Source organism: Halogeometricum sp. S3BR5-2 (assembly GCF_031624635.1).
Lineage (GTDB): Archaea > Halobacteriota > Halobacteria > Halobacteriales > Haloferacaceae > Halogeometricum > Halogeometricum luteum.
This window is the reverse complement of sequence record NZ_JAMQOQ010000003.1, coordinates 229,691-345,033: the sequence shown is the minus strand read 5'-3', so window position 1 is coordinate 345,033 and position 115,343 is coordinate 229,691. Positions and strand designations below refer to the sequence as shown.

The 115,343-nt window shown below is 66.4% G+C and carries 85 protein-coding genes (2 of these 85 running past the window's edge); 49 read left to right on the top strand and 36 right to left on the bottom strand.

The window, feature by feature from the left end; all coding sequences use genetic code 11:
* The 12 genes from NDI79_RS13490 to NDI79_RS13435 form a co-directional block, all read left to right on the top strand.
* On the top strand, nt 1–1,845 hold the 3' portion of the coding sequence (locus tag NDI79_RS13490) for a cation-translocating P-type ATPase (RefSeq protein ID WP_310929035.1). Its footprint begins 960 nt before the window's first position; 1,845 of the gene's 2,805 nt are visible here — the last part of the coding sequence; its start codon lies off the left edge, out of view; the stop codon is at nt 1,843–1,845.
* 71 nt (nt 1,846–1,916) lie between these two features.
* Nucleotides 1,917–2,582, top strand: coding sequence for a thiaminase II (gene tenA, locus NDI79_RS13485; protein WP_310929034.1), 666 nt, complete (start codon nt 1,917–1,919; stop codon nt 2,580–2,582).
* Nucleotides 2,579–3,340: a TenA family protein gene (locus NDI79_RS13480; RefSeq protein WP_310929033.1), complete on the top strand. Its 762-nt coding sequence runs from the start codon at nt 2,579–2,581 to the stop codon at nt 3,338–3,340. Before tenA ends, NDI79_RS13480 begins: the two co-directional genes overlap by 4 nt.
* Entirely contained in the window at nt 3,334–4,935 is a 1,602-nt protein-coding gene (locus NDI79_RS13475; RefSeq protein ID WP_310929032.1) for a sodium:solute symporter family transporter, read from the top strand. Before NDI79_RS13480 ends, NDI79_RS13475 begins: the two co-directional genes overlap by 7 nt.
* Before the next feature lie 43 nt (nt 4,936–4,978).
* Nucleotides 4,979–6,304, top strand: a complete 1,326-nt coding sequence (locus NDI79_RS13470; protein WP_425499604.1) for a divalent metal cation transporter — start codon at nt 4,979–4,981, stop codon at nt 6,302–6,304.
* Nucleotides 6,305–6,675: 371 nt separating this feature from the next.
* On the top strand, nt 6,676–8,037 hold the full coding sequence (locus NDI79_RS13465; RefSeq protein ID WP_310929302.1) for a nucleotide sugar dehydrogenase: 1,362 nt from the start codon (nt 6,676–6,678) through the stop codon (nt 8,035–8,037).
* On the top strand, nt 8,021–9,181 hold the full coding sequence (locus NDI79_RS13460; protein ID WP_310929031.1) for a glycosyltransferase family 2 protein: 1,161 nt from the start codon (nt 8,021–8,023) through the stop codon (nt 9,179–9,181). The genes NDI79_RS13465 and NDI79_RS13460 overlap by 17 nt, the downstream gene beginning before the upstream one ends.
* A 48-nt stretch (nt 9,182–9,229) precedes the next feature.
* Nucleotides 9,230–10,225: a DUF1616 domain-containing protein gene (locus tag NDI79_RS13455; RefSeq protein WP_310929030.1), complete on the top strand. Its 996-nt coding sequence runs from the start codon at nt 9,230–9,232 to the stop codon at nt 10,223–10,225.
* Nucleotides 10,226–10,556: 331 nt separating this feature from the next.
* Nucleotides 10,557–12,008 carry a hypothetical protein gene (locus NDI79_RS13450; protein ID WP_310929029.1) on the top strand — a complete coding sequence of 484 codons (1,452 nt, stop codon included), beginning with the start codon at nt 10,557–10,559 and terminating at the stop codon, nt 12,006–12,008.
* Nucleotides 12,009–12,253: 245 nt separating this feature from the next.
* Entirely contained in the window at nt 12,254–14,707 is a 2,454-nt protein-coding gene (locus tag NDI79_RS13445) for a hypothetical protein (protein ID WP_310929028.1), read from the top strand.
* A 224-nt stretch (nt 14,708–14,931) separates the two neighbouring features.
* Entirely contained in the window at nt 14,932–16,044 is a 1,113-nt protein-coding gene (locus NDI79_RS13440) for a DUF354 domain-containing protein (RefSeq protein WP_310929027.1), read from the top strand.
* Nucleotides 16,045–16,094: 50 nt separating this feature from the next.
* Entirely contained in the window at nt 16,095–17,963 is a 1,869-nt protein-coding gene (locus NDI79_RS13435; protein WP_310929026.1) for a hypothetical protein, read from the top strand.
* Nucleotides 17,964–18,047: 84 nt separating this feature from the next.
* On the opposite strand, the gene NDI79_RS13430 is transcribed toward NDI79_RS13435, so the two are convergent.
* On the bottom strand, nt 18,048–18,971 hold the full coding sequence (locus NDI79_RS13430) for a glycosyltransferase (protein ID WP_310929025.1): 924 nt from the start codon (nt 18,969–18,971) through the stop codon (nt 18,048–18,050).
* A 181-nt stretch (nt 18,972–19,152) separates the two neighbouring features.
* A complete protein-coding gene (locus NDI79_RS13425; protein ID WP_310929024.1) occupies nt 19,153–20,076 on the bottom strand; it encodes an NAD-dependent epimerase/dehydratase family protein in 924 nt (307 codons plus the stop codon).
* A 504-nt stretch (nt 20,077–20,580) separates the two neighbouring features.
* Here NDI79_RS13425 and NDI79_RS13420 point away from each other — a divergent pair.
* Together NDI79_RS13420 and NDI79_RS13415 are read left to right on the top strand one after the other, a co-directional pair.
* Complete coding sequence (locus tag NDI79_RS13420; RefSeq protein ID WP_310929023.1) at nt 20,581–21,465, top strand: glycosyltransferase family 2 protein; 885 nt, start codon at nt 20,581–20,583, stop codon at nt 21,463–21,465.
* 189 nt (nt 21,466–21,654) lie between these two features.
* Complete coding sequence (locus NDI79_RS13415) at nt 21,655–22,629, top strand: glycosyltransferase family 2 protein (RefSeq protein ID WP_310929022.1); 975 nt, start codon at nt 21,655–21,657, stop codon at nt 22,627–22,629.
* Nucleotides 22,630–22,708: 79 nt separating this feature from the next.
* Here NDI79_RS13415 and NDI79_RS13410 read toward each other — a convergent pair whose 3' ends face one another.
* From NDI79_RS13410 to NDI79_RS13385, 6 genes are all read right to left on the bottom strand, one after another.
* Nucleotides 22,709–23,707, bottom strand: coding sequence for a Gfo/Idh/MocA family oxidoreductase (locus NDI79_RS13410; RefSeq protein WP_310929021.1), 999 nt, complete (start codon nt 23,705–23,707; stop codon nt 22,709–22,711).
* Entirely contained in the window at nt 23,704–24,786 is a 1,083-nt protein-coding gene (locus tag NDI79_RS13405) for a DegT/DnrJ/EryC1/StrS family aminotransferase (RefSeq protein WP_310929020.1), read from the bottom strand. Before NDI79_RS13405 ends, NDI79_RS13410 begins: the two co-directional genes overlap by 4 nt.
* 4 nt (nt 24,787–24,790) lie before the next feature.
* Nucleotides 24,791–25,363, bottom strand: a complete 573-nt coding sequence (locus tag NDI79_RS13400) for an acyltransferase (RefSeq protein WP_310929019.1) — start codon at nt 25,361–25,363, stop codon at nt 24,791–24,793.
* A 403-nt stretch (nt 25,364–25,766) separates the two neighbouring features.
* A complete protein-coding gene (locus NDI79_RS13395; RefSeq protein ID WP_310929018.1) occupies nt 25,767–26,516 on the bottom strand; it encodes a TrmB family transcriptional regulator in 750 nt (249 codons plus the stop codon).
* The gene (locus tag NDI79_RS13390) at nt 26,500–28,995 is read right to left on the bottom strand and encodes an efflux RND transporter permease subunit (RefSeq protein WP_310929017.1); all 2,496 of its coding nucleotides are present in this window, start codon (nt 28,993–28,995) and stop codon (nt 26,500–26,502) included. Before NDI79_RS13390 ends, NDI79_RS13395 begins: the two co-directional genes overlap by 17 nt.
* 15 nt (nt 28,996–29,010) lie before the next feature.
* On the bottom strand, nt 29,011–30,600 hold the full coding sequence (locus NDI79_RS13385; protein ID WP_310929016.1) for a COG1361 S-layer family protein: 1,590 nt from the start codon (nt 30,598–30,600) through the stop codon (nt 29,011–29,013).
* Nucleotides 30,601–30,899: 299 nt separating this feature from the next.
* On the opposite strand from NDI79_RS13385, the gene NDI79_RS13380 reads away from it, so the two are divergent.
* Nucleotides 30,900–33,425 carry a DUF7827 domain-containing protein gene (locus tag NDI79_RS13380; protein WP_310929015.1) on the top strand — a complete coding sequence of 842 codons (2,526 nt, stop codon included), beginning with the start codon at nt 30,900–30,902 and terminating at the stop codon, nt 33,423–33,425.
* A 397-nt stretch (nt 33,426–33,822) separates the two neighbouring features.
* Here the strand turns inward: NDI79_RS13380 and NDI79_RS13375 are convergent, their stop codons facing one another.
* Nucleotides 33,823–34,914: a glycosyltransferase family 4 protein gene (locus NDI79_RS13375; protein ID WP_310929013.1), complete on the bottom strand. Its 1,092-nt coding sequence runs from the start codon at nt 34,912–34,914 to the stop codon at nt 33,823–33,825.
* Between the two features lie 194 nt (nt 34,915–35,108).
* Here NDI79_RS13375 and NDI79_RS13370 point away from each other — a divergent pair, with 194 nt between their 5' ends.
* Nucleotides 35,109–35,927, top strand: a complete 819-nt coding sequence (locus NDI79_RS13370; protein ID WP_310929012.1) for an AAC(3) family N-acetyltransferase — start codon at nt 35,109–35,111, stop codon at nt 35,925–35,927.
* 63 nt (nt 35,928–35,990) lie between these two features.
* Here NDI79_RS13370 and NDI79_RS13365 read toward each other — a convergent pair whose 3' ends face one another.
* Nucleotides 35,991–37,175 carry a beta propeller repeat protein gene (locus NDI79_RS13365; RefSeq protein ID WP_310929011.1) on the bottom strand — a complete coding sequence of 395 codons (1,185 nt, stop codon included), beginning with the start codon at nt 37,173–37,175 and terminating at the stop codon, nt 35,991–35,993.
* A 94-nt stretch (nt 37,176–37,269) separates the two neighbouring features.
* Nucleotides 37,270–38,247 (bottom strand): hypothetical protein, encoded by a 978-nt coding sequence (locus NDI79_RS13360; protein WP_310929010.1) that lies wholly within the window; start codon nt 38,245–38,247, stop codon nt 37,270–37,272.
* Between the two features lie 188 nt (nt 38,248–38,435).
* Here NDI79_RS13360 and NDI79_RS13355 point away from each other — a divergent pair, with 188 nt between their 5' ends.
* Together NDI79_RS13355 and NDI79_RS13350 are read left to right on the top strand one after the other, a co-directional pair.
* Nucleotides 38,436–41,267 carry a bacterio-opsin activator domain-containing protein gene (locus NDI79_RS13355; protein ID WP_310929009.1) on the top strand — a complete coding sequence of 944 codons (2,832 nt, stop codon included), beginning with the start codon at nt 38,436–38,438 and terminating at the stop codon, nt 41,265–41,267.
* Nucleotides 41,268–41,423: 156 nt separating this feature from the next.
* Nucleotides 41,424–41,714, top strand: a complete 291-nt coding sequence (locus tag NDI79_RS13350) for a HalOD1 output domain-containing protein (RefSeq protein ID WP_310929007.1) — start codon at nt 41,424–41,426, stop codon at nt 41,712–41,714.
* 153 nt (nt 41,715–41,867) lie between these two features.
* Here the strand turns inward: NDI79_RS13350 and NDI79_RS13345 are convergent, their stop codons facing one another.
* Nucleotides 41,868–42,518, bottom strand: a complete 651-nt coding sequence (locus tag NDI79_RS13345; RefSeq protein ID WP_310929006.1) for a DedA family protein — start codon at nt 42,516–42,518, stop codon at nt 41,868–41,870.
* Between the two features lie 452 nt (nt 42,519–42,970).
* Here NDI79_RS13345 and NDI79_RS13340 point away from each other — a divergent pair, with 452 nt between their 5' ends.
* Nucleotides 42,971–44,218: an RNA-guided endonuclease InsQ/TnpB family protein gene (locus tag NDI79_RS13340; RefSeq protein WP_310929300.1), complete on the top strand. Its 1,248-nt coding sequence runs from the start codon at nt 42,971–42,973 to the stop codon at nt 44,216–44,218.
* A 75-nt stretch (nt 44,219–44,293) separates the two neighbouring features.
* On the opposite strand, the gene NDI79_RS13335 is transcribed toward NDI79_RS13340, so the two are convergent.
* The gene (locus tag NDI79_RS13335; protein WP_310929005.1) at nt 44,294–45,127 is read right to left on the bottom strand and encodes a glycoside hydrolase family protein; all 834 of its coding nucleotides are present in this window, start codon (nt 45,125–45,127) and stop codon (nt 44,294–44,296) included.
* Between NDI79_RS13335 and NDI79_RS13330 the strand changes: the two genes are divergently transcribed.
* Together NDI79_RS13330 and NDI79_RS13325 are read left to right on the top strand one after the other, a co-directional pair.
* Nucleotides 45,120–45,344: a hypothetical protein gene (locus tag NDI79_RS13330; protein ID WP_310929004.1), complete on the top strand. Its 225-nt coding sequence runs from the start codon at nt 45,120–45,122 to the stop codon at nt 45,342–45,344. The genes NDI79_RS13335 and NDI79_RS13330 overlap by 8 nt on opposite strands.
* Before the next feature lie 295 nt (nt 45,345–45,639).
* Nucleotides 45,640–46,263 (top strand): hypothetical protein, encoded by a 624-nt coding sequence (locus NDI79_RS13325; protein ID WP_310929003.1) that lies wholly within the window; start codon nt 45,640–45,642, stop codon nt 46,261–46,263.
* 15 nt (nt 46,264–46,278) lie between these two features.
* On the opposite strand, the gene NDI79_RS13320 is transcribed toward NDI79_RS13325, so the two are convergent.
* Nucleotides 46,279–47,505 (bottom strand): Gfo/Idh/MocA family protein, encoded by a 1,227-nt coding sequence (locus NDI79_RS13320; protein ID WP_310929002.1) that lies wholly within the window; start codon nt 47,503–47,505, stop codon nt 46,279–46,281.
* A gap of 216 nt (nt 47,506–47,721) precedes the next feature.
* Between NDI79_RS13320 and NDI79_RS13315 the strand changes: the two genes are divergently transcribed.
* The 4 genes from NDI79_RS13315 to NDI79_RS13300 all read left to right on the top strand — a co-directional run bounded on the left by NDI79_RS13315 (nt 47,722) and on the right by NDI79_RS13300 (nt 51,634).
* Entirely contained in the window at nt 47,722–48,684 is a 963-nt protein-coding gene (locus NDI79_RS13315) for a sugar phosphate isomerase/epimerase family protein (protein WP_310929001.1), read from the top strand.
* 66 nt (nt 48,685–48,750) lie between these two features.
* Entirely contained in the window at nt 48,751–49,890 is a 1,140-nt protein-coding gene (locus tag NDI79_RS13310) for an FG-GAP repeat domain-containing protein (RefSeq protein ID WP_425499603.1), read from the top strand.
* A gap of 1 nt (nt 49,891) precedes the next feature.
* Nucleotides 49,892–50,761, top strand: a complete 870-nt coding sequence (locus tag NDI79_RS13305) for an FkbM family methyltransferase (protein WP_310928999.1) — start codon at nt 49,892–49,894, stop codon at nt 50,759–50,761.
* Nucleotides 50,762–51,634, top strand: coding sequence for a polysaccharide deacetylase family protein (locus NDI79_RS13300; RefSeq protein WP_310928998.1), 873 nt, complete (start codon nt 50,762–50,764; stop codon nt 51,632–51,634). It abuts the gene before it with no gap.
* A gap of 36 nt (nt 51,635–51,670) precedes the next feature.
* Here the strand turns inward: NDI79_RS13300 and NDI79_RS13295 are convergent, their stop codons facing one another.
* Together NDI79_RS13295 and NDI79_RS13290 are read right to left on the bottom strand one after the other, a co-directional pair.
* On the bottom strand, nt 51,671–52,684 hold the full coding sequence (locus NDI79_RS13295; RefSeq protein ID WP_310928997.1) for a glycosyltransferase family 2 protein: 1,014 nt from the start codon (nt 52,682–52,684) through the stop codon (nt 51,671–51,673).
* Between the two features lie 5 nt (nt 52,685–52,689).
* Nucleotides 52,690–52,932: a hypothetical protein gene (locus tag NDI79_RS13290; protein WP_310928996.1), complete on the bottom strand. Its 243-nt coding sequence runs from the start codon at nt 52,930–52,932 to the stop codon at nt 52,690–52,692.
* Between the two features lie 449 nt (nt 52,933–53,381).
* Here NDI79_RS13290 and NDI79_RS13285 point away from each other — a divergent pair, with 449 nt between their 5' ends.
* The 4 genes from NDI79_RS13285 (at nt 53,382) to NDI79_RS13270 (ending at nt 61,734) form a co-directional block, all read left to right on the top strand.
* The gene (locus NDI79_RS13285) at nt 53,382–55,277 is read left to right on the top strand and encodes a hypothetical protein (RefSeq protein WP_310928995.1); all 1,896 of its coding nucleotides are present in this window, start codon (nt 53,382–53,384) and stop codon (nt 55,275–55,277) included.
* A 335-nt stretch (nt 55,278–55,612) separates the two neighbouring features.
* The gene (locus NDI79_RS13280; RefSeq protein ID WP_310928994.1) at nt 55,613–57,211 is read left to right on the top strand and encodes an alkaline phosphatase family protein; all 1,599 of its coding nucleotides are present in this window, start codon (nt 55,613–55,615) and stop codon (nt 57,209–57,211) included.
* Between the two features lie 30 nt (nt 57,212–57,241).
* Nucleotides 57,242–58,858 carry a hypothetical protein gene (locus tag NDI79_RS13275; RefSeq protein WP_310928993.1) on the top strand — a complete coding sequence of 539 codons (1,617 nt, stop codon included), beginning with the start codon at nt 57,242–57,244 and terminating at the stop codon, nt 58,856–58,858.
* A 272-nt stretch (nt 58,859–59,130) separates the two neighbouring features.
* Entirely contained in the window at nt 59,131–61,734 is a 2,604-nt protein-coding gene (locus tag NDI79_RS13270) for a hypothetical protein (protein WP_310928992.1), read from the top strand.
* A 103-nt stretch (nt 61,735–61,837) separates the two neighbouring features.
* Here NDI79_RS13270 and NDI79_RS13265 read toward each other — a convergent pair whose 3' ends face one another.
* Entirely contained in the window at nt 61,838–62,836 is a 999-nt protein-coding gene (locus NDI79_RS13265; protein ID WP_310928991.1) for a glycosyltransferase family 2 protein, read from the bottom strand.
* A 189-nt stretch (nt 62,837–63,025) separates the two neighbouring features.
* Here NDI79_RS13265 and NDI79_RS13260 point away from each other — a divergent pair, with 189 nt between their 5' ends.
* From NDI79_RS13260 to NDI79_RS13250, 3 genes are all read left to right on the top strand, one after another.
* Nucleotides 63,026–64,540 (top strand): lipopolysaccharide biosynthesis protein, encoded by a 1,515-nt coding sequence (locus tag NDI79_RS13260; RefSeq protein WP_310928990.1) that lies wholly within the window; start codon nt 63,026–63,028, stop codon nt 64,538–64,540.
* A 143-nt stretch (nt 64,541–64,683) separates the two neighbouring features.
* A complete protein-coding gene (locus tag NDI79_RS13255; RefSeq protein ID WP_310928988.1) occupies nt 64,684–66,081 on the top strand; it encodes a sulfatase-like hydrolase/transferase in 1,398 nt (465 codons plus the stop codon).
* 69 nt (nt 66,082–66,150) lie between these two features.
* Nucleotides 66,151–66,792 (top strand): HAD family hydrolase, encoded by a 642-nt coding sequence (locus NDI79_RS13250; RefSeq protein ID WP_310928987.1) that lies wholly within the window; start codon nt 66,151–66,153, stop codon nt 66,790–66,792.
* 82 nt (nt 66,793–66,874) lie between these two features.
* Here the strand turns inward: NDI79_RS13250 and NDI79_RS13245 are convergent, their stop codons facing one another.
* On the bottom strand, nt 66,875–67,900 hold the full coding sequence (locus NDI79_RS13245; RefSeq protein WP_310928986.1) for a glycosyltransferase family 2 protein: 1,026 nt from the start codon (nt 67,898–67,900) through the stop codon (nt 66,875–66,877).
* Between the two features lie 481 nt (nt 67,901–68,381).
* Nucleotides 68,382–68,531 (bottom strand): hypothetical protein, encoded by a 150-nt coding sequence (locus NDI79_RS13240; RefSeq protein WP_310928985.1) that lies wholly within the window; start codon nt 68,529–68,531, stop codon nt 68,382–68,384.
* Nucleotides 68,532–68,679: 148 nt separating this feature from the next.
* Between NDI79_RS13240 and NDI79_RS13235 the strand changes: the two genes are divergently transcribed.
* Nucleotides 68,680–70,059 carry an NAD-dependent succinate-semialdehyde dehydrogenase gene (locus NDI79_RS13235; RefSeq protein ID WP_310929299.1) on the top strand — a complete coding sequence of 460 codons (1,380 nt, stop codon included), beginning with the start codon at nt 68,680–68,682 and terminating at the stop codon, nt 70,057–70,059.
* A gap of 33 nt (nt 70,060–70,092) precedes the next feature.
* Here the strand turns inward: NDI79_RS13235 and NDI79_RS13230 are convergent, their stop codons facing one another.
* Complete coding sequence (locus NDI79_RS13230) at nt 70,093–70,299, bottom strand: hypothetical protein (RefSeq protein WP_310928983.1); 207 nt, start codon at nt 70,297–70,299, stop codon at nt 70,093–70,095.
* Nucleotides 70,300–71,581: 1,282 nt separating this feature from the next.
* Between NDI79_RS13230 and NDI79_RS13225 the strand changes: the two genes are divergently transcribed.
* A complete protein-coding gene (locus NDI79_RS13225) occupies nt 71,582–71,800 on the top strand; it encodes a hypothetical protein (RefSeq protein ID WP_310928982.1) in 219 nt (72 codons plus the stop codon).
* A gap of 61 nt (nt 71,801–71,861) precedes the next feature.
* A complete protein-coding gene (gene glmU, locus NDI79_RS13220; protein WP_310928981.1) occupies nt 71,862–73,052 on the top strand; it encodes a bifunctional sugar-1-phosphate nucleotidylyltransferase/acetyltransferase in 1,191 nt (396 codons plus the stop codon).
* A gap of 128 nt (nt 73,053–73,180) precedes the next feature.
* Here glmU and NDI79_RS13215 read toward each other — a convergent pair whose 3' ends face one another.
* The 5 genes from NDI79_RS13215 to NDI79_RS13195 form a co-directional block, all read right to left on the bottom strand.
* A complete protein-coding gene (locus NDI79_RS13215) occupies nt 73,181–73,669 on the bottom strand; it encodes an ArsR/SmtB family transcription factor (RefSeq protein WP_310928980.1) in 489 nt (162 codons plus the stop codon).
* A 279-nt stretch (nt 73,670–73,948) separates the two neighbouring features.
* Complete coding sequence (gene glmS, locus NDI79_RS13210) at nt 73,949–75,766, bottom strand: glutamine--fructose-6-phosphate transaminase (isomerizing) (RefSeq protein WP_310928979.1); 1,818 nt, start codon at nt 75,764–75,766, stop codon at nt 73,949–73,951.
* Between the two features lie 2 nt (nt 75,767–75,768).
* Nucleotides 75,769–76,941: a sugar phosphate nucleotidyltransferase gene (locus NDI79_RS13205; protein ID WP_310928978.1), complete on the bottom strand. Its 1,173-nt coding sequence runs from the start codon at nt 76,939–76,941 to the stop codon at nt 75,769–75,771.
* Nucleotides 76,942–77,453: 512 nt separating this feature from the next.
* The gene (locus tag NDI79_RS13200) at nt 77,454–78,071 is read right to left on the bottom strand and encodes a DUF7344 domain-containing protein (RefSeq protein ID WP_310928977.1); all 618 of its coding nucleotides are present in this window, start codon (nt 78,069–78,071) and stop codon (nt 77,454–77,456) included.
* A 445-nt stretch (nt 78,072–78,516) separates the two neighbouring features.
* The gene (locus tag NDI79_RS13195; RefSeq protein WP_310928975.1) at nt 78,517–79,053 is read right to left on the bottom strand and encodes a DUF7344 domain-containing protein; all 537 of its coding nucleotides are present in this window, start codon (nt 79,051–79,053) and stop codon (nt 78,517–78,519) included.
* 346 nt (nt 79,054–79,399) lie between these two features.
* Between NDI79_RS13195 and NDI79_RS13190 the strand changes: the two genes are divergently transcribed.
* The 4 genes from NDI79_RS13190 (at nt 79,400) to NDI79_RS13175 (ending at nt 83,184) form a co-directional block, all read left to right on the top strand.
* The gene (locus NDI79_RS13190; RefSeq protein ID WP_008385592.1) at nt 79,400–79,678 is read left to right on the top strand and encodes a PadR family transcriptional regulator; all 279 of its coding nucleotides are present in this window, start codon (nt 79,400–79,402) and stop codon (nt 79,676–79,678) included.
* Nucleotides 79,679–80,194: 516 nt separating this feature from the next.
* On the top strand, nt 80,195–81,319 hold the full coding sequence (wecB, locus tag NDI79_RS13185; protein ID WP_310928973.1) for a non-hydrolyzing UDP-N-acetylglucosamine 2-epimerase: 1,125 nt from the start codon (nt 80,195–80,197) through the stop codon (nt 81,317–81,319).
* Nucleotides 81,316–82,611, top strand: coding sequence for a nucleotide sugar dehydrogenase (locus NDI79_RS13180; RefSeq protein ID WP_310928972.1), 1,296 nt, complete (start codon nt 81,316–81,318; stop codon nt 82,609–82,611). The genes wecB and NDI79_RS13180 overlap by 4 nt, the downstream gene beginning before the upstream one ends.
* A 183-nt stretch (nt 82,612–82,794) precedes the next feature.
* A complete protein-coding gene (locus tag NDI79_RS13175) occupies nt 82,795–83,184 on the top strand; it encodes a hypothetical protein (protein WP_310928971.1) in 390 nt (129 codons plus the stop codon).
* A 165-nt stretch (nt 83,185–83,349) separates the two neighbouring features.
* Here the strand turns inward: NDI79_RS13175 and aglF are convergent, their stop codons facing one another.
* Nucleotides 83,350–84,129 (bottom strand): UTP--glucose-1-phosphate uridylyltransferase AglF, encoded by a 780-nt coding sequence (aglF, locus tag NDI79_RS13170; protein ID WP_310928970.1) that lies wholly within the window; start codon nt 84,127–84,129, stop codon nt 83,350–83,352.
* Nucleotides 84,130–84,408: 279 nt separating this feature from the next.
* Nucleotides 84,409–85,734, bottom strand: a complete 1,326-nt coding sequence (glmM, locus tag NDI79_RS13165; RefSeq protein ID WP_310928969.1) for a phosphoglucosamine mutase — start codon at nt 85,732–85,734, stop codon at nt 84,409–84,411.
* Nucleotides 85,735–86,319: 585 nt separating this feature from the next.
* Here glmM and NDI79_RS13160 point away from each other — a divergent pair.
* Together NDI79_RS13160 and NDI79_RS13155 are read left to right on the top strand one after the other, a co-directional pair.
* Nucleotides 86,320–86,874, top strand: coding sequence for a metal-dependent hydrolase (locus NDI79_RS13160; protein WP_310928968.1), 555 nt, complete (start codon nt 86,320–86,322; stop codon nt 86,872–86,874).
* A gap of 74 nt (nt 86,875–86,948) precedes the next feature.
* Entirely contained in the window at nt 86,949–88,235 is a 1,287-nt protein-coding gene (locus NDI79_RS13155) for a sulfatase-like hydrolase/transferase (protein WP_310928967.1), read from the top strand.
* 579 nt (nt 88,236–88,814) lie between these two features.
* Here the strand turns inward: NDI79_RS13155 and NDI79_RS13150 are convergent.
* The gene (locus tag NDI79_RS13150; RefSeq protein ID WP_310928966.1) at nt 88,815–90,083 is read right to left on the bottom strand and encodes a glycosyltransferase family 4 protein; all 1,269 of its coding nucleotides are present in this window, start codon (nt 90,081–90,083) and stop codon (nt 88,815–88,817) included.
* 144 nt (nt 90,084–90,227) lie between these two features.
* On the opposite strand from NDI79_RS13150, the gene NDI79_RS13145 reads away from it, so the two are divergent.
* Together NDI79_RS13145 and NDI79_RS13140 are read left to right on the top strand one after the other, a co-directional pair.
* Entirely contained in the window at nt 90,228–92,072 is a 1,845-nt protein-coding gene (locus NDI79_RS13145) for a class I SAM-dependent methyltransferase (RefSeq protein WP_310928965.1), read from the top strand.
* A 248-nt stretch (nt 92,073–92,320) separates the two neighbouring features.
* Nucleotides 92,321–95,590, top strand: coding sequence for a PQQ-dependent sugar dehydrogenase (locus NDI79_RS13140; RefSeq protein ID WP_310928964.1), 3,270 nt, complete (start codon nt 92,321–92,323; stop codon nt 95,588–95,590).
* 223 nt (nt 95,591–95,813) lie between these two features.
* On the opposite strand, the gene NDI79_RS13135 is transcribed toward NDI79_RS13140, so the two are convergent.
* Entirely contained in the window at nt 95,814–97,067 is a 1,254-nt protein-coding gene (locus NDI79_RS13135) for an orc1/cdc6 family replication initiation protein (protein WP_310928963.1), read from the bottom strand.
* A gap of 1,151 nt (nt 97,068–98,218) precedes the next feature.
* Between NDI79_RS13135 and NDI79_RS13130 the strand changes: the two genes are divergently transcribed.
* The 5 genes from NDI79_RS13130 to NDI79_RS13110 all read left to right on the top strand — a co-directional run bounded on the left by NDI79_RS13130 (nt 98,219) and on the right by NDI79_RS13110 (nt 105,538).
* Complete coding sequence (locus NDI79_RS13130) at nt 98,219–98,641, top strand: helix-turn-helix domain-containing protein (RefSeq protein WP_310928961.1); 423 nt, start codon at nt 98,219–98,221, stop codon at nt 98,639–98,641.
* 183 nt (nt 98,642–98,824) lie between these two features.
* Nucleotides 98,825–99,490 (top strand): rod-determining factor RdfA, encoded by a 666-nt coding sequence (rdfA, locus tag NDI79_RS13125; protein WP_310928960.1) that lies wholly within the window; start codon nt 98,825–98,827, stop codon nt 99,488–99,490.
* Between the two features lie 138 nt (nt 99,491–99,628).
* Entirely contained in the window at nt 99,629–101,572 is a 1,944-nt protein-coding gene (locus NDI79_RS13120) for an archaea-specific SMC-related protein (RefSeq protein ID WP_310928959.1), read from the top strand.
* A gap of 804 nt (nt 101,573–102,376) precedes the next feature.
* Complete coding sequence (locus NDI79_RS13115) at nt 102,377–104,821, top strand: BGTF surface domain-containing protein (protein ID WP_310928958.1); 2,445 nt, start codon at nt 102,377–102,379, stop codon at nt 104,819–104,821.
* Nucleotides 104,822–105,211: 390 nt separating this feature from the next.
* On the top strand, nt 105,212–105,538 hold the full coding sequence (locus NDI79_RS13110; RefSeq protein WP_310928957.1) for a winged helix-turn-helix domain-containing protein: 327 nt from the start codon (nt 105,212–105,214) through the stop codon (nt 105,536–105,538).
* 120 nt (nt 105,539–105,658) lie between these two features.
* On the opposite strand, the gene NDI79_RS13105 is transcribed toward NDI79_RS13110, so the two are convergent.
* Both NDI79_RS13105 and NDI79_RS13100 read right to left on the bottom strand, forming a co-directional pair.
* On the bottom strand, nt 105,659–106,063 hold the full coding sequence (locus NDI79_RS13105; protein WP_310928956.1) for a DUF7970 domain-containing protein: 405 nt from the start codon (nt 106,061–106,063) through the stop codon (nt 105,659–105,661).
* Nucleotides 106,056–106,871 (bottom strand): ParA family protein, encoded by an 816-nt coding sequence (locus NDI79_RS13100; RefSeq protein ID WP_310928955.1) that lies wholly within the window; start codon nt 106,869–106,871, stop codon nt 106,056–106,058. Before NDI79_RS13100 ends, NDI79_RS13105 begins: the two co-directional genes overlap by 8 nt.
* Nucleotides 106,872–108,117: 1,246 nt before the next feature.
* Between NDI79_RS13100 and NDI79_RS13095 the strand changes: the two genes are divergently transcribed.
* Complete coding sequence (locus NDI79_RS13095; RefSeq protein ID WP_310928954.1) at nt 108,118–108,666, top strand: GNAT family N-acetyltransferase; 549 nt, start codon at nt 108,118–108,120, stop codon at nt 108,664–108,666.
* Nucleotides 108,667–108,700: 34 nt separating this feature from the next.
* Here NDI79_RS13095 and NDI79_RS13090 read toward each other — a convergent pair whose 3' ends face one another.
* The 5 genes in view from NDI79_RS13090 to NDI79_RS13070 are tightly spaced (at most 6 nt apart) and all read right to left on the bottom strand, a layout consistent with a single transcriptional unit that may run on beyond the window.
* Nucleotides 108,701–110,629 (bottom strand): IucA/IucC family protein, encoded by a 1,929-nt coding sequence (locus tag NDI79_RS13090; RefSeq protein WP_310928953.1) that lies wholly within the window; start codon nt 110,627–110,629, stop codon nt 108,701–108,703.
* A gap of 6 nt (nt 110,630–110,635) precedes the next feature.
* Nucleotides 110,636–112,042 carry a lysine N(6)-hydroxylase/L-ornithine N(5)-oxygenase family protein gene (locus tag NDI79_RS13085; RefSeq protein WP_310928952.1) on the bottom strand — a complete coding sequence of 469 codons (1,407 nt, stop codon included), beginning with the start codon at nt 112,040–112,042 and terminating at the stop codon, nt 110,636–110,638.
* Nucleotides 112,039–112,695 carry a GNAT family N-acetyltransferase gene (locus NDI79_RS13080; protein ID WP_310928951.1) on the bottom strand — a complete coding sequence of 219 codons (657 nt, stop codon included), beginning with the start codon at nt 112,693–112,695 and terminating at the stop codon, nt 112,039–112,041. The genes NDI79_RS13085 and NDI79_RS13080 overlap by 4 nt, the downstream gene beginning before the upstream one ends.
* A complete protein-coding gene (locus NDI79_RS13075; protein ID WP_425499602.1) occupies nt 112,692–114,548 on the bottom strand; it encodes an IucA/IucC family protein in 1,857 nt (618 codons plus the stop codon). Before NDI79_RS13075 ends, NDI79_RS13080 begins: the two co-directional genes overlap by 4 nt.
* Nucleotides 114,545–115,343: the 3' portion of a pyridoxal phosphate-dependent decarboxylase family protein gene (locus NDI79_RS13070; RefSeq protein ID WP_310928950.1), read on the bottom strand. Its footprint extends 689 nt past the window's final position; 799 of the gene's 1,488 nt are visible here — the last part of the coding sequence; its start codon lies off the right edge, out of view — the gene reads right to left on this strand; its stop codon occupies nt 114,545–114,547. Before NDI79_RS13070 ends, NDI79_RS13075 begins: the two co-directional genes overlap by 4 nt.

Here is a 115,343-nt window from a genome sequence, read left to right as displayed (position 1 = left end):
CGGCGGATGGTCGAGAAGAACGCCCTCGTCAGGCGCCTGCCCGTCGTCGAGAGCCTCGGCGCCGTCGACACCATCGTCACCGACAAGACGGGAACGCTCACCGAGAACCGGATGACCGTGGTGCGCGCCGCCGCCGCGGGCGAGACGTACGACGTGACCGGAACCGGGACCGAGACGGACGGGGAGTTCCGTCAGGGTGAAAGGACCGCCGACGCCGTCCCCCTCGAACCGATGCTTCGCTGCGGCGCGGTGTGCAACAACGCCGAGCGAGCGCCCGACTCGCAGGACGTCGACTACTACGGCGACCCGACCGAAGTCGCCCTCCTCGTCTCCGCCGCGAAGGCCGGCGTCGACGCCGCGCACCGGCGCGTGCGCGTGATTCCGTTCACCTCGGAGCGGCGCCGCATGACCGTGCTCGCGGCGGGCGAGGGCGGGGACGGAGAGGAGGGCGTTCGGAACGCGGTCCGCGACGGGGCGACGGGCGCCGACGGCGGGGGCGTCACCGCCTACATGAAGGGCGCGCCGGAGCAGGTGCTCGACCACTGCGACCGGGTGCTCGACGGGGGCGAGGCGGTCGAACTCACCGACGAGCGACGGGCGGCGATTCTGGAGTCGAACCGCGCGTTCGCCGGCGACGCCCTCCGCGTCCTCGGGTTCGCCGCGCGGGCGGTGACCGACCCCGACGCGCCGGACGAGGAGATAGAGCGCGGCATGGTGTTTCTCGGCCTCCAGGGGATGTTAGACCCGCCGCGGGAGGGGGTCCCCGAGGCCGTCGCGGACTGTCGGGAGGCGGGAATCCGCGTCGTCATGGCCACCGGCGACAACGTCGAGACGGCGAAGGCCATCGGGCGAGAGGTCGGATTCGACCCCGAGGGGGCGCTGACGGGCCGGGAGGTGGCGTCGTCCTCCGAGGCCGAACTGCGCGAGGCCGTCGAGGAGACGGAGGTGTTCGCGCGCGTCGAACCCGAGCACAAGGTACGGGTGTTGAGTGCGCTCCAGTCGAACGGGCACAACGTGGCGATGACGGGCGACGGCGTCAACGACGCCCCAGCCCTGCGGAACGCCGACGTGGGCATCTCGATGGGGATTCGGGGGACCGACGTCGCCCAACAGGCCAGCGATATGGTGCTGCGCGACGACAACTTCGCCACCATCCGCGACGCCATCGCCGAGGGGCGGGGCATCTTCGACAACATCCGCAAGTTCGTGAACTACCTCCTCTCGGCGAACGCGGGCGAGGTGCTCGTCGTGTTCGTCGGCGTCCTCCTCGGAACCGTCCTCTTCCCGGAGGTGTTCGCCGAGCGACCGGAGGCGCTCGTCCTGACGCCGGTGATGCTCCTCTGGATCAACCTCGTGACGGACGGCTTCCCGGCGCTGGCGCTCGGGGCGGACCCGAAGGCGGAGGGAATCATGGACGAACCGCCGCGGCCGACGGACGAACCCGTGCTCGACGGGCGACTGATGGCCTCGATCGGTTCTATCGGCCTCGTCATGACCGTGACGGGTCTCGCCCTGTTCTTCTTCGGACTGCAGTCGACCGGCAGTCTGGTCCGCGCGCAGACGCTCCTGTTCGCCTTCCTCGTCGTCGTCGAGGTGGTCAGGATACAGGTGATACGGGCGCGGTACGACCTCTCGCTCGCGTCGAACCCGTGGCTCGTCGGCGCCATCGCGCTGACGCTCCTCCTGCAACTAGTCGTGCTCTACACGCCGCTGAACGACCTCTTCGGCGTCGAAGCCCTCCCGCTCGACGCGTGGGGGTTGGTCGGCGCGGCGTTCGTCGCCTTCCTCGCGCTGAATTTGCTATCCAGCAGACTCCTCGACCGCGCGTTCGCGGCGCGGGAGTAATCGAGTCTTGACCCGGTAATTATCCGGTGGTATTACCAACGTATTTCACCGCCGAGCCGGTACGGGCGAGCATGAGCTTCACCGACGAACTGTCGACGGTGGCCGAACCGCTCTGGGACGCCATCGAGGACCACCCGATGGTCGAGCGGTTGGGCGCGGGCACGCTCTCGACGGACCCCTTCGAGTACTGGGTGCGGCAGGACTACGTCTACTTAGTCGACTACGCGCGGGTGTTCGCCTACGGCGCCGCGACGGCGCCCGACTTGGAGCGAATGGGCACGTTCGCGGGACTCCTGGATTCGACCATCAACACGGAGATGGACCTCCACCGCGCGTACGCCGCGGAGTTCGGAATCAGCGAGGCGGAGTTGGAGGCGACCGAAGCCTCGCCGACGACGCGCGCGTACACGGACTTCCTCGTACGCACCGCCGCGACCGGGTCGTTCGGCGACCTGGTCGCCGTTCTCCTCCCCTGCATGTGGGGGTTCAACGAGACGGCCGAGCGACTGCGGGCGAAAGGCGAACCCGACGACGAGCGGTACGCCGAGTGGATAGACACCTACGCGGGCGCGGAGTTCACCGAACTCACGACGTGGTGCAAAGAGCTGATGGACGGCGTGGCCCGCGATGCGAGCGACGCCGAACGCGAGCGCTACCGCGACCTGTTCTACGAGTCGGGGCGCTACGAGTACCGCTTCTGGGACGCCGCGTGGCGGCAGGAGGAGTGGGCGATATGAACGGCGGCGACTCCGAGGTCGGAAGCGAGTCCGTCCCCGACTCGTTCGACGCGTACGCCGAGACGGTCACAGACGCCCGCTTCACCGACTGGCTCCGGGAACGGTCGGAGCCGGAGTGGACGGCGGCGACGACCCACCGGTTCACCCGCGAACTGGGTGCCGGCGAGGTGGACGACGCGGCGTTCCGGCGGTATCTGGTGCAGGATTACGCGTTCCTGGAATCGCTCGTCGGCCTCGTCGGCCACGCCGTCGGCGACGCGCCGACGATGGCGTCGAAGCGTCGGCTGTCGACGTTCCTCGGCACGCTCACTTCTGAGGAGGACGACTACTTCGAGCGCTCCTTCGAGGCGCTGGGCGTCCCGCGCGAGACGTACGAGGACCCGACGCGAACGCCGACGACGCTTGCGTTCGAGGACCTCATCGAACGCGCCGCCCGGCAGGGCGGGTACGCCGAGCGACTGGCCGTGCTCCTGCCCGCGGAGTGGACGTACGAGGCGTGGGCGGCGGCCGCCGCCGAGGGGTCCCAGTCGCCCGACCGATTCTACCTCGACGAGTGGGTGCACCTCCACGCGAACGACGATTTTCGGGCGTTCGTGGGGTGGCTCCGCGGGGAACTCGACCGGGAGGGCGCGGCCGCCTCGCCGCGGCGCCGGCGCCGCCTCGAACGACTCTTCACGCGGACCGTCTCGCTGGAAGTCGCGTTCTTCGAGTCGGCCTACGACGCGGGCGACGCCGAGGAGGGTGAGAGCCGGTGGTAAGTTCGACCCTCGCCCTCGGTCTCACCGTCGTCACCCTCGCCGTCTTCGCGGGGCTGGGGCTGTGGTTCTCGCGGGGGCGCGTCGGTTCCGTCGAGGACCTCATCACCGCCCGCGGCACCGCGGGCGAGGGGCGGTTGAGCACCACGCTCGTCGCCTCGGTGATGGGCGTGTGGATACTGCTGTCGGCCCCCGAGGCGGGCGCGCTGTACGGCATCGCCGCCGCCGTCGGCTACGGACTCGGCGAGGCCGCGCCGATGCTCGCGTACTCTCGATTGGGACCCCAAATACGGGAGCTGATTCCGGAGGGCCACTCGCTGACCGAGTACGCCTACGCGCGCTACGGCGGCGCGATGTACGCGTTCGTCCTCGCCGTCAGCGCCCTCTACATGTTCGTCTTCCTCGCCGCCGAGTTGACGGGCATCTCGCTGGCGTTCCACTACGTCGCGGGGGTCCCGCAGTGGCAGACGGCCACGCTCGTCGCCGGATTCGTCCTCCTCTACACCGCCTACGGCGGCCTCCGGGCGAGCATCGCCACCGACGCCGTACAACTGTTCGTCGTCCTCCCCCTCCTCGTCGGGAGCGTCGCGGCCCTGCTGTTCGCGCTCGGCGGCCCCGGCCCCGTCGTCGACGGCGTCGCGGAGGCGAACCCGGCGCTTCTCGACCCCGGCTACGTCCCCGGCCTCCGGTTCGGCGTCGCCCTCGTGTTCGCGGTGCTCGGCGCGGAACTCCTCAACCAGACGTGGTGGCAGCGCATCTACGCCGCCGACGGCTCCGAGACGGTCGAACGGAGCTTCCGCGTCGCCACCGTCGCCAATGGTCTCGTCCTCCTTTTGGCCACGCTGCTCGGCGTCGTCGCCGTCGGGAACTCGGACGTGGTCACGGCGGGCGCGGAGTACAACGCCGGCGTCGCCTTCTTCGTCCTGTTGGACGGCGCCTTCTCCGAGCCGCTGGTCGTCGGCGTCCTCCTGCTCGCCCTGCTGCTCGTGACGAGCACGGCCGACTCGCTGTTCAACGCCCTGTCGAGCCTCGTCACCGCCGACCTGCCACGGGTGCTCGACGACCCCGACGACCGGACGCTCCGCCTCGGGGCGCGCGCGGTCACCGTCGTCGTCGCCGTCGCCGCCGTCGCCGTCAGCCTCCGCGCGCGGAGCGTCCTCAGCCTGTTCTTCGTCGCGGACCTCCTCGGCGCCGCCGTCGGCGTCCCCCTCGTCTACGGGCTGTTCAGCGGTCGGCTCTCCGGACGGGGGGCGCTGGCGAGCGCCCTCCTCGGCCTCGCCGTCGGGAGCGCGTTCTTCCCCTTCCCGTTCGGTCTGCACGGCGCGGTCGACTCGCTCCTCGGCGGCCTCCTCCCGGCGCCCGACCCGACCTACCTTCTGCCGTTCGCCGGCGCGTTCCTCGTCTCTTCGACCGCGTCGGCCGCGGCGGCGCGCCTGTCGAGCCGCGAGTTCGACCTCGACCGCCTCTCGCGGGAGATTCGCCGCCTCGACGGACCCGTCGCCGACGGCGGAACGCCGCGCGACTCGACGGAGGCGAACGGCCCGGACGAGCCGAACGACCGGACCGACCCGACCTTCGAGGGGGCGGAGGACCGATGAGTTCCGTCGCACGTCGAACAGCGTTCGACGGAGGTGACGACCGATGAGCGACGCGGCGTTGACAGTCTCGGGAACTCGGCTGGCCGGGGTGCGCGAGCGACTGTCCGGGATGGGACCCGCGTGGGTCGCGGGCGCCGTCGCGGCCGGGCCGGCGACGATGGCGAGCCTCGTCACCGCCGGGGCGAGTTTCGACTACTCGCTGCTGTGGGTCGTCGTGCTGTCGGCCGTCGCGGGGACGCTCGCGCAGTACCTCGCGATGCGGCTGGGTCTGCTGACCGAGCGCGGAATCGTCGCCGTCGTGGAGGCGCACCTCGGCGAGCGGTGGGCGTGGCTGCTGGTCGCCGACGTGGTGGTCGCCGCCGGCGCCGCGCAGTTGGTGATTCTGAACACCCTCGCGAGCGTCACGTCGACGGTGACGGGCGTGGGCGCGGGGGTCTGCGGCGTCGCGTGGGCGCTGGTGCTCGCGGCCGGACTCGCGGGCCGGGGCTACGGCTTCCTCGAACTGGCGGCGAAACTGCTCGTGGCCGGCGTCGTCGTCGCGTTCGTCTCCTCGCTGCTCGTCGTTCCCGTCGACCCGGGCGCCGCGGCGCGCGGCCTCGTCCCGACGCTGCCGGCGGGGAGCGCGGTGCTGGCCGCCGGCATCCTCGGCGGCGCGGTGCACGTCACGCTGGTGACGATGCACTCGTACGCGATGCGGGCGCGCGGGTGGACGCGGTCGGACGCCGACCTCGCCGTCTTCGACGTGGTCGCCTCGATGCTCGTCGCCTTCGGCGTCTACAGCGTCGCCATCTTCCTCGTCGCGGCGAGCGTGCTGTCGGACCCGGACCTCACGACGGTCGGCGCCGCGGAGGCGCTGGGACCGCTCGTCGGTCCGGGCGCGGAGTGGCTGTTCCTCCTCGGACTCGGCGGCGCGGCCGTCTCGACGCTCGGCGGGAACACCGTCGCCCCGCCCTTCCTCCTCGCGGACAAACTCGGCTGGGGGACGACGGTCGAGGACGGCCGCTACCGCGCTCTCCTGGCCGGGTTCGCGCTGCTGTCAGTACCGGGGGCGTTCATCGGCGGCGAGGTGCTCGGCCAACTCGTCCTCGTCCTCGCCCTCGGCACCGTCGGGACGCCGTTCGCCCTCGCCCTCGTGCTCTACCTCCTGAACTCCCGAGCGGTATCCGAACCGACCCCGACGCTCGCAAACGCAGGCGGCGTCGCCGTCTTCCTCCTCTCGGGTGCGCTGGCAGCGAACTTCGTCCGCGGACAGGTCGCCGGCGGCGTCGGTCCGCTCTCGGGGGCCGTCCTCGCGTTCGCCGTCGTCGTCGCCGCCGCCACGGTCGGCGTTCTCGGGAAGTATATCCGAGAGGAAGTCGCCGGCGCGTAGTCCCCGCCCCGACCTTCCGTTCGAGGCGACCCCGTTCCGGTCGCCGACTCGTCCGGCCGACCCGGAGAGTGAGTCGGGTTCGCACGGCACGCGGGAGAGCGACTGCAGCGCTAGATATTCACACACGCCCGAGAGGGGGCTTAAACCACCGAATACGGCGAATTAGTATCCGATTGACAGGGCCAAGTACCGTATAACAAAGTACGTTCCTTCGGTTCGGTCGGTAGACCCGCCTCTCTATTCGGCGGTCGAACACATATGCTCGAAGTCACACAGGCGGCCCCTCAGGTCCGCGCTCTCCACGGAACCGAGGGAACGACGGTCGACGCGCAGACAGCGCCATCGCACGGTCGGGGGTCGGCGCGACAGTGATGGGCCTGTACGGCAGTCAGCGAGACCCCGAAGAACAGCGACGGGCGTTCACGTCCGGCGAGGTGCCGGTCTCCGTCGTCGGCCTCGGGAAGATGGGCCTGCCGCTCGCGGCGGTGTACGCAGAGACGGCCGGCGACGTCGTCGGCGTCGACGTCGACCAAGACGTGGTCGACGGCATCAACGAGGGCCGCTCGCACATCAAGGGCGAACCGGGCCTCTCGGACCTCGTCGCCGAACAGGTGGAGGCGGGGCGACTCCGCGCCACCACCTCGGCCGCCGAGGCCGCGGAAGCCGCGGCGGTCCACGTCGTCATCGTCCCGACGCCGTTGACGGACGACCACGAACCGGACCTCTCGGCGCTGACCGCCGCCGTCGAGGGCATCGGCGAGGGCCTCTCGAAGGGCGACCTCGTCGTCGTCGAGTGCACCGTCCCGCCGGGGACGTGCGAACGCCGCGTTCGCCCGCTCCTCTCGTCGGTCAGCGGCCTCGACGAGGACGAGTTCGGCGTCGCCTTCTGTCCCGAGCGGACGTCCAGCGGACGGGCGCTGAAGGACATCCGCGGCGCGTACCCCAAAGTCGTCGGCGGCGCCGACGAGGAGAGCGGCCGCGCGGCCGAACTCGTCTACGGCGAACTCACGACGAACGACATCGTCCCGATGGAGGACGCGACCTCCGCCGAGGCGGTGAAACTGTTCGAGGGCGTCTACCGCGACGTGAACATCGCCCTGGCGAACGAACTCGCCAAACTCGACCGCGACCTCGGAATCGACGTCAACGAGGCCATCGACGCGGCGAACACCCAACCGTTCTGCGACATCCACACGCCCGGACCGGGCGTCGGGGGCCACTGCATCCCCTTCTACCCGTACTTCATCATGAAGTACACCGAGACCGACACCCCGCTGCTCCGGACGGCGCGCGAGGTGAACGACTCGATGCCCGGCCACACCGTGGACCTACTGACGGACGGTCTGGAGGCGATGGGGCGCGACGTGGACGGGTCGACCGTCGCGGTGCTCGGAATCACCTATCGGGCCGGCGTCGAGGAGACGCGGAAGACGCCCGCCGCCGGCGTCATCGACGGCCTGAACGCGCGCGGCGCGAAGGTGCTCGCCGCCGACCCCCTCATCGACGACATCGAGTCGTTCGGCGCGACGCCCGTCGAGGCCCGAGACGTTCCCGACGCGGACGTCGACGCCGTCGTCCTCGTCACCGCACACGAGGAGTTCGCCGACGTCGACTGGGCGCGCCTCGAAGACGCCCTCCTCGTCGACGGGCGCGGCGTCCTCGAGGAGTGGTGCGGCGACGGCGACCACCGCATCCTGACTATCGGAGGAGGAGAGCGTGTATCGGAACAGTAGCGTCGCCGTCGTCGTCCCCGCCTACAACGAGGAGGGGTTCGTCGGCGACGTGGTGCGCGGCATCCCGGCCTACGTCGACAAGATATACGCCGTCGACGACCGCTCGACCGACGGGACGTGGGAGGAGTTGCGCGCGTGCGCGGAGCAGGTGAACGCCGAGAGCGACGGAGAGCGCGTCGTCCCCATCCGTCACGAGCGGAACCGCGGCGTCGGCGGCGCCATCAAGACCGGATACGGACAGGCGCTGCGCGACGAGATGGACGTGACGGCCGTCATCGCCGGCGACGGACAGATGGACCCGAGCAAACTGACGCAGTTTCTCGACCCCATCGTCGACGGCGAGGCGGACTACACGAAGGGCAACCGCCTCTGGCGCGAGGACACGTGGCGCGAGATGTCGCGGTGGCGCCTGTTCGGCAACCGCCTGCTCACCGTCCTGACGAGGATAGCCAGCGGCTACTGGGGGATGGTCGACCCGCAGAACGGCTACGCGGCCATCTCGCTGCGGGCGCTCGAAGAACTGCCCGTCGACGACCTCTACGAGGAGTACGGCTTCCTCAACGACCTGCTCGTCCACCTCAACGTGCAGGGCCTTCGCATCGCCGACGTGCCGCACGAGGCGGTGTACGGCGACGAGCAGAGCGGTATCAAATACTCGACGTTCGTCCCGCGGCTGTCGAGGCTCCTCCTGCGCGACTTCCTCTGGCGGCTGAAGATGAAGTACTTCGTCTACGACTTCCACCCGACGGGGCTGTGCTACGCGCTCGGCGCCGCCGGAACCGGCGCGGGCGCGCTCGCGACGCTGAAGGCGCTTGCCGACCGCGACGCCGAGAACCGCTTCACGAACCTGCTGCTGTCCGGCGCCGTCTCGCTGCTCGGATGGCTGTTCCTCGTCGTCGCCGTCGTCCTCGACATCGACCGGAACGCCGACCTGGTGGCGTCCGGCGAGTACGGCGAGCGACGCGCGGAGGAGGACATCCCGGACGCGGCGTACGCGCAGACGGGCGACGCGACGAACGGCGCCCCGGAGACGGGGGGCGACGCCGACTCCGAGGTCGGGAGCGAAGGCGAAGACGGGAACGGGAACGGCGCGGACGGCCTCCCGGGAGAGACCGACGAGGCCGCCGGAGGGAGCGGGCGGTGACGGACGCTCTCGAACCCGCCGTCGGTCGCCGCGGAGGTGAGCGTAGCCGTGCGAAACTCGCCTGAGCGGACGTCCGGCGCGGTCGGGTTGGCCGTCGAGTCCATCCTCGTCGTCGCCGCCCTCGCCGTGTTCGGCGCGGCGGCGCTGACGCTTCCTCCGGGCCCGACCCGAATCGCCGTCGTCCTACTCGGACTGCTGTGGCTGCCGGGGTACGCCATCACGACGCTGGTGTTCCCGAAGCGCGTCGTCGAGCGACCGGCGCGGAGCCGTCGACTCGGGCGGACCGACACCGGGTCGCGCCGCGGGACGCTGACGGGCGCACAGCGGGCGGGGCTCTCGCTCGGCCTCAGCGTGGCCGTGCTCCCGGTGTTCGGCGTCGCCATCGTGGCAAGCCCGCTCGCGCTCTCGATACAGGTGGTGCTGGCCGCAGTGGTCGGATTCACCGTGCTCGTGTTCGCCCTCGGCGTCGTGCGCCGGGTACGGAAGCGCGAGGAGAGCCGGTACGTGCTACCGCTGGCCTCGTTCCGACGGACCGTCGGCGCCGGGTTCGAGGGGTCGACCCTCGACGTCGCGCTGAACGTCCTGCTGGTGCTGGTCCTCGTCGTCGCCAGCGCCGGGTTCCTCGGGGCGGTGGCGCTCCCGCAGGACCAGACGACGTTCACGCGGGTGTCGCTGCTCACCGAGAACGACGAGGGGAACCTCGTCGCCAACGGGTACCAGACGGACCTCACGGTGGGCGAAACCGCCGAATACGTGCTCGAAGTCGCCAACCACGAGGACGGACCGACGACGTACACCATCGTCGTCGAACAGCAGGAGGTGGGCGAGAACGGCAACATCGTCAGGTCCGCCGAGGTGGACCGGTACCAGCGGAACATCGGCGAGAACGTGACCTGGCAGTTACGGCACGAACTCCAGCCGACGTTCGCCGGCGACAACCTCCGGTACACCTATCTCGTCTACCGGGGCGAGGCGCCGGACGACCCGAGCGTCGACTCGGCGTACCGCCATCTGACGCTGGACATCAACGTCAGCGAATCGTAGCGGAGGTTTCCCACCGGCGGGAGTGTTTCGGCCCACCCTGCGACCGCCGAGGCCCGCTGGACGCGCGGAATCGCTCAGTTTATGCGACACATATTCAACCGAGTGAGTCCGAATTATCCGACAGGAATGACCGATCAGTCGAGAGTCGTCGACACCGCGGCCGCCGAGGGAGCGCGCCGCGAGGGGAGTCGCGGGAGCGGGACGGACGCCGGCGGGACGGGCGTCGGGGGGCGCGGAACGTGAGCCGCGCGGGTCACGTGGGTCACGCGGACCGCACGGACCGAACGGGTGATGCGTCGCCGCGTGCGCGCGCGGCCGCCGACGGGGTCTGATGAAGCGCCGCACGCTTCTGGCGTCGGCCGCGTCGGCCGGTCTCCTGGGCCTCGCGGGCTGCTCGGCGTTCGACGACTCGAAGCCGTCGACGCCGACGGGGACGCTGCCGCGGGACGGAGTGGAGACGTCGCGAGGGACGCCGAAACAGTATCAGTCGTACGACCGCGTCGTGCGACTCGCCGACCGCGGCGTCGGAAACGCCAGCAAGGGGCGCGTCGGGTCGATAATCGCCTCGGAACTGGCCGACGACACCCTGTTCGTGGTCCCGGCGGGACGCCACTTCGTCGACCCGGTGCGGGTCAACGGCTACCGCAACGTCGGCGTCGTCGGCGCGCCGAACGCGCGGACGACGCTCGTCCCGACGAGCGCCGCCAGCGAGCGGGGGTGGCTGTTCACCTTCGAGAACGGGGGCGACTTCGAGTTCGGGCGCTTCGACTTCGACTTCCGCGGCGAGGACGTGGGCGCGAGCGTCACCCTCATCGCGACGGTGGGCAGCCTCTACCTGCACGACGTTCACGCGTTCGGCGTCTACCCGTACGACACGTACGGCGTCGGCGTGAGCGTGACCGACCCGGACGGCGAAGGCGTCGTCGAGCGGTTCGTCGCGCGCGACGGCAGCACGTACGACAGCCCCGGAGCGGGAATCTTCGTCGCGCAGGGTCACGCCGGACGGCTCGAAATACGGGACTGCGAGGTGTGGAACTGGGCCGACAACGGCGTCTACGCCTCCAGTCCCGGCTACGTCGGCGGGTTCAAGGGACAGACGACGGCCGACCGGGGCAACGGCGTCGTCCACGTCCGCGGCGGCGTCTACAAGAACAACAACATCGCCAACATCCGCATCGGGTCGACGTACAGTTCCGTGCGGGGGGCGCTCATCCGCAACGAGCGGAACCCCTCGGGCGACACGTGGGACTCGCGGCGGTACCCCATCATGCCGCGGTCGGGCACCGAACCCGAACCCGTCGTCAACTCCCGGGGCATCCGCCTGACGAACCGGCACCACCAACTCGTCGCCGACTGCGACATCGTGATGAACGCCGGCCGGTCGGACGGCGCCATCGTCGCCAACGGGGCGACGGGGACGAACAGGATTCGAAACACGCGGATACACGTCGATACCGACGAGGTGCTCTACCCCATCAACCTGAAGGGACCGTCCATCGACTGGCAGCGACACGGGTTCACGGTCGAAGGCGTCACGATAACGGGGACCGCGACCGCCCGAAACGCGGCGGTTCGCGTCCAGGGGAGAGACGACACCAGTTTCGAGAACTGCTGCATCTCGCTCGACGGAGGGAATCAGGACGGCATCGCCTTCGAGAACACTCGCAACGGCGCGGTGTCGAACAGCACCATCGCCGTGCCCGGACGGATGGTCACGACGACCAACGCGACGGTGAGGCGGACGAACCTTCGGTCGAACGGCACCTGCGGCGACGGTACCTGACGCTCGGGACGCGACCTGACAAAACGCTTAGAAGGACGTTAACGTGGTATTAAACGCCGCTAGTGGCCTTTTTCGACCGTTTGAAGCGCGAGTAGACCAAGGCCCGTTTAGTCCGTTTCTCATCTCCGCACACCTAGTAAATAGAATACAAAAATTGAAATTCATAATATTGTGACTATCATATTTCCGTGTTTCTTTCAAGACCAATAGATTTATGTTCTTAATTATCTCTTAATCAAGTGTCCATGGCAGAGAACCCCATCGAGCCTTCGACCGAATCACCCACTGAACCCGCCGGCGCGCACACCGGTTCGAAACTCCTCGGCCGGCGAGGCGTGCTCCGCCTCGGCGCCGCGACCGCCGCCGTCGCCGCCACGGGCGTTGGCTCCGCCGCCGCCGCGGGCGGGCACACCTACGAAGGAATCTCGTTCGACCGCAAGGTGAACGCGGTCGACGACCTCGGTCTCGACCCGAACGAGGGAGCGCTGGTCGACGATACGCTCGGAGCCGTTCCGAGCGGAACGCTCGTTGAGTTCCCCACGGGTCGGTACCGCATCGACTCCTGTTGGATTCGGTCCAGCAACGTCGGCCTCGTCGCGGCCGACGGCGCGAACCCGGTGTTCGTCCCGGCCAAGCCACAGAGCGAGAGCGAATCGTGGACCATCCTGATGAAGACCGGCGGTGACCACGTCTTCTCCGGGTTCGAGTTCGACTACACGCGCGAGGGCTACGGCGGGACGCTCATCGTCATCGCGGAGCGCGGCGACTACTACATCGGCGACGTTCACGTCAAGGGCGTCGTCGGTCACAGCTGTGAGGGCCTGTCTACCGCCGTCGAGGACCCGAACGGGACCGGCGTCATCGAGCGGTTCTACGCCCGCGACGGCAGCACGTACGACAGCGCCTCGCACGGGCTGTTCGTCGGTCTCAAGCACGCCGGAAAGCTCTACATCCGCGACTGCGAGGTGTGGAACTGGACGGACAACGGCGTCTACGCCTCCAGTCCCGGCTACATCGGAAGCTACCGCGGGACGACCGACTCCGACCGCGGCGACGGCGAGGTCCACATCGAGGGCGGGGTGTTCAAGAACAACAACATCTCGAACGTCCGCATCGGGTCGACGAACAGTTCGGTGAAGGGCGCCGTCATCCACAACGAGAAGAACATCTCCGCGGACTCGTGGGACTCCCGCGAGTACGACATCATGCCGCGGTCGGGCACCGAACCCGAACCCGTCGTCAACTCCCGGGGCATCTGGCTTGCCGGCCGGACGAACCTGCTCGTCGAGGACTGCGACATCCGGATGGATACCGGCATCTCCTCCGGAGCCATCATCGCCAAGGGGGCGACGGGTAACTGCACGATTCGGAACACGCGCGTCCAGGTGAACACGACCGACGTGCTCAACCCCATCGTCGTCGCCGAACCCTCCATCGACTGGCCGGACACGGCGTACACGTTCGAGAACGTCTCCGTCACGGGCGTCGGCGGCGGTCGGAAGATAGCCGTCGAGGTCACCGGCCGTCCGGGGACATCGATTCGCAACTGCTGCATCTCCGTCGACGGCGCCGACCAGAACGGCATCAAGTTCATCGACACGTCGAGCGGCGTCGTCGCCGACACGAACATCGGCGTCGACGGCCGGTCGACGCTGTTCCAGAACTCCACGATCAGCACCTCGAACGTCTCCACGGCGTACGCGTGCCCCATTCCGGATCTCTCGGGGTCGGGAGCGAACTACGGCGGGTCGAAGGAACTGCCCTACACGCTCACCGTTCGGGGCACCGGCGCCCCCCTCGACTACCGCGTCGTGACGACCGACGGCATCAATCAGGGCTCGCACATCGTCGACGAGGACGTGCCCACCGTCGTCGAGGGCTCTCTCGACGCGGACGACCAGGAGGACTGGTTCTGGTTCGCCGGCGAAGTCACCGAAGTGAGCCTCAGCGACGAGGCGAAACTGTTCGTCGAGGGCGAACCGGTCGACCCTGCCGACTACGCCCCCGCAGACGCCGGCGGCGACGGCGGCGACGGTTCGACCGACGGCGACGCGGGCGAGGGCTCCGATGCCGACGGCGGTGCCGTCGACGCCCCCGAAATCATCCGGTTCGACGGGACCCGAAAGCTCACGGATACGACGACGGTCCGGAGCACCGGCGCCCCCCTCGACTACCGCATCGTGACGACCAGCGGTATCAATCAGGGTTCGCACATCGTCGAGAACGAGGTCAGCACGGTCGTCGAGGGCTCTCTCGGCGAGAACGACGAGGACTGGTTCTGGTTCGCCGGGGAGATCGTCTCCGTCGAACTGAGCGACGACGCGAAGTTCTTCGTCAACGGCGAGGAACTCGACCCCGGGGAGTACGCCCCCGCGGACGGCGGCGACGGCTTCGGCGACGGTTCGACCGACGGCGGTTCGGAGGAGGGGTCGACGCTGGAACACGTCATCTACGTCGACGGCTCCGCCACTCGCAACACCAGCCACTACTCGTTCACCGTCACGGGCGACGTCGAACGCAGCGCGGAACTGAGCGTCGTCCCCGCGGACGCGCCGGCGGGCGACCTGAAGACGGACGAGGTGCTCGACGGGCGCGTCGAAGGCACCGTCACGGAGGGCGTCGACGCCTACCGCTTCTCCGGTTCTATCACGCAGTTCGACATTACCGGTTTCGCGGTCGTCGACTTCGAGAACCGATAGAACAGACGACACGTTACCGAGCCTGTCGCTCGCTAACACACCGCGTCAAGGCCCGAGTAAGCGGTTTTTAGGTGTCACGGGATTGGCTTTGACGCTTACTAACTAAGTGGATAAGACGAGTGTACTCGTCAAATGACGGCCCCGTTGTTGACAATCCGACAAGAGTGTTCGTCGACAGGTGCGTCTGTTTCGAACGAGCGCCGTCTCCCCCCGTTCCACAAGCGATGAAGGTACTCGTCACGATACAACATCCCGCACACGTTCACTTCTTCAAGCATTCTATCCGGGAACTCGAAGCCCGCGGCCACGAGGTCCGCGTCGTCGCGCGCGAGTACGACGTGGCCATCGAACTCCTCGAGGAGTACGGCATCGACCATCAAGTGCTCGCCGGGCACGTCGACACCACGTTCGACATGGTCAAAGTCCAACTCCAGTACGAGGCGCGCATCCTCGACATCGCCCGGAAGTGGAAACCGGACGTGATAACGGCCATCGGCGGTATCGCCGCGGCGCACGTCTCCGCGGTCGTCGGCGCTCGCAGCGTCGTCTGGACCGACAGCCCCGTCGGGTCGAACCGCATCACCGTGCCGTTCGCCGACTTCGTCTGCACCCCGCGGAAATTCCGCGACGACTTCGGCGAGAAGCACGTCCGCTACGACGGCTTCCACGAACTCGCCTACCTCCGCCCGGAGTACTTCGAACCGGACCACGACGCCCTGCGCGAACACGGGGTCGAACCCGACGAACCGTACTTCCTGCTCCGGTTCGGGACGATGAAGGCCCACCACGACATCGGTCAGAAGGGGATGTCGCTCGCCGTCAAGGAACGCCTCGTCGATCTGCTGTCCGAGCACGGGGAGGTGTACATCATGAGCGTCGCAAAGAAGCTCCCCGACTCGCTGTCGCAGTACGCCTTGCAGACGCCCGTCCACCTCTCGCACTCGCTGCTCGACGCCGCGGACATGTTCGTCACCGACACCCACACGATGGCCACCGAATCCGCCATCCTCGGGACGCCCGTCATCCGGACGAACTCGTTCGCCGGCGAGGGCGACATGAGCAACTTCGTCGAGTTCCAGGAGCGATACGGGTTGATGTACTCCACGCCCGACGGCGAGGAGGCGGTCGAGAAGGCCCGGTCGTGGCTCGAACGGCCGGAGAGCGAGCGCGAAATCGGAAAGCGGCGGCGACGGCTGCTGGACGACACCATAGACGTCGCGCGGTTCGTCACGGACGCCGTCGAGGCGGCCGGGCGGCCGGACGCGACGCCCGCCGACATCCGCGGCGTCCGAGACTCCGACCCCGTCCGCCGACCGACCGAACGGAACCCGGCGTGAGACCATGAGAGCTGTGAACCACACCGCGGCTCCGGCGAGGGTGACGTAGCGTGCAGCGAACGACCGCGCGGCGCGGACGGCGGAACGCGCGCGGGAGCGGAACCGAGACGGAGAGCGGGACGTCCGCGCGACTCTCGAAGGCTCTGCTCGTCGTGGGCGGACTCGCCTTCTTCGCGGGACTGGTGCGGGCGTACTTCGCCCCGGCGACGGGGTACGAGCTCTCCATCTACGGGTCGACGCCGGCGCTCTACTGGGTCGGTATCGGCGTCGCGGTGGCCTGCGCGCTCCTCGTGGGCCTCGTCCTCCGCCCCGGCGGTCCGCTCCGCTGGGCGACGATGGTCGTCGGCGGGCTCCCGATACTCTCGGTGGCCGGCCTGCCGCTCATCCGCGGCTACTTCTTCTACGGGATGGGCGACTCGCTCACCCACCTCGGCTGGGCGAAGGACCTCGCGTCGGGCGTGATGCAGCCGACGCAGTTCCTCTACCCCGGGGTCCACACGACGACGCTCCTGATTCAGGAGCTGACCGGCATGACGCTGAACCGGGCGATGCTGCTCGTCGTCCTGCTGTTCGTCCTCGTCTACTTCGTCACGGTTCCCCTCTGCGTCGGGGTGTTGGTCGACGGGCGCGGCGTCTCGGTCATCGCCGCCTTCTCGGCGCTGTTGCTCCTGCCGAGCAACGACCTCGGCGTGTTCATGATGGCGCATCCGTTCACGCAGGCGCTGTACTTCACCCCGGTCCTGCTCTATCTCGCGCTCCGCCACATTCTCGACGCGCCCGGCGAGGAGGGGTTGCTTCCCGTCACCGCGACGGACGGCGCCCTCGCGTTCGCGTCGGTGGCGCTCGTGCTCCTGCACCCCCAGCAGGCGCTGAACGTCGCGATGGTCTTCCTCCTCATCGGCGCGACCAGGGCGCTCATCGTGCGTCGGTGGAACGACCACCCGATAGCGGCCCAGCGGTCGGTGCTCGGACACGGCGCCTTCCTCATGGCCGTGTTCCTCCTGTGGACGAGTCGGCTCGAACGCGCCCAGCAGTCCTCCATCGGCGTCGTGCAGAGCTTCTTCGAGAGCATCTTCCAGACGGGGACCGGCGCGAACGACGTGGCGACGCAGGCGACGTCGCTGAGCGCGCTGGGCGGAAGCACCGTCGAAGTCGCGACGAAACTGTTCCTCCCGACGGTGGTGTTCGGACTCCTCGCGGCCGGGTTGGTGCTCCGAGCGCTCATCGCGGAGGCGCGCGGCGACGCCTCCCGCCGGTCCGCCATCGTCGTCGCCCTCGGCGTGGCCACCACCGCGCTCACGGCGATGTTCGGGGTGTTCTACCTCGCGTCGTCGACGGCGGTGTGGGGCCGGTACGTCGGCGCCGTCGTCCTCCTGTTGAACGTCCTCGGCTGCGTGGCGCTCGTCCGCGGGCGCGAGTTGGCGACCGGACGGCTCAGGAACGTCAGCGCCGACAGCGTGCTGGCGGTGGCGTTCGCGGCGCTCATCGTCCTCAGCACGATGACGTTCTTCATGTCGCCGCTCATCTACCTCCCCTCCTCGCAGGTGCCCGAGACGGAGATGGCCGGCTACCAGGCGAGTTTCGAGGACGTCGGGGGGGACGCGAGACTCCTCGGCGTCCGCCTCGGCCCGGGGCGATACTCCGACGCCGTCTACGGCCGCGAGGCGAAGCGGACGATGTCGTCGCTTCCGACCGGCGGGAGCGTGCCGCCGGAGGTGTTCAACAGCAACCTGACGACGCACTACAACGGCGAGGGCGACGTCTACGTCGTGGTGAAACGCTCCGACGAACGCCGCGAACTCGAACTGTACCGCGGACTCATGTACAACGAGTCCGGGTTCCGGAGTCTGAACTCGACGGCCGAGGTGAGCCTCGTGCAGACGTCGGGCGACTACAAGATGTACAAAGTGAGCGACTGAGCGACGAAGTCGTTTCCCCGTTTCTCGTTTCTCTCGTTCCTCGCGGTCCGCTCGACTCCTCGACTCTCGGCGCCGCGCCGCGCGCTATCTTGACTCCAGCGCGCGCCGGTAGACGTTTTCGATGCGCTCGCCCATCGTCTCCAGGCGCAGGTGCTCGACCGTCTCGCGCCCGTTGGAGCGCTCGCCGCGTCGGAGCGTCTCGACGAGGGCGTCGACGAGTTCCGCGTCCGTCTCGCATGCGAACGACGGGTCGACGCCGGAGAGGAGGTTACGCACGTCGCCGACGTCGGTGGAGACGACGGGGAGGTTGCACGCGAGCGCCTCTTTGACCGTGTTCGGCGACCCCTCGCGCTTCGAGGTCATCAAGAGCGCGTCGGCGGCGTTCATGTACGTCGGTATCGTATCGTGCGGGACGCCGTGGACCGCGTGGAGTTCGACCGCCTCGTCGAACTCCTCGTCGACGCGTTCGACCACTCGCTCCGCTCGGGGGTGGTCTTTCAGTTCCCGGCCGGGCGAGTACGGGAACAGCACGTGTCGGGCGTCGTGGCTCCAGCCCACCTCCTCCCGCGCCTCGCGCGTCGACCGGGGCTCGAACAGTCGCATGTCGATACCGTGGGGGATGACCTCGCAGTCGCCGCCGTACGCCTCGGCCATCTCGTCGCTCATCACGATGACGGCGTCCGAGAGACGGGCGCAGGCTTTGCTCACCGGACCCGTCCAGCCCAAGAGGTCGCTCCCCCACAGCGACAGCACGACGGGCCGCGTGGGCTGTAACAGCGCCGCGGGGGCGGTGAGTCCGTAGTTCGCGTGGACGATGTCGAACTGCCGGGACTTCTTCAGCACCGGAGCGTGAAATCGGAGGTAGTCGGCGGCGGTGCGGGTGTGCTCGGTGTCGTGACTCCCCGGCACCTCTATCGTCTCGCACTCGATACCTCGCCGTTCGAGGATTTTCTCCTGCTGTTGAAAGAAGGGCGCCGACTCTTCGACTACGAGATTGAGAACCCGCATGTGTGCACGCGTTCGGACAAGCGCGGTATTGTTATAGCCCTCGTATACCCGCGAGCGACCCGCGAACCGGCGAGCACCTGACAACGCGGAGACGAGAGGCTCTGCGGCGCGACGGCGGGTACGCGACACGATACCGAGTAGCGACCCGAGTACGAGAGCCGGTCCACCGAGGCGAACGGACCTACTCGTCGTCGACGAGCGTCCGGAGTCCCTCTTCGAGCGAGACGGTGGGTTCGTACCCCAGCGACTCGCGGGACTTCGAGAGGTCGGCGACGCTCCGCGGGATGTCGCCCTCGCGGCCCTCGACGTGGACGATGTCGCTGTCGCTGCCGGCCGCGCGCTTGACCGTCTCCGCGAGCGTCTCGATGCTCGTCTCCTCGCCGGTACCGACGTTGTACGCCTCGCCGACGGCGTCGGTGGTGGCCGCCGCGAGGTTCGCGCGCACCACGTCGCTGACGTGGACGAAATCGCGCGTCTGGTCGCCCTCGCCCTCGACGGTGATGGGTTCGCCGCGGCGCGCCTGGTCGAGGAAGATGCTGATGACGCCGCTGTACTCGCCGGCCGTCTGCCGCGGCCCGTAGGCGTTGAAGTAGCGGAGCGCGACCGTCTCGAGTCCGTACTGTTCGTGGTAGACCTCGGCGTAGGAGTCGATAGCGGCTTTGTCGACGCCGTACGGCGACCGCGGACCGAGTCGGTCGGTCTCCGAGAGCGGCACCGAGTCCGGGACGCCGTAGATGGCGCAACTCGAGGCCATGACGACCCGCGCGTCGGCGTCTCTGGCGGCTTCGAGGACGTTCAGCGTTCCGCCGACGTTGACCTCGTTGCTCCGTTTGGGCTGTTCGACGCTCCGTTGGACGCTGACCTCCGCGGCCTCGTGGAACACCAGGTCTGCGCCCTCGACGGCGGCCGAGACGACGTCTTCGTCGCGGACGTCCCCGGAGACGAGTTCCGCGCCCTCGGGGACGTTTTCTCGGTACCCGGTCGAACAGTCGTCCAACACGCGGACGTCGTTCTCCGGGACGAGGGCGTCGGCGATGTGACTGCCGATGAATCCCGCGCCGCCGGTGATGACGACCGTCTGATCTTCGATATCTACTGTGTTCATCGTCTGATGATAGAGTCTCTGTCGAGTCGTGCGACGCGGCGTCGAGCCGCGGGAACGCACTACTCGCCGAGTAAGTACCAATCCGACCCGGACGCAAAAACGTATCCCCCGGTCGGCCGAGATAGGTACAACTTACTAATGAGGGAAGAGTCGGTACGTACACGATAGCATGCCTGCGACACATCGGATCGGGCCGAGGCGACCGACCGCCGAGGGCCGACCTGCGAGCGACGAAGGCAGTGCGACATCCGTCTCAGGCGCGTCTGCGCCGTCTCCCTCCCATCTCGGCGACGACCCGCTCCCGACGAGACCGCAGCACAGAACGGTCGAACGCACCGACGAATAGCCCGGTGAAGCAGATGTTCTCCCTCCCGAACGCCGCCGTGAGAGACGGCGCAGAGTACTTCCTTCGCGCGCACGCGCGACACCGAGAGGCCCGCACGAACTCCGGGCGTGCGCCCCCCGACCGGCGCGCCCCCTCCGAGGCGGGTGACGCGTAGTACGATGGACGTGCCAGCGCGGCTCGGACCCGAGATGCGCGAGTGCGTCTCCCGATGCGTGGTCGTCAACGAGGACGTCGCCGCCGACGCCTCCGTCGTCGTCGTCACCTATCGGACGCCCGCCGAGGTGTTCGAGCCGGTGTTGGAGGCGCTCGACGACCAGACGGCCTCGAACTACGAGATAGTCGTCGTCGCCAACGGCACCGACGCGGACGTCGAATCGACCGTCGCGGAGTCCGAACACGTCCGCCTGTTCGTCGAACTCGACCGCAACTACGGCGTGACGGTCGGTCGAAACCTCGGCGCGAAACTCGCTCGCGGGGAACTCCTCCTGTTCCTCGACGACGACGGCGTCCCGGAACGGGACTTCGTGGCGGCCCACCGGCGCGCGCACGCGGAACACGATATCGTCGCGGCGCGCGGCCGCGTCCTCCCGAAGCACGACACCGTGTATACGCGGATTCAGAGCCACTACGACCTCGGAGACGAGCCGTTTCCCTACTTCATCAACGTCGAGGGAAACACCTCGTTCGACCGGAAGACGTACCTCGACGCCGGCGGTTACGACGAGAACCTCGCCGACCGGGCGGGGCACGAGGGTATCGAACTGACCCACCGGCTGATGCAGGACGGGATTCGACGCGACCAGATCATCTACTATCCGGACGCCGTCATCTACCACGACTACGCGAACTCGTTCGTCGAGTACATCCGCAAGCGGACGGGCCGAAACCCGAACTTGGAGTACCTCTTCGAGCACCGCCCGGAGATATTCGAGTTCGCCGCCTCCTACGACCCGCCGGTCACCTCCCCCGAACTCCGCACGCGCGACAAGGTGAAGTTCCTCGCGCTGAGCGGCGTCCGCCGCGTCGTCGACTTCGTGATGTGACCCCTCGACCCGCGACGTGACCGCGAACCGACGGTTTGGCGGCGGCTACCGGCGCGTAGCGGTTCGGTAACAAAGAGAGTGGGACGCGTTCACCGCGACGATGAGTCAGACGACGGCAGACGGAGCGACGCGTCGACGTCCGCACGAGACGGTGGGCGACGCCGACGGCTCCGCGGCGGTGTGTCACCGATGAGAGAGGACCTCGATTCCGACACCGGGTCCGACCCGGCTTCCGCCCCCCTCGTCAGCGTCGTGATTCCGGCGTACGGCCGCCCGGAGTACCTCCCCGAGGCCGTCCGGAGCGTCGTCGAACAGACGTACGACGCCGTCGAGATTCTGGTCGTCGACGACTGCTCGCCCGACCCCGTCGAACCGGCGCTGACGGCGTTCGTCGAGGACCCCGCGGTGGACCTCACCGTCGTCCGCCACCCCGTGAACCGGGGGGCTAACGCCGCGCGCAACACGGGCATCGAGGAGTCGAGCGGCGAGTTCGTCGCCTTCCTCGACGACGACGACTACTGGCGTCCCGAGAAACTCGAGCGGTTCGTCGACGCCTTCGAACGCGCCGGGCCGGGCGTGGGCGTCGTCTACGGCGGCGTCGACGTGGTGGACGGCGACGGCGAGACGGTCCGGTCGGTCCGCTCCTCGCGCCGAGACGACGTAACGAAGGCGTTACTTCGCGGGGAGAACGTCGTCGGCGGGTTCTCGAACCCCGTCGTCCGCCGGTCGGTCGTCGAGGCGGCGGGCCCCACGGACACCCGTTTTCCGAGTTGGCAGGACCGCGAGTGGTACCTCCGCCTGTCGACGCACTGCGAGTTCGAGTACGTCGACGAACAGTTGACGGTCCGACGGATGGCCTCTCACGGGCAGATAAGCGACGATTTCGAACGCAAGCGCGACGTGTCGTTCCCGCTGTTCGTCCACAAGCATCGCTCGACGGCCGCGGAGTACGGGATGGAACGCCGCTTCGTGGCCGAGCGGTCGCGCGCGGTGGCCGCGGCGGCGATTCGAACGGGTAACTTTCGGTCGGCGCTCCCGTTCCTCCTGCGGTCGCTGTTCTACTACCCGCTGGACTGGAAGACGTACGCGTTTCTCGCGCTGGCGCTGGCCGGTCCGTCGACGCTCGAACGCGTCAGGCGCGTCCGGCGGCGAGTCGGGGTCTGAATTCGAGTTCGAGTTCGAGTTCGAATCGGAACCGGAGACCCGAGAGAAAAGCCGTTCGTACCGTCGCTCGCCCGCGAGGTCAGTTCATCCCGTGCGGCAGCGGTCGGTCGCCGACGTCGACGCCGTGTTCGGGGTCGCCGGCGCACTCTCTGATTTGGTCGGCGAGTTCGACCGCTCGGAGGCCGTCCTCGGCCGTGACGCGCGGCGTCTCGTCCTCGATGATGCTGTCGACGAACGACTCCAGTTCGAGTCGCAGCGGTTCGCCCGTGTTGACGAACGGTTTCTCGATGATGCCTTCGTGGCGGTAGCGGAGGTTCCCGTCGTCGTTCATGTACTCCGGGCGGGACTGCCGGTGAATCTCGACCGACTGGTCGATGTAGTCCAGCGTGATGTAGCAGTCCTCGGCCGTGATGGTCAGGTCGCGCGTCTTCTGCTGGGTGACGCGACTGGCGGTGAGGTTCACGATGGTGCCGTTGTCGAAGGACATCTGGGCGTTGGTGTACTGGCGGTCGGGGGTGCCCATCGCGTTGACGCGCACCGCCCGCCCGGGGACGAGCGACCGGACCACGTCGATGTCGTGTATCATCAGGTCGTGGACCACGCCGTCCAGCGAGCGGTCGTCGTCGCTCGGCGGGCCGAGGCGGCGCGCGTGGATGGCGATGGGGTCGAAGTCCTCCGTGATGCGGGCCAACTCGGTCACGGCGGGGTTGAACTGCTCGACGTGTCCGACCTGCACCTTCACGCCGGCCTCGTTCGCCCGTTCGATGATCGAACGTCCCTCCTCGCGGGTGGTGACGAACGGTTTCTCGACGAGGACGCTGACGCCGGCGTCGATGCACTGCTCGGCGACGGATGCGTGGAACTGCGTGGGGACGACGATGGAGACGGCGTCGACGCGCGCGAGCAGTTCCTCGGTCGTGAACGCCTCCGTCCCGAGGTCGTTCGCTATCTCGCCGGCGCGTTCGACGTCCGCGTCGGCGACGCCGACGAGGTTCGCCTCCCACATCTGCGAGTAGATGCGCGCGTGGTTCTGCCCCATCGATCCGACGCCGATGACGCCGACGTCGATGCCGGTCATGGGACCACCGACCTCGTCATCGCCGCGACGATGTCGTCGATGTCGTCATCCTCCAGGGCGGGATGCACCGGCAGCGACAGCACCTCCTCGGCGGCCGCTTCGGCCTCGGGGTAGGAGCCCCCGACGTCGTCGTACGCCGGTTGCCGGTGGATGGGAACGGGGTAGTAGACGCCCGTTCCGACGCCGGCGTCGGAGAGGTGTTCCTGCAGGCCGTCGCGGTCGTCGACGCGGACCGTGTACTGGTGGTAGACGTGCTCGTACCCCTCGGGTTCGGCCGGCGGGGTCACGCCGGGGACGTCCGTGAGTTCCTCGGTCAACCGCGCGGCGTTCCGCCGGCGGGCCTCGGTGAACCCGGGGAGACGCTCCATCTGCGCGAGGCCGATGGCCGCCGCGATGTTCGTCATCCGGAAGTTGTGGCCGACCGAGGCGTGTTCGTAGCCCTCGGTACGCCCGTGGTCGACGAACCGCCGGGTGCGTTCGGCCACCTCCTCGTCGTCGGTGAGGACCATGCCGCCCTCGCCCGTCGTCATGTTCTTCGTCGGGTAGAACGAGAAGCACGCCGCGTCGCCGAACGTGCCGACGCGCGTCCCCTCGTATTTCGCGCCGTGCGCCTGCGCGGCGTCCTCGAGGAGTTTGAAGTCGTATTCGTCCGCGAGTTCGCGGAGACGACCGACGTCCGCCGGAAGACCGTACAGGTGGACGGCGATGACAGCGTCGACGTCCTCTCCCGCGCGGAGGCGGGATTCGAGGGCCTCGGGGTCGATGTTGTACGTCTCGGGGTCGATGTCGACGAAGTCGACGTCCGCGCCCGCGAGTCGAGGGGTGTTCGCCGTCGCGATGAACGAGAACGGCGTCGTGAGCACCCTGTCGCCGTCGCCGATTCCGAGGCCGACGAGCGCCGCGTGTAGTGCCGTCGTTCCGTTCGTCGTCGCGAGGCCGGTGTCGGCGCCGCAGTACGACGCGAAATCGGACTCGAACTCGTGAACGACGTCGCCTTCCGCGACCATGCCCGAGTCGATGACTTCCGTTACGCGATCTTTCTCTTCCCTTCCGAGCGTCGGATTTGCGATGTGTATCATAGCGTTACCGGATCTTGTTCTCGCCGCGCAGTTTCTCCGGGAGTTCCTCGTGCCTCGCCGGACACCCCACGGCTAAGGTCTCGGGCGGCACGTCCTTGGTAACGACGGCTCCGGCGGCGACGAACGCCCCTCGACCGACGGTGACGCCGGGGAGGACGGTCGCGTTCGCGCCGATGGAGGCGTGGTCTTCGATGGTCGGCCCGACCAACTCGTCGTCGCGCCGTATCGGGTGCGGGTCGTTCGTCAACACCGCGCCCGGACCGACGAACACGTCGTCGCCGATGGTCGTGTTGGAGGGGACGTAGACACGCGTCTGGAGGCTGACGCCGGACCCGATGGTCGAGCGGCCGTCGATGACGGTGTGCGTCCCGACGAGGACGTCGTCGCCGATCTCGGTCTCCTCGCGGACGAGCGCGTCGTGGCCCGTCTGGAACCGGTCGCCGACGACGACGTCGTGGTAGATGACCGTCCCCGCGCGGACGACGGCTTCGTCTCCCAACACGGGGTCGGCTCCCTCTCCGTGACCGACGTCGGCGTCCGGAGAGATCGAACCTGTATCGTCGTTCGTATCGCTCATCTGTACGCACCAACCGAGACCGAGTCGAATCTCCGGCGTGCGCACGACGGACGATACGAATTCGAGCACCACATCTCAGTAGGGACCAATGCGCCCGTCGGCATTGTTTTTAACGGAATATCGAATTATAACCGTGTCTTAACCGGAGATGTTATTCAAACGTACACTACTCTCAGATAAAATATGATAAGAGATGCCGTGAATCCCCATCAGGCGGAGATAACGGTCGCATCGTGGCGTCTATCTACCGGTTCTCGATTCCGGACTCGTATCGTCCGACGAGGCCGGTCGGCGACGTCGCAGATTATGCACAGAAGAGGCGCCGAAATCGTGCAGAGCGGTAGCAAGCGCCTGTCAGGACGGTGAACGGGGACGGGTCGCAGCGGATGAGCGTTCGGTTCGACTACGAGTCTCGGTCCATCCCGCTCCGAGCGAGTTGGATGAGCACCTTCGCGAAGTTCGTACCCGAACTCCAGATGGCGGTCTCCTCCTCGTTCGCCTGCACGCCGAGCAGAATCGTCTCGTCGTCCGCGATGAGGACGTGCTGCGGTCTCGGAACGTCGGCACCCGCCGCCTCGCGGTGTTTGACCACGCTCGCGAACGGTTCGAGCCGCTCGGCCGCTGTCTCGCTCTCGGTGACGACGACGATTTCGACGCCCTGCTCGCTCTTCTCCGCGAGTTGCGTCACCAACTGCTCGAAGAGCGGGGAGTTTTCGTCGATGCCGACGACGAGTCGCTCCTCGGTGTCGGAGACGATCTTGGCGATGCGCGATTTGACCGCCGCTGCGCCGCTGACGGTCCAGACGTCCTCCTTCTGCTCTTGCTCGCGGCTCCGACGCTCGTTTCGGATCTGCTTTAGCTGCTGTTCGGCGTCCGCGGTCCGGCGCTCGTACCGCTGTTTCAACTGGTCGATGGCCTCGTCGACCGCGATGGGACGGTATATCCGCGGGTTCGACTGCTGGACCTCGACCAGCCCCTGCTCCTGTAGGGAGTCCGCGGCGCCGTATATCTGCGAGCGCGGGACGCCCGAGAGGCTGGCAATCTCCTTCGCGGTGCCGCGACCGAGTCGCTGGAGCGCGACGAACACGCTCGCCTCGTAGCTCGAGAGGCCGAACCACTCGAGCAGTTCCGCGGTCTCAGACTGAGTTGGCATCCGTGTCACCTCCGTGCGCGGTCGTTCTGTAGTCGATGTAACGGTCCCAGAGGACGAGCGCCGACGGGAGGACGAACACCGAAGCGAGGTACGAGTACAGGATGCTAATCCCGATGAGCAGCCCGAACTGCCCGAGGATGGGCGTCACGGCGATGACGAGGACGCCGATACCGGTGACCGTCGTCATCATGCTCGCCGTCAGTGCGCCGCCAGTCCCGCGGACCGTGGCGTACAGCGATTGGGTGGCCGTACCGGGCCCTTCGTACTCCTCGGCGAATCGGTGGACCGTGTGCGCCGAGTAGTCGACGCCCAGCCCGATGGCTATCGAGAGGATAGTCCCCGTCAGGGCGTTGAACGGGATGCCCGCGTAGCGCATCGTCCCCGCGATGAACGCGATGGCGATGGCGATGGGGAACAGGTTGACGATGCCGAGCGAGGGGTAGCCCTCGGTCACGTAGTAGCTGAAGACCAAGAACAGCGCCGTCGCCAGCATCGCGAGCATCATGCTCTGCAGCGCGGAGTTGGCGATGGTGTCTGAGACGGCCTTGAGCACGATGGTCGTCCCCGTGGCCGTCGCCTCGAAGCGCAGTCGGTCGGCGACCGCCTGCGCGTCCGTCGTTATCTCGGCCTGTTCGGCGTCGGCCTTCACGTCGTAGACGATTCTCGCACTCCGGTAGTCCTCGGAGATGTACTGACTGGCCTGCGACCCGTACGGCGAGTCCAGAAGCGCCGCGTACACCTCTTTCAGGTTGTCGTCCGGAATGCCGTCGTCGTCGATGTCGTTGCGCGCGACGAGTTGCCGGAACTCCTCGGACTGGTCGGCGTAGTCTTGGATGACCGTGACGATGCTCGTCGAGGACGCCTCGCCGCCCTCCGAGACGAACGAGTCCGGCGGGTCGTCGCCGGCCTTCGCCAACTGGTCGAGGGCGCTGTCCTGATACATCGGCCCCTCGACGTAGAGGGTGACCGTGTCGCCCTGTCCCGTCTGGAAGTTGTCTTCGAGGTAGTTCGTCGTCTCCGTCACCGTGTAGTCGCCCGGCGCGAACGGTTCGGGGAGACTCTCGATGAACGCTGGGTTGTCCTCCGGCGGGAGGAAGTCGTCCTGCGTGAACTTCGACTCCACTCCCGTCCCGTAAACTCCGACCCCGGCGGTGAGCAGAATCATCCCGACGACGAACACCGCCGGTGCGACCTGTCCGATTTTCACCCCCGCGGGCAGTATCCGGCCGAGGAGCGACTTCTCGTCGCCGAGCGGCGACTGCCCCCAGAAGGGGATGTCGTGTCGCTCTCGGAACTGGTCGGAGTGCACCTTCGCGGCGGGGAGGAAGATGCCGAAGATGAGGAACGTGAACACGATACCGATGCCAGCCACCAGTCCGAAGTCACGAATCGGTTGGAGGCTGCTGGTGACGTTCGCGAGGAAGCCGATGACCGTCGTCCCGGTGACGATGGTGAACGCGACGAGCAGTTGGTCGGTCGCCGTCCGCATCGAGTCCGCGACCGAGTAGCCCTGCACGCGTTCCTCGCGGTAGCGGTTGACCGCGTGGATACCGAAGTCGATGCCCACGGCCAAGAGCAGCGGCGGCACCGCGATGAGCATCTGCGTGAACGCGATGCCCGCCAGTCCCATGAACCCGAACGTCCACAGGATGGCCATCCCCAGACAGACGACCCCCAACAGGAGGTCGAACGGGTCCCGGTAGGAGTACACCAAGAATCCGAGGATGAGAAGCACCGCCGCCGGGACGACGAGCAGCAGCGAATCCGTGATGACGTTGGTCAACTCGCTGGAGACGATACCGCTGCCGAAGACGGTGATGGTGCCGCCGACGGAGGCGACGACGGTCTGGGCCTTCTCCTGAACCGAGGTGAGCGGGCTCGTCCCCGAGGTTCCCGCGCTGCCCCCGGTATCGGCGCTCGGCAGGCGGTGCGTGACGACGCCGATAGTCGCCGACGCCTCCACCGTCTTGCTGTTGTAGTCGTCGCTCACCGTCGAGGTGAGACCGGGACTCCGTTCGAGCGTCGCGCGCGTCGCCGACTCCACCTCGGAGTCCGACGCCCGTTCGAGCGCGCGAATCTGCGCTTCCAGGTCGGTCGCGTCGGGGTTCAGCGTCTGCGCGACGGCGCTGGCGACGCTGGTCGTGCTCTCGACTCGGAGGTCCTCGTGCTCCTGCATCCGGTGTTGCGCCCGGAGCATCCTGAGCTGTTCGTCCTTCGAGAGGACGTTGTTCGCCCGCTGGATGAGTTGGGTCGTCCCCGACCCCTCCTCGAACGACTGCGTCAGGAACTCGTCGTTGACGTTCTCCAGGGCGGTCTGTGCGGGCACGTCGTTCGTGAACTGCGAGGTACCCGAGTCCGTGGAGATGAGGGGCAGGCCCGCCGAGAAGACGAGCGTGGCGACTAAGAAGACGAGGAGAACCGTCCGCGAGCGTTCGACGATCCAATCGTCGACCGCGTCGATGTACGGTTGGTAGTCCATGCTGTACTCGGACTGTTATTGCCGCCTGCGGTAGAGGACGACGCCGCCGATGACTAGAAGTGCGACGATGCCGAGCGCGATGCCGGTGATCGGGAGGCCGCTGTCCTCGGGTTCGACCGCGGAGACGGGCACCTTGTACGTCTCGGATATCTCGGTGTCGCCGTTCGGTCGCTCGTACTGGAAGTCCATCGACATCGGGTACGTCTTGTTGATGGCCGACCCCGCGACGCTCGCGCTCACGCGCACGGTCTTGGTCTCACCGGGGGCGAGTCGACCCAAGAACGCCTCGTCGTCGTCCAGCGAGAGCGGGGAGTTGACGTAGGCCTTCGCGCTCACGTCCGTCAGCGGCTCCTCGCCGTTGTTCGTGACGTTCACCGCGACGACCTCGCTGTTACCGATGGGAACCTCGAGAGTGTCGTCGACCGAGACCGAAAACCGGTCGCGGCTCTCGTTGATCTGGACGCGGCTATTCAGCGACTTGCTCGTGCGGTCGTCGCCGTCGCCGTTCTGGAACTCGACCGCGTGCGTGAGTTGGCGCGCGCCCGGGTCGGCGCTCTCGCTCACGTCGACCGTGAACTCGAACTCCGCGGACTGGTTCGGCTGGAGAGTGCCGATGGCGTACTCGGACTCCTGACTCGACAGGGTTCCGGAGTTGGTCTGGACAGTGACGACCGCGTTCTGTGCGACCTGCGGTCCCTGATTCGTGATGGTGCCCGAAACGGTTCCCTCCTCGCCGACGCGGAGGTCGCTGCTGACGTTCGACAGTGAGAAGGACTGCTCGCCCCGCGGCGTGACGCCGACGGAGAGGTTGTTCGAGCGCGCGGGCACGCCGTCGGTGTCCTCGAACTGGACGGTGCTGGTCAAAGAGTAGCTACTCGTGGCGGCGCTGTTGGTCGCGGTGGCGTCGAACTCGACGGTCTTGGTCTCGCCGGCGTCCCAGTTGCCGACGAAGCGGGAGGCCGAGGCGGACTCGCCGAAGCGGATGTCGGCCGTCGAGGAGCGGAGGTTGACGGTAGCGTCGCGGGCGGGTTGGGAGCCGATGTTGCGCACGTCGAGCGTGACCGTTCCCTCGTCACCCACGAGGACGTTCGAGGAACTGTCGACGACGCGGAAGCGCGCTTGGTCCTCGACGCGCACTTCCACCGTGTACGTCTCGGAGGCCTCGCGGTTCTGGTACGCTTGCGTCGTCTCCGCTATCTGGGAGGTGTAGGAGTAGTCGACCTCCATCTCCAACTCGTAGGTGCCCTCTTCGACGCCCTCGGGGACGGTGATGGCGAAGCCGGCCGTCTGAATCTGACCGTCTTGAATGGTTCCGACGGCGGTTTGCCCGGTGTCGATTTCGATGGGCGTGCCGTCGGCGTCGAGGCTGGCGGTGACGCCGCGCGCGGTGGTCACTTGCGAGGTCAGCGACGGGTTGGCGCCGGCGACGTCGACGTCGCCGGTGTTCTGGATCTGGACGTTCAGCGTGGTCTGTTCGCCGGGAGAGACGGAGTTGTCGGGGGTGAACACGGAGAGTTCGGGGGACCCCCGCACCACCGCGGCCGCCGTTCCGGGCGCGACGAGGAGGCCGACGAGCGCGATGGCGATGAGTTGGTTTCGGTTCATAGAGCGTGTTGTAATTACCTACAACACACCCTTTCGACGCCTCACATATAAAGTGTTGCAAACGAGTACAAACGGGACATATACCTCGATTCGACCGCTGTCGGTCGATTATCGTATTCACGGGTCGTACGGTCGGTATAAGCCGACAATAAGTCTCAAAGCGTTTAGAATACAGAAAGTATTTACCGGCGGCGGGATGAGGAAATCGTACCCCTACCCATGACGGCACAGGCGAGTAGTCCTCGGGCGCTTCCGGCGTTCGGGGCGAAAGCAGGTGTTGTCGACTCAACTAAACACACATGAGCGAAACAAACAATCTCCGTGCCCTGCTGATGGCGGCACTGGTGGTCATGTCGGTCTTCGCAGGCGTTGGAACGGTCAGCGCCGTCGAAGAGACGCCGACACCCAGCGCCACCGACGTCCCTGTCGGTCAGGACACGGCTACTCAGACGGTAGAATATAACACCACCATCCAGAGTGGCGAAGAAGAAACGGTCACGATTGATGCGAGCGAGCTCCCCAACGTTGACGTCCTTGGCGTCGGCGCGTCGTTCGAAGACGAGAGTAACTTCTCCGTCTCCGATTCGTCCGTCGACGATGACGTCGTCGAGGTCACCGTCTCCAACGACGGCGACACAAACGAGACCAGCAACGTTACGCTGACGCTCGTTCACGACACGTCCGACGTCGGTGTCGGCTCGATCGGTACGTCTGCAACCTTCACGATCGAGAGTAGCACCACGGACAGTGTGGATACTGAAGAGTTCGAGTTCACGGCCAACGAAGCTGGCAACAACGACGTCATCTTCCAGGGCGAGACCGTCCAGGCTAACACCACCGACCTGGCTGGCGACCTCACGCTCCGCGAAGTTGACGAGCGCGACAGCGACGGAATCAGCAGCAGCAGCTTCGTTGAGCAGCTTAGCGCGAACGAGAACGGTTACGTCGAAATCGACACCGACGATCTCGAGGGTGACTACATCATCGTCGGCGACGGCGGTGTCAACGGCGAGAACACCCTCGAGTTCGAGGTCGCAGTCCAGAGCCTCACGGCCAACTGGAGCGAGGACTCCGTCACGCAGGGTGACAGCGAGGACCTCGAACTCGAATCGGGTCGCAGCGACTACATCGTGGAAGTCAGCGCAGACGGTCTCGACGCTGACGAACTCGAAACGCTCTTCGGTGACTCTGACGCCTTCGTCGGCACGAACGACGAGGACGACAGCGTCTACCTCGACGCGGGCGAGCAGGACGAGATTCCCGCTGACTTCACCGACGACATCGACGCCGGTGACTACGAGTTCGACGTCGAAGTGACCGACACGACGGCCTCCGACACGGCTTCCATCGAAGTCTCGGAGTCCGACGCTGACGTCAACTTCGCCGACTCGGTCTACACCGAACAAGTCGGTGACGTCGTCACGATGTCCGTCGAAATGGAGGACCGTGACGAAGCGTACGTTTACGTCGGCGGTGACGACGTGAACTACCTCGAAGTCGTCCAGGTCACGGACGACGACGAGGACGGTATGGTGAACTTCACGTTCAACACCTACACCGCGAACGAGAGCGGCACGAACCCGTTCGAGCTCGTCGAGGACTCTGACGACGAACTCGAACTCGTGACGGGCGACGTCGAGACGGAAGACAACGGTCTTCCCGCTGAAGTCGACGGCGTCCTCGACAGCCGTCTCGAAACCGGTGACTACGACCTCCGTACGAGCACGTCGCTCGAATACAACGTCGAGGACGACGAAGTCGTCGACGAGCAGGACGTCGCGACGCTCGACCTCGGCGAGCGCAGCACGAACGGCCTCACCACGTGGACCGCAGCGAGCGGTAACGCCGGCGAGTTCGACGACACGCAGGAACTCCTCGAGAACGTCAACCAGAGCAACGTGGTCGCCATCGGCGACCGTCTCGTTGTCCAGGTGAACGCCAGCGGTACCTCCGGCGTCATCGACGAGGACAACGTCAACGCGCTGCTGAACGGCGACGAGGGTATGGAGTTCAACATCGAGGAAGCTGACGCCGGCGCGAACGCCGACGACAGCCAACTCGGCCTCGACGGCACGAACACTGCCATCTACCAGAACGAGACTGGCGACAACGACCAGTTCTTCGTGGTCGTCGACACGCGTAACGTCGACGAGTTCGACGACGACACGGAGTACGAGGCGGTCTTCACCGTCGGCGACGAGGACGCGGACGTGAGTCCGATCGACTACATCGACGACGAGGAAGAAGAGAGCGTCTCCGCGACGTTCACGGCCGAGGAGCCTGACGCGGACCTCAGCCTGAACGACGACGACCAGTTCGAGGTCCCGCAGTCGCAGAACGCACAGGTCCAGTTCGACACGAACCTCGCGGGCGGCTCCGAAGTCGTTGTCCGCCTGCGCAGTTCGGCCTCGGACTCCGCGTTCCTGCTCTCGAACACGGTCGACACGAACGGTAACGGTACCGTCATGACGACGTTCGACACCTCGGACGTCGAAGTCGGTACGGAATTCGACATGATCGTCCGCAGCGGTGGCGACGAACTCGCCAGCGAGGACGGCATCATCGTCGAAGGCTCGAACATGACGGGTACGGGCACGATGGACGGTACGATGTCGGAAACCCCCGGTACGGATGACGGGATGACCGACACCGAGACCGAGATGCCCACCGGCACCGACGAGACGCCCACCGAGGGCGGCGAATCGCCCACTGACGGTGGCGAAACCACGACCGGTTCCACCGACGGTAGCACGCCCGGCTTCGGTGTTGTCGTCGCCGTGACGGCACTGCTGGCCGCGGCTCTGCTGGCAGTCCGCCGCGACTAACGACCGAAGCTAACTACCGGCTCACCGCCGGCTCTCGACTCTCTTTCACTTTTTCGCGATGCTCCGACCCGAGAGCGACAGCGACCCTCGGTGACGACCGTAGTCGCTCCGAGTGTGTTTCCGGCCTACTATCGAAGCCGGTGTACGTAGATCTCCATCGACACAGCGAACGAGACGCACGTCCTCTCGCAGTCGCTCGGCGGAGTTCAGAATCGAACAGTAGCGAAGTGCGAGAGAAGATAGTCGAGAATGCGATAGCTCGGGTGCGGATGACAAATCGTCTGTCGGCAGTTGGTTGTCATCACAGTCACAGTCGTTTCTCTCTCTCTGCGAGGTCAGGACCGAGCAGATTGCTCCGCCCAGGTGAGGCGTGGACTGAGAAGATACCGTCCCGCGGTCAGCGCTGGGCGGCGTCCGGTCGTTCGACCGGCCGGCCGAGCAGTCGGGCGTACAGCGAGACGAGTTCGTCGGCGACGCCGCTCCACGTGTAGTCGGCTTCGACGCGACGACGGCTCTCTGCGCCCATCCGGGCCGTCGTCTCCGGGTTCCGAAGGATACCCTCTAACGCCGAGACGAGGTCGTCAACGTCGCCCGGGTCGACGAGCGCGCCGTTGGATCCGTCGACGACCGAAGCGATGCTACCGACGTCCGTCGAAACGACGGCGTTGCCTCCGGCCATCGCCTCCAGAATAGCGATCGGAAGGCCTTCGGCGTAGGTCGGAAGGACGTACACCGAGGCGTCGCTCAGCAGATTCCGTTTTTCGGCCTCGCTCACGTAACCGACGTACTCGGCGTCGTCGTACGCGGCCGCGAGCGCCTCGGCGTGAGACGAGAGCGGACCGGAGCCGGCGACCGTGGTGCGGAAGTCGAACCCGCGGTCGTACAGCGCCGCGACCGCTTCCGTGAACTCGACGACGCCCTTCCGCTCGACGTGGCTCGAAACGAAGACGACGTGCTGTGGGTCCGCGGCGGCGTCGGGATCGTACTCGTCCGGGACCACCGCGTTCGGCAGGACGACCAGTTTCGAGTCGGCGACGCGCGCGGACAGCGTCTCGCGCCAGTACTCCGAGAGGACGACGACGGCGTCGCAGGCGTCGAAGACCATCGACTGGAAGGCGGCGACGGGACCGGACGCCTCCGCGACGAACTCGTCGAACGAGGAGCCGTGGACGTGCAGGACGACCGGCACGTCCCAGCGGCGCGCGGCGACGAGAACGTACGCCGAAGACAGATAGAAGGAGAGGTAATGAGAGGTGTGAACGTGGACGACGTCCGGCGGGGACTCGCGGCCGAACCGAACCCAGTCGGCGGCGGCGTGGAGGGCGCCGCGGGCGAGGCTGAGCGGTCCGTCGGCCGACGGCGTCTTCGAGTTGAACAGTCGGGCGGAAACCCGGCCGTCGAGGTGGCGCAGTTGCTCGGAGATGTACCGACCGATACCCCCGTCCTTCCCGCCCGTCGGCCCAACGACCAGCAGGTCGATATCGTCCATCGTGTACGGGATAACCGTACCGCCTGCAAAGTAACTCTACGGATAATCGACGGGCGAGCGCTCGCAGCATCGAAACGCGCGGCGAGCGATGGAGGAACGTATACGGATGCGCGCACCGTCTGCGTGTGCGTGAGCCGAACAGGCGACGGGAGTTCGAACGGAGCGGACGTTAGGGAGAGCGAGGCGACGTAGCGATGTGCGCGAACGCACTGACGCAGGCGCGTCGCGTCGGCAACTTGGTGAAACATCAGACGCTGAAGCAGATTCGCCTTCGACGGAGCGCCGCGCGGGCGTCCGAGGCGGCGTTCGACGAACTCCTAGACGAACACGCCGCCGGGCACAACGAGGTGTTCGTTCACGCCGGCCTCGGCGACGTGAGGGACGCGTTCGACACCGACCCCTACCGCTTCCTCCTCGGTCGACTGGAGGAGCGATTCGAGAGCGTCGTGGCCCCCGGATTCACCGACTACTTCACCGTCTCGGGGGTGTACCACAAGCGGTTCTCGCGACCGAAGCACGGCGCGTTCGTCCGGCAGTTTCACGAGGACGCCGACTACCGAACGGACGACGCGATAAAGTCGTTCCTGGTGAAGGGACCCTACCGGTTCGACGACTGCGTCCACCGCGACACGTACCACGAAGCGGGCTGTTTCGCCCGGTTGGCGAGCGAGGGAACGCTCCTGGTGAACGTCGGGACGCCCTGGTTCACCTGCTCGCACCTCCACTACCTCGAAGCGAAGTACGACGTGCCGTACGTGGAGACGCGGACCCACGAGGGCGTCGTCTACCGGACGCCCACGGAGTACGAACGGACCGAGCAGACCTACGAGACGCTGACGTCGCCGCTGTACTCGTGGAACAAACCGAAGATAATGCGTCGTCTCCGGCGCGCAGACGCGTTGGACGCTTACGACTTGAACGGACTCAACGTCTACATCTCTCGGCTCGACAAAGTAGAAGCGGTTCTCGGCGCCGAACTCCGCGAGGACCCCTACTACCTCGTCACCCTCTGAGCCATTTTCTCGCGTTAATGCCATCCTAAACGCCGAAATCAGGGAGTACGGCGAGCGCGAGATTCAGCGGACGAAACGCTTCGCAGCGTCCCGAACGGACGAAAACGGTCGGGACGGCGCGTGCGTCGGTCCGGACTCGACGGTTTCTGCGACGCGCGACAACGGCATCCGGAGCACCCGTCCGTCGCGCGTGCTCGTGTTGCACGGGTTGATCAGGAGACCGAGTTCCGGGTCGACGCGGACGAAGGCGTGCGCGTCCGTCGTCGGCACCCGCGGGAGCACGTCGCCGAGAGTGCGTCGGCGCTCGAAGGAGCAGAGTTCGTGCCAAGACCCGTAGTCGTCCGCACTGGAGGCGACAAGAACGCGTACCTCGCGCGAACAGGTATTCTGTCGACGGTCGGGTGGGGCCGTGCTGTCGATACCCGTCTGCGAACTCGCCGACCCGACGACGTAGTGCTCGCCCCCGTGTTCGACCGTCTCGACGTAGAAGAGAACGCCCTCTGTGGTTCCGACGACGTCCGGAACGGGGTTCGGCTCCGAGAGGCGTTCGCGGGGGAGCTTGTAGATGGGTTTCTCCGCGGCGAACGAGGCGTCCTTGCCCCAGAACACGGCCTCGGGCGTGAACCCGAGTTGGACGCCGCGCCACGCCTGGCTTCCGGACCCGAGGGGTTCGTACCGGCCGTCGACGACGACGCCGATAGAGCTCTCGTCGTCTCTGTCCCCCGTGTTCGCCCAGAGCGTCTCGCCGTATGGGTCAGTGTAGACGCCGTGGAAGTGCCGCACGTCGTCGCGTTCGAGAAGCACCGACCAGGAGCGGCCGTCGTCGTCGCTGACGCGAATGCGACCCGGTTCGTCGCTGAGGGCGTACTCGGAGAGGTAGACGGCGCCGTCGTGCCGGCAGACGGAACTGGGTAAGAGCCCCTTCGGCGGCGACGACGGGGGAAGGTCGAGGACGTGCGTCCACGAGCGACCGCCGTCTCCGGAGCGATAGACGCGCGGGCCGACGTTGGCGAGAAGCGACTCCGCCGAGAGCGCCCAGAGGTTCGACGACTGGTAGCGCCCCGTGACCGGCGCGAGAAGCGACTTTCCGAGCGACGAGTGCAGCGTCTCGAACGGGACTCGGTCGGACGCGCCGGGTGGACTCGGAAACCGACTCCGCACTTCCGTTCGGTCCGCGGGATTCACCACGACGGACTCCAGACCCGACGTGCAGTACAGCGTTCCGTCGCGGGCGTCCCCCAGATGCATCTATTCGGAGATGCGACGGCGGAGATATAACTGCTCGGTCGGGTCGTCGGCGTCGTTCGGGTGACGTGAGAAAAGGCCGCGTCGCGCGTCCGCGTTACTTCTGGCCGTAGCTCGAAACGTGGAACTCCATCACCGTCTTCATCCCCCGAATCAGACGGTCCACCTCGAAGCTCTCGATGTCGAACTCGCGTTCGGAGACGGCCTCGTAGCGCTCGTACCACTCGTCTTCGAACCGTTCGGCCACGCCGTCCTCCCGGATCGCCGCGATGGCCCGGTCGGGTTCGTCGTCGGTCGTGATGATGCCCTTGTCGAGGGCGTCGACGACGACGCCGGCCGTGTAGTCGTCCTCGTGCAGTTCGCGTTCCCACGTGGTCACCCAGTTACCGATGCGGGCCATCCCCTGCAGTTCGAGGAGCAGTTCGCGGAGTTCCCCTAACTCCGTGCGGTCGAACGAGGGCGTCCACATGATGTCGATGCCCGCGTACGGGAACATCACCATGTTGAACGGGCCGTAGTGCTGGGACTCTTCCAAGTTAGCTATCTCGCGGTTGTCGTTGAGGACGCGCGCGTACTCCATCGCGTTGAGCGCCTGGCGAAGGTCGAACTGGAACACGTCGAGGTGCTCGTCGTAGCACGGAGCGTCCGTTAATCTGCTATTAACCTCGTTCCAGAGCGTCTCGGCGAACTCCAGAATATCCGTGTCGACGCCGGGCGCGTCGTAGCGGATCGACTCGGGCGCGTACGGCAGGCGGCGCGCCTGCTCGAACGTCTCTTGGTCGCCGAAGTGGTCGGCCAAGTCGTCGAGGACGGTAATGTACATCGTGAGCATCGTCTTCGTCGTCTTGACTTCCTCCATCACGTCCGACGGGACGCACGGGAGCGTGAACGCGTCGAACAGGCGGTGGATCCACTGCCAGAGGAACACGTCTCTGTCCCCCACGACCCGGTCGTACTCGTCCGAGAGTTCGCGGACCCGCGGCGGTAGTTCGGTTTGCTTAACGGCTTCGATACAGTCAACTTGAGTCCCCCCCAGGACCCCATCCGAGTGCTGGTATGCTGCTCTCCCCGACATACTCCGATTAATACGCCGATAACATATTAATCTTCCTCCTTAAAGCTACCATTCCTGAGAAATTCAGTATAATATGAACATTATATCTGCACTTCTTGCCGCATTCGGCCAGTATATTCTCTCATTCGTGAATTTTCCGTTCGACGTGACACGACCACTTATTGTCGGCGGCGCGCTACCTGCGTCCCATGACCGCCGAGTCGACTGCGACCCAGTCCGCGGTGCGAGTCCGTCTCCTCGGCGACGGCGACCGCACCTCGGACGTCCGCAGTCTCCTCCGCGACGACGAACGCATCTCGCTTCTACCCGTACCCGAAGGGGACGACGCGCGTGCGGGCGCGACCGCGGACGCGGACTGTCTCGTCTGTACGACCGTCGACGCCGTGCCGGCCGAGCTCGGCGCCGCCCCTCTCGTGGTCGTCCTCTCGAACCCCGACGACGAGTCGGTAAGGACCGCCTACCGCGCCGGCGCGACGGACGTCCTCGCTCCTTCCGAGACGCTCCCCGCGCAGGTCGCGTGGCTCTCGGGAGCCGACGAACTCGACGCCGAGGACGAGACGCCGGCGGCGACGCTGGTCGACGCCGCGGCCGCGTTCGGCGACGCGGCGTGCGTCCTCGACCGACGCTGGCGGGTCGGGGCGGCGACCGACGCGTTCGCCGAACTCGTGGGCGAACGCGCGGCGGACGGTTCCGACGCCGACGAACTCTCAGACGGCGAGGCAGGCTCCGACCGCTCGCCCGCGGACGCCGACGCGCATCTGTGGGCCGACTACCCAGCCGTGCGCGCGGTCAGAGCGTCGTGTTGGGAGACAGTGCTGTCCGGGGAGGCGACGCCGTTCGAAGAGGCGCTTCCCGACGGACGGCGCCTGTCGGGCCGAGTCGTTCCGCTGCGCGACGGGGTGGTGGTTCGGGTCCGGGACATCACCGAGGAGACGGAGACGCGGGAGTCGCTGGACCGCTACGAACGAATACTGGAGACCATCGACGACGGTATCTACATCCTCGACGAGAACTTCCTCATCACGGAGGTCAACGACGCCGTCACGCAGATGACGGGGTACGACCGCGAGGAACTGGTCGGGTCGCACTCGACGATGCTCGCGGACGAGTCGGTCATCGTGGAGGCGAGCGCCCTCATCCAGGAGATACTGATGGGCGAGCGGTCGGACGGTCGCCTCGACGTCGAGTTGGAGACGGCGGACGGGAGCTCCCTCCCCGTGGAGACGCGCTTCTCCGCGCTCTCCTTCGCCGACGGCTCCCACGGGATGGTCGGGGTCATCCGCGACATCACGGACAGAAAACGGTACGAAGAGACGCTGACGTCGCTGAACCGGTCGGCACACGAACTGTTCGAGTCGCAGACGAAACCCGACGTCGGCGAGACGGTGTTGGACACGGCGACGGATATTCTCGAACTGGAGTCGGTCGTCGTCTACCTCTACGACGAGGAGGCGGGCGCGCTCCAACCGGTGGCGTGGGAGGGCGAGGGAACGCCCGCGCGCATCGGGCCGGGCGACGGCGCGCTGTGGACGTGTTTCGCGGAGCACGAGTCGATAACGCTGGGGACCGTCGAGACGACGCTCGAAGAGTGGGACGAACTCGCGCCCGCGGACGCGCCGGAGGCGTCGAGCGGCGAGAGCGTCGTGATTCCGCTCGGCGAGCACGGCGTGCTGGCGACCGTGTCCGCGGCGGAGGACGCCCCGCGCGGGCAGTCGACTCTGACGCACCTCTTGGCCGCGAACGCCGAGGCGGCGCTCGACCGCGTGGCCCGGTCGGTCGAACTCGAACGTCGCAGGGGCGAACTCTCCCGGCGGAACGAGGAACTGACCAGCCTCAACCGTTTCAACGAACTCCTGCGCGAGGTGAACCGCGTTCTCGTCGAGGCGGACTCCCGCGAGGCCATCGAGAAGGCGGTGTGCGAGCAGTTGGTGGACGGACCGTCCATCGCCTTCGCGTGGGTCGGCACGTACGACCGCGTCTCCGAGTCCGTCGTTCCGCGCGCGTGGGCGGGCGCCGAACGAGGGTATCTCGACTGCCTGACGGACGACCCCGAGGCGTTCGAGGTCGAACCGAGCGTGCAGGCCATCCGGAACAGCGAGACGACCGTCGTCGACAACGCGGGTCAGCGGATTCAGGAGTACCAGTGGCGACGCGACGCCCTGGACAGGGGGTTCGTCTCCGTCGCCAGTTTCCCGCTGACGTACGGCGAGTTCAGCTACGGCGCCCTGACCGTCTACGCGACCGAACCGAACGCGTTCGACGAACGGACGAGGCTCATGTTCGAGGAACTCGGTGTCACGACGGCCAACGCCATCAACGGCGCGGAGGCGAAGGAGTCGCTGCACACCGAATCGCTCATCGAACTCGATATCCGCATCACCAGCCCCAACGCCCCGCTGCTCCGCATCTCACAGGCCTTCGGCGGTCAGATCCGGTTGGAGGGGACGGTGCCCCAGCCCTCGGGGTCGTCGCTGCTGTACCTGACGGTGCAGGGGTCCGACACCGACATCGAGTCGCTGTCGTCGCTGACAGTGGTCGAGCGGGTTCGGAAGGTCGTCGAACGGGACTCGGAGACGCTGGTCGAGGTGCAGTTGGCCGCCGAGGCGCTCCCGTCCCGACTCGCCGACCTCGGCGCCGTCGTCCGCACGCTCACCTCGACGCCCGACGCCCTCGACGTCGTCGTCGAACTCGCCCCCGGGTCGGACGTGCGCGAGTTCGTCGAACTCCTACAGGAGCAGTACCCCGGCACCGAACTGAGCGCCAAGCGGACGCGCGAGCGGTCGATAGAGACCCAACAGTCCTTCCGCGCGGGTCTCAGAGAGGCGCTGACCGACCGGCAGTTCGAGGCGCTGCGCACCGCCTACTTCTCGGGGTACTTCGCCTGGCCGCGCGAGCGAACGGCGAGCGACCTCGCGGAGTCGCTGGGCGTCGCACAACCCACGTTCGCGCGGCACCTCCGCGTCGCCGAGCGCAAACTGCTCGACAATCTGCTGGCGGACGAGCGCCGAACCCGCCGCTGAGGCGCTCTCCACCCTCGTACCACGTTCTGGACGTTCGACGGCGACCGTCTGAGATGTCCTCCGAACGAGTAATGGCTAACAGTATAGTACCCGGGGACTCAGTCCACTAACATCGTAGTTACAACCGACTTATCCCGATAGCACAGTGGCAGTAGTATGAATCAGATGGAGGGGAACGACGGTGCGACGGTGGACGAGGAACTCGACTGGAAGATCGTCAGCGCGGTGGCCGAGGAGAAGGGCGTCGAACCGCTGGACCTCGACGAGCGACTGTACGACGTGGTCGACCTCGACGCCGTGAAGGACCTGTTCGTCGGGATGCCGAACCAGACGGCGCTGGTTGAAGGACACGTGACGTTCACGCTCGCCGGGTGCGAAGTCGTCGTCGACCAGGCGTGGAACGTCGACGTCACGCCCGTCCCGTCGCCCAACGTCGCCGCCGACTGAGCGGACAGACGAGCGGACCTCGGTCGAGTCACCGCCTACCGACTCGACCCGGACGGACCCGGTTCGGGGGGACCGGGTCCCGCGGACTCTTTTCTCGGAACGTCGACGCCGCGAGCGGCGGCGTCGGTTCCCGACCGCGCGACCGCACGGCCGTCACGCTTCGGCCGAGACCATCCGGTGGACGCCGAACCCGACGGCGGCGACGGCGGCCGCGGCGGCGAGAACCGCGACGAGGGGGTTCGACGCGGCGTACGCGCCCCCGATGCGGAGCAGTTCGGCGGCGAGGTGGCGGAACCCGAGCCGGTCGAACTGCCGTTTCCCGTACAGCAGGAGGGCGGCCACCGCGAGGTTGAACAGGAACGTCCCAACCGCGGTGTAGACGGTAAAGCGGACGACGTTCATCCCCGCGAAGCCGGCGGGGACGGAGACGACCGAGCGGACGAACGGGAGGAACCGCCCCCAGAGGACGGAGTGTTTCCCCCAGCGGTTGAACAGCCGCTGACCGCGGTCTATCTCCGTCTGCGAGACGTTGATGCGCCCGCCGTACGCCTCCGCGGCCGACGCCCCCTTCGTTCCGAACGCCCGGTAGGCGAACAGTCCGCCCAGCGTCCCACCGGCCGCGCCGGCGAGGGCGAACACGACGGCGCCCTGCGTCGACGCGACGGCGACGGCGGCTATCGCCGGGACGACCACCTCGCTGGGAAGAAACGGGAACAGCATCGACGTCTCGAGGAACGTGAAGACGAAGATGCCGATGTAGCCGTACCGAACGAGGAGTTCGAGGAGGGTCTGCGTGATGCTCATCGGAGTCGAAGTGGGTTCTCGACTGCCACCTACTCGGGTCCGCGCAATCAATCTTCTCGCCGTCGCGTGGCCGGCCGTCCCCTCCCACGGCGGGTCGCCGACGACGGCATCGAAGGCGACACCACTCTGTCCGGAGTTTTCCTCCCCGAACGCGTCGGAGAAGTCCGAATTCCATCGTACCGCTCGAAGAAGCTCGCGGCTCTCCAGGTCAGTCTCGGTGGCGGAACCGGGGCCGCCGCTCGGTACAAAAATGTGCGGTGGGAGGGAAAGAGACGAGAGGACCGGGCGGATTCAGCGTTTTCGAGGTGGAGCCTCCGGCCTCAAGGAGCGACCGAAGCGTATCGGAGGGAGCGAGTAGGCCGGAGAGGAAACCGAAACGGTACGATACAACCGGCATACTCCGACCGACCGACTCCCATACGTTCAAGTACCGTCGGGTACTCTCTGAAGATATGGAGGTGCGTCGAACTGCAGTCGTGAAACTCGCCGTTTCCGACGACCAGCGCGACGCACTCCACCGAACCGCCGAGCAATACCTGTACTGCGCGAACCGAACCGCCGACTACTGTTGGTCCGACACATCCTACACCGAGTGCAAGACCAACAAGCGAGAGGTTCGTGACGCGCTCTACTCCGAACTTCGAGAGGAGACGGACCTACAGGCACAGCTCGTCCAAGCCGCCATCAAACGCGCTGTCGAAGCCGTCAAAGGCGTTATCGAACGATGGAAGAAGGGACAACGTATCTCTTGTCCGACGTTCACCGCCAAAACGATGGACTACGACGCGCGGAGCGCGACCTTCTACCGAAACAAGGTGTCGCTGGCAACTGTTGAGGGCCGCGTCGAACCGTCGTTCGTTCTCCCGGCAGATAGTCCGACACCCTACGAGCAGTACGTCCTCTCCGATGAGTATGAGTTCCGAGAGAGTACGGTTCGATACGACGCAGTGAACGAAGAGTTCTACATCCAAATATCGACTCGGCGGAGAGACGGTAACGCAGAGGTTTCGGCAGATACCGGGCACCCCGACCAAACGGTCCTCGGTATCGACCTCGGCGTCAACAGCCTCGCCGTCTCCTCGACCGGCACGTTCTGGCAGGGAGACGACTACGACCACTGGTGCCGTGAGTTCGAGAAGCGACGTGGTGAGATGCAACAGCGCGGCACCCAGGCCGCGCACAACGCCCTGCTTCGCCTCGGGAAGCGTGAAGACGCATGGCGGAAACAGTATATCCACACGGTCGCCAACGAACTCGTCACGGAGGCCGTGGAACACGACTGCGACGCTATCGTGTTCGAGGATTTGACCGACATTCGTGAGCGGCTTCCGCACGCGAAGTGGCACCACGTCTGGGCGTTCCGACGCCTGTTTGAGTACGTCTCCTACAAAGCACCGGAACACGGCGTCTCCGTGGAGCAGGTTGAGCCGAACCACACGTCCCAACGCTGTTCTCGGACGGACTGTGGGTTCACGCATGAGGACAACCGCCACGGGGAACAGTTCTGTTGCCAGAAGTGCGGATACGAGGTGAACGCGGACTACAACGGCGCGAAAAACATCGGGCTACGGTACGCTCGAAATCGAATCCACAGACTCCGTTCCTCGCCCACGTCGGGGAGCGGAGACGCAGAAGTAGACCTGCGTATAAATGGTGGGACGTTGAACGGCGGGAGTCACCGGCCTGTTGTTGGCGACTGACTGCCGGGAGTCCACATCAAAGCCCCACCCTCAAGGACCGAGGCGCGTAGCGCCGAGGGAGTAGGGTGGGGTAGTTTACTCGGTCTCGCCGACTCCCAGTCGGCCGGACTCGGCGCCGGATTCGACGTCGCTGGCCGCCTCGCGCGCCAGCGTCGCCAGTGCGAGCGTCATCCAGCCCTGACTCCAGCGGATGTACGGCGTCTCGTCGTCGAAGAATCGACCGATTCGGCGGTAGAAGTAGCCGTCCTCGTCGTACAGGTGCTCCATCGTCCACTCGTACACGTCGTCGGCGACGTCCTGCGCGTCGTCGTCGTCCGAGCGGACGAGGGTGATAATCGCCTGCGCGGAGGCGTGGGCGTCGTACGGATACGACCGGTCGGACTCGAACTTCGGCGCGCCGTCGTCCTCGAACAGTTCGCGGACGAAGAAGTCGAGTCCGTCCTCGTACGCCTCCCGAACGCGCTCGTCCGACGGATAGGTCTCGACGTACTCGCGGAGGCTCTCTAAGACGAACCCCGTGTGGAAGTTGTCGTGGCTGAGGTGCGACTCGGAGGCGGGCATCGAGTAGTACCACGCGCCGCCGTCGTCCTGCGCGTGGAGGACGAACTCGAACAGTTCCTCGGCGCGGTCGGTCAGCCCCTCGTCGTCCGTGCGCTTCGACAGACGGAGGAAGAACGCGGCTGCGAGGGCGTTCGCGTTGATGACGACGAACTCGTCGTACGGCGTGTACGCGTACGCCTCGAACCCGTCGACGTCGACGACGTTGATGCCCTCGCGGATGTAGGCGGCCGCGTCCGCGGCCACGTCGAGCGACCACGTCGCTCCGGTCAGTTCGTGGTGTTCGAGGAACGCGCGCTGCGTCCTCACGGGGTCGGGCACGATGGCCCGCGAGGCCGCTCGGATGGACACGCCCGCCGTCTCCTTCTTCCCGAACACCTGCATCTCCGTCGACCGCGCCCTCATCGACGAGGGGGAGATATTCCACTCGCGGAACGCCGGGGCGGTCCTCGACTACGTCGAGTCAGTCACCGACCGCGACGCCGAACCCGACCGCACCCGGGCCCGACGCGTCCGCCGCGAAGTCGCCGACCTGACCGCCGACCTGATGAATGGCGCGGTGGACTGAGGCCGGCCGGTTCTCGAGCCGCCTTCGTCGGCCGGGCGGACGAACGAGTCGAATCGGCTCTCTCCGCCACCCGAGACGTTATCCCGACCGAACCGAACACCGAGGTGTGTCACCGGCGCGCCTGTTCGTCGCCCTCGTCGTCGTGAGTCTCACGGCCGGATGCGCCGGACTGCTCGGCGGAGTCGAAGAATGACCGGGACCGAGTCCGCCCGCGACGACCGAGGCGTCGTCGACGCCCGAGCCGATTTCGTACCCGCCCGGAGTCGCGGACGGCGGCGTCGTCGACCCGCTCAGATTGGCGAACGCCCACCGAACGGCGACGTCGGCGTTCTCCCACGGCTACGAGCGCTTCATCGTCGTCGACTACGCGAACGGGACGCGGACGGAGTGGTCGAAGACGGCGTGGTACGACGCCGACCGGCGGGCGTACTACCAAGAACAGCGCATCGAGGGGAACACGGAGGTGCTCGACGCGCGGGGGCGGTTCGACCTCTGGTCGAACGAGACGACGAGCGTCGTGCGGGAACCGCCGGACGAGGACGGCCCGTTCTACCGGGCGGGCGACGGCGTCTTCGGCCGAGGGTTCCTCGGCTCGCGCCTCGTGTCGCTGTTCGCCGGGGTGGAGACGGTGACCACGGGGACGACGACGGACGGACGACCCCTCGTCCACCTCCTCGGAACGGGCGGAGCGAACTCGCAGACGTCGTTCTCGTCGGTCGAGAACGCCCGCGACGTGTCGCTGTCGGCGGCGGTGACGCCCGAGGGGGTCGTCCGGTCGTACACGCTCCGCTACGAGGGCGAAGCGGACGGCGAGACGGTCGCGGTGACCGAGACGTTCCGTCTGCGCCGGGTGGAGAGCGTCCCGGACCGGCCGGCGTGGGTGACCGAGGGACTCGCGGCGACGGACGACCGGTCGTGAAGCCGGGGCGCCCGCTTACCGCCCGAGGGACCCGACGAAGCGCGCGCGGAGGGACCCGAGTCGTCCGCGACCACCGGTCCCGCTCTCCTCCGCCTCGTCGCCGTAACTGCGTTCCGTCGCGTCGGGACCGACGCTCTCCTCTTCGACCATCGACTCCAAGGCGTTGTCCTCGGCTTCGAGCGGGAGGTCCACCCGGCCGCGGCGGCGCGAGGACTCCCACGACGCGAAGATGAGTTCGTCGGCCGCCAGCGCGTTCCGCCCGTTCAGTTCGGACTCCTCGCCGTCGCGGAGCGCTCCGATCAGTTCCGCGATGGCGCGCTCTGTGTACGTGGTAGAGCCGAGTCGCTCCGCGAGGCGCGAGGAGACGCGCCCGGCGACGAGTCGGGTGCCGGCGCGGACTCTGCCGGGTTGCGGGCGGTACCGGCCGTCGATACCGGTGTCGACCGTCTTCCAGGATTTCCCGTCGCGACGGTACGCGAGCGTGCCGTCCGCGCGCACCTCTATCTCGCCCTCGGTCCCGAGCAGTCGGAACAGGGCGTCGCCCGCGAACGCCTCGCCGCGACCGGTGGAGGCGAGGCCGTAGACGCCGTTCTCGTAGCGCCACTGCGCGAGCGCCTGGTTCTCGTTGTGGGCGCCGAACAGCACGTTCTCGTCCGTGTAGTCTATCTGCGCGAGCACCCAGTCGACGGGTTCCATGTCGTTGTAGAAGTTCGCGAGGTCGAACGCGTGCGTGCCGGTGTCGTACAGGTGTTCCTCGCGGAACTCGATTCGGCGCAGGTCGCCCACCTTCCCGGTGTCGAGCAGGTCCTTCGCCTTGCGGTAGGGTTTCCCGAAGCGCTGTTGGTGGTTGACCGTCAGGGCGACGCCCTCCGCCTCGCACTCCTCGACCATCCGCTGTGCGTCCTCCCACGTGTCGGCCATCGGTTTCTCGCAGTGAATCGCCTCCACGACGCCGCTCTGGGCCACGCCGACGACGATGTCCGCGTGGAGGGCGGGCGGGACGCAGACGCTCACCACGTCGGGTTCGGCCTCCGCGAGCATCTCTTCGTAGTCCTCGTAGGTGTGCGCCGCGTCGATGTCGTGCGCGTCGGCGAACGCCTCGGCGTTCTCCGGGACGACGTCGGCGCAGGCGACGAGTTCGCAGTCGTCCAGTCGCTCGTAGCCCGCGGCGTGGCGGTACGCCATGGCGAAACCGTCGCCGTCGGGGTCGCCGGTCCCGACGAATCCGATTCTGAACGTCATGCCGGTCGGTACGGCGCTCGGCCCGTTGAGTATACGCGGCATAACCGTCGCGGTCGGTCGACGAATCGGAAAACGAGCGTCCCGCCGCCGGGGAGGACCGTGTCGCGTGTGAACTCTGTTCCCTGAGAGCGCGCCTCCGACCGTCTACCGGCGGTTCGTGCCGGTTCGCGGGCTTAGTAGCCGCATTACAATGCTGCGGACGCGACACCGCGGCGTATGGAGCGTACGCCACGTCCGGCGATACAGTTGTACAGCGTCCGAGAGGCCTCGGACCCCCTCCCCGAGGTGATCCGCCGCGTCGCCGAGGCCGGGTTCGAGGGCGTCGAGTTCGCCGACCGCTTCTTCGAGGCGGACGCCGACGCCGTCGCCGAGGCGCTCTCGGAGACGGGCGTGGTCCCCGTCGCCGCGCACGCCGACCTCCCGACGATAGAGGCGGCGCTCGACGGCGGCGGCGACCTGTTCGAGCGGTTGGAGACCGTCGGCTGCGACCGGGTCGTCGTTCCGCACGTCCCGGCCAATCACTTCCGGACGCGGTGGGCGGTCCGGGCGTTCTCGTATCGCATCGCGGACGTGGCCCACGAACTCGACGCCCACGACGTCGACCTCGGCTACCACACGATACGGCACGACCTCTACCCGATGGTCCCCCGGGCGGTCGGGTCGCTGTTCGAGAAGACGCCGCTTCCGCACGCCCTCGCCGACGCGGGCGCGCGGGGACTCGCCCGCCTCCGCGCCGCGGACCCGCGGTTCGACGCGAGCGAGATTCCGAGCGACTCCGGCTACTGGAACCTCATCGCGCGGACCGCGCCCGACGACCTGTTCTTCGAGGTGGACGTGGGCGAGGTGACCGCCGCCGGCTTCGACCCCGCTGCGGCCGTCGAACTCGCGTCGGGGCGAGTACCGCTCGTCCACATTCGCGACGTGGCGCCGACGGGTCGATTCGGCGCCTTCGAGAGCGCCGACCCCGGCCGGGGCGTCGTCGACTTCGCGTCCGTCGCCCGCGCGGCGCGCGAGAGCGGGACCGAATGGCTCGTCTACGAGCACGACGACCCCGCGGACGCGTACGGGACGGTGTGCGAGGGCGCGAACCTCCTCTCGGACCTCGTCGGCGACCCGAGCGACGGTAGTTCGGGGGACGAATCGACCGACGACGCCGCGACCGTCGGGTCAGCCGACTGAGGAAGACGCCCCCTTCGCGCGGTTAATCGGGGTATTACAATCGGGTTCTCGGCGCTCACGGCACGTATGAAGCTTCAGCATCGTCGTCTCGACGACGCCCCTCCGTCCGGACAGATGAGTTTCTGTCTGACGACGGACCTGACGGGCAACGGTCGCCCGGACGTGCTCATCGGGGCGTTCGGCGGCGAGTACCCCGTCACGATTCCGATACTCGACAAGGAGATAGAGATGCGTCTCCTGCCGGGGTCCCGCGAGGCCATCCACCGCCGCGAGTGGAACGTCTTCTGGTACGAGAACCCCGGGTGGGAGCGGCACGACGTTGCCCGCGCCCCGGACCTCTCGGTCGGCGGTGCGCTCGGCGACATCACCGGAAACGGGTCGATGGACCTCGTTTCCGGGCAGAACATCCGAAAGCACGACCTCTACTGGTTCGAACAGCCCGACGACCCCAGAGACGAGTGGACGCGCCGACTCATCACCGACGACTTCGAGAAGTTCCACGACATCGTCGTCGCGGACGTCGACGGCGACGGGGAGGACGAGGTCGTCTGCACCTCACAGCGGAGCGAACTCATATTCTACTACGACATCCCCGAGGACCCCCGGCGCGAACCGTGGCCGGTGGCGAACCGCCACGTCGTCCACGAGGGTCTCAACGTCGAGGGCCTGCACGTGGGCGACGTCGACGGCGACGGTGCCCCCGAAATCGTCGCCGGCGCGAACGTGTTCCACCGCGAGGACGACGGGACGTGGACGCGCGAGCAGATAGCCGAGGGCTGGGACTGGACCCGCCTCGTCGTCGACGACATCGACGGCGACGGCGACGAGGAGATAATCATCACGGAGGGCGACCTGCCCTATCAGGAGGATAGACCGGCCCGCCTCGGCGTGTTCGACCCGCCGGACTGGGACCTCACCGTCGTTCACGACGACCTCTCGAACCCCCACAGCCTGCAGGTCGCCGACCTGAACGGCGACGGGAACAAGGACATCTACGTGGCCGAGATGCGTCTGGAGGAGGGGCACACCCCCCGACAGTTCGTCTTCTGGAACCGAGGCGACGGGACGTTCGACGAGGAGGTCATCGTCGAGGACGTCGCGACGCACGAGGCGAAACTCGTCGACCTCGACGGCGACGGGAAGTTGGACATCGTCGGGAAGTCCTACACCGAAGAGCACGTCGACGCCTGGTTCAACGTGAGCTGAGATGTCGCTCAGAAACGAGGTCAGAGCGCGCGTCCGCGGCGGCGTCGACGCCGCGCGCCGCGCCGCCGTCGACCGAATCGCGGGGACGTCGTTGGCGGACGCCGCCCGGCGGAGCGGTCTCACGAACGCGCTCACCGACGCGACGAACCGCGCGGCCGCGGTCGTCCTCCCGGACGAAGTCGTGTTCCGCGTCGGCGAGGAGGAGACGCGGTTCAAGGTGTCGACGCGGTTCGAGTACGAGGGGTTCGCCAAATATCGTACCGACCCCGACCGGACCGTGCTGGAGCGGTTCGTGAAGACGCTCTTCGGGGGCGACGGGGACGACGTGTTCTGGGACGTCGGCGCACACGTCGGCGTCTACAGCGTTCTCGCGGCGAAACGCCTCCCGCCGGAGCGCGTCGTCGCCATCGAACCGCACCCCGAGAACGTCGAGCGACTCCGAGAGAACCTCGAACGGAACGGCCGGGACGCGACGGTTCGCCGCCTCGCCCTCGACGACGAGTGCGGCCGGGCCGAACTCGGCGTGAGCAGCCCCGACGGGACGGGCGCGTTCGGCGTCCTCGATCGAGACTCCGCGCGGCGGAGCGTGGCGGTGCAGACGGACCGCGGGGACTCGCTCGTCGCCGACGGCGTCCCGGCGCCGACGGTGCTGAAAGTCGACGTGCAGGGCGCCGAACTCGACGTGCTTCGCGGCCTCCGACACGCCCTCTTGGGCTGTCGCACCGTCTACGTCAACGTCTACGAGAAGCACTTCAGCCGCGGCGACGAGGGCGAGGAGATACGCGACGTGCTCGAATCGGCGGGGCTGACCGTCGAGCGACTAGTCGACTGGGACGGCGGCCACTTCCTCGCCGCCGTCCGGGAGTCGTAGGTGGCAGAGCGGACGCTCGCGCGGCGCGCCGTCCGTGCGGGATTCGACGCCCTCGAACGACTCGACGCCGCGACCGGGTTCTCGCGGCTCTACCCCGACGAGTCGAACGCCATCCTCGCGTACCACGCCGTCGGCCGGCCGGCGGGTTACGGCAACGTCTCCATCGAGCGGTTCCGGCGCGACGTGGCGTACGTCACCGAGCACTTCGAGGCCGCCGACCTGCCCGACGTGCTCGAACCGAGCGGCGGGAAGCGGGTTGCGTTCACGTTCGACGACGCCCTCGACGACTTCTACGAGAACGCCCTCCCGGTCCTCCGCGAGCACCGCATCCCGGCGACGCTGTTCGTCCCCGTCGATTTCGTCGGCGGCGGCCCCGACGGCCACGCCTACCGGTTCGCCGAGTCGCCCGCGGAACGCGCGTCGTTCAACGACCCGGCGGCGTTCGCCGACGAGTCGTTTCCCGACCCGGCCGTGATGTCCTGGGACCGCCTGCGGGAGGTGGCCGCCGACCCCCTCGTCACCGTCGGCACGCACACTCGAACGCACCTCGACCTCGGCCGCGTCCGCGACGCGGAGACGCTGGAGCGGGAGATAGTTGGCGCGCGCGACGAACTCGAAGACCGACTCGGCGTCGATGTGGACCGCTTCTGCTACCCGTTCGGGCGGTACACCGAGGAGGCCGTCGAGGCGGTCCGGGCGTCACACGCGATGGCCGTCACCTCCCGGCCGGGCGTCGTTCGCGGAGGAGGGAGCGCCGACGCCGGGTCCCCGGACCGGTACCGGCTCCCCCGCGTCCGCGCGCACGAGACGGAACGGCGGGTGCGGTGGGACCTCTCCGGACTCCGCTGGCGGCTCACGGAGTGCGTCGAGTGAGGGGTATCAGGACCAGAGTCGGAATCGGAATCGGAATCAGAATCGGGTTCTGAGCGCTTGCATCAGTCCGACCGCCGCGCTGCCGAGGCGGGTAGCGGCGTCGAGCGCGAGATGGGTGAACCGCTCCGCGGGCGACTGCTCGAATCCCCCGTCGTCTGGCGGCGAGTACGCGCTCGCGAACTCGAACAGCTCCGGCCGCCGTGCCGCGAGCCGCTTTCGGTGGCGACGGCCGACGACGCGCTTTTCGAGGTAGCCGAGGAGGCTCGTCGCGTAGTCGTGGTAGACGACCGGATCCGGGCTGTAAACGATGCTCTCGCGGCCGTAGCCGGCGCGGACAAGCCGGTAGGTGAGGTCGATACCCTCGTGGCCCGCCCGTCCGCCGAGTTTCTCGTCGAAGCCCGACACCGACCGGTAGGCGTCTCGGGCGACCGAGGTGTTTCCCTCGATGTTCAATAGGAAGGGGCGCGGACGGTCGCCGAGGTCGTACCAGCGCTGGAGGCTGTTGTAGAACGTCCGCGACTGGGGGACGACGCGCCCGCGGACGGCGACGACGTCAACCGCGGCGTGCGCCCGCCGGTGCGCCGCGACGAAGTCCGGCGCGGGCACGGCGTCGTCGTCGAGGAACAGGAGGAGGTCGGCGTCGCCGAGGCGGGCGCCGAGGTTCCGCGCGAGCGTCACCCCGCAGTTGCGGCTGAGTTCCGCGTACACGGCGCCGCCCTCGACTTCGCGGAGTCTGGCGCCGAGGTCCCACTCGACGCCGTTGTCGACGACGACGAGTTCGAAGTCGTCGTCCGTCTGCGACCGGAGCGCCGAGAGCACCGACTCGAACGCGTCGCGGTCGGTTCGGTAGGTCACGACGACCAGCGAGACGGCCGGGGCGGCGGCTGGCGACTCGTCGAACCCCGCCTCGACGGCGGCGCGGTGCGACTCCGAGAGGTCGGCGAATCGGCCGGCCGTCGGCGCCCGACCCGAGTCCGCGGAACCGTGGTCGGCCGTTCCGCCGTCGGCGTTCGCACCGTCAGTGGGGCCGCCCTCTTCCGCCGGTCGCACGTCGACTACTCGTCCGTCGGCTCCTCCGAGTCGGCGAACTCGGAGGCCGCCGGGAGGGTGGCCACGTCGGCGTTCACGCCGCGGTACTCCGCGCCGGAGACCGAGCGGTCGAACGACCCGACGTCCGGGTACTCCCGGAAGGTGAGCACGCGGCCCTCCTCGGTCATGAACACCACCTCCGTCGTCCCGTCGGGGTGGCTGTACTCCTCTCCCTTCTGCGGCGGTCGACCGCGGTCGCGTCCGTCCATGCACGCCACTTCGCTCGTCCGGCATTTCAACGTCCGGAAGACGGCGACCGGAACCGCTCGCGGCGAAACCGCGCGCCGCGTGGTCGCTTCTCGAGTCGCCGCGTTCGCGCATATCCCACGCGACGGCCGGGAGCGGTATGGTTATACACGGTGAAACGACGCAACGTTCTTGAGTTCACCCGGTCAATCGACTGACAGTGAACCAGTCACGGGCATCGTCGCCGCGGATCGAGCGGCCTCCGACTCCCCCGAAGGACGTCGAAGCCGGGAGTCCGAAGCGGTGTCGGGACGAGTCGTCTCGGCCGTCCCGGACGCGTCGGCGCGTTACACTGCTAATAACCAAAGTCGCGTCGGCCGTGCCGACGAGCGTGATGCTCGCCCGCAGTGCGGTCCCCGGAGGGTTCGAAGACAGCGCGGCGCACCGGCCGACGGCGGGGGGCTAACCACTCGTGTCGCCCTCGCTGCGTCGACGCTCCACCTCGACTTTTCCCAAGTGGGCGAGAGCCCTCCTCCTCATCGGATTTCTCTCAGTCGCCGGCGCCGTCCTCGCGGCGCGGTCGAAGCCCGCGACCGGCTACGAGGTGTCGATATACGCCGCGACGCCGCTCGCGTTCTGGGTCGGCGTGCTCGCGGCGGCGACCATCGGCGTCGTCGTCGCCCTGTACGCCGGTCGCTGGGGCCGGGTCACCGGCGTCGGCCTCGCGGGCTTCGCCACGATGTCGTTCGCGGCGCTCCCCTTCTTCCGCGGCTACTACTACTACGGGACGGGCGACGCGTTGACGCACCTCGGGTGGGCCAAGCAGATGCTCGGCCCCGACTTCGGCTTCTTCGACATCATCTATCCGGGGGGCCACTCCCTCGCGCTGTTCCTCTCGCAGACGATGGGCGTCCCCGTCCGCTGGGGGATGATGTACGCGATGCTGACGGTGTCGCTCGTGACGCTGGTGTTCGTCCCCCTCGCCGTCTGGGTCGTCCTCCCCGACTCGAAGGCCGTCGTCATCGCGGCGTTCTCCGCGATGTTGATGATGCCCATCAACAACATCAGCACGCATCCGCACTTTCACGCCTACACGCTGACGACGCTGTACTTCCCGTTCGTCCTCTACCTCCTGTTCAAACACCTCACCCGGTCCGCGGAGGACGCGGCGCTTCCCGAGTGGCTCTCGGCCGCCAGCCTCGTCCTACCCATCGCGGTGACGGCGAACGTGTTCTTCCACCCGCAGGTGGCGGTGAACGTCCTCGTCTTCATGGGGACGATTCTGGCCGTCGGTATCGCGTGGCGGCGCCGCGTCCGCGTCTCCCACCCGGCGGCGACGGACGGCGGCGGACAGCACCACCGGCTCCTCGTGGGGCAGGTGCTGTTCCTGTTCGCCCTCCTCGTCGCGTGGGCCGCCCAGTACAGACACACCTACATCTACGCGCGAAACGTGCTGGCGTCGGCCATGGAGTTTCTCCAGACCGGGAGCGGCGCCGGACAGGCCGTCGGCCGCAGCGGCGGGTCGGCACAGTCCATCGGCGTCAGCCTCACCGAACTGTTCGCGAAGCTGTTTCTCGTCAACACCGCGTACATCGCCCTCGCGGGCGGTCTCGCGGCCGCCGTCGCGTACGGAGTGGTGCGCGAGCGCTACGGCGACAGCAACGCCGCCGTGACGTACATCGGCGCGTCGGCGCTGACGCTCGGCCCCCTCTTCGCCGCGACGTTCGTCGGCGACGTCTCGGAGTACTTCTTCCGGCATCTCGGCTTCGCGATGATACTCGTGGCCGTCGTCGGCTCTATCGCGCTGTATCACCTCTCCGAGCGCCTCGGCGGCGTCCTCGACGGGAAGGCGAAACCGCTCGTCGTCGTCCTCGTGGTGGCGACGATGTGTCTCTCCCTGGTGGCGTTCTTCCCGTCGCCGTACATGTACCACCCGACGTCGCACAGCACCGAACAGCAGTTCGTCGGCTACGACGCGACGCTCGAACACCGCGCCGAGGGGGCCGCGATAGCCGGCATCCGCCACGGACCGGGGCGGTTCACCGACGCGCTGAACGACCCGTACGACCTCGACCTGCAGTGGAGTCTGAGCGGGCCGGCCGCCAGCAGCGTCGAGAACGTCACCCGCTACCGAGGGTCGAGTGCGGAGCGGCCGTTCTACTACCTCGTCGTCTCGGAGGTGGCGAGGGACAGGGAGGTGCTCGGCTTCAAGGAACTCCGGTACACCAGAGAGGACTTCGAGCGCATCGAACAGGGGGCGAACCCGCGGCTCTCCCTGGTACAGACGAACGGCGAATTCGCCACCTACTACGTCAACCAGCGCGGGTACAGCCTCGAACCCACCGAGACGACCGAGGAAACGGCCTGACGGTCGACGGTGAACGGTCGAACCGACGCCGCCGCTCGACGTCGACAGCGGATGGAAGAACGGAGCCGGTAGCCGAAGCGGAAGCGCGAACGAGAGAACGACGGGGACCAACTGCCCTGTCTCGCCAGAGGCGACGCCGGACAGGGCGACCATAGGTAACGGCGCGGTCTGTAAGGGAGGCGTGGCTGTATATTCATGATTCGGGTAGCCGGACTCGGGAACGGGTGCCGGGGGCCGCCGCGTCCGCGAGTCGACGGGCGCCGAAACCGGCGGTCGGCGCCGCTTCGGGGGAATACCCTCCATAACTAAGCGGGATTCGTGTCGAGGTACGCACAGTGAACGACACGCACGACGAATCGCGCCGGGCGTTCGTCCTCGGCCTCGACGGCGTCCCGTGGGGGCTCCTCGAGGGGTTGATGGACGACGGCGCGTTGCCGAACTTCGAGCGACTGCGGGCGGAGGGCGCGTCCGGTCCGCTCCGGAGTACGACCCCCGCGAATACGCCCGTCGCGTGGCCCTCCATCGCGACCGGCACGTGGCCCGACAAACACGGGCTGTACGAGTTCATGAAGCTCGACTCCTCGTACAAGCAGGTCCCCTACTCCAGCGCGGACGTGCGCCAACCGCCGCTGTGGGAACTCGTCTCCCCCTCCGTCGCCGCGAACGTCCCGATGACGTATCCGACGAGCGACCCCGGCGAAGACAGCGGCATCGTCAGCGGGATGATGACGCCGGAACTCGACGACGACGACGCCGTCAGTCCCGACTCGCTCCGCGAGCGGTTCGAGGCGCGCGTCCCGGACTACGAGATAGATATCACGTGGGCCGACTACGCGGGCCGCGAAGAGGAGTTTCTCGCGGATCTCGATGAGGTGATGCGGACGCGGCGGGAACTGATGGAGATGCTGATGGAGAACGAGGCGTGGCGGCTGTTCTTCTTCGTCTACGTCGCCCCCGACCGACTCCAACATCTCGTCTGGGACGACGACACGCTCCGCGAGCACTACCAAAAACTCGACGACATCCTCGGGGACGTGATGGCGTACTGCGAGAAGCGCGACGCGAACCTCTACGTCGTCTCCGACCACGGCTTCGCGCCCATCGAGAAGATAATCAGCGTCAACCGCATTCTCGCGGACGCCGAACTGCTGACCGCAAAGGACGAGGGAGGGACGCGCGGCGCCCTCTCGCAGGTCGGTCTGAACAAGGACCGCGTGATGGGGACGCTCAAGCGATTGGGCGTCACGGACGACAAACTCGTCCAGACGCTCCCGAAACCGGTCGTCGACTTCTTCGGCGAGCGCATCCCCGGCAGCCACGGGCTGTACGACGTGAACTTCGAGCGGACGGATGCCTTCCTGCACGGCCTCGGGAGCGTCTACGTCAACGACACCCGACGCTTCGAGCGGGGGACCGTACCGCCGGAGGCCGTGGAGCGAACGAAGGGGGAAGTCGTCCGCGTCCTCGAAGCGGCGACCGACCCCGAGACGGGCGACCCCCTCCTGACCGTCAGCGACGGCGACGACCTGTTCCCGAACGACCCGGACGCGCCGGACGTCGTCGTGGAGGCGAAGGACGGATACCACGTCAAGCCCAAGCTAGCGGCGACGCCGGTCGAACCCGCGGAGGGAATCGCCGCCTACCACCGCTCGGAGGGCATCTTCCTCGCGTGGGGCGACGACGTGCGCGCCGGGACGCACGTCGAAGACGCCGCCGTCGTCGACGTCGCGCCGACGGTCCTCCACTCGCTGGGGCGCGAGGTGCCCGACGCCGCCGACGGAGGCGTCCTCTCGGATGTCTTCGCTCCCGGGTCGGTGCCCGCGACGACCGACGTGGAGACCGCACAGTACGCGAGACGGGACGGAGCGGCGGCAAACGAGACAGATACCGAGACCGTCGAAGACCGGCTGCGCGGTCTGGGTTACATGGAGTGAGAAGAACGGGGCTCGAACGAACACACGAACATGACACGCGACGAACGAGACGGTCGTCGGTCGTACTCGCGCCGGCGCCTCCTCGGCGCCCTCGGTAGCGTCGGCGTCGCCTCGCTCGCCGGTTGCGGCGAGGGCGACGTTTCCCCCGCTACGCCCGACCAACCGACTCCGACCTCCACTCCCACCGATACGCCGACCGGCGGGGGCGGCGGCGGGTCCGGGAAGACGCGGCGGGGAATCACGTTCGACCGGGTGGTGGACGCGGTCGACGACCTCGGGTGGGACCCGAACGGCCGGGAGGCGATAGACGAATCGCTCGACGAGGACCTCGAAAGCGGGACGCTCATCGAGGTGCCGCCGGGCGACTACCTCGTCCGGCGGCGTCACGACATCGAGTCGCTCTCTCGGTGGGGCATCGTCGGCACCGGCGCGAGTCGGAAGGGCGTGCAGTTCACGCTGCCGGCCGGCCGGTCGTTCCGGTGGATCATGGCCCACGGCGGACACGACATCCTCATCGAGAACTTCACGATGCAGCAGGGGCGGAAGTTCGACCGCTCCATCGGGATAGCGTTCGTCATCGACCGTAACCTCCAACTGCACAACGTGGAGAAGGCGGGATCGAACCCGCGGCAGGACTCGGAGTCCGGGGCGGCGAACGGTCTCATCGTCGACGTGACGGACCCCGACGGCGTCGCCGTCGTCGACACGTTCGTCCGGAAGGGACCGCAGGACTTCGCGCACTACCCCGGGAACGCGATAACGGTGTTCACGGGACGCCCCCACCTCGGGACGGTGTACTACCGCAACCTCCACATCGAGAACGGCGGCGAACACGGGATGTACGCCTCGAAGTGTCCCGGCAACGTCCGCGTCGAGGGGGGTCTGTTCAAGAACAACTACGGCGACGGGGTCCGAATCGCCGGGGACGGGTCGTACGTGAAGGGGACGACGGTCGTCATCGACCAGAACGACCGCACGCCGGGCAACCGTGGGACGTGGTACGGCGCGCGCGGCATCCACTTCCAGTCCGGCGAGTACGGCTACACCGGCGGTTTGGTCGAGGACTGCACCGTCATCGCCCGCGCGTCTCCGGGGACGGAGGCGCTGTTGATGATGGAACACAGTCAGGGCGCCGCGACGGTGCGGAACTGCCGGTTCTACAACGATACCCCCTACCGGACCATCTTGGTCGACAGGCCGGCGACGAACCACACCCGGCCCGCGAAGCCCTGGAACATGACGTTCGAGAACATCGAGATATCCGGCAACGCGCGGAACACCGCCGCGTTCGTGATGGCGGGGCGGCCGGGGTCACGAATCTCGAACGTGCGTATCGACCTCCCGGGCGAAAACGTCGACGGCATCGTCCTCGACGACTGCGCGGGGACGGTCATCTCGGGCGCCGACGTGCTCACCGGCGGCTACCCCCTCCGAATCTCGGGCAACGTCGGCGAGAACGTCGACTGTCTCGCGACGCTGAAAAACCTCGAACGCCTCCAGTCGTCCTCGCTCGAAGACATCGACGCGCGTCGACTCGCGAGCACGCTATCGGGGGCGACCTGCATCGACGGCGGAACGGCGAACACTTTCGGCGTCATCAGCGCCACGGACGGCCATCTCTACGGGAACGTACTCGAAGGCGAGTGACCCGCACGGCGAACGTGCCGTTCCCTGTGAAACGCCGAATTCGGTGTTTTAATCGCCTATTAATCGCACTTTTTGCCGGGGACCCTATAATCGAAAGACACCGCATAGTGCGGTGAAAAAGCCGTGAACAGCCGTAGAATGTCTATCGAAGCGTCGCCAGAGAAAATATAAAATTTCCTGAAGATCAGAGTTCGAACAACATCATTTCCACGCGTTCGAGACCGGAATAATCGATGCATTTATCTTCTTAATGATATACTAAGAGAACGTCCATGGCAGAACAACCGGCTGAATCTCGAAACGCGGGCGAGGCGAACGAACGAACGGGCGGAGCGAGACTACTCGGACGACGCGACGCGCTACGACTCGGCGCGGCCACCGCGGCCGTCGTCGCCGGCGCGGGCGCGGCGTCGACGTCGGCCGCGGCGGGCGTCGAACGCGAAGGCGTCGCGTTCGACCGCGTGGTGAACGCCGTCGACGACCTTGGAATGGACCCGAGCGGCGGCCGCCGAATCGACGAGACACTCGCCGCCGCCGTCGGCGACGCGGGGACGCTCGTCGAGTTCCCCGCGGGCGAGTACAAGATAACCCAGCGGGTTCGTCTGGAGAACCGGACGGGTATCGTCGGCGTCGCCGGCGACCGCTCGGAGGTTCGGTTCGTCCCGCCGACCGGGAAGAGCTTCCAGTGGGTCAACTTCAACAACGCCGCGGGCGTCGTCCTGAAGGACTTCACCATCGACCGACTGGAGGATTACGATACCAGCGTCGGGATGGGCGGGAACATCAAGCGCGACTTCCACCTCATCAACGTGGAGTACGACGGCTGGACGCCCTCGGGACCGCAGATGTTCGCCTCGAACGTCACCGACCCCGACGGCGTCGCTATCGTCGACGGCCTCTACCGAACGGGCCCCACGGAGTTCCAGCGCTACCCGCACTCCTCGCTCGACATCTGGTCGGGACGCGGTCACCGGGGGACGCTCTACCTCCGAAACGTCGAGATACACAACGGATCGGAGTCGGGCATCTACACCGGCAAGGGCGACGGGAACTACATCATCGAGGACGGCTACTTCAAGAACGTCGTCCACACGGCGATTCGGACCGCGGGGCGCGACTCGGCCATCCGGCGCTGCACCGTCGTAATGGACACCGACGAGTGGGACCCCCGCAACGAGAAGATGGAGTCGACGTACAACGACGGCGAGAACGTCCAACTCAACCGCGCCATCTGGGCGCAGACGGCCGACCGCCGCTTCTCCGGACCGGTCATCGAGGACTGCGATATCATCATCCGGAACACCGAGCAGGCGCTCGCCGGCATCTACATCAACTCTGATACGGGCGGCGCGGTCATCAAGAACACGCGCGTCCGCGTCGACGACGGCCGGGCCATCCCCATCTACGCGAAGAACCCCACCGACGAGGCGGGCGAACCGCTGGCGATGGAACTGGAGAACGTGAGCGTCACCGGAGAGTCGTGGGACAGGGCCGCGATGTGCTTCGAGGGGCGTCCGAACTCCGTCATCCGCAACTGCTGCATCTCCTCGCCGAACGACAACGACGGCATCCTCCTCGACGACTGCGACGGCTCCGTCGTGGAGAACACGAACGTCAGCGTCGGCGGTCGGTCGACGACGTTCAGGAACGGCAGCGTCACCACCTCGGGCGTCACCTCGGGCGATAGCTGCCCGCTTCCGTCGCTCCCCGACGCGACGCCGAGCGGTTCGGCGTCCGACGAAGACGACGGCACGGGGGATTCGGACGGCTCTTCGGATTTCGACCTCCCGTACCGCTTCCGCGTCGAGAGCACGGGCGGGGGCAAGACGGAGTACACGCTGCGGACCAGCGGTCGGATGCTGCCCGCCGCGGACGCGGAGGGCGTCGTCGAGAACAACACCGTCACCGACAGCGTCGGACCCGAGTCGGGCGTCGACAGCTACCTCTACGAGGGTTACGTCGCGGAGTTCTCCGTCTCCGGCGGCGAGTACGCGAACTACTACATCGAGACGGCTGACGGCTCCCGGTCGACGCGGGTGACGCCGGAACTGCTCTCGGCGAACACGCTCGTCGTCAGGAGCACCGGCGGCGGCAAGACGAGGTACGTCGTCAGCGTCGACGGCGAAATCGCCCACGGCGGCGCGGGACTCGAAGACACCGCCGGCACCCAGACGGCCGCGGGAGCCGTCGGACCGACCGACGGGACGGACGTGTTCTACTACACCGGCGAAATCACGAACCTCTCGATAGAGGGCGGCGAGTACGCGACGGTGAAGGTCAACGGGACGGAGATCGACGCCGCGAAGTACGAGTACGACGCGGGCGAGGACGCCCCGACGGACCCGGCGACGGACCTGCCGAACACGCTCACCGTGAAGGGCGTCGGAAGCAGTGCGACGTACACGGTCACGGTGTCCGAGGGGATAGCCGTCTCCCCCGAGGAGACCGACGACCTCTCCGGGAACGTCGCTACGAAGAGCGCCGAGGGCGCCGTCACCGACCAGGAGGACAGGTACGTGTACGCCGGCGAGATAACCGACTTCCAGTTGACCGGCGACGCGACGGTGCTGGTCAACGGCACGGAAGTCGACCCCGCCGACCTCGGCGACAACGACGACCTCCCGAACACGCTCGTCATCGACGGGGAGCGGACGGCGGCGCCCGGAACGTACAAGGTCTACGTCACCGGCGACATCGAGGCCGCTCCCGACCTGAGCGTCGCGAACGGGGAGGACTCCTTCGACTCGCTGGAGGACAAGGTGATGGACGGCGCCGTCGTCGGCGTCGTTGGGGCCGGGAAGGACGGCTACCGCTTCTCCGGTAGCGTCACCCGGATGGAGATAAACGGCGACGCGGTCGTGAACTTCGGTCGGTAGACGGCGAGGTTCGACGCGCCGTCCTCGGCCCTCGGCTCACGGTTCTCGGCCGCGGCGCGTCGCCGCGACCCGCTGCTTTCGTTTTCGCGGAGACCCGGGCGTCTCAGACGTTCGTCTCGGAGCCGGACGTTCGGAACTCGCGCCGGCCGCGGAGTCGTTCGGCGAACCGTTTCAGTCGACGGGCGGCGTCGACGGTGCGTTCGCCGCCGAGGGAGACGGCGAGCAGGGGGTACGACGACGTCTGCGTCGGGTCGTACCGGACGCTTCGGAGCAGGAGGCGGACGGCGTCGGCGTGGTAGCCGTTCTCTATCGCCGAGTGTGCGAGCGACCGGGACTGCGCCGCGACGAGGGCGTTCTCGTGCCGCTTGCCGTACTTCCGAGCCAGCGGGCGGTGTTTCTCCAAGAACAGCGGGTAGGACACGTCGCGCTTCCGCTCGTAGTCGTCGCTTATCTTCCCGTGGGAGTCGACCCGGCGGACGACGAGGGGGTCGGCGACGGCCTCGAAGGCGCACACCTCCGAGAGGCGGAGATACCACTCGCGGTCCTGCCAACTCGGAAAGCGCGTGTCGAGGGGGCCGGCCGCCTCGGCGGCCGACCGACGGACCATCACCGAGGAGAACGGACAGAGCGGAGCGCCGCGGAAGAGGTCGCGGGTGACCCACCCGCGCGTCTCGGGGACGCGGTAGTTCGTCGTCTCGCCGTCGGTCGTGACGTACTCCTGTCCGGCGTAGACGAACCCGACCGCTTCGCCCGCCGACTCGAACGCGTCGACTCGCCGTTCGACCGCCTCGGGTCGCCAGTAGTCGTCATCGTCGAGGAAGGCGACGTACTCGCCGCGGGCGGCCTCGATGCCGGTGTTCCGGGCCGCGCAGGCGCCGCGGTTGACGTCGTGTCTGAGGACGCGGACCTCGCGGAGGCCGCCCGTCTCGGCGGCGTCGACGACGGGCCGAATCGGGTCGGGCGAGCAGTCATCGACGACGAGGAGTTCGACCGGACCGTACGTCTGGTCGGCGACGCTCTCAACGGCGGCGTCGAGGTACTCGGGGCGGCCGTAGGCGGGGACGACCACGGAGACCAACGGCTGGTCCGAGCGGTGACTCATCGAATCGGAGTTCGACCGGGACGGCCTTTGTTCGACGCTCACTAATCGCTCGGAACCGGACGGCGACCGCCGGCAAAGGAGCCCGCGAACGATAGACAATGGCCAGCATTACCAGCGCCATAACGATAGGTCCGGCCACCCCGGCTTTAGGAAGAGAATGCAATCTCGTGTGTGCGCGGAGGGTCGGCGGTGAGCCGACTCCGCGAACTTCTCAGCCGTCTTATCCCTTCCGGCGGGACCACCGAACGCGTCGTCAAGGGCGCCATCTGGGCGATGGGACAGAACGCCTTCGGTCGAGCCCTCCAACTCGCGATGCTCGTCGTCCTGGCCCGCCTCATCGGTCCGCAGCAGATCGGGCTGGTCGGCGTCGCGCTCCTCGCGTTGAGCGGTATCCAGAAGTTCACCGACGTGGGGCTGAACGCCGCGCTGGTTCAAGACGAGAACGAGAACGTCGACGAACACCTGAACACGGTGTGGATACTGGAGATGGCGCGCGGTCTGCTCATCTTCTCGGTGCTGTACGCGGCCGCGCCGTTCATCGCGAACCTCCTCAGCGACAACCTGATCGGAGAGACGACGACGCTCATCCGCGTCATCGGCCTGTCGCCGCTGCTGCTCGGGTTCCGCAACCCCGGGATGGTGTACTTCCAGAAGAACCTCGATTTCCACAAACAGTTCGTCTACCGGGTCGGCGGCGACATCGCGACGGTGGTCGTCGCCATCGGGTGGGCCCTGGTCGAACCGACGGCGATGTCGCTCGCCGCCGGCTACGTGGCGGCCGACGTGGTCCGACTCGGCGGCTCCTACCTCCTGCACGAGTACCGACCGAATCTCGACTTCAGCCGCGAGTCCGCGGGGAAACTCATCAACTACGGGAAGTGGATAACCGGCTCCTCCATCCTCTACTTCCTCTACAGCGAGGGCGACGACGCCTTCGTCAGCGCCTTTCTCGGCACCGCGTCGCTGGCGTTCTACCAGTACGCCTACCGCTTCTCGAACGCGCCGGCGACCGAACTGACGAGCGTCATCTCGAGCGTCATGTTCCCCGCGTTCTCGAAGCTCCAGAACGACACGGCGCAACTCCGGGACGCGTTCAGGAAGACGCTCCGCGTGAACGCCTTCATCTCCGCGCCCGTCGCCTTCGGCATCGCCGTCGTCGCTCCCGACTTCGTGCAGGTGTTCCTCGGCGATCAGTGGACGGAGATGATCCTCCCGATGCAGATTCTCGCGGGCTACGGCTTCCTGCGCGCGCTCGGTCAGACGTTCGGTCCCATCTGGAAGGCGACGGGTCGGCCGGACATCCTGGCGAAACTCGGCGGCCTCCGCGTCCTCCTCATCGCCGTCACCATCTACCCGGTGACGGTGATGTGGGGCTACGGCATCGCCGGCACCGCCGCCGTCGTCACTGTCATCTACATCTTCCCGATGATGCCGATCGACATCTACCTCGCCTCCTCGATGCTGAACATCAGCCCGTTCGAGACGGTGCGCGAGATGGGCTATCCGATCGTCGCGAGCACCGTCATGGCCGGCGTCGTCTGGTACGTCGATTCGGCCCTTCAGCTCCCCTCGATAGCCGAACTCGTCATAAACATCGTCGTCGGCGCGGTGGTCTACGTGGCGATGGTCGCCCTCATCGATCGGTGGTTCCAGTGGGGGATCAGCAGCAACATCCGCGGTATCGTCGCCAGCGCCCGCCGCTGAGACGGGCGGGAAACGAACGACGGACGGACGACGAACCGGGGCCGAACGTGCGGCGAACGCCGACGGCCGGCCTCGACCCCCCGCGGGTCCGGCGTTAGCCGCTGACGAATTAATACCCTGGAGTCGCACGTACACCTCATCAAATGTCACGCGACATCGTCTGGGTCACCCTCGAGAGCGTCCGTCAGGACCACACCGCTCTCGGCGGGTACCACCGCGAGACGGCGCCGTTCCTCCGGTCGGTCGGGGAACGCGCCGACGGCGCGGCGTTCTCGAACTGCTTTTCGCACGACGTCTGGACGCGGGCGTCGAGCGCGTCGATTCTCACCGGTCTGCCCTCCTCGGCGCACCGAACGTGGTCGGGGGAAGCGCGCCTGTCCCGCGACGTTCCCACCGTCCCCGAGGCGCTTCAGCGGGCGGGCTACCGGACGGTCTGCGTCTCGCCGAACCCGCAGTTGAGCGAGGCGACGGGGCTCGCCCGCGGGTTCGACCGATTCCAGTATCTCGGCAAGTCGACGCTGGTCGAGGAGGCCGGCGCGGCGACGGTGCTGCGGTATCTCACGAAGCTGAACTCCCACTCGGCGGGGTACACCACCGACACCGCGAAACACTCTATCGGCTACCTGAGCGACGCCATCGCCCGGCGGCGCATCCGGGAGGCGGCCCGCGACGACGAGGACCTCTTTCTCTACGTCCACCTCGGGGACAGCCACCACCCCTACTACCCGCCGAAACCGTACCAGGACCTGTACGCCGACGGCTTCGAGATGTCCGTCGAGGAGGCCCTGTCGTTCGCCATGGAGATGTCGGACGACCTCCACGGCTACATCGCCCGCGGCGCGCCGTTCTCCGAGGACGAGTGGGACGCCCTGCACGCCATGTACGACGCGGGCATCCGCTACGTCGACGAGATACTCCGTCGCATCGTCGGGTGCGCCGACGAGGAGTTGGACGACCCAATCGTCGTCGTCACCTCCGACCACGGCGAACTGTTCGGCGAGAAGGGGATGCTCGCGCACATGGTCGTCGCCGACGACGCCGTCTCGCACGTCCCCCTCGTCGTCGCCGGCGTCGACGGTCTGACGGGGCGTCACGACGAACTCGTCCAGCACGCCGACGCCATGAAGACGGTGCTCGCCGCGGCGGGCGTCGACGCCGACGTTCCTGCGGGCGTCGACCTACGGGAGGGGAGCCGCGAGTTCGCCGTCACGCAACGGGGCGGCGAGCGCCACGCGCACAAGATGGATATCATCGGAGCGCGCGACGACTCGTTCGACCCCTCGCGCTACCACGCCGGCGACCTGACCAGCCTCCGAACCGAGGACTACCGTTACCAGCGCAGCGACGACGGCGAGGAACTGTTCGCGCTTCCCGACGAGGCGACGGACGTGGCCGCCGACCGCCCCGACGTGCGGGCGGAACTGGCGGAGCGGTTCGAGGCGTGGATGAGCGCTCACGGACTGCCGCGGTCCGAACGGGAGGAGCGCGCGGAGTTCGACGAGTCGATGAGCGCCCACCTCGAAGACCTGGGGTACCTCTGAGCCGACGATGCCCAGGAACCGACGACAGCGGCGGAAACTGTTTTTCCGATACGGACCGTCGAGGGAACGATGACGACGAGCGTCTACTTCGATCTAGACGGCACTCTCGTGAACTACGCGCTTCCCTTCGCGGCGTGGTTCGACCAATCGGTCCCGACGGAGACGACGGCGGAGATGACGGACGCGTTCTCCGACGCCCTCGACGACGCCCTCGACGCGTACGCCGCCGACCCCTACGAGCGCGCGTTCGAGGCCGTCTGCGAGGAGTACGACCTGGTCGGTCGGCCGGAGATGCTGGCGGCCGCGTTCGTGCGCACCGAAGTGACCTCCGCGCGTGTCGCTCCCGAAGTGCGGAATCTCCTCGATATCCTCTCGCGGCGGCACGATATCGGGGTGCTCACGAACGGCAACGAGACGGTACAGCGGCGCAAGCTACAGGTGCTCGGTCTCGACAAGTGGGTCGACGAACTCGTCGTCTCCAGCGAGGTGAGAGCGCGGAAACCGCAGGCGGAGATGTTCGAGACGGCCAAAGAACGGCTGCCCGCCGACACGTTCGTTCTGGTCGGTGACGACTACGAGGCGGACATCGCCCCCGCCGACGAGCACGGGTTCGAGACGGTGTACGTCGGCTCCGAGAACCGGCCGGACGCGACCGTCGCCGCCGAGGACACCGAGGCGCTGGCGACGCTCCTGCTCGCGCTCTTGGACTGACGTCGGACGAACGAAGCGGAGTAAGTGATTCTCGCGGGCGAGAGGGAGAGGAAAACCAAGAGGGTTCCGAACGTGGCTCCGCTCAGTCGTCGTACTCGGATATGTCGGTCTCGAAACCCAACTCCAGCGGCGCGTTGGCGCGCCGGTCGAAGAGCGTCCCTGCGGCGAACGCGAGGGCGCCGAGGAGGAAGCCGCCGAGCGACCGGAGGACGGAGGCGTCGTCCCGTCGGCGGAGGACGCGCGAGACGCCGCGGAGGGTCGCCGCGGCGCCGAGGAGCATCCCGAGCATCCCGGCCACGTAGGCGACCACCGCGGGCTGGTAGGAGCGTTCCCGAGAGCGGTGATAGAGGCGGCGGAGGAAGTTCTGAAACAGCAGCCCCGACAGGCTCGGAACGAACCGGCGGTAGACGATTCCGCTCTGTTCGTCGCCGTACACCGCTCTGTGCGGGACGTTCACGACGCGCGCGTCGTCGAGGTTCAGCGTCGTGAGCATGTCGTTGAGGAAGCCGTACTGGTCGTACACCTCCTCCAGGGGGATGCGTTCGAGCATCTCGGTGGTGACGGCGGTGTAGCCGTTCTGCGAGTCGATGGTCTTCCAGTAGCCGCTGGAAAGGTTGGTGAGGCGCGTGAGCAGTTTGTTCCCGAACAACCGCCACGTACTCATCTCGCCGACGTTCTCCCGGCGGCTGATTCGGTCGCCCTTGGCGTAGTCCGCACGTCCCTCGGCCAAGGGGTCGAGAAAGTTCGGGAGCACCGCAGGGTCCATCTGCGCGTCGCCGTTCATGACGGCGACGATGTCGGCGTCGTCCTCCATCGCGCGGTAGTAGCCGGTCTTGATACCCGCGCCGACGCCGCTGTTGCGTCCGTGTCGAACGGGGACGACGCGCGCCCCCTCCCGGTAGCCGCCGTCGGCGGCGATGGGGTCGCACGACGATTCGTTCAGACGCCCCGCCGTGGTCTGAATCTCGTTCCACGTGCCGTCGGTCGATCCGTCGTCGACGGCGTAGATTCGGTCGACGTAGGAGGGGACGCTCTCGATAGTCCGCCCCACGAATCCCTCCTCGTTGTAGGCTGGTACGACGACTGCGATTCGTTTTCCTTTGTACATAATTCTCGGTGGCCGTCCCCGTGGTGGCGCTCCGACCGAACTCCGAACGCCGTACGGTTGGAGGGTCGACGCCGCCGATGCGGCCTTCGGTTACAAATCAGGCAGAGAGAGACTTTGTTATGCCCTAGTTTTTCTCGATACGATCCCGTTACGTCGCTCGAAACGCGGTCGGAGCGACGGGAGTCGACTTTCCCTCGAGTGGTGGTCGGACGAACGTCGATTTTCGGGGGCACGCGACCCGGCGCGTATTAGTTCTACACGGGGAGATTCATGTAATTGAACTGATTTGCGTACGGAGGTCCGAACCTGTTCGTCTGGAATCATCCGGCAACAGTCGCCCGTATTTCGGCCCGCGAATCCGGTTATGCGGTTCGTAACCACGCGTGAAATTCCGGCGGGACGGTCGCCGTCCGAGCGAACGGCCCCTCGTCGACCGAACCGCCGGCCCTGCGTAGCCGGGTGCCCCCGCGGATGCGACGGCTCAGAAGAGGCGTCGCAGTACGAAGACGACGACGCCGAGTACGAGCAGTCCGATTCCCCAGTAGAGCGACGGGTAGGGGAGATACGCCAACAGGAGTGTCACGATGCCGGACGTGATGAGCGACCAACCGATGGTGGTTTGACACGACACGAGGTAGGAGACGTGAAGTTCGGTGGTAAAAATGACGGCCGGACGACGGAATGTGACGGAGCGAATTGGCGGCCCGCGGCGAGGCGTCTCCGACGGCCCCGAGAGTTATGCCCGCGCCGTTCGAGGCGTTACGGTAGAGGAACTCACCGTGCAGAGCGTCAATCCATACACCGAGTCGGTCCGAGAGGAGTACGACGAACACGGCGAGGCGGACGTCGAGGAGGCGCTGTCCCGCGCGGACGACGCCTTCGAGGAGTGGCGGGAGCGGTCGCTCACCGACCGCCGCCGTCTGCTCGCGGACGCGGGCGACGTGCTCCGCGAGAACGAGGAGAAGTACGCCGAGTTGATGACGGAGGAGATGGGCAAGCCCATCTCGCAGGCGCGGTCGGAGGTGGAGAAGTGCGCGTGGGTGTGCGACTACTACGCCGAACACGCGGGCGAGCACCTCCAGGAGAAGACGGTGAAGGGGCCGGAGGACGCGGAGACGTACGTCCGGTACGACCCGTTGGGTCCGATTCTGGCGGTCATGCCGTGGAACTTCCCCCTGTGGCAGGTGTTCCGCTTCCTGGCCCCGCACCTCACGTCGGGGAACGTCGGTCTCCTGAAGCACGCCTCGAACGTGCCGGGGTCCGCGCTGGCCATCGAGGAGGTACTCCGCGACGCCGGCTACCCGGAGGGCGTCTTCCAGTCGCTGCTCGTCGACTCCGAGCAGGTGGAGAACATCATCGCCGACGACCGGGTGCGCGCAGTTACGCTGACTGGGAGCGGACCCGCCGGGCGCGCCGTCGCCGAACAGGCCGGCGAGAACCTGAAGAAGAGCGTCCTCGAACTCGGCGGGAGCGACCCGTACATCGTCCTCGACGACGCGCCGTTGGACGAGGCGGCCGAGACGGGCGCGCAGGCCCGAACCATCAACTCCGGGCAGTCCTGTATCGCCGCCAAGCGCTTCATCGTCCACGACGACGTGTACGACGAGTTCGTCGAGAAGTTCGTCGAGGAGATGGAAGCGCTCGACGTGGGCGACCCGAAGGACGAGGAGACGAACGTGGGCCCGCAGGCCCGAGAGGACCTGATGTCGGACCTGCAAGAGCAGGTCGACGAGACGGTGGAGATGGGTGCGACGGTGGAGACGGGCGGCGAACCGATGGACCGGGAGGGCTACTTCTACCCCCCGACGGTGCTGACCGACGTACCGCGCGACTCCCCCGGCGGATGCGAGGAACTGTTCGGCCCCGTCGCCTCCGTCTTCCGCGTCGAGAGCGAGGAGGAGGCCATCGAACTGGCGAACGACTCGCAGTACGGACTCGGCGGAAGCGTCTGGACCGAGGACCTCGAACGCGGCAAGGAGGTGGCCGCGAACGTCGAGTCCGGCGCGGTGTTCGTCAACGAACTCACGAAGTCAGACCCCCGTCTCCCGTTCGGCGGTATAAAACAGTCGGGATACGGGCGCGAACTCGGCGTCGAGGGTATCCACGAGTTCGTGAACAGGAAGACGGTGTTCGTCCAGCACGGCGTCGGCGACGAGTAGCGGTTCGAAAAAGGCCTTCGCGCCGCGTTCGAGTCAGACGGTCGTGGGGACGATAGAGCGGACCGACAGCGTCTCCTCGCACTCCGGACAGCGTTCGACGCGCGCGGCGCCGTACACGTCGCAGTGGTACGAGGCGTTCCCTCCCCTCCCGAGGAGCAACCCGCACGACGGACACGGTTCCGGCCCGGAGTCGGTGCGGCCGAAGAGGCGAGCGAGCGGACGGGACGCGAGTCGTAGCATCGTGTTAGCGTGTGTCACGAGACGTAATAACTCTTTAGATGGTCTCCGTTTCCGACCGTTCGGCAATCCGGCCGGGAGTATACAGGGCGCGCGTCCGGAGACGGGACGACGGCACCGGACCGAGACGACCGCGGAGAGTCGTTCCGCATTCCGTACACTCGATACCGGCGCCGTCCGTCGCCCCCGGACCACGAACGGGACACTGCACGGAGTCGAATCCGGTGTTTTGCGGGACGCATCGCTTCGGAGCACCGTTCTCCCCCTTGGAGATGCGTTATATCGTGCGGTGAGTACTCCTCGACGCGTCACCTGAGACTGCCGACTGACGGCGTAGCCGTTTGTGCCTCGTAGTCGGTCATCCCGGACCAGCGTACGGGTTCGGCCCTCCTCGGGTTCGTCCTCTAATCAGATCTCGAATGATTACCCTTACAGACATACAGTTGTTATTGAATGTATTCTCAGAGATATAGAGCGCCGGTCATCGGGATAGTACTTCTTGGACCGAACGAAGAGGAGAGTCGGAGACGGCCGCGCGACAGTCAACCGAGAGCGCACCGAACGAGGGCGGGAGTCGTCCGGTCGAGGACCCGAGAACTCGTCTGTTCGGTGTGACCGGGGCGGCGGCGAAATGAACGCTCGTGGAGCCTCTCAACTCCTGATTTAGCTCTCCTAAGTGGCCCGTTTAAACTCTCCGTCGAACGACCGAGAGTTGTTTTCAGGATTGTCGAACGGTCGGCGAGGGAGATTGTCAGAGGAGGAGTCAACCGGTTCGAAGACTTCTATCGAGTGGTGGAATAGTCAGAAAAGAACGAGGTAATCCGGGCTGTCGCAGTGTCCCTATAACCATACCGTGTGAGGGTGTAGGATGGGACGCGATGACTCAAGGCGATACGAGCCAACCGCGTTGTACGCAGTGCGGCGCGCCGGTTTCCCGACAGGTGACCGGAACGATGGCTCTCTCCGTAACGACGCTGTGTCCAGACTGCGATCGAAGCGGGTGACGGCACCCGCTCGATACGAGTTTTTCCCCGGTATCGAGACGTATCCGCGTCGACCGAACCGAATTTCGGACGCGGTGGGCGTCCTCGCCCGGGTGCGGCAGGCACTTCGAGGCGTCTCACAATTCTGTTCATCGCTCAGAATATAAATAGCAACTGACGAACTCTTTGAAATTACTAGGCTGGTGTTAAGCGAATGTTCGGGCGGGTAACTATGTGGGAAGATAGTGTACATCATTCATGGACCAGAACGCTGTGTTCGGTCGCGGTGCGAGGTGCCGGCAGTGAGTACCCCGAACGACCGGAGCTACGCCGGGAGTCTCGACGTGGCGGACGGCGCGTCCGCGGAGTGGTACGAGAGCGAAGTGCCCAGCATCGTGACCGGTCTCGAGCAGTCGGGACGGATCAACGACCAGGTGGCCGACAGCGCGTGGACGCTCATCTCGGAGGGGCGTTCGCGCGTGGCGCTCGAACTGGTCATGGACGCCGTAGACGCGACCTAACCGGACGGCGGTCCCGCGTAGCAAACAAATAGATTTTCCGTGCTCCCTCGTAGGAGGCCGTATGCAGACTGTAGTCTTAGCCGCCGGCGTTGGCACGCGAATGTGGCCGCTGACCGATTCGCGGCCCAAACCGATGCTCCCCGTGGCCGGAAAACCCCTCGTCGCGCACACCGTCGACGCCGCCGTCGAGGCCGGTGCGACGGAACTCGTCATCGTCGTCGGGTACGAGGCCGACGACGTGCGCTCGTTCTTCGGCGAGGAGTACGCCGGTGTGCCGGTCGAGTACGCGGTGCAGGAGGAGCAACTCGGAACCGCCGACGCCGTCCGGTCGGCGCTGGAGGTGCTCGAAGGCGGGTCGTTCGCCGTTCTGAACGGCGACGCGCTCTACGACGTCCCGTCGCTTTCGGACCTCTACGACAGCGGCCCCGCAGTGGGGTCCTTCGAGGTGGACGACCCGACGTCCTACGGCGTGCTGGAGACCGACGACGAAGGCAACGTCACGGGCGTCGTCGAGAAGCCGAGCGACCCGCCGTCGAACCTCATCAACGCCGGAGCGTACGTGTTCCCCGAGGAGGCCCACGAGTGGCTGTTCGACGTGGAGGCGTCCGAGCGCGGCGAACTCGAACTGACCGACGTGCTCTCGCGGGCGTGTGAGTCCTACGAGGTACGGCCCGTCGCGTTCGACCGGTGGCTCGACGTCGGCCGACCGTGGGAGCTGTTAGAAGCAAACGAGTGGAAACTCGAAGAGGTGGAGACGCGCGTCGACGGCGAGGTGAGCGAGGACGCCGAACTGAACGGTCCGGTCGTCGTCGAGGAGGGCGCGGTGGTACGCTCGGGCGTCGTCATCGACGGTCCGGCGCTCGTCCGGTCCGGCGCGTCAGTCGGGCCGAACGCCTACGTCCGCGGCGCGACGGTCGTCGGACCGAACGCGAAGGTGGGCCACGCCGTCGAGGTGAAAAACAGCATCCTCATGGCGGGCGCGACGGTCGGCCACCTGTCGTACGTGGGCGATAGCGTCCTCGGCCGCGACGTGAACTTCGGCGCGGGGACGAAAGTCGCCAACCTCCGCCACGACGGCGAGACGGTGACGCTGACGGTGAAGGAACGCCGCGTGGACACGGGCCGCCGGAAACTCGGCGTCATCGTGGGCGACGGCGTGAAGACGGGTATCAACAGCAGCCTCAACGCCGGCGTCGTGCTGTCGCCGGAGGCGACCGTGATGCCGGGCGAGTCGGTTACGAGAGACCGCTGAGGATCGGTGCGGTCGGCGCAGACCGTTGACTATCCTGCGACTTTCGCTGTCGAAGAACGGTGCGCGGACGTGGGGGGCCACGCCGCGCGTCTCCCGGTGAGGGGAAAAGAGAAAGGGCTCGACCGAAGCTAGCGGTCGCGCTTTCTGCTGTAGACGCGCATGAACGTCTCGAACAGTTCGGGGTCGAGTTTGAACTGCACGTCGACGAGGTCCTCCTCGGCGTCGTAGTTCACGTGCTGGACGTCCACGACGTCGAGCACCGTCTCCATCGCGTCGAGTTTGGAGTCGCTGGGACCCTGCTGGACGCCGATACCGCTCTCGTCGACCGAGAGGGAGAGCCCGTCGATGCGGGTCTGGTAGGAGCCTTTCGAGGCGCTGAGAAGCGGATTGCAGCGCTCGACGAGGCCGAGTTCGTTCAGGCGGTCGAGACGGCGGTAGATGGTGGACTCGGAGACGCCGCAGGAGTCTGCCAGCTCCTCCGCCGTGACCGGTCCTTCCTTACCCGCGACGAGAATCTCGCGCGCGACTTCGTCGCCGAGTGCGTCGAGAAGGTCATCACTTTCGACCTCCTCGAGAAGGAGGGACGACGATGCGACCCAATGTGTGCTCGCTGCCATAGGAGCATCTATCGAGAGTACCCCCCTTATGTAATCACAGCATACCGGGTGGTTCGGAAAAGTAGCACGATCGTACCGGTCGGCGTAAGCTCCCCTTACGCAAAGTTGAGAACTGACTTCAAAAACTGCGAGCGGCCGCTGTAGACGGCTTCTCGGCGTTAAACGTCACATTATTCTGCGTGTCCGGAGGAAACGTTCGAATCAATCGTCAAAAACAGCCGCTCGTTCCGCGTGCGCACCGCGACCGAAGCGAGTCGATGGGCGATGCGCGTTCGGTGCTCAGTGGACGGTGACCGACTTCGCCAGATTGCGCGGCTTGTCGATGGGTCGGTCCAGCAGGTCGGCGGCGTGGTAGGCGACCAGTTGGAGTTGGACGCTGGCGGGGATGCCGGCGACGTCGGGGTGCGTCTCCGGGATGGAGAGGACGTAGTCGGCGAACTCCGCTATCTCGCTGTCCGTCTTGCTCGTGACGGCGATGACGGGGGCGCCGCGGGCCTGCACCTCTTTCATACTGCTGAGCGTCGCCTCGTCCTCGAAGCCGGTGAAGAGCGCGAACACCGGCGTGTTCGGTGTGACCAGCGCCAGCGGCCCGTGCTTGAGTTCCGAGGCGGCGAAGCCCTCCGCGTGTTCGTAGGTGATCTCTTTGAACTTCAGCGCGCCCTCCAGCGCGGCCGAGTGCCCGATGCCTCGGCCGATGAAGAAGTACGAGTCGCTGTCCTCGAGTTCCTGCGCCAGCGCCGGCGCGACGGAAGTGTCGAGAATCTCTTGGACGTGGCCGGGGAGCCGCGAGAGCGCCTCGACCAGGTCGCGGCCGTCGGAGGTCCGAGTGCCGGTGATGTCCTCGACGAGACGCTCTCCGAGGAGCGACAGCGCCGTCACCTGCGAACAGAACGTCTTGGTCGCGGCAACGCCGATTTCGGGACCGGCGCGGATGAGGAGCGTGTCGTCGCACTCGCGCGTAACGGAGGAACCGACGGTGTTCGTGACCGCGACGGTGTCGGCTCCGGCGCTCTGCGCGCGGCGGATGGCGTCGAGCGTGTCGGCCGTCTCACCGCTCTGCGTGACGGCGATGACGAGCGTTCCCTCGGTGACGGGCGGTCGGACCAGCCCGTACTCGCCGGCTTGGAACGCGTACGCCGGAACACCGCGCGAGGAGAGCATCGACGAGGCGTACATCGCGGCGTGGTAGGAGGTACCCATGCCGACGAACTGCACCTGGTCGACGTCCGCGAACGACTCCGGCGGGAACTCGTCGAGTTCGACGGTCCCCGTCAGCGCGTTGAGCCGACCGTGGATGGTGTTGCGGAGCGACCCGGGCTGCTCGTGTATCTCTTTGAGCATGAAGTGCTCGTAGCCGCCCTTGCTCGCCGTCTCCGCGCTCCACTCGACACGCTGGACCTCGCGGGAGACCGAGCGGCCCGCGCCGTCGGTTATCTCGTAGCCGTCGGGTTCGATGGCGACGAAGTCGCCGTCGTGGAGGTAGACGACCTGGTCGGTGTGCTGGACGAACGCCGGGACGTCGCTGGCGAGGAAGTACTGCCCCGGCCCGATGCCGAGACAGAGCGGCGACCCCGAGCGCGTCGCGTAGATGGCCTCGTCGTCGCCGACGATGGCGGCGATGGCGTACGTACCCGAGAGGCGAGCGATGGCCGAGCGGAACGCCTCCTCGGCGGTCGCACCGTTGTTCAGTTCCTCCTCGATGAGGTGGGGGACGACTTCGGTGTCCGTGTCGCTCGCGAAGACGTGCCCGCGGGACTCCAGTTCCTTTCGAAGCGACTGGTAGTTCCCGATGATGCCGTTGTGAACGACCGCGACCCGACCCGACTCGTCGGTGTGCGGGTGCGCGTTGTCGTCGGTCACGCCGCCGTGGGTGGCCCAGCGGGTGTGACCGATGCCGAGGTTACCCGAGATGGGGTCGGACTCGATGGACGCGACCAGTTCGGACACCTCGCCGACTTTCTTGTCCAGTTGTATCTTGCTCCCGTTTTTGACTGCGACACCGGCGGAGTCGTATCCCCGGTATTCGAGTTTTTGCAGTCCGTTCAACAGCGGTTCGACCGAATCGTCTTGCCCGATGCACGCGGTAATTCCACACATTGTTAAGCTGCCACCTCAGACTTCTCGCGGACGGTTCCGTCCACGACTACGCCGGCACCGACGGTGGCTTCGGCGCCGACGCTGCTACCTGCCGTTAACGTCGCGTTCGCACCGACCGTGGCGCGGTCGGCGACTATGCTTCCGATTCGTCGATCCGTGTAAAGGCGGCCGTCGACGACGACGTCCGCTCGTCCGCCCGGGGAGGCGACGCAGTCGCCGATGCGAGCGCCCGGCCCCACGACAGAGTCGCGCAGGAGGACGTTCGCTCCCACGTGCGCGTCCGTCGAGAGGATGGAACGCTCGACGACGGCGTTGGCCCCGATATGGACGTTATCTTGTAGACACGTGCCCGGACGGATAACCGCACCGGGACCGACATCGCAATCTTTGCCGATGACGACCGGCCCTTCGACGACGGCCGACTCGTGGACGCGCGCCGAATCGGCGACGTACACGTCGGATCCGTACTGCCGTCCGAGCAGCGTCTCGGAGACCGAGAGCAACTGCCACGGCGTCGAGGGGTCGAGCCAGCCGCCGTTGACGAGGATGGACGTGACCGGACCGTCCAAGTGCTCGATGGCGTCCGTCAGTCGGATCTCGCCCTGCCACGGGTCGGTCCGTTCGAGGGCGTCGAACACCGAGCTATCGAACGCGTACACGCCCGCGTTGACGAGATACCCCTCGCGTTCGACGGGATGTTCGTCGATGTCCGCGATGAGGCCGCGGTCGGTGATGACCACGCCGTACTCCTCGGGCGTATCCGAGTGTGCGACCGCCACGGTGGCGGCGCAGTCTGTCGACTCGTACCGCTCGCGCGTCGACGACACGATGTCGGTGTCGATGATGCTGTCCCCGTTGACGACCAGGAAGTCGCCGTCGACGGCGTCGGCCGCCTGCATGAGCGCGTGGCCGCTTCCGAGGCGCGACGGCTGTTGGACGAACTCGATGTCCGCGCCGTCGTACGTCGCGGTGAGGTGCGTCTGGATTCGATCCCCGCGATAGCCGACGACGACGACGACGCGTTCGATGCCACTCTCTACGAGCGCGTCGAGGACGTAGTCCACGACCGGTCGGTTCGCGACCGGCATCATCGGTTTCGGGAGATACTTCGTGAGCGGACGGAGCCGTTTGCCCTCACCCGCTGCGAGGACGACCGCCTCTCGGATCTCGCTCATCCGCGTACCTCCCGGCACGGGCGAACCCGCGTCGTGCCGCTCGGCGGGGCGGAGCGTAGTGGCATATCCACAGTGATGCCCCGAACGGGCATTGTTATAGGCAGCGTTTTTCCGCGCTCAATAGCCCGTTATCGCCCCCGAGGTGCGAGAATGCACATCCTGATTCGGGGTTTTGAGTGTCTGAGAAGCCGATATAGCAGACAATTAGTCACTAATCTAATCTAACGCCTCAGTTCTCCGTCAGACACAGTAACGGAACGGAGAACGAACGGGACCGGTCGAAGCAAACGAGCGAGCGAGCGGTGCGAGGCGGTGAGGAGTGCTATCCAGTCCCGAGGAGCGGTGGAACGCGGTCACAACCCCTAGGGGAGAGCACCCGAGAATAGGGGACGTGAGGCAGAGTCGTCGGTCGGTGAGAGAACGAATCATCTCGGCGCGAGACGAGCCCTTCGGCTGGAGAGCGTGGAAAAATGGAAGAAACGGGTGCCGAGCCGACCGATCGGAGTCGGTCGTCAGTCGTCGAGTTCGTGCTGGCGGTACGTCTCCATCGCGGTGAGAACCACGAGCGCCGTGGTGCTCACGACCGCCCACGCCGCGTCGGGGACGAGCGCGAAGCCGGGGACGCCGAGGAGGCCGGCCGCGACGCCGACGCCGACGGCTCCCGCGACGGCCACGTTTCGCTGCGACGTGGCGGTCGTCGCGTCTTCGGTCTCGGGCGTCGAGTCGCCGAGGTACGGTTCGAGCTGTTCGGCCGTCTGCTTCAGCGTGATGTCACCGCGGTTCTTCTCGAAGTCGATGACGCCCGAAGTGGCCATCTTCGGAAGGTGACACTGGTAGAGTCCGATGTACACGCGCTTGCGCTGGCTCGACGACAGCTGCGCGATGTCGATGTCGTTCTCCTTCGCGGCGATGAACTCGGCCATGTCACCGAGTTTGGCCTCGCCGTCGTTCTGCTTGAGATACTGGATCGCGTCGCGGCGGCGCTGGTTCTTCAGAAGCTCGAAGATGGTGTCCTTCGAGAGGAGTTCCTGAACCTCTTCCTCCTGTTGTTCCTGCTGCTCGGTCTCTGCGTCCGCCTCTGAGGTCGAGGCGTCTTTCGCGTCGGATTGGGTGAGTGTTTCGAGTGCCATCTGCCTACCTCCCTCTCGCTGAGAGTACCGTTGCGGCGGTCTTCGGCGCCATCCACCAGGTTAATTTGATATTTCCCGATTGGTCCGCGGTGGGTGGCATCCTAACGTCGCTGGTTCGACCCGCACGAGAGGTCAACTACACCTTCTACAGCGTCCTTGATATACCTGCCTTTCAGTTGCAGTATCTGCTTCCATTCGCGCATCGAGAGTATTTTTTAAAACTGACTCTCTGGAGATTAATCAGCTACTGAATAGAAATTGAGTTACTAACGTGGCCGAATCGAGGGGTTAATCGGGTCGAGGAGGCAAAATTCGTCACGAGCGTCGGCTTCGCAGTCGTTGAGTCGGAGCCGAGTCGCAGCGACTGCACTGGCTAAAGGTGGTGACAGATAATGAGAAAATTATCGAGGAGACGGTCGTCGGACGGTGTCCGACCAACCCGGGTTCACTCGATGAGCGTCTCGAAGGAGTTACTGGCGTCGTCGCCGCTCGATTCGGTGACGTACTGGGCCCCGACGAGCGCCAGCAACGCGGTCGAAATCAGAACGGCGATAGCGAACCAGGGGAGCATCGCGAAGACGGGAACTGCGACCGCCCGCGCGAGGATGGCGAGCCACCCGATAACGCCGAGCGCGGCGTAGTAGGTCGCCCACGACCGAGAATCGTCCTCGGTCTGCATCCAGAAGAACCCCTCGTTCGCGATCTCGTCGGTGAGCGCGACGATGCGCTCTTCGTCGTCGTACGAGACGATTCCTGCCTCCTCCAGTTTGGGAAGATGCGTCTGATACAGCGAGATATACACTCGCTGTCGTTCCTCGTCCGTTACATCTTCCACCGATGTGCCGTTTTCGACGGCCGCAATCCGGGCGGCCAGCTGCTTCAGGCTCATCTCGTCTCCAGCCTCGTGGAGATAGTAGATGATGTAGCGACGACGAGAGTTACTGAGTATACGGAACAGCTCGTCTTTGGATAGGTTGATCATCTCATTTCGTGTCAGGCGTGTTTCATCCCGCGCGCCCGCGACTGCCGATGCGAATCGTCGGATGAACGTATTCGACTCAGTATCTTTGTTATCGACTTACTTATGCCGTTACGGCGGCGCCTACCGGCCGTGTTCCGTCCGAGAACCGATGCCGAGCGCCAGCCGACTGGAGCATGTATTCGGTCTGAGCGCCCCGGAATAAATCCCGTCATTAGTCCTAGAGGTGGCGACAGATAGAACTGAGCCGGGGAAATGGAAGCCTAGGAGTGATGTTAATACACGGACACCGAACGTATACCGGTGGCTAACAATACCACATGGGGACAAATGATGGCTCGAATCCGAGATGTTCGAGTTAACAGGCTTTCAGCGGGACCTCCTGTACGTAATCGCAGGCTCCGACCGTCCGTCCGGTCAGGAGATAAAAGAGCGAATCGGCAAGGACGTCGGCGAAGTCAACCACGGTCGGTTGTATCCGAACCTCGACGCGCTCGTCGAGGACGGTCTCGTCGACAAAGGTCAACAGGACAGACGCACGAACTACTACACGATTTCCGAGACGGGCGAGGAAGCCATCCGAGAGCGGCGACGATGGGAGAATCAGTACGTCTCCTTGGACGAGTAGCGCCGGCACGAACGATCCGGCGCGACGACCCCACTCCTGTACTGCCGACCGAACGTAGTCCCGTAGCCGCGCGTTCGAACGACGGCCGCTTCGCGGAATTCCTCGACAGTATCCGCTCTCGATAGCCTTTCTCGAGCGAGTCGCATGCGCGATACCGCAGAGCGCACGGCGCCGCCCCACTCGATGCGACCGGGAGCGTCATCTCCGCGAGTCTCCAAACCGATGGGGTTCGACGCCGGATGGCGTCGAAACGCCGTTCGGACGGTCGAAGCCGACGACCGTCCCGGGCGCCGCTGGGACGGAGGTCGGACGGGAGTCGACGAAAAAAGCGCGGAACGTCGCCTCGGAGCCGTAGTCTCGCGATTCCGAGTGTTCTCTGCGCGTACAGGTTCCCTATAACAAAGCGTGTACGGGACGCCGCTAGGGTAGAGAACGATACATGAACACTCACAGGAACGCGGTCGAACGAACCGAGGTCGGCGCCACGTGCGTCCGACATCCGGTCCGAGGTCGTCGATGACGGCCGACGGCGGGCTATCGCAGGTGGCTATCGTCCTGGGAACGCGGCCGGAAATCATCAAGTGCGCGCCCCTCATCAAGGCGTGTGACCGCCGCGGCGTGGACTGCCTGCTCGTCCACACCGGACAACACTACTCGGACGACCTCGACCAGGTGTTCTTCGATCAGTTGGAACTCCCCGCACCGGACTACAACCTCGAGATAGGCTCGCGTTCGCACGGCGAGCAGACCGGTCGAATGCTCGAGGGCGTCGAGGACGTCCTCGACGAACACGCTCCGGACGTCGTTCTCGTGCAGGGAGACACCAACTCGGTGCTCGCGGGTGCCCTCGCGGCCGCGAAGTCGAATATTCCCGTCGGCCACGTCGAAGCGGGTCTGCGGAGTTTCGACCGCGACATGCCCGAGGAGGTCAATCGCGTGGTGACCGACCACGTCTCCGAGTACCTCTTCGCTCCGACGGAGGAGACGAGAGGGTATCTCGAACGCGAGTCGGTCGGTGGCCGTATCGTCGTCACCGGAAACACCATCGTGGACTCGCTGTACGAGTACCGCGAACTCGCCGCCGAGAAGAGCGACGCTCTCGCCGAACTCGGCGTCGAAGAGGGCGAGTTCTACCTCCTCACCGCCCACCGCGCGGAGAACGTCGACGACCCGGACAACTTCGCGCGACTGCTGGAAGGCGTCTCCCGGTTCGCCCGGGAGACCGACCGCGAAGTCGTCTACCCGATTCACCCGCGCGCACGTTCCCGTCTCGACGAATTCGACCTCTCCGTGCCGGAGGAGATTCGAGCGGTCGAACCGCTCGACTTCCTCGACTTCCTGCGCGCGGAGTCGGCCGCCGCGTTGGCGTTCACCGACTCCGGCGGCGTCCAAGAGGAGACGTGCATCCTCGGAACGCCGTGCGTGACGCTGCGCTACAGCACGGAGCGCCCCGAGACGGCCTACGTGGGCGCGAACTGTCTGGCCGGACTCGACCCCGACGATGTCGTCGAGGCGGGGTCGACGATGCTCGGAAAAGCCGCCGACTGGGACGTCCCGTTCGGTGACGGTCGAGCGGCCGAACGGATACTCGACACGCTCGCCGCCGGGACGGAGCCCGATGCGGCGGAGGTCCCCACATGAAGATCTGTGTACACGGAATCGGTTATATCGGACTGGCGACGGCGGCACTGTTCGCGAACAACGGTCACGACGTGGTCGGCTACGACCCCGACGAGAGACTCGTCGAGGACCTTCGGGCGGGCGAACCGCGAACCACGGAGGAGGACCTCCGCGAGTACGTGCTCGACGCCCTCGACGCCGGCTTCGAACCCTCGAACGAGGTGGTCGAGGCCGACTGTCACATCATCTGCGTGCCGACGCCCTACGAAGAGGAGTCCAAGCGCGCCGACCTCGCGTACGTCGAGATGGCCGGTCGGACCGTCGCGGAGCACCTCCGCGAAGGCGATATGGTTATCCTCGAATCCACAGTTCCTCCGGGAACGACCGAGGAGGTGCTCGCCCCCATCCTCGCGGCGTCGGACCTGACGCCCGGCGAGGACTTCTCGCTGTCGCACTGCCCGGAGACGGTCCTCCCCGGAAACATCACCCACGAACTGATCCACAACGACAGAATCATCGGCGGTATCGACGAGCGGTCGGCCAACGAGACCATCGCGCTGTACGAACCGCTCGTCGAGGGCGACATCCACCGCGCACCCGACGCGACGACGGCCGAGTTCGTGAAGCTCTCACAAAACGCGTACCGGGACGTGAACATCGCGTTCGCCAACGAACTCGCGCGCGTGGCTGGCGACTACGGCATCCGCTCGCGCGACGCCATCGAACTGGCGAACGTTCACCCCCGAGTCGATATTCTCAACCCCGGACCCGGCGTCGGCGGTCACTGCCTCCCCATCGACCCCTGGTTCCTCGGACAGTTCTCCGATTCGTTGGACCTCATCGCCAGCGCTCGCCGCGTCAACGACGGGATGGTCGACTTCGTGGTCGAACTGCTCGAGGGCGAACTCGGGGGACTCGACGGCACCACCGTCGCCGTCCTCGGCGTCGCCTACAAGGGGAACGTCGACGACGCGCGTCACAGCCCCGGTCTGCGACTGGTCGAGCGACTCACCGCCTCGGACATCGAAGAGGCGTGTACGGCCGCCGCGGACGGCGGCCACGCGGCTCAGAACACCGTGGACGTCCGCGCCCACGACCCCCACGTGGACAACGAAGCGATAGACCTCGTCGACCTCGAAACGGCGCTGACGGGCGCGGACGCCGCCGTCGTATCGGCGGGACACGACGTCTTCCGCGACATCGACCCCGCGGAGGCGGCCGAGCTGATGGACGGCCGTGTCGTCCTCGATGGGTTCTCCCTGCTCGACGGCGAAGCCTGGCGTGACGCCGGCTTCGAGTACGTCGAAATCTGAGCGCGGCGGTTTTTCGGATCGGTTATTTCGATAATACTTGATTAAAAAACAGTCTACCCCGAAGTGAATATTCCCCTCTCTTCGCTATTCAAGAAACTCTGAAAGACCCGTATACGCCACTTTCAGCGGTATCCGTAGCGATTTTACCACAAGACTTATTTCGTTAATAGCAGAGAAACGGGTATGGGATGTGACAGCGATAACGGCTCGGATGCCGGATCCGAGGTCGAATACGAACTGATGCGGCAGAATCTCTTCGAGGCGGACTCCGTGGGGACTCCATCGCCGGGGACGATGGGGACGGAAGACGTCTCGGAGACGAAAGACACCCGGGAAGCCGGGGAAGAACAGTATCTCACCATTCAACCGACCGGAGACAGCGTCGCCACCTTCGAGGCGACTGTCGACGGCGTCATCGAGTCGGCCGACGACGCGGACCTCCCGGGTCTCGGCCGGAGCGCCGAGGACGCGGTGTCGGAAGAGCCTCGCGAGTACCGAATCGTCGGCAGCCTGATGGACGTCCGTATCAAGGGACCCGCGGCGGCGTTCCTCGACGGCGATCGCGTGGCCTGAAGCGCGCGGCGTCCACAACAACGGACACGGTGGTGTGTGGGCCGGCGTCCCGACGACGCCCCACCCGCCGTCCAATACAAAATGCTTCCATCGGAGCCGCGCGTCCGGGAACTGGTTCGAGCTAGAAATCTCGGCGGAGAAAACGGGAGGCGCGAGAGCGGCGGTTCAGTCGTCTTCGGTCTGAACCTCCGACACGCTCCCTTCCCGGTCGGGTTCGGCGTCGGCCTCGCCGGATTCGCCGCGGACGAGTCGCTCCGCTCGGTCGCGGTCCTCGGGGTAGCCGACGTCGACTCGCCAGCCTTCCGAGAGGACGGCCGAGATGGTCCGACCGGATCGGATGAGCAAGTCTATCGCGTCGGGGAGTTCGTACTCGCCGCGGTCGGATGGTTGGACGAGGTGACAGGCGTGGAAGATGGCGGGCGAGAAGGTGTAAAAGCCCGTCATCACGAGGTTCGACTCGGGTTCGTCGGGTTTCTCGACGACCTCGGTGATGTCGCCGCGGTCGTCCGTGACGCAGACGCCGTAACGGGAGGCCTCCTCCCACGGCACTTCTTCGACGAGGAACGCCGCGTCGGCGTGGTCGTCGCGCTGCCGGGCGACGACCTCGTCGAGGTTCGCATCGAAGACGTTGTCCCCGAGCATCAGCATGAAGTCGTCGTCGATGTACTCCTCGGCCGTGAGGACCGCGTGCGCGAGACCCAGCGCTTCGCGCTGGTGCGCGTACGTGATCGGGACCCCGCGGTACTCGTCTCCGAAGCGGGCGATGATCTGCTCTTTCCGGTGGCCCACGACCAAGACGAACTCCTCGGCGTCGAGTTCGCACAGCGAATCGAGACAGTGCTGGAGGATGGGCTTCCCGTCGACTTCGACGAGCGCTTTCGGTTTGTCGTCCGTCAGCGGCCTGAGACGCGTCCCCTTGCCGGCGGCGAGTACGACTGCTTTCATCGATTACAGTCAGGACTAGAACGTAGATTGTTATACGGCGGATAGCGGCGCGGCCCCCCGCGCCGTCCCGCCAATGTGCGGTGTCGAACCCGTGCCAACGGGTTACAGGCAGATAGCTTGTCGTTCGGGCAACGCGTCGCGGCAGCGAGTCGGGAGCATCCGAAATGCGACTGCGTAGCCTGAACACTGAGACGGATGGGCTATAACGTTATAAATAGTATTATGCCAAAGGGAGAAATACGTGACTCCTGAAAGGGTTAGGCGGAGGATTGTGGCCGCTCAGGACCCGATTCCTTCGCGTTCTATGATACTTCTCACTTCCGAGACCAGTTCGTCGGCGTCGGACTCGGCGCGCGCCTCGGCGGTCACGCGGATCAGCGGTTCGGTGCCGCTGGCGCGAACGAGGAACCAGCCCGAGTCGGTCTCGACGCGCACCCCGTCGGTCGTATCGGCGTCCTCGTAGGCCGCGGTGAGCGCGTCGCCGAGCGTCCGCATCGCCCCCTCCTTATCGTCGACGGAGAGGTTCAGCCGGCGGGTCGCATAGCGGGAGACGTCCAGGTCGGCCACCTGTTCGGAGAGCGGCCCCTTCCGGCGGACGAGGTCCGCGAGGCGGAGCGCCGCGTAGTTCCCGTCGGGGGCGAGCGTCTGGTCGGGCCAGATCCACGCGCCACTCGGTTCGCCGCCGAAGGCGAACCCGGGTCGGGAGACGGCCTCCGCGACGAACACGTCACCGACGGGAGTGTACGTCACGTCGCCGCCGGCCTCGGCCACCACGTCGGCGACCAGGAGGCTGGTGTCGACGGGGACGGCCACGGAGTCGCCTTCGGAAACCACGTCGCGCGCGAAGAGAGCGAGGAGGGCGTCGCCGGGGACGTACGCCCCGGTGTCTGAGACGGCGACCATGCGGTCGGAGTCCCCGTCGTGGGCGATACCGAAGTCCGCGTCGGTCGCGGGGACGGTCTGTCGAAGCGCCGTAAGCGTCTCGGCGTTCGGTTCGCTCTTGCGCGCGGGGAACGTCCCGTCCTGTTGTGCGTTGAGTGTGTTCACGGTGGCGCCCAACTCGTAGAGGGCGTCGACGGTGACGCGACCGGTCCCGTTTCCGAGGTCCACGACGGCGTCGACCCCCTCCATCGTCTCGAACGCGTCGACCACCGCGTCGGTGTGTCGTTCGACGGCGCCCGTCTCGGCGTACTCGCGACCGAGAGCGTCCCACTCCGCGGGCGCGAGACCGCCCGACGTCACCCGCTCTTCGATTCGGTCGTTCCGAGCGGGCGAGAACGCCTGCCCCGACTGCGTCCAGAGTTTGATACCGTTGTCGGGCGCGGGGTTGTGCGAAGCGGTGACCGCGACGCCCGCGTCCGCGTCGAACCACTCGACGCTCCGCGCGATGGTCGGCGTCGCGGCGACGCCGACGCGGACCACGTCGGCCCCGCATTCGCGGAGTCCGGCGCTGAGGGCGTCCGCGAGAACGTCCCCCGTGATGCGCGCGTCCCGACCCAGAACGACCCGCTCGGCGTCGACGGCGAGAGCCTGTCCGATACGGAGTGCGAGGTCCGCCGTCACCGTCTCACCGACGGGTCCGCGGATACCGCTCGTTCCAAACATATGAGGCAGTCAGCCGGGGTAATCGCATTGGTATGTGTCACCTAAAGCGGGAGCTGTTAGCGTGGTACGCGAGTACAGGGAACAAGAATCGAAACCCGTCAGAATCGTGCTCGGAGGTGGTTCGGAGTCGGTTTCGGTGCCGTCGGGCGCCGGTACGTCCGCGGCGGCGATGACCTCCAGACGGGCGTCGCTGTGAACCGCCACCTCCTATCCTATCGCGAAACGAGGTGGACCCGTGCATGTCCGTCCCCCCATGAGGTCGTCCGGCGAGTCGGGGTCCACCGCCGCCGCTAACGGTGGGAGTCGCGTGGCTTCCGCCACTGCTTGGTCGGCGCTCTCGTCTCTGCGGGTGCGCTCCGGTTCGGTCGGACCTAGTGAGGATTATCGCTCGATTTTCCAGCTAAGCGCCGGACTAATTTTCGAACAGGATAGGGCACGAACCGCCGTAGGAGGTGATTTCGGGTCCGGTTACGACTATGACTCGTGTTAATCAACTCGGCCGACGGCGACTCGCGCCACCGTTGAGCGGTACGGGATTCGAACGGACCGACAGGTAGTTATCCGCCCGGCCCGCAGGGTGGCACGATGTGGCCTTGGGGACACCTCGCCTTCGCGTACGTCCTCTACTCCTCGTACGTGCGCCTCCGCTACCGACTCGCCCCCGAGTGGCCGGGCGTCCTGCTCGCGGTACTCGGTTCGCAGACGCCCGACCTGATCGATAAACCGCTCGGGTGGTCGTTACACGTACTGCCAGGTGGACGGACGCTCGCCCACTCGCTGTTCTTCGGGACGGCCATCGTGCTCGTCGTCGCCGGTCTGCTCCGCCGGTACGACTTACCGGGCGGGGCCGCCTTCGCCATCGGCTACTACTCGCACTTGGTCGGAGACAGTTATCGGAGCATCCTGTCCGGCCGAGTCGAGGACCTCACCTTCCTCCTCTGGCCTCTGATGCCCGTGCGAGGGTCGGAGCCCTCGGTCGGTATCATTCAGTACATACTGAGCGCGCGGATCGACGGCCAACTGGTCTCCGAGTTGCTCTTCGCCGCTCTCGTCGTCGTCTGGTGGCTCCTCGACGGCGCTCCCGGGCTGGCGGCGGCTTGGAACGCCGTACGCCGCCGGCTCATTCGGCCCGCGAGCTGATTCCGCACCGACCATTCAGTAATTTCTGAACTTGCGCTAAGTATAATATTCTCTATTTCGTATAAGAATCCGAAATGCACGTCGTCCTCGTCACTGCCTCCGCAGTGCGCCGCGACCACGTCCGCACCGAAGACGGACGGGTCGACGCCGCGCTCCCCGCTCTCGCCCGTCTCGCGGGTGACGCGACGGTGTTCTCGCGAGCGTACACCAGCTCTCCCGACCACGAATCGACGCTTCGAGCGATACTGACCGGCACCCACCCCACCGAAGACAGCGGGAGGGGTCCCACGCTCGTGGACGCCCTCGCAGACGCCGGCTGGGAGACGGGCCTCTTCCACGGGCGTCCCGACGAGGTACGCTCGTCTTGGGGGTTCGAGGCTCCCGACGAATCCCCGGACCGGACGGTCTCGGGACGACTCCGCGCGAGCGCCCACCGACGAATCGCAGACGAGACGGTGCTCGGCGGACCGCTGGCGTCCGCCGACCGGCTGATCGGGTCGTCGTTCGGGACGCGGGTCGCGGCCCCTCCCGCCCACTCCGCCGCAGACGTGACCGAGCGCGCGCTCTCGTGGCTCGACGAGACGTCCGGTCCGCGGTTCCTGTGGGTGCACTACGACACCGCGCGCGCCCCGCACGTTCCGCGTGAGGGGACCGCGAGCGACGGAATCGACCCCCGGACCGCGACCAAACTCGGCTACGCCACCGCCAGCGCGCCCGACGCGCTGACCGACGAGGAACGGGCGACGCTGAAGACGCTCTACCGCGGCGAACTCGAACACCTCGACCGTCACGTCGGCCGCCTGTTCGACGGGATTCAATCGCGCCTCGACGTCTCGGACACCGTGACCGCGTTCACGGGGACGGGCGGCTGTCCGTTGGGCGAACGCGGCCGGTGGTACGACACCAGCGGGGACTTCTACGAGGAGTCGGTCCGCGTTCCGCTGTTCGTTCACGGCCCGGGGTTCGACGCCGAGCGAGTGGAGTTCGCCGCGTCGTCCGTCGACGTGCTGCCGACGCTCGCCGCCGCCGCGGGCGTCGAACGCGCCGCACAGCGCGGCGGTTCGGACCTCCGCTCGTTCACGGGGCGACGCGTGACCGAACGCCAAGTGTTCGCCGCGGCGGGGGCCGCCCCGGCGGCCGCGATGGTCTGTAACGGTCGGTGGAAGCTGTCGCGAAGGCTGGCGGACGGACGAGAGACGCTGTTCGACCACAACGACGACCCCGCCGAACGCCGAGACCGGTCCGGCGAGAATCTCCCCGTTCACCGCGCCCTCTCGCACGCGCTCGATTACTTCGTCGAGAATCGGCGGCGGAGTTCGGCGTCCGCACGCTCGCCGATAGAGACTAAAACACGTAGTTAACGCAGTGATAAACCCAATATAAAGGTTTGAGAGGCCAGTTGACTGTATATCGAATAAGTTATCTACTTTCTGAATTTCACTAATTTCTACTATTTTTCACCGAAAGCTATTTGTAATTAACACGCTACTAACCTGATGGATGGCGCAACAAATCGAATCCGAGAACGCTTGGGGGGATGGAGTCGGCGGGTCGGCCGTCCGAGTTCGTCCACGTCCGCGAGCTCGGACGGTCGGCCCGCTAGCCGGGAGCGAACGCTCGCCCCGTGCGGTGGGTCGCCGCGCCATCCGGCCGGCCCCCGTCGGGTTCGCCACCTCGACCGGGGCCGCCACCGTACCGCCAACAAAACGAGCCTCAACCGTCATCACCGCTCCGCTCGCTCGACCGACCGTCACTCGGCCGAGGCGAGCCACCGCTGACAGCCTACCACGCGCCGGACGGTCGGACCTCGCGGTTCGCCACCACTAACCACTCAGTCTCGGTTCGCCAGCCAGACGCTCGGCGGACCGCGGTGGTCCACCGTCACGCCGCTTTTTGAGAATTGAGAACTTCCAGACCGTGAGCGGCGGCGTTCGGCGGGATCAGACCGTCGAGAGTTCGGTGCTCCGTTTGGATTCGTCCGAGACGTCCGACAGCTTCCGATAACACTCGCGGAGCGTCCGGCCCGTCCGCTCCCAGTTGTACGTCCTCTCGACGGCGCGACGACCGTTCTGCCCGAGGGTTCTCGCGCGCGTCTCGTCCTCGGCCAACTCCACGAACGCGAGCGCGAACCCCGCGGGGTCGTCGGGTCGGACGACCATTCCGGCGTCGGTCTCCCGGACGATGCGGCGGAGGGGGGCCACGTCGGTGACGACGACGGGGCGCGACATCGCCATGTACTGAAACAGCTTGTGCGGAACCGTCGTCTCGGTGTGGCCGGTCGACTGGTGCGGGACGAGACAGACGTCGCTGGCGGCGATGTAGGACGGGACGTCGTCGAACGGAACACGACCCGTGAAAGTGACGTGATCGCCGACGCCGAGTTCGGAGACGAGGGATTCGAGGCGACACCGGTACTCCTCGCCGTTACCGACGACGAGGAGCCGAGCGTTCGGGACGCGGTCGACGACGGCCGGCATCGCACGGACCACCGCGTCGAGGCCGCGGTGGGGACCGCCGAGAGTGCCGACGTAGGAGACGACGAACTCGTCTTCGAATCCCACGTCTCGGAGGTCCGCGTCGCCGAACGTGTCCATCGAGACGTAGTTCGAGACGATGTCGACCTTCGAGCGGTCGACGCCGCAGTTCTCGACGTAGTGGTCGGCCGCCTCGTCGGTCACGGTGACGACGCGGTCGGCCCTCCGGACGGCGTCGCGTTCGATCCGCTTCCAGCGGAACACCGGGCGGGTCACCCTGTCGGCGAGATATCGGAGGTTGGTGAGCGACCCGAGCGAACTCCCTCGGCGGTACTGCTTGACGGCCTCCGGCCAGTTCTCGTGGAGGTCAGCGACGACTGGGATACCGTGTCGCTCTCCCGCGGCGAGGGCGGTGTGAACCATCGGGAGGTCGTGCGCGTGAAGCGCCTCGATTCCCTCTTCGGGGACGACGTCGTCCAGCGCTCGCATCCACGACTCGACGACGCCGGTGGTGAGAGTGCGCGCGCCGGCGACGGCGCCGTCGAGACCCGCGTAGGCGGCCTGGAAGGGACGACGGATGACGGTCGCCGACCCGACCTCCTCCCGGTCGGGAAGCCCCTCGTCGGCCTCCGACAGGATGAAGACGGTGTGTCCGTCGGCGGTCAGCGACTTCACCTCCTTGGCGAGACGGATGTCTGTCGGGTAGACCGCGTTCAGGAGCATACAGATGCGCATCGCTACTTCAGGCCTGGGGTGGGGAGGAATAAAACGTTGTGCAGCGTCCCCGGCGACGGGCGGGTCGGGGCGTTCGTCGCCGTATACTTAAGTTCGACTCGTCTGTGTCTCCAATATACGCCGCCGTCACGCGGTCGGACATCCATGTCAGAATCCGCTCACTCCTCCGAGACGATGAAGTCGCACGACGCCCGAGAACGCCGGCTCAAGCGGTGGGTGAAACAGCCACCCGTCGGTCCCAACATGCAGTACCTTCGGGACGCGGAGCGTCTGGCCGCCGTCGAGCGTCTCGGCCACCGCGACCGGGTGCTCGACGTCGCCTCCGAGTCGACGGTGACGGCCACGCTGGACGCGGACGACGTGACCCGACTCGACTTCTCGGCCGCCGCGAGCGACACCGCGCGCGAGGTGCTCGGCGACGCCGTGGACGCCTACGAGGTGACCGAACCCGAGGCCCCGAACCTGCCGTTCCCCGACGACCACTTCGACGGCGCCGTCTCCATCGGCCCGTACGACTGGAAGTTCCTCGACGTGCCGGGCCTCACCGAGGAGGTACACCGGGTCACGAAGCCCGACGGCCTCTACGTCTTCTCCGTCCCCACGCCCCGGTCGCCGTACGCCGCCAACGGGGACAACCGCTTCTACGAACCCGACGAGGCGCTCGACGTCGTCTCGCCGGACTGGCACCTCGCCGACTTCGACCTGCTGTTCCAGTACCCCCGCAAACTCCACCTCGGCGTCAACGCGCTTCCCGACCGGTACCAGGAGCGGTTCGTCGACGCCGCCGAACGCCTCTCGGAGGAGTTGACGGAGCGAGAGATGTGGCGGCGGGCGTCGTACATCGTCCTCGCCGCGCGTCCGATGAAGTACGAATCGTACCTCGAACGGGGGTTAGAAGCGCTGTTCCGGCCGACAGCCGAGGACGGTTTCTGGGACGAGGTGGACGACGGCATCATCCGCGCGCTGAAATACGAGTTCGACGACGACGGCTCCCCGACGTGGTCGCGCGACGAGAGTCAGGAGTGGCGCTACGCCCCGATGGCGCTGATGGGCGTCATGAACTGGCGGACCTCTCCGCTCGGCACCGACGAGTACGACGCGAAGATTCGACGCGAGTTCGAGTTCTTCGACGAGCGCATCGAGTCGGGGGAACTCCCGGAAGCGATGCCGAGTTACGGGGTCGGTCCGCTCCTCGCGGCGTACGCGATGGCCGCGGACGTGTTCGATGACGAGGGGGAGAGGGAGTACCTCGCGTCCGCGCGCACCCTATTCGACCACGCCGACGAGACGGTCGAGTTCGACCACGCCGAGGACAGCCTCGCGCTCTACGGCGCGACGTACCTCCACGAGGCGGTCCCCGACGACGAACGCGTGGAGGCGTTCGTCGACCGCGGTCTCTGGGAGATATCCGACCGCCGGACCCCCGAGGGCCTGTACGGCTTCGACAACCACACCACCCGCCGCCACCAGAACCAGATGTACACCTGCTGGGCCGTCGCGCGGGCCATCGAGGTGACGGGGAAGACCGGCTACCTCGGCGACCTGGAGGACGTTCTCGACTACACCGTCGAGAACCGGATGCGCGAGGACGGCGCGTTCGTCTGGGAGGATTGGCCCCTGCACGCCCGCCTGTACGGGGAACTGCGCGGCAAACTCACGGGCGGAACGCCGTACTGGCACTACCTCTACGAGTGTCATCAGACGTTCTTCGTCAACGCCGTCGCCCACTACTACGCCGCGGGCGGCGAGGAGGAGTACACCCGCGATGCGGGCCGCGCGATGGCGTGGATATTCGAGACGAACGGGACCGGACGGGACCTCGTCGACGTGTCGGGTATCGGCGTCCCGATGCGGCAGGTGACGACGGACGGCCGGATGGACAACCGCCAGTTCACGAACGGGTGGCGCGACCAGCAGTACAAGGGAACCTACGAGGTGGGTTCGTACGTGATGGCGCTGACGCACCTGCTCGACGGCACGGTGGAGTGAGTCACGGGTCGAGTCGTGTCGGGGCGCTTCGCCTCCCAGACGCCAGCACCTCGACTTCCGGAAGAAGTGTTCAGTATTCGCCAATTTGTCGAGTTAGGTAAATTCTTTGTGTTGGTTATATTTTCAGCCTGTCACTGTTAGTTCGTCATTTTTTGAATAAATTCACGATGAAAAACGGGACGAAATTCGACCGAACGAGATTATCGTGGCTAACTTTGAGGGGAGAATCCTTGTCGCAACACAGAGCAGTGCAACTTACAACCCGTTCAGGCGCGAGGCGACAGGCGGTTGCGGTGCTGCTGGCGTTCGTCACGCTCACGTCCTCGGTCACCGCAGGCGTCGTCTTCGCCGCCGGGGGGGCCGCGGCGCACGGCGACCACACGAGCGGTGGCGGTAGCGACGGCTCCGGGGAGTGGGCGGCCGACGGCGACTCCTTCCGCAAGGAGACGGTCATCTCGGGACTGAACCAGCCGATGGAGACGGTGTTCCTGCCCGACGGGCGGATGCTCGTCATCCAGAAAGGCGGCGAGATACTCGTCTACGACCCGGAGACCGAGGAGTACGAGACGTACCTCGACCTGCGGGACATCGACAGCGTCGAGTCCAATCGCGAACGAGGACTCCTCGGTATCGCGCTGGCGAACGACTTCGAGGAGAGCGGCGAGTTCTACGTCTACTACTCGCGCCTCGACGACCCGGACGCGGCCGACGCCGCGAACAGCGAACCCGAGAACGTCCTCGCACGATTCACCCATGTCGAGAACGACGGGGGAACGACCAGTCGCGCCGACCCCGCGAGTCGGGAGGTGCTCTGGCGAAACGAGATACACACCGGTTCGGACATCGCCTGCTGTCACCTCGGCGGCGGCGTCGACGTCGGCCCCGACGGGAAGGTGTACGTCGGAACCGGCGACGAGTACGACAACGCCCAGTGGGCGCAGGACCTCTCGCGACCCGACGGGAAGATAATCCGGCTGAATCCCGACGGCTCCATCCCCGAGGACAACCCGTTCGCCGGCGACGGCGACCCGGACACGCTCGGGGAGATATGGGCCTACGGCCTCCGGAACCCGTATCGAATCAACTTCGCGCAGAACGGCGAACTGTACATCGGCGAGGTCGGGGGGAACAACCGCTACGACGCCGCGGAGGACATCCACCTCGGCGAGAAGGGCGCCAACTACGGCTGGCCCGACTGCGAGGGGGTCTGCGAGGACCCGGCGTACGACGACCCGATTTTCTCGTACTTGCACGGCGAGACGCCCGGCGGTCCGAACGACGACCCGTCCGGCGACGGCTACGGCGCCGCGGTCACCGTCGGCCCCGTCTACGGCGCCGATATGTTCCCCGACGAATACGACAACGTCCTGTTCTACAGCGACTACAACGACCGACTGATCAAGTACCTCGTGCTGAGCGACGACGGGACGGAAGTCGTCGCCGGCCCGTACAACTTCGACGACCGGACGGGCGCGCTCGTCTCGACGAAGGTCGGCCCCGACGGCGCCCTCTACGGGTCGCAGTTGGGGCGGGGACAGATCGTCCGCTACGTCTACGAGTCCGGTAACAAGGCGCCGCGAGTCGAGTCGACGAGCGCGACGCCCGAGAGCGGCGCCGCACCCCTCGACGTCGCGTTCGAGGCGGGCGCGTCGGACCCCGAGGGCGACGACCTGAGTTACACGTGGCACTTCGGCGACGGCGAGACGGCGACCGGCGTGAGCGTCTCACACACGTACGACGAGCAGGGGTCCTACGAGGCCTACGTCGAGGTGAGCGACGGGACGACGGCGGTCGACTCCGAACCCACACCGGTCACCGTCGGCGGCGCGCCCGAGATGACGCTCGACCCCGCCGGCGACGTGACCGCCCGCGGGGGCGAAGAGGTCACGCTGTCGGCCGACGTGACCGACGTCGAGGACGGACGGCTCTCGGGGGAGGACATCGAGTGGCAGGTCAGCCTCGCCCACAACACGCACCGACACCCGCAGACGTCCGAGACGGGCGAGTCGATAACGTACACGGTGCCGGCGACGGGTCACGCGACGACCGGCGTCGTCGCCTACGAGGTCAACGTGACCGCCACCGACTCCGACGGACTGCGGACGACGAAGTCGGTGACCATCGAACCTGAGGAGGTCGACGTCACGCTGGCGAGCCAACCCGAGGGCGTCAACGTCAGCGTCGGCGGCGTGCCGGAGTCGACCGCCGACGGCGGCTACACGTTCGACAGCATGATCGGGTACCGACACAGTCTGTCGGCCCCCGAGACGGTCTGTCGGGAGGGGACGAGCTACGAGTTCGACGGCTGGAGCGACGGCGAGACCGACTCGGACCGGACGTACACCGTCCCGGACGCCGACGCGACGCTGACCGCGCAGTACGCCGAAGTGGGGACGTGCGGCGGCGTCGTGGAGGAGAACGCCCCGCCCGAAGTCGGGGAGATTCCCGCGCTGGAGTACACCGGCGAAGCGGTCACCGTCGACGTGACCGAGTACGCGACCGACCCCGACGGCGACGGAGTCGACCCGTCGAGCGTCGCGATAGTCGAGGGCGCAGGGGAGGGGTCCGCGACGGCGAACGACGACGGGACCGTCACGTACGATACGGAGGCCACGTCGGGCACCGACTCGTTCGCGTTCACGGTCAACGACACCGAGGGCGGGCAGTCCGCTCCGGCGACGGTCGACGTGAACATTGACGTCGGCGACGCGAGTGGCGATGATGCGGGTAACGACGGCGCGGGTGACGACGGCGATGGCACCGACGGCGGCGCGAACGCCGAACCCGACGACGAGGCGTCAGACGGCCAGAGCGGTGGCGCTCCGAGCGGCGGAAGTTCGGACGATCCGAGCGACGAGAACGACGAGAGTGACGAGAGCGGGTCCGACGACGCAGACAGTGAAGACGACGGCGACGACGGCGGTTCCGGCGGCGGATACGCCGGGGACGCCGAGAGCGACGGGACGGCCGCCTTCGAGCTATCGAACGCGACGCTCTCCGCGACGAACGCGTCGGTCGGCGACGAGGTGAACGCCTCGGCGGTCGTCGACAACGTCGGCGAGGCAGACGGCACGACCGCCGTCAACCTCACGGTCGACGGCGAGACGGTCGACGCCCGCGAACTCTCGCTCGAAGCGGGAGCCAGCGAGACGGTGACGCTCTCGCACACCTTCGAGGAGCCCGGGACCCACGAACTGTCGCTCGGTGGCGGGGTCGTCGGGAACGTGACGGTCACGAACGCGACGACCGCGAACGAATCGGTCGAGAACGACGGCGGATCGTCGGTATCGACGGCTCAGACGACCGCTGATGGCAGCGGGACCGGTGCCGGAGAGAGCGACGGCGGAAGCGCGGAGACGGCCGCGTCAACCGGCGACGCGACCGACACGGCGGTCGAAGCCGGCGCCGAGTCGACTCCGACCGGCGAGACGAACTCGGGAACGCCCGGGTTCGGTCCGGTCGCGGCGCTGCTCTCGGTGCTCCTCGGGGCCGCCGCGTTCGCGCGCCGGCGGGCGTAAACCGGACGGGCGTCTCCCCCGCTCGCTCGAACGGCGGACGCGCCGGTGTCGAGTGCGGACGGATACGGGTCGAGCGGTGTGGGGGCAGCGCAAACATCCGTTCGACGTCGGGAATGTCGGCCCGCGAAGAAACAGCGGACACGGTGGTGTTCGGCTCCCCTTCTGACGGCAGCGTCCGACACCGCCGTGTCCGCGGTACTGCGTCGCGAGGAGCCGTCGAGGTCTACGCGCCGTGGAAATCCTCGAGCGTCGTCGGTTCGTCGTCGCCGTCGACGTAGGAGTTGATGCTGTCGTGGACGCCGACGAGTTCGACGGTGTCGGCCATCGCCGAGAGGATGAGTTCGACGTCCATGTCGAGCGCGTACTCCCGGTAGGTCCCGCCGCGCCGCCCCTCGTTCCGTTCGGTGACGGAGACGATGCCCAGCATGGCGAGTTCGCTCAGATGGTCTCTCATTCGACGGGGGACGAGGGGGTCGCGGTTGGCGAGTTCGGCGAAGCGCGTGTAGCGGGGGCGGACGTCGCGCGAGCGGATGGGAGTCTCGCCCTCCAGGTCTAGGGTGAGGAGCGCGTAGAGGACGAGGTGGCCGTGTTCCGTGAGCCCGTTGATTCCCTCTTTGATGCGGCCGCGTTCGAGCGCGCGACGGCCGCGGCGGACGTGGCTCTCCTCGATGGAGTCGGTCTCCTCGTCGCGCGCCAGGTCGCCCGCCTTCATCAGGAGGTCGATGGATTGGCGGGCGTCACCGGCGTCCTTCGCACCGTAGGCGGCGCACAGCGGGATGACCTCCTCGGAGAGGACGCCCTCGTGGAAGGCGACTTCGGCGCGCTGTTGGAGGATGGCGCGGAGGTTCTCGGCGTTGTAGGCGGGGAAGTGAATCTCCTGTTCGCACAGCGAACTCTTGACTTTCGGCGAGAGGTCGTCGCGGAAGGAGAAGTCGTTCGAGATGCCGATGAGACCGATCTTGGCGACTTCGAGGTTACCGTTCGCGCGGGCGCGGGGGAGTTGATAGAGGATGCTGTCGTCGTTGACGTGGTCTATCTCGTCGAGGACGACGAGGACGCTGCCCGCCCGGTCGTCCAGTTCCTCCCAGAGCATCTCGTAGACGGACGCGAGAGGGTACCCCGTCGTGGATATCTGGTTCGACTCCGAGCGGAGGCTGTTGACGAGGCGGGTGGCGATCTGATAGGAACTGGTGAGACCGTCGCAGTTGAGAAAGGTGACCGAGAGGTCGATGTCGTCGTACTGCGCGGCGTCCTCTCGGAGGTGTGCGAGGAGGTACTTCGTCGCGGCCGTCTTGCCGACGCCGGTCTTGCCGTACAGGAAGATGTTGTTCGGTTGCTCGCCGTTGATGACGGGTTGGAGCGCCGCCTGGTACGTTCGGAGTTCCTCGTCTCGACCGACCAACTGCTCGGGCTGATAATCCTCCCGTAGCGCATCCCGGTCCCGATAGATGTCGTTGTCCCGCTCGAACAGCGCCATAGACACGCTCTCACAGGCGTCGTTGATAAAACCACCGCGTCCGGAGTGTCCGCTGTTCTGTGAGTATATAAAGAGCGGCGATAACACACCCCCTCCACTTTGTCCGGAGTTCCGGCGTGAGTAGGGGTGGGGGGTGGTGCCGGTCGCGACGGCGGTCTCTTTATACCGACAGCTTTATATTCTAGTCACACAAGTTACTCCGTAGTCCTCTTAGAGTAGAGAACGAGAGAGGAAACGAACGAGTTCGACACTCTAGACCGATCTAGGCCGAGAAATCGTCGACTGCTCTCGCGCATCGTCGTCGCCTCCCGTGGAAGGAGGCGACTTCGCGGCCCACCCCACCCCCCTCTCGGACGGGCAGAACAGCGGACACGGTGGAGGGGGTGTGGGAGAGCGAGGATAGCGGGCGAACGAGGGCCTCCGAGGATAGATGGTCTCTGAAACGCCAGTAGATGTCTTCTAAACCGTGAATTCGGAATGCTCGGTCCGAGAGTTCGGCCGGCAGGATGGCTTTCTCTGCTCCGACTCTCGCCGACGATTTCTCGAGTGACCGGAGATGCGTCGTCGAACCCGGCCCCACCGCCGACTACTCCTCGTCACCGAAGAACAGCGGACACGGTGGTGTGGGTTGGGAAGCTGCGACGGGCACCTCACGGAGGGTGGTTCGATTGCTCTGGATTCGGTGGTACTACTCCGGACACGGTGGAGTCGACGACGGGGGCGTCCGACCGACGGTCGCTCCGGATTCGTGAATTTCAGGGTGTTTCGTAGGTGTTACTCAGGACAGCGTGGTGTCCGGGTCCGAATTCGATTCGACTGAGCCGGGCTGTCGAACGGGTGAGGAAGCATCGACGTCCCCAGTCGGTCACGAGTATCGAGAGCAGCCTACCGACCGGAACGGCGGACACGGTGGTGTGGACGACGGAGACGGACTGGGGCCGTCGGACCACTCGTCGAATCCGTCCCGAAACTGCTCCGAATTGAATCACGTGTCTGACTCGAACTCGCAGTTACCGCCGCCCCACGAACCGAATGCGACCGTTTCTCGAACACCACCTCGTCCGCTGTTCTCCTCGTAACGCTGCGCCTCCGTATCGCCTTTCGTCGACGAAAGTGCTTAGAGTTAAGTTCGGCCCCCGAGTGCGCCGAACATGGTCAAGCTCGACGACGTGGACCCGGACGAACTTCGTCGCGCGCTCGCGGACGCGGAGTCGGCGAAGGAGGCGAAGCGACTCGTCGTCGCCCTGGACTACCTCGACGGCGTCGCGGTGTCCGTCCTCGCGGAGCGCTACGGAATCCCCCGCTCGACGCTCTACTACTGGCTCGACCGGTTCGAGGCGGAACCGGTGACCGAGGCGATAACCGACGAGGACCGCCCGGGCCGCCCCCGGAAGCTCGATTCGGCGGACCGACGACGACTGCGGGACCACCTCGACGCGGACCCGACCGAACAGGGGTACGACGGCGACCAGTGGACTCCCGAACTCGTCCGAGACCACGTCGAACGCACGTTCGGCGTCTCCTACTCGGTCGGACACGTTCGGCGGCTACTCCGAGAACTGGAGACGTCCTGACGCTCCGATCTCCAACTCGTTTCGTCTCCCCAACGCGTCGGGTTCGGGGACGTTCGGCCACGCTCGGTCGTGCTCGGCCGAACTCGGTCGCGCCTCGTTCGAATTCGGCCGAATCGCGCCCCGACCGGCCGGGCAGCGAGGCGGAACGTATTTACTGGCTCGCCCTCTCGTCTCTACCGTTCAATGAGTAGTGAGGAGAACGAGACGGCGAAACGTGGGCGCCGAAGCAAAGTCCGCCGACTCATCGACGAGTACGGCCTCGACGGGGAGGGCGAACGACTGGAGAACCTGTGGACGGCGGGTCGGGACGACCGTCTGAGCCTGCGCGAACTCGCCGACGACTTCAACCGACGGCTGCTTCGCGCGGTGATGGTCGACGCGGGGATGAATCCGCTCGACGGCGAAGTCGCCAACACCTACCGGTTGTTGACCGACGACGACGTCTCCAGTGGGATGCGGACGCAGGCCAAGCAGACGCTCGAGCGCGAGGATATCGATATCGACGACCTGCAGAAGAACTTCGTCTCCCACCAGGCGATACACACCTACCTGACGAAGTACCGCGGCGTCAAGCGCGACGAACAGACGGACGAGGACCGCGTGCAGAAGGGTCTCGACACCATCCAGCGACTCCGGAGCAGGACGGCCGCCGTCTCCGAGAACATCGTCGAGAACTTGGCGAACACCGACCGGATCCAGATCGGCGAGTTCGAGGTGCTCGTCGACGTCCGCGTGTTCTGCCGCGACTGCGGGACGCAGTACGACGTGCAGGACCTCTTGGAGGCGGGGCATTGCGAGTGCGGGGGCGAACTCGCCGCCGCCGCGGGCGAGACGAGCACGACGGAGTGACTCCTCTTTTCCGAGCCTCGAGGCGCCGACGACGCCGGTTCGACGGCGTCAGCGTCCGATAACCTTACAGCGGTATTTCTGTAACGCCTTTCGTGCGTGTACTGAAGTATTATATGCTCTCGCCCAGTTCTACCGTTTATGAGTCAGGCACAGTCTGCAGCAGAGGCCGTCACGCTCCACGTCGAGAACATCGGCGGTATCGGGGAGACGACGGTCGAGTTCGGCCCCGGCGTCACGGCGCTCGCGGGCCGGAACGCGACGAACCGAACGTCCCTCTTACAGTCCATCATGGCGGCTCTCGGCAGCGACAGAGCGTCGCTGAAAGGCGACGCCGACGAGGGCTCCGTGAGCCTCACCGTCGGAGACCGAACCTACACCCGGACGCTGAAGCGGCGCGGAAGCACTATTGTCACCGAGGGCGACCCGTACCTCGAAGACGCGACGCTCGCCGACCTGTTCGCGTTCCTCTTGGAATCGAACGAGTCCCGGCAGGCCGTCGCTCGCGGCGACGACCTCCGCGAACTCATCATGCGGCCCATCGACACCGACGCCATCCAGACGCAGATTCGCGAACTCGAAGAGGAAAAACGAGAGGTCGACAACGAGATATCCGACCTCGACTCGCTGGACGGGCGACTCCCCGAACTCGAGGAGGAGCGGCGCTCGCTGAAAGAGCAGATCGAGGAGAAGCGCGCCGAGTTAGAGGAGAAAGAAGCGGAGATAGAGGAGGCCGACGCCAACATCGAACAGTCGCGCGACGACCGCGACGAGTTGGAATCTCGACTCGACGACCTCAAGGAGGCGCGCTCGGACCTCGAGGACGTCCGGTACGACATCGACGCCGAAGGGGAGAGCATCGAGGCGCTCGAATCCGAGCGCGACGAACTCACGACCGAACGCGCGGAGATTCCCGACGAACTCGACGAGAGTGACGAAATCGAGACGCAGATAGCCGACCTCCGCGACCGGATGCAGCGGGTCGACTCCAGCGTCAACCAACTTCAGACGGTCATCCAGTTCAACGAGGACATGCTGGAGGGGACGAGCGCGGACGTCGCCGCCGCCCTCCGCGACGAGGACGGAGGCGGTTCGGTCACCGACGCCCTCGTCGAGTCGGACACCGTCGTCTGCTGGACGTGCGGCACCGAGGTCGAGACGAGCCAGATCGAGGAGACGGTCGACCGCCTCCGGTCGCTCCGCCGAGAGAAACTCGACCAGCGCAACGACCTGCGCGACCAGATCGACGACCTCGAAGACGAGCGGAACGAACTCGAGCAACTCCACCGACGCCGCGGCCAACTCGACGACCGCGTCCAGAGCATCGACCAGGAACTCGACCGCCGCCGGGACCGACGCGAGTCGCTGAAAGACGAGCGCGAGGAACTCACCGGCCGCGTGGAGACGCTGGAGTCGGAGGTCGAAGAGCTCGAATCCCGCGACTACGGCGATATCCTCGAACGCCACCGCGAGGCGAACCAACTCGAGTTCGAGATCGGTCGACTGGAGAACGACCTCGACTCGACGGAGTCGGAGATCGAGTCGGTCGAATCCCGGTTCGACGACCGCGACGAACTGGAGCGACGCCGCGAGGAGATAGCCGACGAACTCGCGGACCTCCGAACGAGAATCGAACGCATCGAGTCCGAGGCCATCGAGGAGTTCAACGGTCACATGGACACCGTCCTCGACATCCTCGACTACGGTAACCTCGACCGCATCTGGATCGAGCGCACCGAGCAGACCGTCCGCGAGGGTCGCCGGAAGGTGCAGAAGTCGATGTTCGACATGCACATCATCCGGAGCGCCGACAACGGCGCCACCTACGAGGACACCATCGACCACCTCTCCGAGAGCGAACGCGAGGTCACCGGACTCGTCTTCGCACTCGCGGGCTACCTCGTCCACGACGTGCACGAGACGGTGCCGTTCATCCTGCTCGACTCCTTGGAGGCCATCGACTCGGGACGCATCGCCCAACTCGTCGACTACATCAGCGAGTACGCCGACTACACCGTCGCCGCACTCCTCCCCGAGGACGCGGCGGCGCTGGACGACGACTACGAACGCGTCCAAGAAATATAGCGCGTCGGCTCCCCGCTCGCGCCCTTCTCGCCGTCCTCTCGCCCTTCGGTAAACCGCCACCTGCTCGATTACCCGTAGCGGTTCAAAAATATATCTGGTTGTACAACTTCTACACTTTCTCCGTTATCAAATCCAGAAGCGGACCTCTTGCGATAAGTACGTTACGAATGTAACTCTGTAATAGCTGGCCGAAACGGTGCTCTCTCATCCGCCGAACTCCTCGCTTTGTGCCCTCAAAGCGGACGCGACTTTCGCTCGGACCACTATCTGGCGCCAAGCGCTACTCTCGTCCTCGTTCCCTCCGCCTCCAGATTTGATGGCACTCCGCTTTTTCTCACGTTCGCTGTCTGATTACTTTTCTCTCTCGTGCTAATATTCCTTCTCTTTTGGTATCACAGACGGATGCTCTCGCCTCGGTCCATTTCCTCTCCCAGTAGCCCATTTCGCCACGCGAATATTGAATATGATAATCTGAAGAAGAACTTTCTAAAAATTTTGAAAACTCTAACAAAATGCGGCGAGATAAGATACAATCTGTTATCTATACGGCATAAATCTGACACAAATGAACAATACTAATGAAATAAACACTCCCCGAATTACCTAGATTGATATCTTCAATTACGTCTACTCGAAGCGCCTCCGGACGACGGCGACCGGACGACAGGTCCACGATACAGAAAATATTTATCAACGAATGCACGATTTAGAGTTGGCATCTGATAGTGTGATGACGGGAATTCGACCCTTCCGGCTTCGTGGGGTAGTAGGAAGTCGGTCACGCTACCAAGATAACAGCAAACTATGACAAAAACAAACGACATGCGTGCCCTCCTCATGGCGGCGCTCGTGGTCATGTCCGTCTTCGCTGGCGTCGGTACGGTCAGCGCCATCGACACGGCCACCGTTGACGACGAGAACGTCGAAGACGTCGCCGTCGGGCAGGACACCGCGAGGCAGGTCGTCGAGTTCGAGACGACGCTCGACGAGGATGAGAGCGAAGACATCAGCATCGACACGAACGACATCCCGAACACCGACCTCTTGGCGGTCGGTGTGACGCTCGACGGGAGCGAGGACTTCTCCGTCTCCGATAAATCCGTCGACGACGGCGTCGCCGAGTTCACGGTTCAGAACAACGGCGACGCCGAGGAGACGGTCACGGTGACGGCGACGCTCGTGTACGACACGAGCGAGGCCGAACTCGATGACCTCGGCGAGTACGACCTCACCGTCGACGGCGACGGGACCGACGGGGAAACCGCCCAGTTCAACCTCACGGCGAACGAAGTCGAGTCCGTCAACTTCCAGGGCGAGACCGTCCACGTGGACGTGAGCTCTCTGTCCGGTGACCTCGTCCTCCGCGAGGTCGAGGACCGCAGTAACGAGGAGACCAGCTTCATCTCCCAACTCAACCCCGAGAACGGCTACGTCGAAATCGACACCTCGGACCTCGACGGAGACTACGTCGTCATGGGTGACGGCGGGTTCGACGACGGCATCTTCTTCGAGATAGCCGAGCAGGACCTCACCGCGGAGTGGGACGAGGACTCGGTCACGCAGAACGACGAGGTCGAACTCGACTTCGAGTCCGGCCGCGGCGACTACCTCGTCGAGGTCAGCGCCGACGGTCTCGACGCCGACGAACTGGAGATCATGTTCGGCGACGCGAACGAGTACGTCGCCACGAACGAAGAGGACGACAGCGTCTACCTCGAAGGCGACACCGACGCGACCATCACCGCCGAGGTGACGGACGACATCGACGCCGGCGAGTACGACTTCGAGTTCCAGGTGACGGACACGACCGCGTCCGACTCCGACACGCTCGAAATCGGCGAGGAGAACCGCAACATCGACTTCTCGCAGTCGACGTACACCGAAGAGGTCGGTGACCTCGCCGAAATCACCGTCCAGATGGAAGACACCGATCAGGCGTACGTCTTCATCGGCGGTGACGACGTCAACTACCTCGAAGCCGTCCGGCTGAACGACGACGACGACGACGGCGAGGTGACGTTCTCCTTTAACACGTTCACCGGAAGCGAGGAGGACACCGATCCGTTCGAACTCGTGAGCGAGGACGACGAAATCGAGACGGTCACCGAGGACATTGAGGTGACCGAGGGAGACCGTCTCGACGGCGCGGTCGACAACCGTCTCGAACCCGGCGACTACGACCTCCGGGCCAGCACGTCGCTGCAGTACAACGCCGACGAGGACGAAGTCGAGGACGAACAGGACGTCGCCGTCCTCGACCTCGTCGGACGTAGCACGGACGGCATCAGCACGCTGACCGCTCCCGGCGGGAGCGCCGACGGCTTCGACGACACCGAGGAACTCATCGAGAGCGCCAACCAGAGCGACACGGTCGCGCTCGGCGACCGCCTCGTCGTGCGCGTCACCGCCAGCGGCGTCAGCGGCATCATCGACGACGACGACATCGACTCCCTCCAAGAGAACGGCGTCTTCCTCGGCATCGAGGAGTCCGACGCGGGTGCGAACGCCGACGAGGAGTCCATCGACTTCGACGGCGGTAACGCGGCCATCTACCGCGACGACTCCGTCGCCGAGAACCAGTTCTTCGTCGTCTTCGAGACCGACCAACTCGACCTCGACGAGGACGCGGAGTACCAGGCGTACTTCCGCGTCGGTGAAGAGGGCGAGGACGTGATCGACTACGTCGACGAAGACGAGGAAGAACGCGTCTCGACCGCGTTCACGGTCGAAGAGCCCGACGCCGACCTCGACCTGAACGACGACGACCAGTACGAGGTCGTCCGGTCCGAAGAGGCGACCGTTCGGTTCGACACGAACCTCGCGGGCGGGTCGGAAGTCAGCGTCCGTCTGCGCAGTTCGGCCTCGGACTCCGCGTTCCTGCTCTCGAACACCGTGGAGACGACCGCGAACGGGTCCGTCACCACGACGTTCGACACCTCCGACATCGAGGCCGGAACCGAGTTCGAGATAACCGTTCGTAGCGGCGGAGACGACCTGGCGAACGAGGACGGCGTCATCGTCAACCAGACGACGCCGACGCCCTCGGATACGCCCATGGACACGCCGATGACGACGGACACGCCGACGGATACGTCGACGGACACGCCGACGGCGACGCCGACGGACACCCCGACCGAAACCGCGACGAGCACCCCCACGACGACCGGGGGTAGCACGCCCGGGTTCGGCGTGGTCGTCGCCGTGACGGCGCTGCTGGCCGCGGCCCTGCTGGCGACCCGCCGCGACTAGCGACGGACGACCGTCCGGCCCGTCCGGACCGACCGACTCCGTCTTCCGGAACGGTCTCTCGACCCACTTCGATTCGATTTTTGGCGCACTTCGTCCCCCAGAGACCGCTCTCGCGTTTCGTCGCCGACCGAACTGCGAACGGACGGCGGTTCTGGGAGTCGTACCCCCGGGGTCGAGAGCCCAGGTACGGGGTTCTCGCTCGCCGGCGCCGTCCCTCTCCGTAGCCCGCCCGCCGACTGACGGATTTATACACCTTCGGACGGTATGAATGAATACGGAACGCGGGAGTTACGCGGCGTGTGCGCCGCGCGAGAGGGGAGCGATCTTCTCTCGCTCACGTATCCCGAAACGGGGCGCACGCACCGCTCACGCGAGTTCCGACCCTCTACTATGATCCGCAGTGATACGGCGACCGCGTCCTGGGACGCGATGTTCGACTCGCTCGCGCACGCGACGCGCCGCCGCGTGCTCGCAGAACTGACCGACAGCACCGACGTGAGCGTCGACTCGCTCTCGCGGCGAACCGACCCCGACGCCAGTCCGGAGACGACACGAACCACGCTCTATCACGCCCACCTGCCGAAACTCGAACGCAACGGGTTCATCTGGTGGGACAGAGAAGAGGGCGCGGTCGGTCGCGGTCCGCGGTGGGACACCGCCGAGTCCGTTCTCGCGGCCGCAGACTACCCGACGGAGCGACTGACGTCGCGTCCGTAGCGTCCGAAGCGTCCGACGGACGCTGGTGTCTCGGCGCGTCGGTTTCCTACCGACCCGAGTCGACGCATCCCGTCCCCTCGTGGTCGCTCTCGCTCGCTTTTACCTTCTTCCCGCCGACTCCTACTCTCCGTCCCGCGCCGAGACGATGACCGCCGCCACCTCTTCGGGGTGGTCGGCGGCGACGCGGACGAAAGCGTCGTGGAACTCCCGGCCGGTCACGTCGCGGACGTCGTGGTCCCGTCGGAGCAGCGACTCCACCTCGAACTCGGCGTCGTCCATCACCGACAGCGTCTCCGACCGGACGTAGACGCTCTTGGCCGTCGTGTCCTCGAACTCGAACGCCGGACCGGACTGCGACTCGACTTCCGTCTCTGCCTCTGTTTCCGCTTCCGGTTTCGATTCCGAGTTCGGTTCGGACGGCGACCCGCCGGCGTCGTTCGCGTCCGATTCCGCCTCTACTGCGGCGTCCGCTTCGGGTTCCTCGACCACGTCGCCGAGTCCCGAAAAGCGGTTCTCGTCAGGCATCGGTGCCTCCGTTCTCGACGACCTGCGCCAGTTGGTCGAGTCGCTCTAGCATGTCGCTGTCGGCGTCGTACTCGCGCAGGGTCTTCCCGTCTCGCCAGGCGCGACTGAACGCGATGCGGTGTCTGATTCCGGGACCGGGCGACTCGCCGAACCCCTCCGAACGCGCGAACGCGGGAAGATACTGCGCGAACGGCGACGCCTCGAGGTCGTCGATGATGCGTCGCTCCTCGTTGTTGCCGCTGAGGTCGTTCGGGACGATGGCGAGGATGTCGAGGTCGACTTCGTTGCGGATGGGCCGGACCTGCTGTTCGACCATCCGCTCGAACCCGGAGACGCTGGGTTCGCTCATGAGCAGGGGTACGATGAGATTGCCCGCCCCGATGAGCGACGCGTCCGAGAGCGGTCCGAGACTCGGGGGGGAGTCGATGACGATGTAGTCGTATTCGTCCCCGAGGAGGGGTTCGACGATGCGCCGCCGGACCCACAGGATACCGAACGTCGAGTTCCGAATCCGGTCTTCGATGTCGTCCAAGTCGACGTGCGCGGGGAGGAGGTCGAACTCTCCGCGGTCGTGAATGATTTCGCGTACGTCCACCGGGTCGTCCTCGGTTAACACGTCGCCGACGTGCGGACCGTCGGTCTCGTACAGTTCCTTCTTCCCGACTCCCTCCGTCGCGTTGCCCTGTTGGTCGAGGTCGACGAGGAGCACCTCGTTCCCCCGCGCGGCCAGAGCGTCCGCGAGATTGATGGCGATGGTCGTCTTCCCGACGCCGCCTTTCTGTAGCGAGACGCTCACGGCGCGCGCCATCTACTTCGCCTCCCGTCCGAACTGCGTTCGAGTTCTGCGCATGGTGAAATCTGTGGAATTTTCGGAATTTGTAGACTGCTTCAGCCGTCTACACGCTGTCAGCCGTTTCCGCGGCATAGTATATAACTCTGCGTCAGACGTTGGACGCATCCCGGAATTCTAACAAATTCTAGAATTTGTAGAAATCTTGGGCGCCCTCTCGGCGGCGTAACCGTTCCGATACTCAATTGTAACATCTCGGGCACTCCACAAGCTCTGCACGCTCTAAGCACTCTTCGCATCCTTCAAATCCTAGAATTTGCACACATTCTAAACTGTCTTCTCCGTGGTAATAGGTCCGTCTTCTGCTCTCTCGGCCACCCTCTTCAGTTTTCACATTTCCTACAGTTTCTACAAATTCTAAGGTTCTCACAGCGTCTTGGAATTTTGTTGTTCCGCTCGCTCACTTCGTGCTACCCGACCGACGGTCGGATAGTCGTCGGGGTTCGTCGACAGTCGCCGTTTACGGATCTATTTCTCCTCCTCTCCTCAATACTTTCTCAACCGCCACCGATTCACATCCCGAAATCTCGCGCACTGCGAAATTTCCACAATCTCCACAAATTTTGAACACTTCTAAATTAGTGAATACCGGTTCTCATAGCAAACACCGATAGCACCCCGCTCGACTACCTCCCCGCCGAACGGCGGTTCTCTCGCACCGGAGAAGTACTCGCCCGAAGCGTCCTACCGGACGCCGACTCGAAGTCGGGTCCGTTCGTTCGCTCGAATCGAAGCGGCGAGTCGTGGCAACGCGACCGACGGCGGTGTGACGGTTGGGACAACCCGCCTCCCGACTACTTCTACGGCGACGAGGAGAGAGGCCCGTGGCCGGGGCCGCCCGCGCCCCGAAACTCTGACGAGAAGTACCGAACGAAACGAGAACGACCACCGTACCCGTACGCTTTCGCCGGCATCGTCTCGATACCGTTCTTCGCGCCTCGAATCGGGCATCTGCTCGTACATCGGAGCACTCTCGACGCTCTACCCTTTCATTCAGGCTCGGCACCCTCGCGCGCGGTTCTGACCCTCGCTGCAAAAATTCCATAAAGCACTGAGTGATTTATGGAGTACGACCGCCACTCCGGAACATCGCTCTCGGTTCGGGAGCTATTCACCCGGTCTCGCGCTGCCGGCCGTTCCGTCCGCAGAACCTGTCGTTCCGACGGCCATCGCACTTTACCTGCGAGGTGATGAGGATTCGTGTATGTCCGGACCGGTGTTTCTCCGCGGCGACGGCGTCACGCTCTGCCCCGCCGACCAGTCGGACCTCGAGTTCCTCTGCGAACACGAGAACGACCCGCGGGTTCGGTCGTCGCGCGCGGTCATCACGCCGACCAGCGCCGACCAGGTCACCGCCCGCCTCGGCGGGACGATGGGTCAGAACGAGGAGAGCGTCGGCCTGTTGGTCCGCGCCGGGGACGAGCGCGTTGGATTCGTCTACCTCGTCCGCGAGGAGTCGAACGCCGTCGAGTTCCGGTTCGCCGAGTTAGCCTACTGGATCGCACACGAGCACTGGAACGAGGGCTACGCGACGGCCGCCGTCGCTGCAATGGTCGAGTACGGCTTCGACGAACTCGGTCTCCACCGGCTGAAGGCCGTCACGTTCGTCGACAACGATGCCTCACAGCGGGTCTTGGAGAAGGTCGGCTTCGAGCGCGAGGGCGTCGCCCGCGAGGAGGCGTTCGTCGGGGGAGAGTGGCGCGACTGCGTCGACTACGGCCTGCTCGAAGACGAGTGGCGGGACAGCGAGTGACCGGCGCGCCGAGGCGGCGGCCGCCGCTCTCGGCTCAGTCGTCCGCCGCGTTCGGTCGCGCCGCGTCGTCCGGACATCTCGCGGCGACGGCGTGTAGCGGATTTCGCACCGTGCCGTGTTCTGCGGCGTGCGGACGGCCCGGGGCGTCGTCGTACCCGTACTCGAAGATGCGGTTTCGGTTCAGCGTGAGCTTCGTGAACTCCGGCCGGAGCAGGTCGAACAGTTCGAATCTCTCCTCTAGTTCGGGGAACTCCGACTGGTAGGCCAGAATCGCCTCCCGCGTGTGCGCCCAGAACCTCTCTTCGAGGTAGTTCTCGTGCCGTTCGAGCACGTCCGCGACGTACCGGAGGACGCAGACGAACAGGCCCGAGAAGACGAACTGACACAGTTCCTCCGGCGGTTCCTTCCGCAGCACCTCGTGCATCTCGTCCGGGAGCGCCTCCAACTCGGGGAGCGGTCTGTCGCTCACGTTCACGTCGTCGACGAAGTCCTTGACCGCGAGCCTGGACGGAACGCCGTCCTCGACGACGAGGATGGTGTTCTGCCCGTGCGGGGAGAACACCGTCCCGTAGCGGTAGAGGTAGTGCAGGAGCGGCGGGAGCACCGTCCCGAAGAACTCCGAGAGCCACTCGTCGAGAGAGAGTCCCGACGCCTCGACCAGTCGCGAGAGGTAGGGAACGCCCTCGCCGTCGACGTGCATCAGCGACGACAGCGTCACCGCCCGCTCCTCGTCCTCCAAGAACTCGTATATCGGCTCGCGCCACACCGCGCCGAGCAGTTCGTGGTACTGGTACGGCGACCCGTCGATATCGGTGAAGTCGCCGTGGTCGTAGTTCAGCCCGGCCACCTCGCCGGGGAGTATCAGCCCCTCTCTCCGCAGGAATTCGTCGTCGTCGCGGATTCCCTTGACGTACTCGGTCACCGTCGGCGCGAGTTCCGTCCGCTCGCCGGGCAACCCGCGCCAGACCAGCGTGTTCAGGATGCGCATCGGCACCTTCACGTGGTGTCTCTCCTCCGAATCGACGTTGACGAAGGTGCGAACCGACTGCTGTGGGAGGTACTCGTCGGGGCCCTCGCCCAGCGGAACGATGTCGTCGCGGGCGATGTCGTCGGGGAACAGGGGGACGACGCTGTGTTCCCACTGCCAGTCGTGGACCGGCAGGAGGTAGTACTCCTCGGGGTCCAGCCCCTTCGATTCCAGTCGCTCGCGGAACTCGCCGTAGCGGTCGCCGAGTTCCCCCCGCACGAGCGAGTCGTGGTCGAGGTCCGCCGTCGAGACGAACGTCGCCTTCTCCTTACTGACGGCGACCCACGACAGCGCGACGGGCTCTTTCGCTTCGGGGGCGTACCGTCGGTAGTCGTCGTACCCCCACCCGAGGCGACCCTTGTTGTAGGTTATCCACGGATGACCGTCCATCTCGCCCTCCAGTTCGGCGTAACCGAGGTCCAACGGGTCGAACTCCCCGCCCCCGTTCGCGCGCTTTCGCTCCCTCGCTTCGACGTGCGCGTCCGCGAGGAGCGTGCGCTTGTACTCCCGCACGAGGTTCCCCTCGGTCAGGCCGTCGAGGTCGGTCGATTCGCCGACGTCGCGGAGGAGGGTCAGCGGGTCGTTGAGCGGGGTCCAGCCCGTTCTCTTCCCTTCGTTTCCTCCGTCCGCTCCGTCCTCCTCTCCGCCTCCGGCGCTCCGCCGTTCGACGCTCCCGATGTCGACGGAGAGACTGTCGAGCAGGCGTTCCTCGGCGCGGAAGCGGTAGGCCGCGTCGCCGAGGTCGACCCGGTAGGTCGCGGCGTCTGCGTCGGAACCGGCCTTTCGGTCGCTTCCCGCACCCGTCTCGACCCGCTCGGGGTCGAGTATCTCCTCGTAGGCGAACTCTTCGAGCATCTTCGCGAGCAGACGGCGTTCGACCGTCTCCCACACGTCTTCGTCCAGTGCGTCGTCTCGGATGTCGTCGTTCGGATTCATTGTCTCTCAGTCGTCCTGCGTCGGCGCGGTCGATTCGCTTCCCTTCCGAGAAGCGCCCGGTGCGTGCTCGACGAACCGGTCGAGCGAGAAGTCCTGATACACGGTGTCGGCGTCTTCGGGGTACACCTCGCGGTCGGCGAGTCGGTTGACGAACCGGGTGTTCCGGTAGCAGCCGAGACCGAGGTCCGGAACGCCGACGCCGTGGGTGTGGAGTTCGGCGTTCTGGAGGAACACGTCGCCCGGCAGGTCGATTTCGAGCCGGTGGTCCTCGGTCACCCCGAAGCGGCCGCGCTCGTCCCACGATATCGCCTCCTCCAGCGGTTCGAGAAACCCGGGTATCGGACGTTCGTAGCCGGTACCGCAGACGACCACCTCGCTCTCGTGGACGAACGGCTCGTCGGTCTGCCACTGCCGGCAGTCCAGCGCGTAGGCGTCGCCGACGGACTCGATGTCGCGGGCTTCGGTCATCGCGAACAGGCCAACATCAGGCTCTCTGCCACCGATGGACCGCCGGTACAGCAGGTCGTAGATGTCGGCGCTCGTCTCCGGGTCGACGCCCTTGTACAGCAGGTCTTGGTTCGGAATCAGGTCGTCTTTGACCCCCTGCGGGAGGTCGTAGACGTACCGCTCGTACTCGGGCGTGAAGTGCTGGAGGCCGAGTTTCGAGTACTCCATCGGGAAGAAGCCGTCCGAGCGGGTGAGCCAGTCGAGGCGGTACCCGTGTTCGTCCTGCCGCTTCAGCAGGTCGTAGAACACCTCCGCGGCGCTCTGGCCCGACCCGACGACGGTTATCGAGTCGGCCGACAGCGCCCGTTCTCGGTTGTGGCGGTACTTCGCCGTGTGGAACACGTCCTCCTCGGAGTGGCCCCGCAGTTGCTCGGGAATCTGCGGCCGCGAGCCGATTCCGAGCGCGACGTTTTTACCCCGATACTCGAACCGCTCGCCCGTTTCGGGGTGGCGGGCGACGGCGACGTACTCCTCCTCGCTCTCGTCCCAACGCACGTCCGTCACCTCGCGGCGGAACCGACAGACGTCGAGTTCGTCGACGACCCAGCGGAGGTAGTCGTCGTACTCCCGGCGCGGAATCTGGAACGTCTCGTAGAAGTAGAACTCGTAGATACGCCCCGTCTCCCGCAGGTAGTTGAGGTAGCTGTAGGGGTTCGTCGGGTCGGCCAGCGTCACGAGGTCCGCGAGGAACGGCACCTCCAGCGTCGTACCATCGAGGAGCATCCCCTCGTGCCAGTGGAACTCGGCGTCGCGTTCGAGGAAGACGGCGTCGACGTCGGCGTCGCTTCCCTCCAGGAGCGCGGCGAGGCCGAGGTTGAACGGGCCGACGCCGATTCCGACGACGTCGCGCGTCTCCGCTGCTGTCTCCGCCCTCTCGTCCGCCGCGTCGCCGCCTCCGGCCGTCATCGGCGCACCTCCGGGCCGTTCGCGTCCGTCTCTGTCGCTCCGTCGCCCAGCACCTCCGCCTCGAACCGCTCGCGGTCGCAGACCAGCAGGACGGCGTCCTTCCCGGCCTCGTCGAAGCGGAACTCCCCCTCCGATTCGAACCCGCAGCGCTCGAAGACGCGAATCGCGCGGTCGTTCCGCGCGTCGGGTTCGGCTACCACGCGCTCGGCCTCGCTCATCTCGAACTGCATGGCGACGGCGCCGCGCAGCAGCGGGAGCGCGTAGCCCCGCCCGAGGTACTCCTCGGGACCGACGAGCAGGTGGACTCCCCTGTCGGCGTCGTCGGCGTCGTAGTGGTTCGCCACGCTGTCGTCGGCCGCACGGTAACACTCCCAGTAGCTCATCGGCACGTGGTCGAGACAGCCGACGTAGGGCGTCAGGTGGTCGTCAGCGAGTTTCTCGCGGAACCGCTCTCGGAACCGGTCGAGCGACAGGTCCAACTGCCAGTACGGCTTCACGTGGTCGGACCCGAGCCACGCGTGTAGTCGCCGCAGGTCGCGTTCGGGCGTCGCCGGACGGAAGGAGACGGTCCGGTCCGCCTCCGCGTCGTAGCGTCGGTAGTCGTAGCAGGGTCGGTTCCCCTCGGTCTCGGAAGTCTCGCTTTCGCCTCTCATCGGTCGAGTTCGGTGACGAGCGGGTTGGTCACGTCCGCGTAGACGGACTGCGATTCGAGTTCGTTCTCCAGTTCGTCCAGCCCGCGGAAGCGCGTGAGCAGGTTCGCCTTGCAGGGCACCGTCGGCGACTCCAAGAGCGGGTCGAGAAACTCCGAGTCGGGGTGGCCGTAGCGCTCGCGGGCGCGTTCGAGTTCGTCGTGCAGGAGGCCCAGCAGGCGGCGTTCGTCGACGAGGCCGGCGCTCCCGAACGCGTTTATCACGTCGAAGGCGTTGTTCAACACGACGTAGTAGCGGAGTCGCTCGTCGGCTATCGCGTCCGCACAGACGGTGTCCGCTCGCTCGCCGACGCCGGGGAGGTAGGCGTCGACGGCGTCGTACCGCGATTCTGGGAAGTAAAAGCCCTGGTTGTCGCGGTAGCGGAACTCGCTCGGGTAGCCCTCCGCGTCGAGGGTGAGAACCGAGTTCTGCTGGTGCGCCTCGACGCCGACGCCGCGTTCGAGGTAGAGCCACAGTATCGGTCGAATCCCGACTTCGAGGTAGCGGCGGAACCACTCCTCGCTCGTCGCGTCCGCGCTCCGTCCCTCGCGCTCCGCGATGGACGAGACCAGACGACCGAGCCGTGACCGTCCTCGAATGGCGTCCTGACACAGCGAGACGACGGGCGTCGAGCGCTCCGCTCGTTCGCCGCGGAACGGGTTCGCGCGCAGGATGGTCTCTACCCCCGATTCGGCTCCCTCCCCGACGTCCAGCGCGAGGTACGCCGGGTCGCGGACGACGTCGAACGCGGGGAACGCCTCGCGGAGTTCGTCGCCGAACGCGGTGTCCAGCAGTTCCGCGACGGCGACGCCGCGTTCGAGTTCGGGGCGCTTGTTCGTCCGCACGGAGTTCGTGATGGCGACGTTCATGGAGGATTTGACCATGAACGGCGCGTCGGGGCTGTACAGCGTCCGCACGGACGTGGTCGGGTAGAACTCCCGGCCGACCGCGCCGAGGTGTTCGAGTCCGTCGCCGAGGTGCCGGCGGACGCGCGGTCGGTCGAGCAGGTAGTCGGCCTGCCACGGGTGAACGGGGAGAAGAGCGTCGCCGCTCTCGACGTGTTCGTCGACGAACGACTCCGGGACGGCGGGGTCCGCGCGCAGGTCCGCTCTCACCCACGAGGCGGCGCTCCGGTCCAGCGCCGACTCGGACGAGACGAGCGCGGGGTCGGCGCGGAAGTAGTCGAGCGGGAACGACCCGCGGAGTTCCGGCGCGTACGTCCCCCGGTTGCGCTCGGCGATGCCCTCCCTGCTCTTCGGCGTCGGGTGGCGGTGGTGACCGAACACGAGCGCCTGCTCGGCGTCGCGAAACGTCACGCCCTCGCCGTTCTCGCCGTAGAGCCGCTCTTCGTCGCCCGCTCGCGCCGCGACGAACGACTCGACGGCCCGCTCGCTCCGCAGGACGCGCGCCAGCAGTTCGTCCGTCTCGCTGTCGCCGCTGCGCGATAGCGAGAGGTCCGTTGCGACCAGAGCGGCCAGCGTGGCGGCGTCGGCGGGGTGTGCGTCTCCCTCGCCGTCGCCGCCGTCTCCCCCACCGCCCGGCAGGCGGTAGCGCACCGGCGTCTCGAACAGATGCCGCTCGGTCGGCGAGCGGTACGACAGCGGCGCCAGGATATCGACTCCCTGCGCGGGGAGTCTCGCCCGGAGGAGGCCGTCGGGGCCGGGTTCGACGCCGGCGGCCCCGGCGCCGTCTCCCTCCAGAACCTCGTAGGCGCCCGTCTCGCGGAGGTAGCAGTTCAGGAACGCGTGGACCGTCGCGTCGTCGGCGCGCCCGGCCGGGTCCACCCGCTCCGTCCCGCGTTCGACGCCGAAGCTCACGCCGCCACCCCCCGTTCCGCGGCGAGTTCGTCGCCGCAGTCCCGGACGGCGTCGAGAACCGCGGCCACGTCCTCCAGCGTCGCCGTCGGGTTCAGGAGCGTGAGCTTCAGGCTCGTCGCGCCCTCCGCCTCCGTCCGGGCGACGACGGCCCGTCCGTCGTCCAGCAGTCGCCGCCTGACGGCCGCGTTCACCCGACTCACGTCCTCCTCGCTCATCCCCTCGCGGGGGCGGTAGCGGAAGACGACGGCGTTCAGCGTCGGTTCGTGGACGACTTCGAAATCGTCCGCGGCGTCGAGCAGCGAGGCGGCGCCGTCGGCGAGTTCGAGCGTGTCGTCGACGAGGCGCGCCAGCCCCTCGCGTCCGAGGGCGCGGAAGGCGACGTACGGTTTCAGCGCGTCGAACCGCCGGGTGGTCTGGACCGACTTGGCGACGAGGTTCGGGACGCCGGCGTCCTCGTGGTCCTCGGGGTTGAGGTAGGCGGCGTTACGCGCCATCCACTCGAACTCGTCGCCGTCACGGAGTAGCAGGGCGCCGCAACTGACGGGCTGGTAGAACAGTTTGTGGAAGTCGACGGCGACGGAGTCGGCGCGCTCGATTCCGTCGAGCAGGCCCGCGTGCTCGTCGCTCAGCGCCGCCGCGCCGCCGTAGGCCGCGTCGACGTGGAACCACAGGTCGCGTTCGGCCGCCCTGTCGGCGAGTTCCGAGAGCGGGTCGACGCTCCCGAAGTCCGTCGTTCCCGCCGTCCCGACGAGCGCGAACGGGCGGTCGCCGCGCGCGTCGAGTCGGTCGAGCGTC

What these genes read in the sequence shown, in the direction of transcription:
- tenA (WP_310929034.1), top strand. Translation starts at nt 1,917, where the DNA reads ATGAGCTTCACCGACGAACTGTCGACGGTGGCCGAACCGCTCTGGGAC.
- NDI79_RS13480 (WP_310929033.1), top strand. Translation starts at nt 2,579, where the DNA reads ATGAACGGCGGCGACTCCGAGGTCGGAAGCGAGTCCGTCCCCGACTCG.
- NDI79_RS13470 (WP_425499604.1), top strand. Translation starts at nt 4,979, where the DNA reads ATGAGCGACGCGGCGTTGACAGTCTCGGGAACTCGGCTGGCCGGGGTG.
- NDI79_RS13465 (WP_310929302.1), top strand. Translation starts at nt 6,676, where the DNA reads ATGGGCCTGTACGGCAGTCAGCGAGACCCCGAAGAACAGCGACGGGCG.
- NDI79_RS13450 (WP_310929029.1), top strand. Translation starts at nt 10,557, where the DNA reads ATGAAGCGCCGCACGCTTCTGGCGTCGGCCGCGTCGGCCGGTCTCCTG.
- NDI79_RS13445 (WP_310929028.1), top strand. Translation starts at nt 12,254, where the DNA reads ATGGCAGAGAACCCCATCGAGCCTTCGACCGAATCACCCACTGAACCC.
- NDI79_RS13440 (WP_310929027.1), top strand. Translation starts at nt 14,932, where the DNA reads ATGAAGGTACTCGTCACGATACAACATCCCGCACACGTTCACTTCTTC.
- NDI79_RS13430 (WP_310929025.1), bottom strand. Translation starts at nt 18,971, where the DNA reads ATGCGGGTTCTCAATCTCGTAGTCGAAGAGTCGGCGCCCTTCTTTCAA.
- NDI79_RS13425 (WP_310929024.1), bottom strand. Translation starts at nt 20,076, where the DNA reads ATGAACACAGTAGATATCGAAGATCAGACGGTCGTCATCACCGGCGGC.
- NDI79_RS13420 (WP_310929023.1), top strand. Translation starts at nt 20,581, where the DNA reads ATGGACGTGCCAGCGCGGCTCGGACCCGAGATGCGCGAGTGCGTCTCC.
- NDI79_RS13415 (WP_310929022.1), top strand. Translation starts at nt 21,655, where the DNA reads ATGAGAGAGGACCTCGATTCCGACACCGGGTCCGACCCGGCTTCCGCC.
- NDI79_RS13410 (WP_310929021.1), bottom strand. Translation starts at nt 23,707, where the DNA reads ATGACCGGCATCGACGTCGGCGTCATCGGCGTCGGATCGATGGGGCAG.
- NDI79_RS13405 (WP_310929020.1), bottom strand. Translation starts at nt 24,786, where the DNA reads ATGATACACATCGCAAATCCGACGCTCGGAAGGGAAGAGAAAGATCGC.
- NDI79_RS13400 (WP_310929019.1), bottom strand. Translation starts at nt 25,363, where the DNA reads ATGAGCGATACGAACGACGATACAGGTTCGATCTCTCCGGACGCCGAC.
- NDI79_RS13395 (WP_310929018.1), bottom strand. Translation starts at nt 26,516, where the DNA reads ATGCCAACTCAGTCTGAGACCGCGGAACTGCTCGAGTGGTTCGGCCTC.
- NDI79_RS13390 (WP_310929017.1), bottom strand. Translation starts at nt 28,995, where the DNA reads ATGGACTACCAACCGTACATCGACGCGGTCGACGATTGGATCGTCGAA.
- NDI79_RS13385 (WP_310929016.1), bottom strand. Translation starts at nt 30,600, where the DNA reads ATGAACCGAAACCAACTCATCGCCATCGCGCTCGTCGGCCTCCTCGTC.
- NDI79_RS13380 (WP_310929015.1), top strand. Translation starts at nt 30,900, where the DNA reads ATGAGCGAAACAAACAATCTCCGTGCCCTGCTGATGGCGGCACTGGTG.
- NDI79_RS13375 (WP_310929013.1), bottom strand. Translation starts at nt 34,914, where the DNA reads ATGGACGATATCGACCTGCTGGTCGTTGGGCCGACGGGCGGGAAGGAC.
- NDI79_RS13370 (WP_310929012.1), top strand. Translation starts at nt 35,109, where the DNA reads ATGTGCGCGAACGCACTGACGCAGGCGCGTCGCGTCGGCAACTTGGTG.
- NDI79_RS13365 (WP_310929011.1), bottom strand. Translation starts at nt 37,175, where the DNA reads ATGCATCTGGGGGACGCCCGCGACGGAACGCTGTACTGCACGTCGGGT.
- NDI79_RS13360 (WP_310929010.1), bottom strand. Translation starts at nt 38,247, where the DNA reads ATGTCGGGGAGAGCAGCATACCAGCACTCGGATGGGGTCCTGGGGGGG.
- NDI79_RS13355 (WP_310929009.1), top strand. Translation starts at nt 38,436, where the DNA reads ATGACCGCCGAGTCGACTGCGACCCAGTCCGCGGTGCGAGTCCGTCTC.
- NDI79_RS13350 (WP_310929007.1), top strand. Translation starts at nt 41,424, where the DNA reads ATGAATCAGATGGAGGGGAACGACGGTGCGACGGTGGACGAGGAACTC.
- NDI79_RS13345 (WP_310929006.1), bottom strand. Translation starts at nt 42,518, where the DNA reads ATGAGCATCACGCAGACCCTCCTCGAACTCCTCGTTCGGTACGGCTAC.
- NDI79_RS13340 (WP_310929300.1), top strand. Translation starts at nt 42,971, where the DNA reads ATGGAGGTGCGTCGAACTGCAGTCGTGAAACTCGCCGTTTCCGACGAC.
- NDI79_RS13330 (WP_310929004.1), top strand. Translation starts at nt 45,120, where the DNA reads ATGGACACGCCCGCCGTCTCCTTCTTCCCGAACACCTGCATCTCCGTC.
- NDI79_RS13320 (WP_310929002.1), bottom strand. Translation starts at nt 47,505, where the DNA reads ATGACGTTCAGAATCGGATTCGTCGGGACCGGCGACCCCGACGGCGAC.
- NDI79_RS13315 (WP_310929001.1), top strand. Translation starts at nt 47,722, where the DNA reads ATGGAGCGTACGCCACGTCCGGCGATACAGTTGTACAGCGTCCGAGAG.
- NDI79_RS13310 (WP_425499603.1), top strand. Translation starts at nt 48,751, where the DNA reads ATGAAGCTTCAGCATCGTCGTCTCGACGACGCCCCTCCGTCCGGACAG.
- NDI79_RS13305 (WP_310928999.1), top strand. Translation starts at nt 49,892, where the DNA reads ATGTCGCTCAGAAACGAGGTCAGAGCGCGCGTCCGCGGCGGCGTCGAC.
- NDI79_RS13290 (WP_310928996.1), bottom strand. Translation starts at nt 52,932, where the DNA reads ATGGACGGACGCGACCGCGGTCGACCGCCGCAGAAGGGAGAGGAGTAC.
- NDI79_RS13275 (WP_310928993.1), top strand. Translation starts at nt 57,242, where the DNA reads ATGACACGCGACGAACGAGACGGTCGTCGGTCGTACTCGCGCCGGCGC.
- NDI79_RS13270 (WP_310928992.1), top strand. Translation starts at nt 59,131, where the DNA reads ATGGCAGAACAACCGGCTGAATCTCGAAACGCGGGCGAGGCGAACGAA.
- NDI79_RS13265 (WP_310928991.1), bottom strand. Translation starts at nt 62,836, where the DNA reads ATGAGTCACCGCTCGGACCAGCCGTTGGTCTCCGTGGTCGTCCCCGCC.
- NDI79_RS13255 (WP_310928988.1), top strand. Translation starts at nt 64,684, where the DNA reads ATGTCACGCGACATCGTCTGGGTCACCCTCGAGAGCGTCCGTCAGGAC.
- NDI79_RS13250 (WP_310928987.1), top strand. Translation starts at nt 66,151, where the DNA reads ATGACGACGAGCGTCTACTTCGATCTAGACGGCACTCTCGTGAACTAC.
- NDI79_RS13245 (WP_310928986.1), bottom strand. Translation starts at nt 67,900, where the DNA reads ATGTACAAAGGAAAACGAATCGCAGTCGTCGTACCAGCCTACAACGAG.
- NDI79_RS13230 (WP_310928983.1), bottom strand. Translation starts at nt 70,299, where the DNA reads ATGCTACGACTCGCGTCCCGTCCGCTCGCTCGCCTCTTCGGCCGCACC.
- glmU (WP_310928981.1), top strand. Translation starts at nt 71,862, where the DNA reads ATGCAGACTGTAGTCTTAGCCGCCGGCGTTGGCACGCGAATGTGGCCG.
- NDI79_RS13215 (WP_310928980.1), bottom strand. Translation starts at nt 73,669, where the DNA reads ATGGCAGCGAGCACACATTGGGTCGCATCGTCGTCCCTCCTTCTCGAG.
- glmS (WP_310928979.1), bottom strand. Translation starts at nt 75,766, where the DNA reads ATGTGTGGAATTACCGCGTGCATCGGGCAAGACGATTCGGTCGAACCG.
- NDI79_RS13205 (WP_310928978.1), bottom strand. Translation starts at nt 76,941, where the DNA reads ATGAGCGAGATCCGAGAGGCGGTCGTCCTCGCAGCGGGTGAGGGCAAA.
- NDI79_RS13200 (WP_310928977.1), bottom strand. Translation starts at nt 78,071, where the DNA reads ATGGCACTCGAAACACTCACCCAATCCGACGCGAAAGACGCCTCGACC.
- NDI79_RS13195 (WP_310928975.1), bottom strand. Translation starts at nt 79,053, where the DNA reads ATGATCAACCTATCCAAAGACGAGCTGTTCCGTATACTCAGTAACTCT.
- NDI79_RS13190 (WP_008385592.1), top strand. Translation starts at nt 79,400, where the DNA reads ATGTTCGAGTTAACAGGCTTTCAGCGGGACCTCCTGTACGTAATCGCA.
- wecB (WP_310928973.1), top strand. Translation starts at nt 80,195, where the DNA reads ATGACGGCCGACGGCGGGCTATCGCAGGTGGCTATCGTCCTGGGAACG.
- NDI79_RS13180 (WP_310928972.1), top strand. Translation starts at nt 81,316, where the DNA reads ATGAAGATCTGTGTACACGGAATCGGTTATATCGGACTGGCGACGGCG.
- NDI79_RS13175 (WP_310928971.1), top strand. Translation starts at nt 82,795, where the DNA reads ATGGGATGTGACAGCGATAACGGCTCGGATGCCGGATCCGAGGTCGAA.
- aglF (WP_310928970.1), bottom strand. Translation starts at nt 84,129, where the DNA reads ATGAAAGCAGTCGTACTCGCCGCCGGCAAGGGGACGCGTCTCAGGCCG.
- glmM (WP_310928969.1), bottom strand. Translation starts at nt 85,734, where the DNA reads ATGTTTGGAACGAGCGGTATCCGCGGACCCGTCGGTGAGACGGTGACG.
- NDI79_RS13160 (WP_310928968.1), top strand. Translation starts at nt 86,320, where the DNA reads ATGTGGCCTTGGGGACACCTCGCCTTCGCGTACGTCCTCTACTCCTCG.
- NDI79_RS13155 (WP_310928967.1), top strand. Translation starts at nt 86,949, where the DNA reads ATGCACGTCGTCCTCGTCACTGCCTCCGCAGTGCGCCGCGACCACGTC.
- NDI79_RS13150 (WP_310928966.1), bottom strand. Translation starts at nt 90,083, where the DNA reads ATGCGCATCTGTATGCTCCTGAACGCGGTCTACCCGACAGACATCCGT.
- NDI79_RS13145 (WP_310928965.1), top strand. Translation starts at nt 90,228, where the DNA reads ATGTCAGAATCCGCTCACTCCTCCGAGACGATGAAGTCGCACGACGCC.
- NDI79_RS13135 (WP_310928963.1), bottom strand. Translation starts at nt 97,067, where the DNA reads ATGGCGCTGTTCGAGCGGGACAACGACATCTATCGGGACCGGGATGCG.
- NDI79_RS13130 (WP_310928961.1), top strand. Translation starts at nt 98,219, where the DNA reads ATGGTCAAGCTCGACGACGTGGACCCGGACGAACTTCGTCGCGCGCTC.
- rdfA (WP_310928960.1), top strand. Translation starts at nt 98,825, where the DNA reads ATGAGTAGTGAGGAGAACGAGACGGCGAAACGTGGGCGCCGAAGCAAA.
- NDI79_RS13120 (WP_310928959.1), top strand. Translation starts at nt 99,629, where the DNA reads ATGAGTCAGGCACAGTCTGCAGCAGAGGCCGTCACGCTCCACGTCGAG.
- NDI79_RS13115 (WP_310928958.1), top strand. Translation starts at nt 102,377, where the DNA reads ATGACAAAAACAAACGACATGCGTGCCCTCCTCATGGCGGCGCTCGTG.
- NDI79_RS13110 (WP_310928957.1), top strand. Translation starts at nt 105,212, where the DNA reads ATGATCCGCAGTGATACGGCGACCGCGTCCTGGGACGCGATGTTCGAC.
- NDI79_RS13105 (WP_310928956.1), bottom strand. Translation starts at nt 106,063, where the DNA reads ATGCCTGACGAGAACCGCTTTTCGGGACTCGGCGACGTGGTCGAGGAA.
- NDI79_RS13100 (WP_310928955.1), bottom strand. Translation starts at nt 106,871, where the DNA reads ATGGCGCGCGCCGTGAGCGTCTCGCTACAGAAAGGCGGCGTCGGGAAG.
- NDI79_RS13095 (WP_310928954.1), top strand. Translation starts at nt 108,118, where the DNA reads ATGTCCGGACCGGTGTTTCTCCGCGGCGACGGCGTCACGCTCTGCCCC.
- NDI79_RS13090 (WP_310928953.1), bottom strand. Translation starts at nt 110,629, where the DNA reads ATGAATCCGAACGACGACATCCGAGACGACGCACTGGACGAAGACGTG.
- NDI79_RS13085 (WP_310928952.1), bottom strand. Translation starts at nt 112,042, where the DNA reads ATGACGGCCGGAGGCGGCGACGCGGCGGACGAGAGGGCGGAGACAGCA.
- NDI79_RS13080 (WP_310928951.1), bottom strand. Translation starts at nt 112,695, where the DNA reads ATGAGAGGCGAAAGCGAGACTTCCGAGACCGAGGGGAACCGACCCTGC.